Genomic DNA, 112,699 nt, shown 5'->3' on the forward strand with positions numbered 1-112,699 from the left:
AACGATCCGGAACCGATGATGGAGATGAACATGACGCCGCTGATCGACGTCATGCTGGTGCTGATCATCATGCTGATCATCACGATTCCGATCCAGAATCACGCGATCAAGCTGAACATGCCGACCGGTAATCCGCCGCCGCCATTGGCCTTGCCGGTGGTCGACACGGTGGACATCGATCCGACAGGAACCGTGATGTGGAACGGTACGCCGATGGCGAACCGCGCGGAACTGGAAGACCGCTTGAAGACGGTGGTCGCGGGCGGCAATATCGATGAAGTGCACCTGCGGCCGAACAAGCTGGTGGAGTACAAGTCGGTGGCAGCCGTGATGGCGTCGGCGCAGCGGCTGGGCGTCACCAAGATCGGCATCGTCGGTAACGAGCAGTTCATGGAGTAATCAATAGCATTTGTTTTTGCACCAGAAAATAGGCAGGGTCATACCCCTGCCTATTTTCGTTTTTTCGATTGAAAGAATAGCTATGTCCAAATTGCGTTTCGCACCAATTTTCGTGTTGTTGGCAGCCGTGGGCCTGACCACGGCACTTCCCATGGCCGGCTTTGCTCCGCTGGCGCATGCCGCGGACGCCAGCGCCAAAGCCGAGACGGTGCGCCCGGAAATCGGCACGCCGCTGCAGGCAGCGCAGGCGCTTCTTAAAGAAGAAAAATTCAAGGAAGCGCTGGCCAAGATCGCTGAAACCGATGCTGTCGCTGACAAGACACCGTATGAAATATATGCCATCGACCGCCTGCGCGGGGCTGCTGCCGCGCGCGCCGGCGATACCGACCTGGCAGGCAAATCGTTCGAAGCAGTGATTGCGTCCGGACGCCTGGAGCCGGCGGAAAAAGCCAAGATCGTGCAGGCGTTGGGCAGTTTGTACTACGACGCGGAAAAATATCCCAAAGCCATCGAATGGCTATCGCGCTCGCTGAAGGAAAACGGCAACGATCCGCAAACCCGCACCTTGCTGATCCAGTCCTACTACCTGAGCAACGACATTCCGCGCGCCACCAGCGAGCTGCAGAAAGACATCGCGGCCGATGAAAGCGCAGGCCGTACGCCGACCGAGATCACCTTGAAACTGCTGGTCAGCTGTGCGCTCAAGAGCAACGACAAACAGGCATACCTGAGCTCGCTGGAAAAGCTCAACAGCTACTATCCGAAGAAAGAATACTGGCTCGACTTACTCAGCCGTATCCAGGCCAAGCCGGGCTTCTCTGACCATCTGACGCTGGACTTGTACCGCTTGAAAGCCGCGACAGCGCAGTTGCAGACCAGCGCCGAATTCACCGACGTGGCGCAACTGGCGCTGCTGGCGGGATTCCCGGCAGAAGCGAAGAAAACGCTGGACCAGGGTTTTCAGTCGGGTGTTCTGGGCAGCGGTCCTGACGCCGCCAAGCAAAAGCGCCTGCGCGACCAGGCCAGCAAAGGAATGGCCGACGACCAGAGAACATTAGCGCAAACCGAAGCCTCGGTAAACGCCAGCAAGGAAGGCACCGGCCAGCTCAACCTCGGGTATGCGCTGGTCACCGCCGGCCAGTTTGACAAAGGCTTGGCGCTGATGGAGAACGGCCTGAAGAAGGGCGGCCTCAAGCGTCCAGAGGACGCCAAGCTGCACCTGGGCATTGCTTACCAGCTGGCCGGACAGAAAGACAAGGCGATCCAGGCCTTCAAGTCGGTTCAAGGTACAGATGGCGTTGCCGATTTGGCGCGCTTGTGGGTGATGCAGGCAAACCATCCGATCAATTAATCTGACGCAATGCGGCGCTGAATAGAAAACGTCTCACCTTTCGGTGAGACGTTTTCAGTTAACCGCTGTCAATCATGCCGTAAAAAAGGCGTACTTAATTCCTGGGTGCGTGTGTCGTACCTGTACCAAACAGCCCGCTAGCTTGCTCAGGCGAGAGCGTTTCCACATTCGACTTCTTGTTTTGCCTGGACGGCAGGTTGCTGCCGGTGGTGTAAACGTTTTCCTGGTTGTCGGCGACGTTCTGGTTGCCGGCGTCGACTGCGCATGCAGACAGGACGGGCAGGATAAATGCACAGGCAAATAGTGTTTTCATGGCTGGTTTCTTTGTCTCTGGATGTTGGAGTTGGTAGCCCGCTCGACGTGATGGCTGCGCGCTACATGATGTTACATTTTAGAAATGCACGATAGCATATTTACTTTCGAAAAAGCAACAAGCAACGTGGCAAACAGACATCGCATGCAATCGATGATATTGTGTTTCCCTTACGCCGCAGCCACCAGCCGCCGGCGTATTTTTTCAGCTTTGCTCATCTGATTTCACCCAAATCACAACGGACAAAACATGTACCTAAAACACGCATTGGCCCTATCCGCCATCCTCACCAGCGGCGGCATCGCCCAGCAATGCCCGGCGGGCAACCATGCCCTGGCTTATCCGGTCAGCAAGAAAATCGACCAGGTAGACGACTATCACGGCGTCAAGGTAGCCGACCCTTACCGCTGGCTGGAAAACGGCAACAGCGACGACACCAAGGCGTGGATAGAGGCGCAAAACACACTGACGCAAGGCTTCCTTGAAAAAATTCCTGCACGCGCGGCGATCCGCGAACGGCTGACCAAGCTGTGGAATTTCGAACGCTTCAGCGTGCCCTTCAAGGAAGGCGGCCGTTATTTTTACAGCCGTAACGACGGCCTGCAAAACCAGGCGGTGCTATACACCGTCAAGCAACTCGATGAAGAGCCGCGCCTGCTGCTCGATCCCAACAAGCTGGCGGCGGACGGCACGGTGGCGCTGGCCGGCATTGCGGTCAGCCCGAACGGCAAATACCTGGCCTACGGCACCGCTGCCTCCGGCTCCGACTGGAACGAATGGAAGGTGCGCGACATCGAAAGCGGCAAAGACACCGCCGATCATTTGCAGTGGGTAAAATTCTCGGGCGCATCCTGGGCCCACGACAGCTCGGGCTTTTTCTACAGCCGCTACGATGCGCCGAAAGAAGCGACCAAGCTGGCCGACGTGAATTATTTCCAGAAGCTGTATTTCCATAAAATCGGCACTTCCCAGGACAACGATGTCCTGGTCTACGACCGGCCGGATCAAAAGGAATGGGGTTTCGCCGGCCACGTCACCGATGACGGCAAATACCTGATCGTCAGCATTTCGCAAGGCACGGAACAAAAGAATCGCGTGTACTACAAGGAGCTGGGCAAAAAAGACGCAAAGATGCTACCGCTGCTTGACGGTTTCGATGCTTCTTACGATTTCATCGACAACGATGGCCCGGTGTTCCTGTTCAACTCCAACAAGGACGCGCCAAAAGGCCGCATTATCGCGATCGACACGCGCCACCCCGAAGTTGAAAAATGGCAGGTGATCGTGCCGGAGGCCGAGCAAACCTTGCAAGGCGCGAACGTGGTCGACCAGCGCCTGGTGCTGGACTACCTGAAAGATGCGCGCAGCCAGGTCAAGGTATTCACGCTGGACGGCAAGCTGGTGCGGGAAGTGGCTTTGCCGGGAATAGGTTCTGCCAGCGGTTTCGGCGGCAAGCGCCATGACAAGGAAACCTTCTATTCGTTTACCGGCTTTACCACGCCAGCGTCGATTTACCGGTATGACCTGGCGAGCGGCAAGAGCAGCCTGTACCGGCAGCCGAAGGTCGATTTCGATCCGAGCGCGTTCGAGACGCGCCAGGTTTTCTACAGCAGCAAGGATGGCACCCGGGTGCCGATGTTCATCGTATCGAAAAAGGGCCTGAAGCTCGATGGCAGCAACCCGACTTATCTGTACGGTTACGGCGGCTTCAACATTTCACTGACGCCGGCGTTCTCGGTGCCCAACCTGGCCTGGATGGAAATGGGCGGCGTGTACGCCGTGCCGAACCTGCGCGGCGGCGGCGAGTACGGCAAGGCATGGCATGAAGCCGGCACCAAGCTGCAAAAGCAAAACGTGTTCGACGATTTCATCGGCGCGGCGCAGTGGCTGATCGCCAATAAATATACCTCGCCGCAGAAACTGGCGATCGGCGGCGGCAGCAACGGCGGGCTGCTGGTCGGCGCCACCATGGTGCAACGGCCGGAGCTGTTTGCCGCGGCGATCCCGGCCGTCGGCGTGATGGACATGCTGCGCTTCCATAAATTCACCATCGGCTGGGGCTGGACTTCGGATTACGGCTCTTCCGACAACGCCGATGAATTCAAAGCCTTGTATGCCTATTCGCCGCTGCACAACCTGAAGCCAGGCACCTGCTATCCGGCCACGCTGGTGACCACCGCCGACCATGACGACCGCGTGGTGCCGGCGCACAGCTTCAAGTTTGCGGCCACCGAACAGGCTGACCAGGCAGGCGCGGCGCCGGTGCTGATACGCATCGACACCAAGGCCGGGCATGGCGCCGGCAAGCCGACTTCGAAGCAGATTGAAGAGGTGGCCGATCGCTGGGGCTTTTTGACCAAGGTGCTGGACATGCGCCCGGCGCCGGACGCCGGTGCGGTGGCGGGCAATCCACCAGAGCCGTCGGCCGACTGACGGCATCCCGACAGCAGCGGCTGGCCGTCCACCGCAGCCGCTGCGGACTGAATGCAGGGCGATATCCTATGAGGCTTTTTTCTCGCTGAGCGTATCGCGGTGATCGTGCTTCAGGTCCGCGTAGCATTCGCAAGCCCTTGCTTCCAGGCCATCCCGGTCCAGCACTGTCAGGTGCCCGCGCGCATATTGGATCAGGCCTTCTTCCTGCAGCTTGCCGGCTGCCTCGGCGATCGATTCGCGCCGCACGCCCAGCATCGCGGCAATCGCGCTTTGCGTGACGCTGATTTCGTTGCCAGGCAAGCGGTCTAGCGTCAGCAGCAGGCAACGGCACAATTGCTGCGGCACGCTGTGATGACGGTTGCACACGGCGGTTTGCGACATTTGCGCAAGCAGCGTCTGCGTATAGTGCAGCAACAGTTGCTGCAAGGCGCCGCCGCGGGCGAACTCTTCCGCCAGGATGCTGGCCTTCAGGCGAAAGCCATAACCCGCGTTTTTCACGGTGGCCCGGTTCAGGCTCTTGCCGCCGCCCATGAACAGGGTGACTCCCAGCACTCCCTCATTGCCGATCACCGCAGTCTCGGCCGAGCTGCCGTCTTTCATGTCGTGGACCAGAGAAACGATGCTGCTGGTGAGAAAATAAATATGCCGTATCTGGCTATCCGCTTCGCATACCGTCATGCCGAACGGCATCGCGACAAATTCCAGGTGCGGCAGCAGGCGCCGGAAATCTTCTGGCGGCAGGGCGTCGAGTATGTGGTTCTGCAAAGGATTGTGGCCGTACAGGCCGGCAATGCGGAGCGAGGTGAGGTGTTGCGTGCCGGGCTGGATCAGCTCGGCCATGCTTTCTCTCCGAAGGACCGACAGCACCGCGGCGCTATTTTTCGCACTCGTTTTCAGAGTGCCGCAATTGTTCAATACGTAAGCCATCGCCATCTCCTTTGAGGATGTGGTTTGTACTGCTGTGTATTGATGATTGCATTGGAGCGGAGTTTGCGAAATCAGCGCTTGTCTTCTTCTGCTGTAGGAATGCGCTGACACAGGAATCGACGCTGGAGAGGCGTCCTGTCACAAAAAAATGCGGTTGACGCCCTGTGGCGCCAACCGCGGTCTGCTAGCTGCCGCTGGAAGAACTGGCGCCCGATGCAGCCGGTGCGGCCGGTGCAGCGTCGGGGGCCGACGGGGCGGGGGCTGCCGGAGCGGCTGGCGGCATTGCCTGCTGCGTTGCCGGTGGAGTGGCTGCTGCAGGAGCATTAGGGTCATCCGTTTTTTTACATCCGCTGACCGCGATCATGGCAATTGCTGTAACGATAAGTGTGTGCTTAAGTAACATATTCTCTCCATCGGACGGGAGCAGCATGTCAAAACCGCCACCGTCAAAAAATGAAAAATGAACTGCTGACGTTTATATCTTTGTGCAAAATTCCGCGAATGTAAAGTTTGAATCGGTGTTTCAGTAAGGGCCGGTATCCGCCAGACAACAGTCAATCGACCGGAAAGCCGCATGCAGCAAGGGATGCCGGCTATTTTCAGGGGTGACGCGCTAAGTTGCCTAGCGCACAAAACTGATCTGGATTTGCAATTAACCTTGATTCACCATCTTTATAAAGGACTCGACATGAAAAACATTCATATCCTCGTGCTGCCTATTGCGGCGCTGCTGTGCGTCAACCTGGCCCAGGCACAAACCACGGCGCCCGCCGAAGGTGCCGCACCCGCAGCGACCACCAGCGTCGATACCCGCGCCACCTTGACCGACCCGCTGGTGCAAAAACGGCAAGCCGATAGTGACGCGAAGGCAGAATACAAGGCCAAGAAAAAAACCGCAAAGGCAAACATGAAAGTAGAAAAAGCGGAGGCGAAATCGGATCTGAAAGAAGAGAAACAGGAATCGACCAAGGCTCGCGACAAGGCCATGGCAGCCGATCCCATGCCTAAATAAACAATGCTCTCCGCCATCGCGCCGCGGCCGATGGCGCTGCAGGCATCATGTTGCGGCGAGCGCCCAGTCCGCGGCCTTGCGTGCATGGATGCTGGTGGTGTCGAACAAGGGTACTGCCGAATCCTGGGCGCCGACCAGCAGCGAGATCTCGGTGCAACCCAGGATGACCGCCTGCGCTCCTTGCGCGACCAGGCTCGCAATCACCCTGCGGTATTCCGCGCGCGACGCTTCCTTCACCTGGCCCACGCAAAGCTCGTCGTAGATGATGCGATGGACCGTATCGCGGTCTTCCTGCCCGGGCGTCAATATCTGCAAGCCGTGGCGTTCGCGCAGGCGGTCTTTGTAGAACGCCTGCTCCATGGTGAAACGGGTGCCGATCAAACCTATCGTCGACAAGCCTGCCTGCTTGATTTCGTCGGCAGTGGGATCGGCGATATGGAACAAGGGGATGCCGGCCGCGGCTTCGATCGCGGCCGCGACCTTGTGCATGGTGTTAGTGCACAGGACCAGGAAATCGGCGCCAGCTCGTTCCAGCGCCTGCGCCGCTTCAGCCATCCTGGCGCCGGCGGCGTCCCAGTCGCCGGCATGCTGCAGGCGTTCTATCTCGTGGAAATCGACGCTGTAGAGAATGATTTTTGCCGAGTGCAGCCCGCCCAGCTGCTGCTTGACGGTTTCATTGATTTGACGGTAATAGGGCACGGTCGATTCCCAGCTCATGCCGCCGATAAGGCCGATGGTCTTCAAAGAACACTCCTACGGTAGAGATTGACGCGCGCATGCGCAGGGCGCCAATATGACAGTCCACTAGCGCAAAGCGGCGCTTGACATTACTATTCCGGCATCGCAAAGGAATAGATTATGCCGCATCCCACCTCCCTGTCCAGTTTTGCCGCCGGCGCCCGCGACACCATACCGATGATGGTTGGCGCGGCGCCGTTCGGCGTGATTTTCGGCGCGCTGGTCGCCGCCGGGCCGCTGGCGCCCTGGCAAGGCCAGCTGATGTCGCTCGGCGTGTTCGCCGGCTCCAGCCAGTTCATCGCGGTCGGCCTGGCGGCAGGGCAGGTCGGCCTGCTGGTGATCTGGATGGCCACCTTCATCGTCAACCTGCGCCACATGCTGTACGCGGCGACCTTGCTGCCGCACGTCAGCCACTTGCCGGCGCGCTGGCGTTTCCTGCTGGGCTTCCTGCTGACCGATGAAACCTTCGCCGTGATGAATGCCTACTACCTGAAGCACGCCCATACGCCCCGCGGGCACTGGTATTTCCTGGGATCGGGCTTGTCGATGTACGGCAACTGGCAGTTGTGGACACTGCTCGGTTTGCTGTTCGGCACGGCATTCCCGCAATTGCAGACCCTGGGGCTGGATTTTGCGATGGTGGCGACTTTCATCGCGATCGTGGTGCCGCAGCTGTTTCGCTTGCCGCAACTGGCTGCCGCGGTGGCCGCAGGCGCATTCGCCTGGTTCCTGCGTGATCTGCCTTACAAGCTGGGATTGCTGGCGGCGATCCTGGCCGGAGTCGGCGTCGGCCTGGCGCTGTCGCACTGGCAGGCGCTGCGCCGCGCGGCAAGGAGCAAGGCATGATGTACTACACTTGGATGATCATCGGCATGGCGCTGATCACGGTATTCATCAAGGCGGCGATCTTCATGCTGGGCGAGCGCGCCGCCTTTCCGATCTGGCTCAAGGAAGCGCTGGCCTTTGTGCCGGTCACCGTGCTGACGGCGATCATCGTGCCGATGGTGCTGGCGCCGCACGGCCAGGGGCTTGAGCTGAGCTGGCGCAATCCGCAGCTGATCGCCGCCATTGCAGCGGTCCTGGTGTGCGCCGGCACACGGCGCCAGCTGCTGACCATCATGGTTGGGCTGCTGGTGTTTTTTGCCTGGCAGTTCGGGGTGCTGGGACGCTAGGGTATTTTTCACTCGGCTTTTTTTTCGGCCGTTGCATCTGACCGACCATCGGCGGGATCTCCGCCACCAGGGCGTCGATCGCCACGCGGGTCTTGGTCGGCAGATAGCGCGACTGCGGCCATACCACATAGATCTCGGTAGGCAGCACGCTTTCGCTGTCGATCACCAGCTCCAGTTCGCCGGCGGCGGCATGTTTCGACATCAGCCAGCAAGGCAGCCAGGCCAGTCCGGCGCCGGCCACCGCGGCATCGGTGATGGCTTGTAGGTCGTCGAACACCAGGCGGATGTTCACTTGCGGCTTGTGCACCTGGCCGGCGCTGTCGCGCACGCGCCAGGGCTCCAGGCGGCCGGCGCGGCCGTAGGCAATTCCGACATGCCGGCTCATCTCCGCCACGCTGCCCGGCTTGCCGTGAGCAGCCAGGTATGACGGCGCGGCGCAGATCGACATGTCTTGCGTAGCCAGCTGGCGCGCTACCAGGGTGGCGCTGTCGGGCAGGCTGCCGATGCGGATCGCCAGGTCGTATTTTTCTTCCACCAGGTCTTCCACCCGGTCGCTGAACGAGATTTCGATCGCCAGCCGCGGATGGCGCCGCGCCAGGGCCAGCAGCACCGGGGCCACGCAGTGGCGGCCGAACAGCACCGGCACGCTGACGCGCAAGCGCCCGATGGCTTCGCTCTTGCCGCTGTCCAGCGCCGATGCGCCGGCGTCCAGTTCCGCCAGCGCGCGCACGCAGCGTTCGTAATAAGCCTGGCCGTCTTCGGTCAGGCTCTGGCTGCGCGTGGTCCGTTGAAACAGGCGCACTCCCAGGCGCTGCTCTAGCCGCGCAATGCTCTTGCCTACCGCCGAGCGGGTCAGGCGCATGCGTTCCGCCGCCAGCGCAAAACTGCCGGCTTCCACCGCCTCGACGAAAGCACTGATGCCATGCAAACGGTCGCTCATTTTATTGTATCCATATACGCTACATACATAGTAAAAAATGCCGCCACTGAGGAAAAATAAGAACCTATATCATAACAGCCAATCCCGCCGCTGACATTGCGGCGGCCAGGCACAGATGATGTGTGAAACGAACAGGAGATTTCCATGCAGGCTTATCAGATTCAGGCAGGGCAAAAGATTGCGGGACTGGAACGGGTGCAGCGCGACAGCGCGCCGCTGGCAGCGCATGAGGTGCGGGTGCGCATGCATGCGGTATCGCTCAATTATCGCGACCTGATGATCGCCGACGGCACATATCTCAGCACTGGCGACAAGCCCGTGATCCCGGGCTCCGACGGCGCCGGCGAAGTGATCGAAGTGGGGGCGGCAGTGAACCGCTTCAGCGTCGGCGACCGTGTTACCGGGTCTTTTTTCCCGGACTGGATCAGCGGCGCGCCGACTCCGCGCAACACCGCCCGCGCGCTCGGCGCGGTGACGGATGGCGTGCTGGCCGACGAGGTGGTGCTGCATGAAGAGTCCTGGGTAGCGATTCCGCCGCACCTGGACTACATCCAGGCCGCGACCTTGCCCTGCGCCGGCGTCACCGCCTGGAACGCCTTGTTCGTCGAGGGCCGGCTCAGGGCCGGCGACAGCGTGCTGCTGCTGGGCACCGGCGGCGTCTCGGTCTGGGCGCTGCAGCTGGCCAAGGCGGCCGGGTTGCGCACCATCATTACCTCGTCCAGCGACGCCAAGCTGGAACGCGCCCGCGCCCTGGGCGCCAGCGCCATCATCAATTACCGCAACACGCCCGAATGGCAAGATGAAGTGCTGCGGCTTACCGGCGGCGCCGGGGTCGACCTGGTGCTGGAAGTCGGTGGCCAGGGCACGCTGGCGCGCTCCATCCGCAGCACCAGGATGGGCGGTACGATTGCCATCATTGGCGGCGTCAGCGGTTTCGGCGGCGAGCTCGATCCGTTCGCTTTGATCGGCGGCGCCAAGCGCTTGTCCGGCATCTTCGTCGGCAGCCGCGCGATGCTGGAGGACCTCAACCGGTTCGTTGAAGTGGCGGCGATACAGCCGGTGGTAGACAAGGTGTTCCCGTTCCAGCAGGCGCGCGAAGCTTATGCATACCTGGAACAGGCTGGCCACTTCGGCAAAGTCGTGATCGAAGTCGCCAGGTAAGACAGGTTCAAACGGAAAATGTCAGGCCGGGATCGAAGCTGGCGTTTTCCGCGTTGCCGCCGCGTGCGTAACCGCGCGGATTGCACAGCACCCGGGTCGCCCCGATCCGGTAATCCGAGCTGTCATGCATGTGCCCATGCAGCCAGAACGCCGGCTGCCACGCCAGGATGCGTTGTTCCAGCTCGGACGTGAAACAGGCATTCAGCGCCGATCCCGCAAAGCGTTGATGCACGCTTTGCGGGCCAGGGGCGTGATGGCTGACGACGATGGTCGGGCCGTCATGCGGCTGCGCGAACTGCTGCTCCAGCCAGGCAACCGTGTCGTCGAACAGCATTTGCGACAGGGCCGGCGTAAACGTGTCGGGAAAATCCGGCGCCACGCGTATCCGTGAAAAATCCCTGACCAGTTCGGTTGCCTGCTGCAGGCCCAGCTGGCGCTGTTCGGCGCTGCTGAAGAAACGGAAGTCCGTCCACAGGGTGCAGCCAAGGAAGCGCACGCCATCCAGCAGCAGTGCCTGTTTCTGCAATATGTGCACCTGGCTGCCTTGCGCTGCGCTCCTGAGGTCGCGCATGGCGCTGACCAGGTCGCTCCCGTAAAACTCATGATTGCCAGGCACGAAGATCGTCGGCACGGAAAATTGCCTGGCCCACTGCATGGCTTCCACAGGCCGCCAGATGTCGCCGGCCAGCACCACGACGTCGGCATCGGTTGCCGGCGCCGGCATCGGGTGCACGGACAGGTGCAGGTCAGAGATCAATGAAATTTTCATGGCACGGCAAAATGCTCCGGTTATCCACGGGGCGACTCTGCAAGCCGCTGCCCCGCCGTATTGCCAAGCAGCTTACCGAAAGTGCAGGAAGTAAGCAACGCAGGCCATCCATACAGGCCATCAATAGCCAGGATTACTGGCGTCTCCAATCGTTACAGAACGGTCATCGAACCTTCATACGCCTGAAATATTTCGCCGCAATACTTCGATACATTCAAAAGATGCGTGGCGGTAACTACATGGCCGGAATCAACCAACTGTCGATGGCGTCACCAGCCCCGTGTTCCGGCAATCCGCTCTCGCACCGTCTTCCTGCTGCACATTCCCTTCCCAAGCGACGCCTATCCCAATAAGGAAAGAACAGGACCATCATGACCAAGAAGAACCGCCGCCATTTCCTGCGCACCGCCGGCACCGCGCTCGCCGCCACGGCCTATTCCGTCAGCGCCAATGCCGCTTTCCCGGAAGCCATCCGCAGGGCGCTGGCGATCCCCGCCAACAACAAGACCGGCACCATCCGCGACGTCGAACATGTGGTGATCCTGATGCAGGAAAACCGCTCCTTCGACCACTACTTCGGCACGCTCAACGGCGTGCGCGGTTTCGGCGACCGTTTCCCGATCCCGCTGGCCGGCAAGCGCAATGTGATGCAGCAGACGTACACCGACAAGACCACCAAACAATCGCGCGTGATCCTGCCTTATCACCTCGACAGCAAGATCGGCAACGCCCAGCGCGTCAACGGCACCAGCCACTTCTACGATAACGCACAGGATGCCTGGGACCTCGGCCGCATGGCGAACTGGCCGACCTACAAGCAGACCCAGTCGATGGGTTATTACACCTCGGCCGAGCTGGATTTCCAGTTCGCGCTGGCGAACGCGTTTACGGTGTGCGACGCCTACCATTGCTCGTTCCACGGCGGCACCAACCCTAACCGGGTATTCCACTGGACCGGCAACATCGATCCCAAAGGCAAGAACGGCGGCCCGGTCATCGATAACAGCCAGGATCACCTGGAAGCCTCTACCAGCGCTGCCAGCTACAGCTGGAAGACCTACCCGGAACGCCTGCAGAAAGAAGGCGTGTCGTGGAAGGTCTACGAGAACATGCCGGACAATTTCACCGACAATCCGCTGGCAGGTTTCGTTGCCTATCGCCAGGCCAACGAAAAGCGCGGCAACGCCGTCGACGGCGCTCCTTATCCAGCCTACCTGCCTAGCGACGACAGCATCGACCCGCTGCTCAAGGGAGTGGCCAACACCATGCCGGACGGCGGCTTCCTGGCTGCCTTGCGCGAAGATATCGGTGCCGGCACGCTGCCGCAGGTATCCTGGATCGTCGCCCCGGCAGACTACAGCGAACATCCTGGACCATCCAGCCCGGTGCAGGGCGCCTGGTATATCCAGGAAGTGCTGAATGCCTTGACCGCCAATCCGGCGGTATGGAGCAAGACCGTGTTGCTGGTCAATTTCGACGAGAACGACGGCTTCTTCGACCACGTGCCGCCGCCATGCGCGCCTGGCTACGAAGGCGGCGAGCTGGCCGGCCATTCGTCGGTTTCCACCGACGGCGAATATTTTTCCGCGGCGGCATCGGCTACCTACCAAAACCGTCCCTACGGTCCCGGCCCGCGCGTGCCGATGTATGTGATCTCGCCATGGAGCCGCGGCGGCTGGGTCAATTCGCAGGTGTTCGACCACACCTCGGTGCTGCGTTTCCTGGAAGCCCGCTTCCACGTCAAGGAAGAGAACATCACGCCATTCCGGCGCGCGGTCTGCGGCGATTTGCTGTCGGCTTTCAACTTCGTCAATCCGAACCATGAAGTCTTGCCGACGCTGCCGAAACGCACCCGGGCGGAAGCTGACGCGGTGCGCGCCCAGCAGGAAAAACTGCAGCAGGTCGCCTTGCCGGCCGAAGGCAGCCAGGTGTTTCCGATGCAGGCGGCAGGCGTCCGGCCTTCGCGCGCATTGCCGTACGAGCTGCACGCGAGCGCGCGCACGCACGTCAGGCGCAACAACATCGTCCTGACTTTCCGCAATACCGGCCGGGCTGCCGCCGTGTTCCACGTCTACGATCGCTTGCACCTGGATCGCGTGCCGCGCCGCTATGCGCTGGAGGCCGGCAAGGAATGGCAGGATACCTGGGAGCTGGACGCCGACCGCGGCGCCTACGATTTGTGGGTGCTGGGACCGAACGGCTTCCATCGTGCTTTCCAAGGCAATCTTGCGATGCTGTCGGAAGAGGATTCGGCCGTGCCTGAGGTACGTCTCGGTTATGACATCTTCACCAGGCGGATCTTCCTGACGATGGCCAATCGCGGAGAGAAATCCTGCATCGTTACGGTCAAGGCCAATGCTTACCGCAAGGCAGGTCCGTGGACTTTCAATGTCCCGGCCGGCATGCAGCTGGACCAGCACTGGCCGATCGGCGGCCAGGGCAACTGGTATGACCTGACGGCGACGGCGCCGGCCGGCGGTTTCAGCCGGCGCTTCGCAGGCCGCATGGAAACCGGCGCGCATGGCGTGAGCGATCCGGCAATGGCTGCCACCTGATTGGACGGCTTGCCGCTTTCATTGAACAGGAACAGGCTGCGGAAGAGGACGAATGAGAGTGCGGTGAAGGTGACGGCAGGAGAGGGATAGCGGGACATAAAGAAAAAGCGGGCTACAAAAGAAAAGGGCCTACATTGTTGTAGGCCCTTCTTTATTCCGGCTCTCCAGTCCGGTCCGAACTTGCATTTGCGGTGCGAGGAATGTGTGTCCTGCTTCAAATGCGTCGATCAGCCGGATCATGTGTTCCATTCGCTGCTGTTCTTGCGCGGTGGTATTGCGGTTCCATAACATGTCGAACTCGACAATCATCATGTAATACTCGATCTCGCTGATGAGCGGTTCCGCTCCGTTTTGTTTTGTCATGTGTCTCTCTTTCCAATATGTGCATCGCGCCTGATCGCCCGCGGACCGGCTGGTGAGCCGGTGCGGGCGGGCTTTATTCTACGCTTTTCCGCCGCCGCTTGTCAGCGCACCGAGATTTGGTAAATCGTGGTCTGGCGATACACCTGGCCGGGCCGCAGGATCACGGCTTCGGCATCTGGGCCGTTGATCTGGTTGGGATAGGCTTGCGTCTCCAGGCAGAAGCCGTCGTGTATCGCATAAGGCTGGGCGTTGCGGCCTTGTATGCCTGCCAGGAAATTCCCGCTGTAGAACTGCAAACCGTTCTCGGTGGTCGAGACCGACAGCTGGCGGCCGGAGCCGGGATCGTAGACGGTCGCCACTTCCCGCAGCGGCTGCGCGTTGCGGCCCTGGCCCGGCGCAGGAGCGGCGCCGTCCTGCGGCCTCAGGCAGTAGCAATGGTCGAAGCCGCCGGCCAGCTTGAGCTGGGTGTCGGGCCAGGCCAGGCGCGGCCCGATCGGCGCCGGCTGGCGGAAATCGAAGGCGCTGCCGGCGACATCGGCAGCATCGGTGGGGATCAGCTGGGCGTCGATCTGCAGGTACCGGTCAGCCGCGATCGACAAGATGTGGTCGTAGATATCGCTGCCGCCGCCGTTGAGGTTGAAGTAGCCGTGCGAGGTCAGGTTGAGCGGCGTCGGCGCGTCGCTGGCGGCGCTGTAGTCGATGCTCAGGCGGCCGCTGTCGTCCAGGCTGTACAGCACCGAAACCTGCACGTTGCCGGGATAGCCGCCGTCGCCATCCGGCGATTCCAGCGTCAGCCGCAAGCCGTCCGGGCCCGGTTCGGCGCGCCACTGCGCCAGGTGGAAGCCGGTGTCGCCGCCATGCAGGTGGTTGTCGCCGTTGTTGCGGTCGACCAGGTACTCGGCGCCGTCCACGGTGAAGCGGCCCTTGGCGATGCGGTTGCCCCAGCGGCCGACCAGGCTGCCGAAGTAAGATGGATTTGCCTGGTAGCCGCTTTCATCGGGATAGCCGAGCAGGATGTCGGCTACCCGGCCGTAGCGGTCCGGCGCCCACCAGGAGACCAGGGTCGCGCCGTGGTCGCTGATCAGGATCCGCATGTCGTGCGCGTTGCGCAGCGTGTACAGGGTGACGCCATGGTCGGCGGCTGTGCTGGTGATGGAGGTCGGTGTCATCGGTGTCGGCTTCGGTCAGTTGATGGTGTTTGCGGTTGGCGGCGATTGCCCGGCCTGTGCCAGCCGGTCCTGGTATTCGCGCGGAGTGCAGCCCAGTTCGCGCTTGAATACCGCGTGCATGTATTGCACCGAGGTGAAGCCGCAGCTGACGGCAATCTCGGCGATGCTGTGGGCTTCGTGCCGCAGCATGTCCTTCGCCACGCCCAGCTTGAAGCGCAGGATCTCGTCGTGCACGCTGCGTCCCAGTTCGCGGCGGAAATACCATTCCAGCGAGGAGCGCGAGACGCCGACATAATCGGCCACTTGTTCGGTCTTGATGCCTTGGCAGGCGTACTGGCGGATGAAGTGCATGGCTTGCATCACGTGCGGATGGCTGGGCGCTTCGTGACGGCTCGAGGCCAGCACGTTGATGCCGGCCGGCGGCACCAGGATGCGGGTGCCGGCCAGGCGTCCGCCATGCAGCATCTGGTGCAGCAGGTGGGCGGCGGTGCGGCCCATTTCACGCGTGCCCTGGATCACCGAACTGAGCGGCACCCGGGTCAGGATGCGCGCCAGCGGATCGTTGTCGATGCCGATCAGCGCGACCTGTTCCGGCACCGCGATGCCGGCGCACAGGCAAGCCTGCAGCAGCTGGCGCGCGCGGGCGTCGGTGACGGCGATGATGCCGATCGGCTTGGGCAGCGTCTGCAGCCAGGCGATCTGCTGCTCCACCGCAGTGTCCCAGGAAGGCGCGCTGGTGCCGACGCCGCGGTATATTGCGCCCTGCATGCCGTCGCGCTGCATCAGGCTTTCAAACGCCTTCTCGCGTTCCTGGGCCCAGCGGTTGACGTCGGCTTGCGGCAGGCTGAAGCAGGCAAAGCGCTGCAGGCCGGCTTCGATCAGGTGATCGTAGGCCAGCTTGACCAGCTTGAAATTGTCGGTGGCGACATACGGCGTGTCGCCGGGATAGTCGGCTTGATCGGCATACGAACCGCCCACTGCGACTACCGGCAGGCTGACCCGCGACAAGGCTTCGCAGGCAGCCGGATCGTCGAAGTCGGCGATGATGCCGTGGCCCTGCCAACGCTCTATACCTTGCAGGCGGCAGCGGAAATCCTCCTCCAGGAACAGATCCCACGAGGCGCGCGTGCTGCTCAGGTATTCGCCGATGCCGGCGATGATGTCGCGGTCGAAGATCTTGTTGCCGTTGAACAGCAGGGCGATGCGGTGCACGGTTCTTGTCATATTGCAGTCTCCTGGGAGCGCCATGCAGCCCGGTTTGTCAATTTGTCATTGCCGCGGACAGGTTCCAGTCCGTTGGCCTCGATTGTAGCGAAGCGCGCCGCCAGCGTCAGGCCAAATGCCGTTATGTGCACCTGCAATAGAAAGAATCGCTAGGGCATCTGGTGGATTTCGTAATTGTGGCGCGCCGGGAGCGGTTCTAGTATGGGCCCACATCAACACCGCACCACCACCCTACAGGAGCAAGCATGAGCTATTTCCCTTCCGTGACACCGATCCGCTTCGAGGGCAAGCAGGCGCAGACGCCGCTGGCTTTCCGCCACTACGACGCCGACAAGCTGGTACTGGGCAAGCCGATGCGCGCCCACCTGCGCATGGCAGCCTGCTACTGGCACACTTTCGTCTGGCCCGGTTCCGACGTGTTCGGCGCCGGCACCTTCCGCCGTCCCTGGCAAGAAGGCGGCGACGCCATGGAAATGGCGCACAAGAAGGCCGATGCCGCTTTTGAATTCTTCAGCAAGCTGGGCGTCGACTACTACACTTTCCACGACACCGACGTCGCGCCGGAAGGGACCAGCCTGGCCGAATACCGCAACAACTTCGCGCAGATGCTGGACGTGCTGGAGCGCAAGCAGGAACAGACCGGGGTGCGCCTGCTGTGGGGCACCGCCAACTGCTTCAGCCATCCGCGCTTTGCCTCCGGCGCCGCCAGCAATCCCAATCCCGAACTGTTTGCCTACGCCGCCGCGCAGGTCTGCACCGCCATGAACGCCACCCAGCGCCTGGGCGGCGCCAACTATGTGCTGTGGGGCGGCCGCGAAGGTTATGAAACCTTGCTCAATACCGACCTCAAGCGCGAACGCGAACAGCTGGGCCGTTTCATGCGCCTGGTGGTAGAGCATAAGCACAAGATCGGTTTCAAGGGCACGCTGCTGATCGAACCGAAACCGCAGGAACCGACCAAGCACCAGTACGACTACGACAGCGCCACTGTGCACGGCTTCCTCAAGCAGTACGGCCTGGAGCAAGAGATCAAGGTGAATATCGAAGCCAACCATGCGACCCTGGCCGGGCACAGCTTCCATCATGAAATCGCCACCGCCGCCGCGCTCGGCATCCTCGGCAGCGTCGACGCCAATCGCGGCGATCCGCAAAACGGCTGGGATACCGACCAGTTTCCCAACAGCGTCGAAGAGATGACGCTGGCCACTTACGAAATCCTGAAAGCCGGCGGCTTCTCCACCGGTGGTTTCAACTTCGATTCCAAGGTGCGACGCCAGAGCCTGGACGAAGTCGATTTGTTCCACGGCCACGTCGGCGCCATGGATGTGCTGGCGCTGGCGCTGGAGCGCGCCGCCGGCATGGTCGAGAACGACCTGCTGGCGAATTTCAAGGCCGAGCGTTATGCCGGATGGGATGGTGCTTTCGGGCAGGACGTGCTGGCCGGAAAGCTCAGCTTGAGCGACATCGCCGAGCATGCGTTTGCCAGGCAGATCAATCCGCAGGCGGTCAGCGGTCGCCAGGAAATGCTGGAGAACCTGGTCAACCGCGCCATATATGGGTGATTAGGGGTGATTCCGGGTGATATCGAGTGTTGCAGAAGTCGAAGTTGGCAGGGCGAGGTTAATGCGTGATCAGCAGTTAAATCAAAACCAATGACAGGAGACACAGCAATGAACAAGATCAAGAGAAAGAGTCTGTTGGCAGTGATGTCGATAGCGGTATTGGCACTGGGCAGCACGGCCGCCATGGCCGATTCCAAGAATCCCAAGATCGGTTTTTCGATCGACGACTTGCGGGTAGAGCGCTGGGCCAGGGACCGCGATTTTTTTGTCGCGGCGGCTGACAAGCTGGGCGCCAAGGTGTTTGTGCAATCGGCCGACGCCAGCGAACAGCGGCAGATCGCCCAGATCGAGAACCTGATCTCGCGCGGCGTGGATGTCATCGTCATCGTGCCGTTCAACGCGACCGTACTGACCAATACCGTCAAGGAAGCCAAGAAGGCCGGCATCAAGGTGGTGTCGTATGACCGCCTGATCCTGAACGCCGATATCGATGCCTATATTTCTTTCGACAATGAAAAGGTCGGCGAGATGCAGGCCGAAGGCGTGCTCAAGGCGCAGCCCAAGGGGAATTACTACCTGCTGGGAGGATCACCCACCGACAACAACGCCAAGATGCTGCGCGAAGGCCAGCTGAAAGTGCTGAAGCCGTCCATCGACAAGGGAGACATCAAGATCGTCGGCCAGCAATGGGTCAAGGACTGGAGCGCCACCGAAGCCCTGTCGATCGTGGAGAACGCCCTGACTGCCAACAATAACAAGATCGACGCCATCGTCGCTTCCAACGACGGCACCGCCGGCGGCGCGATCCAGGCGCTGGCTTCGCAAAAGATGGCGGGCAAGGTGCCGGTCTCGGGACAGGACGCCGACCTGGCCGCAGTCAAGCGCGTGATCGCCGGCACCCAGGCCATGACGGTCTACAAGCCGCTCAAGCTGATCGCCTCCGAAGCGGCCAAGCTGTCGGTGCAGCTGGCGCGCAACGAAAAACCTTCCTACAACGCCCAGTATGAAAACGGCGTCAAGAAAGTCGATACGATCCTGCTGAAACCGACGCCGCTGACCAGCGCCAACGTCAAGCTGCTGGTGGACGACGGTTTCTATACCGAAGCCCAGATCAGCAGCAAGTAAGCTGCCGCATGAACTGAAACGGCCGCGGCGGCTTTGGTCCGCCGCGTCGCCGTTTTCCCTTCAATCATTGCGGGAGCAAGCATGTCCGACTATTTGCTGGAAATGCGCGGCATCGTCAAGGAATTCGGCGCGGTGCGTGCGCTGGATGGCATAGACATCAAGGTCAAGGCTGGCGAATGCCTTGGCCTGTGCGGCGAAAACGGCGCCGGCAAATCGACCCTGATGAAAGTGCTGTCCGGCGTTTATCCGCATGGCAGCTGGCAGGGCGAAATCCTGTGGGAGGGCCGGCCGCTGCTATCGCAGTCGATGCGCGATACTGAAGCTGCAGGCATCATCATCATCCATCAGGAGTTGATGCTGGTGCAGGAACTGTCGGTTGCGGAAAACATCTTCATGGGACACGAACTGACCTTGCCGGGCGGGCGCATGAACTATCCAGCCATGTACCGCCGCGCGGCGGAACTCATGCGCGAGCTGAAAATGCCGGATATCAATGTAGCGCTGCCGGTGATGAACTACGGCGGCGGCCACCAGCAGCTGGTGGAAATCGCCAAGGCGCTCAACAAGAAAGCCAGGCTGCTGATCCTGGACGAACCGTCATCATCGCTGACGGCGTCCGAGATCGCGGTGCTGCTGGATATCATCCGCGACCTGAAAGCCAAGGGCGTGGCCTGCGTGTATATCTCGCACAAGCTGGACGAAGTGGCCGCCGTGTGCGACACCATCGCCGTGATCCGCGACGGCAAGCATATCGCCACCACCCCGATGCAGGACATGAACGTCGATCAGATCATCACGCAGATGGTGGGCCGCGAAATCAGCGCCATGTATCCGGACCAGGAACATGAAATCGGCGAAGTGATATTCGAGGCGCGCAATGTGACCTGCCATGACGCCGACAATCCGCAGCGCAAGCGGGTCGACGACATTTCCTTCTCATTGCGGCGCGGCGAGATCCTCGGCATCGCCGGGCTGGTCGGCGCCGGCCGCACCGAGCTGGTGTCGGCCTTGTTCGGCGCCTATCCCGGGCGCAGCCAGGCCGAGGTCTGGCTGGAAGGCGTGAAGGTCGATACAGGCACGCCGCTGAAAGCGATCCGGCTTGGGCTGTGCATGGTACCCGAAGACCGCAAACAGCACGGCATCGTGCCCGATCTCGGCGTCGGCCAGAACATCACCTTGGCGGTGCTCAAGGATTTTTCGCGCCACACCCGCATCGACGCCGAAGCCGAACTGAAAACCGTGCAGGCTGAAATCAGCCGCCTCCAGCTCAAGACATCCAGCCCGTTCCTGCCGATCACCAGCCTGTCCGGCGGCAACCAGCAAAAGGCGGTGCTGGCGAAAATGCTGCTGGCGCGGCCCAAGGTCCTGATCCTGGACGAACCGACGCGCGGCGTCGACGTCGGCGCCAAGGCCGAGATCTACCGGCTGATGGCGGACCTGGCGCGGCAGGGCGTGGCGATCATCATGGTGTCGTCCGAACTGGCGGAAGTGCTGGGCGTATCGGACCGCGTGCTGGTCATCGGCGAGGGCAAGCTGCGCGGCAACTTCGTCAATCGCGGCCTGAGCCAGGAAACCGTGCTGGCGGCGGCGATCGACCAGTCGTCGCAGTACCTGGCGTCGCAGCAGCTGGTCGCCGCCGCATCTGAAACAGGGAATAACGGGAAACTGATATGAGCACCATCAACATCAAGCAGCTGTTCCGGCAATACAAGATCATGGCCTTGCTGATTGCGATTGCCCTCATCTGGGCATTCTTCAGCTGGAAGACCGAAGGCGGTTTCGTGACGCCGCGCAACCTGTCCAACCTGCTGCGCCAGATGTCGATCACCGGCATCCTGGCCTGCGGCATGGTGCTGGTGATCATTGCCGGCGAAATCGACCTATCGGTCGGCTCCATGCTCGGCTTGCTGGGCGGCGTCGCTGCCGTGCTCAACGTTACCCACCATTTGCCGCTGCCGCTCAACCTGTGCCTGGTCTTGCTGCTGGGCCTGGCGCTGGGCTTGTTCAACGGCTACCTGACGGCTTACATGCGGATTCCTTCGTTCATCGTCGGCCTTGGCGGCATGCTGGCGTTCCGCGGGATTTTGCTGGGCGTCACCGGCGGCTTGACCATCGCGCCGGTTTCCAGCGACCTGGTCTACCTGGGCCAGGGCTACCTGGCGCCGCAGCTCGGCATCGTGCTCGGCATCGGCCTGTTTGCACTGGCGCTGGCGCTCACCTGGCGGCAGCGCCGCAACCGCATGCAGCATGCGCTGCCGGTGCCGCCGCTGTGGCGCGACGCGCTGCGCGTGTTGCTGATCGGCCTGGTGCTGCTGGGATTTGTCTCGACCTTGAATACCTACGACGGGATTCCGGTGCCGGTGCTGCTGTTGCTGGCGCTGCTCGGACTGTTCAGCTACATCACCACCCAGACTGTGTTCGGCCGCCGCATCTATTCGGTCGGCAGCAACATGGAGGCGACCCGGCTGTCCGGCGTCAATGTGCAGGCGGTGAAGCTGTGGATATTCGGCATCATGGGCGTGATGTGCGCGCTGGCGGGCCTGGTCAATACCGCACGCCTGGCGGCGGGTTCGCCTTCGGCCGGCAACATGGGCGAGCTCGATGCGATCGCGGCCTGCTTCATCGGCGGCACTTCCATGCGCGGCGGTTCCGGCACGGTATACGGCGCGCTGATCGGGGCGCTGGTGATGGCCAGCCTGGACAACGGCATGTCGATGCTGGATGTCGACACCTACTGGCAAATGATCGTCAAGGGCAGCATCCTGATGCTGGCGGTGTGGGTCGATGTCAGCACCCGGTCTAGCCGTTAGAGGCATATCCCGGCATTCATGCTGACGCCGGATGGCGTGTCGCGGCCCGCGCAGTCGAGGCTGGGCCAGCCAGTAAAAATCCTTCCTTTGCAGCGGCGCATTTGGCTCGCTTGAAATGGCCGCGGCCAAAGATGGCGGCCGCGCAATCGGGTAGTGCGCCATCTGCCCGGCGTTTTCACGAGCCGCTTCTCTCTGGACCCCCCGCGAAAGACAGGCGTGGCTGCTTCTCCAGTCCTTCCCTCCAGGCAATTTTTTTGCGGCAGCCTGAGAGCCAGGCAGCAGCATCCATGACAAAAAAATGTCTGCTTTCGACAAGCAAAATGGCGGGCTTTGACAAGGTCCGTTTCTTTTTGTCCGTTATCGACAACAAGTTAGATTTTCCCCCCGCTCCTTCCTAGTTGTTTTGTCCTGCCCACCCCCGATTCAGAGAGACAGTCGGTCCTACTCAAATAGGGACCCATCGGTCATATACGTTTTTTTCTGCCTGCCTATACTCATTGCAAGGACGCGAGCATTGCAGTCCGATCGAAACCGGCAGAGTCGAATCATGAGAAACCACTACGGAGAAGAGTATGCGATTAACCGACGATCCATCGCATGCCCTCATGAGTTTCTTCAAGGAAGAGGACGGTGCGTCGCTCATAGAGTGCGCGCTCATCGGAGCGCTTGTTATCGTGGTCTGCACGCTTGCGTTGCTCGCTCTGGTGAAGAGCACATGAGAAATCGCGTTGGACGCATGCCGCAGCTCATTACCGATCACGTTTCATTTGAATGGCAGAGATAGATCATGCAAGCATTTTATTCATTACTCGAACTTCTCGGCATGCTAGTCACCGATCCCCGTACGGGAGTCTTGATTGCATTGCTGATAGTGGCTGCTGCGAGCGATTGGCGAACCTACCGGATTCCTAACTGGCTCACTGCAAGCGGCACGGCGTTCGGCCTGATTTACAACACGGCAGTTCCGATGTCGACGCACGCCGGTTTTCTATGGACGTTCGACGGCCTGCTGCTTGGCTTGCTCATGATGCTGCCGCTGTACGCGCTCAAGGCCATGGGGGCAGGCGACGTAAAACTGATAGCGATGGTCGGGGCATTCCTCGGCGTTCCCGGGATATTTTTTGCGGTCATATCCACTTTCATTGTCGGCGGCATCGCTGCCCTGGGGTTTGCCCTGTTTAACAGAGCGCTGGGGCGGATGCTAGGCAATGTAAAGAATATGGTGCAAATCATGATGCTGTCGGCAATTGGAGGTTTCAGGCCGGACGCCCACATAGACGCAAGCAAGTCGGTGGGGAAATTGCCGTACGGCGTCAGCATCGGCATAGGCACCACCGGCTATCTGGTGGCACGGCAACTAGGTTATTTGTAGCTTGCAAAACAAACTTGACTGGAATCGAAAATGAAAAACGTCAAAGCAATCGGATTGCTCGTGCTGGCCTCGGCGATCGGTCTGGGAGCCGCTGTATATGCGGCTGGGTGGGTGTCGAAGCAAGGCGGCGTCGCCTCCAACAAAGTCGTGGTGGCCGCGTCAGATATCGAACTGGGAAGCAGGATCAATGTGCAAATGCTGTCGACCGTCGACTGGCCCAGCGGCTCGGTGCCGGCCGGCGCCTTCAAAGAAGTCAAGGACTTGCAGGACCGGGTGGTGAAAGTCGGCGTGCTGCGGGGCGAAGCAATCCTCGACGGCAAGCTGGCGCCGGCCGGCACGCAAGGGGGGCTTTCCGCCGTGATTGCGGAGGGCAAGCGGGCCATGACGGTCAGGGTCAACGATGTGGTCGGCGTGGCTGGTTTCGCGCTTCCCGGCAACTATGTAGACGTCATGGTGAATGCGCAGCAGGACAAGAACAAGGGCGAAGAAGGCAAGCAGATCAGCAAAACCGTGCTCGAGCATGTACTGGTGCTGGCGGTGGCGCAGGAAGCTGGCCGCGACGATACCAAACCTCGGGTAGTCAGTGCGGTGACGCTGGAGTTGACGCTGGAGGATTCAGAGAAGCTGGACCTGGCGCGCAGCGTCGGCACGCTATCGCTAGTGCTGCGCAACCAGGTGGACAAGAACACGGTAACAACCGTAGGCATTACCAAGAACCAGCTGTTTGGAGAGCGTGTAGAACCGGAAGCAGCGCCAGCCAAGGTTGCAGCTGTAAAGCCCAGGGTGATGCGCAGCAAACCGATGGTGGCGTCAGCCTCGCAATCGCAGTGTGTCGAGGTAATTCAAAACGGCAGCCGGACGCTCAACTGTTTTTAATTAAAACAATCTAGGGAGCAGTTCAAGTGAACAACAACTACAGAAATGTGATCTTCTTCGCGGCGCTGGCCTTGTCCGATGGAGCACTCGCGGCCAGCGCACCTTTCGCCAATCAAACTCTAGGCTCTTCCGGCCTGAGGCCTTGCGGATCCGTGACGGTTGACCCTGTTACTTACGTCACGCTTGGCAAGTCAAGCGTCATCCGGCTGAATGTTCCCGCCGCCCGCATGCTGGTCGGCGGCCAATCGTCGAACCGCGCCGGCCGGCCGCCTGCAACCAACGACAAGACCGTGCCGCCGGGGCCTGCGAATGCACCTCCAGCCCCGGCGCAAGCGGCTTCGGACGGCGTGGCAGATGTGGATATCACGCTGCTCAGTCCTACCGAACTGTTTTTCCTGGGACGGAAGTCAGGATCGATGAATGTGGTTTTGCAGAGTTCGGATGGACGCTGCGTCATCAAGGACATCATCGTTACCGTCGATCCGGGCACCTTGCAAGCCAAGCTAGGCGAATTGATGCCTGAAGAAACCGGGATCAAGGTGCGCGGCGCGGAAAACTCACTGGTGCTGACCGGCCAGGTCAGCGACGCCATCAAGCTCGACGAAGCGATAAACCTGGCCAATGCTTACGGCGACGGCAAGAAGGTGGTTAACATGCTGCGCGTCACGGCCCCGCAGCAGGTCATGCTGGAAGTGAAGATCGCCGAAGTCAGCAAGACGCTGCTCGACAGGCTCGGGTCGAACGTCAGCCTGACCCGTCCCAGCAATGGCGGAGGCAATACCTATTCCCTGCTATCCAATTTCCTGAGCGGAGGCAATGCCTTGCTGCAGGCGCTGAGGATCGGCCGGACCTCGGTAAACATCGACGGGCAAAAGAATGACGGCCTGGTGCGGGTGCTGGCTGAACCGAACATCATGGCGATCAGCGGTCAGCAGGCCAGCTTTCTGTCGGGCGGCAAGATCTTCATTCCTGTGTCCCAGACCAACAACGCTGGCCAGGCCACCATCACGCTGGAAGAAAAGGAATTCGGCATCGGCGTGAAGTTCATGCCCACTGTGCTGAACGGCGGCCGGGTCAACCTGAAGATGGTCTCGGAAGTATCGGACTTGTCGCAGCTTGGCTCGCCGTTCACCACCGTCGGCGGCGTCACGGCGGTGCTGCCGTCGCTGACGGTGCGCCGGGCGGATACCACCGTCCAGCTTAACGATGGGCAAAGCTTCGCGATTGCCGGCCTGATCAAGAACAACGTCACTGAAACCATGAAGCGTTTCCCTGGCTTGGGCGAGGTGCCGGTGCTTGGAGCGCTGTTCAGGAGTTCCGAGTTCCAGACTGACCAGACCGAGCTGCTGTTCGTGATTACGCCGCATCTGGTGAAGCCGCTGGCGGAAGCGCCGACGCTGCCGACGGACAATCATGTCGTACCAAGCCGTGGCGAGGTTTATTTCAACGGCAGCCTGGAAGGCTCGGCTCCGGCTCCGGCTCCGGCTCCGGCTCCGGCCCCGGCTCCGGCCCCGACTCAAGCTCGAGCTCCAGCTCCAGCTCCAGTCGAAGCTCAAGCTCCAGTTCCAGCTCAGGCTCCAGTTCCAGCTCAGGCTCCAGTCGAAGCTCAAGCTCCAGCTCCAGTCGAAGCTCAAACTCCAGCTCCAGCTCCAGCTCCAGCCATGGCGCCGACAGCCAGTTCTGAAGATGTCGCTGCTAATCCTGTAATCAAATAAAAGGAAAGTCCATGAACAAGCTCGCAATCGTACTGTTGCTCGTCCTGACGGCGGGCTGCTCGACAGTCACTCCCAACTACGACACCAAATTCGGCGACGCCGTGCGCCAGGCCAAGCTCAAGATGATCATCAATCCTGACGCCGGCAAGAATCCCGACCAGGTGGCGGGCATGGACGGCAAGGCGGCCAAGGAGACCATCAATCTCTATCAGGGCAGCTTTAAGGCGCCGCCGCCAGCGGTCAACGTCATCAATATCGGCGGCAGTCTTGGCGCCACGCAGTAACGCAGGAATGATGCATCAAGGATTTTATTGATCAAGGCAGCAGGATAAGCTGCCGGCGGAAAAGGGAGTCTTCTTTTCGCAACGTTGTAGGAGAAGCAGGTAGTAACCGTGCGGTACCAGGGCAGTAAATTTCAATTGAACATTAACCTCAAGAGGTAAAGAAATGAACGCTAATCTTAAATTGGTCAAACAATCCATCGGTTCTTTCGTGCAAGACGAAGACGGCGCCCAAGTTGTCGAATATGCGCTGATCATCGCTGTCGTCTCGATCGCGCTGGTGGTGGCATTGAATGCGCTGACTGCAGCCGGAGGCGGCTTCTCGCAATTCATTACCCGCGTAACAAACTGCCTGAAGACCGGCGGGACATGCGCTTGATCTCAGTTGGTGCCGGCGAGCCGGCCGTTTAGCCGGCTCGCCCATTCAGTTAAAAGGAGATTGTCATGCTTCATCGATTCTTGCAAGAGGAAGACGGCGCCCAAGTCGTCGAGTACGCATTGATCATTGCTGTCGTATCGATAGCGTTGGTCGTGGCGCTTCAAGCTTTGACCACGGGAACCAGCTTCTCTGACTTTATTACCCGTGTATCAAATTGCCTGAAGACAGGCGGCACCTGCGCCTGATTTTGCTGCAAAAAACGGAATCTCGAAAAGTCTGTTTGTCATAACTCTAAAAAAGGCGTCATCGTGGACCGTGTTGCTATCCAGCGTCAGTGTCATCGCCAGGACGGGGCAGTGATAGTCACCGTATCGCTCGTCCTGCTATTCCTGATGGGATTCATGGCGATTGCCCTCGACTTTGGCCATCTGTTCGTCGTCAAGACAGAATTGCAGACAGCGATGGACAGTTGTGCGCTGGCGGCCGCGCAAGAGCTTGACGGCGAGAGCAGCGCGCTGACGCGCGCCACCAACGCCGGCATTACCGCTGGCAACTTGAATAACGTCAATTTCCAATCTTCCTCATGGAGCAGCCAGGGCAAGATAGTCGCTGCGGATATCACTTTCAAGGATGCCGCCTACGGCGCCACCGCCGCGGCCGCCAACGCCAGATATGCGCAGTGCCAGCACACGCAGTCCGGCTTGAACATGTGGCTGCTGCAATCCATGGGCGCTTTTGCCAACGACACGACGACCTATACGAATACGCAAAATGTCCTGGCAGTCGCAGTGGCGACCCGCGCCAGCGCCCAGACCACCTGTCCGATCCCGGTCGGGCTGAAGCCCAAGACGGGTGGGACAGCGCCGAATTACGGCTTCCAGATCGGCGAGTGGGTCAACATGATCGGCAACGGGACGCAGTCTACCGGTGAAATGGGATGGTACAACCTGGACGGCAGCACGAGCGCCAGCGAGACCAGGCGTGAACTGGGCGAACCTGGATATTGCGGCACCAGGCTGGGCGACACCTTGGGCACGCCAGGCGCCCAGACTACTGTGGATACGCCTTGGAATTACCGCTTCGGCATTTATAAGAACGGCGATCCCGGCCCTAGCGTCGATCATCCCGATTTTTCAGGTTATGCGTATACCACGACCAATTGGAAGAACGCGGTTCCGCAAAACGCGTGGTCGGGAACGCCGGCGGCGGGTTCCGCTTCGAGTGCAGCAAATTTCATGGCCAAACGCGCGGCTTTCGCCTCCTATGACGACACAGGAACCAGCCTGAACGGCGGCGATGGCATTACGGGTTTGAACACGAACGGTTTCAAGACACTGGCTACGCCGGGCGTCGGAGGGCAGCACAATTTGTACGGCTTCAGCAGAAGGCTGGTAACTGCGCCAATTGTCGATGCGTCGAACAAGGTGATCGATTACGCCTGCATGTTCATGCTGCAACCGTTAAGCGGGCCCACGGTAACCGTGCAATTGGAATTTCGCGGCAATGGCGGCAGCACCAGCAGCCCATGTACGACCAACGGATTGGCAGGCGGCGCCGCCGGTCCGCTGGTGCCGGTTTTAGTGAGATAAGGGGACAACCATGAAAACCAGACAGAAAGGCACGGCGCTCGTTGAGTTTGCCTTGATCCTGCCGATGCTGCTGCTGCTCACTTTCATCACGACGGAATTCGGCCGGGCGATATTCCAGTACAACACGATCACCAAGTCGGTGCGGGATGCGGTCCGTTATCTATCGCTGCAGACGCCGGGAACCCATACCGCCGAAGCACAGAACCTGGTGGTGTACGGGAACGTTGCAGGTACCGGGACGCCCTTGGCGCCGGGGCTTAGCGTGGCCAACGTGTTGACGCCGACCTGGCAGACCGCCGGCTCCAACCCGCTGATCAACACTGTGCAGGTTACCGTGAGCGGCTATAAATTCGTCCCCCTGTATGGCAGCGTGTTTGGCGTTGCGTTCGCTGATTCGACAGGGAAAATTACATACAGCAATATCAGCGCCACCATGCGGAGTTCGATATGAACATGAACAAGCAATCGCAATCCGGCGCCACCGTGGTGGAGTTCGCCCTGGTGCTGATCGTTTTCCTGACTTTTCTGCTGGGAATCACCGACTTCAGCCGCATGCTCTATAGCTGGAGTGCGGCGACCGAGGCCACGCGCGCCGGCGCACGCTATGCAGTGGTGTGCGACGACACCACCCAGAAGGCGAAAGTCCTGGCGAAGATGCAGGCGCTGCTGCCCCAGATCGTCGACATCAACCTGGCGTGGAGTCCTGCCGCATGCACCGCGGCGACTTGCGAAGGGGTGACGGTAACGATCACCAGCCTCAACTATCAGTGGATCTCGCCCATCGCAGGCAGCGCGGCACTGGCTGCAATCCCGATGCCTGTGTTTTCTACTTATCTGCCGCGGGAAGCCATGCGGCTAGACCCGAACAGCGCCGCAATCTGTTCCTAACACTCAGGGAAAACAAAATGAAGATCGCCGTGATTTCTCCCAATGTCAATAACCTGCAAGAGATGGGGCGGGTCCTGGGTACGTATTCGCACTCGGCCACGCTGATTGAAGGCGGCAAAAGCCGGATGCGTATCGTCGCCGAACAGGAGCAGCCGGACCTGATGCTGGTGGAGGGCATGTGCTGCGATCCGGCCGAACTGGCCCAGGTGGAATACGTCACTACCCATCATCCGAGCATCGCGGTGATTCTGTTGTGTGCTACCCACACGCCGGAATTCCTGATCAATTCGATGCGCGCCGGCGTGCGCGAGGTGCTGCCGTCGCCGGTGACGCCCGCTGCGCTGGAAGCCGCTGTAAACCGCATCGCGGCCAAACGCATCGGCGGCCCTGTCAGGACGCTGGGCAGGATACTGGCGTTCATGCCGTGCAAGGGCGGCAGCGGCGCCACGTTCCTGGCGACCAATCTCGGCTGCCAGCTGGCGCAAACCAAGTCTGTGCTGCTGATCGACCTGAACCTGCAATTCGGTGAAGCGCTGTCGTTCGTGCATGACGGCGAGCCGGCCTCGACCCTGGCCGATGTGGCGCGCGACATCGGCCGGCTGGATGCGTCGTTCCTGACGGCCAGCACGGTCAAGGTGGCGCCGAACTACAGCATACTGGCGGCGCCGGAAGAGCCCTCGCAAGCGATGGAGCTGAAGCCGGAACATATCGACGCCATCCTCAACCTGGCGGTAGCGCAGTACGACTTCATATTGCTCGATGTCGGCCGCACCTTGGACGGACTTGCGATCAAGGCGCTGGATCGGGCCGACCGGATTTTCCCGGTATTGCAGGCCGGGCTGCCCTACCTGCGGAACGCCAGCAAGCTGCTGACGATATTCAAATCCTTGGGCTATCCGATGAACAAGGTCGAACTGATCATCAACCGCTTCGAGAAGAGCAATGAAATCGGCATCGATCGCATGCAGCGTTCTTTAGGGCCGGTGACGCTGCACACCGTTCCCAACTCATATAAAGAGGTCAATGCATCGATCAACCACGGCGACCCGATGATCGACATGGCGAGTTCCAATGCGGTGACCAAGAATCTGGCGGCGTTCGCGCTGTCGCTGAGCCCCAGGGAAGATGAAAATCGGGGATTTTTAGGACGCTTGTTCAGGCGGGCATAAATGGTGCAAGGGCAGAGCAATAACAGAGCCACCCATTTCCAGCCGGACCCAAGTGCAGGCCAGCAACTCTAACCGGAGCATACGAAAATGTCTTTTCGAGAAAAACTCAACGCCGTCAGGATAGAGCCTGTCGAGCACCCGCAGGGGCAAGTCGCGAGCGACGCATACAAGATATTGAAGGGGCGGATGCATCTCAAGCTGCTGGACAAGTTCGATCTGGCTGCGCTGGAGACCCTGGCTCCCGAAATGCTGCGCCAGGAAATCACCACGATGATCGAACGCCTGCTGAAGGAAGAGCAAGCGGTGGTCAATGACATCGAACGGCGCTCGCTGATCCGTGATATCCAGCACGAAATGCTGGGCTTCGGCCCGCTTGAATTGCTGATGGCCGATCCGACCGTGTCCGATATCCTGGTCAACTCCTACGACCAGATATACGTGGAGCGCAGGGGCAAGCTGGAAATAACCAATGTCACTTTTACCGATGAGAAGCACCTGTTGCGCATCATCGACAAAATCGTGTCGCTGGTAGGCCGGCGGATAGATGAATCCAGCCCCATGGTGGACGCCAGGCTGCCGGACGGATCCCGGGTCAACGCAGTGATTCCGCCGGTAGCGCTGGATGGGCCGATGATGTCGATTCGCCGCTTCGCGCATATCCCCCTCAAGATGAGCAATCTGGTCGAGGAGTACAAGAGCTTGACTGCGGACATGGCGTTCATGCTGGAAGGCTTGAGCAAGGCCAAGGTCAACATGATCATCTCCGGCGGCACCGGTTCCGGCAAGACGACATTGCTGAACATCCTGTCCGGCTACATTCCGGTATCAGAGCGCATCGTCACAATCGAGGACGCGGCCGAGTTACAGATGCAGCAGCCGCATGTCGTGCGCATGGAAACGCGGCCGATGAATATCGAGGGCAAGGGCGAGATTACCCAGCGCGCATTGGTGCGCAACGCACTGCGCATGCGGCCCGACCGGATCGTGATTGGCGAAGTGCGCGGCCCCGAGGCAGCCGACATGCTGCAGGCGATGAACACCGGCCATGAAGGATCGCTCACGACCATCCATGCCAATACGCCGCGGGATGCGCTGTCCCGGCTCGAAAACATGGTGGGCATGGCAAATCTCAACTTGCCGCACAAGGCTTCCCGGCAGCAAATTGCTTCAGCCATTACGGTCATGATCCAAGCTATCAGGTTGACCGACGGCAAACGGAAAATCACCAGCATCCAGGAACTGACCGGAATGGAGGGCGACATTATCACCATGCAAGAGATATTCGCCTTCAAGCAAACCGGGATTGGCATCGATGGCGATGTCCAGGGCTATTTCCATGCAACAGGCGTGAGGCCGAAGTTTACTGAACGCCTGCGTTCGTTTGGCGTGGTGTTGCCGGACACAATGTTCGATCCCGCTAAACATTACCACTGAAGGAGTGAAAATCATGCTGCAATCAATCGGTGGCAACACTTTCCTGGTTTTTTCAGTGCTTGTTTTCGTTGCGGTGGTCCTGCTTCTGGAAGGCTTCTTTATGATGTGGAAATCATACAGAGGCCCGGAAGCCAAGAAGATTTCGAAGCGGCTGCAGGCACTGTCTGCTTCCCTTGATAAAACCAAGCAGTCGCAGCTGTTGAAACAACGGATGCTGAGCGAAATACCGTTATTCGAGCGCATCTTGCTGAGCCTTCCCAGGGCCCGCAGACTGGACCGGTTCATCCTCCAGGCGGGGCTCGACTGGACCGTATCCAAACTGCTGCTGTCGTGCGTGGCATTGGCAGTGGCGGGTTGCCTGGCGATGACTTTTCTGGTTCATCAATCGCTCCTGCTGGGCGCTGCGCTTGGCATTGCGCTGGCAGCTTTACCGCTGCTGTATGTGCGTCATAAACGGAGCCGGCGCCTGGCCAGGATTGAGCAACAGCTGCCAGATGTGCTTGATCTGATCACCAGGGCATTGCGTTCCGGGCATGCGTTTTCGTCCGGCCTGCAAATGGTCGGAGACGAAATGGCTGAGCCGATTGCCGGCGAATTCCGCATCGTCCACGATGAAGTCAATTTCGGCGTATCGCTGCAACAGGCATTGACTAACCTGAGCGAGCGCATACCGATTACCGACCTGCGTTACTTCGTGGTGGCGGTGCTGATCCAGCGCGATTCAGGCGGCAACCTGACCGATGTGCTCGGCAATCTGAGCCGCCTGATTCGTGAACGCCTGAAACTGCTTTCGAAGGTGAGGGTGCTGTCGTCCGAGGGGCGGCTGTCGGCCTGGATCCTGGGGCTCATGCCCTTCGCACTGGGGGCCGCCATGAGTTTCCTGAACCCGGATTTCATGAAGCCGTTGTGGCACGATCCTATCGGCATTGCAATCATTAAATACATGCTGGTCTTGATGGTTCTCGGCATTCTGGTCTTAAGAAAAATAATCAGAATCCGGGTATAAGGGAGAACGAAATGCTCATACTTTCCGTACTCGTCTTCTTCGCTGTAACGCTGGGGCTGGCAGGATTGTTCCTGTGGCTGGCGCCAACCAGAGCGGAGCAGCGGCTGCAGGCAATGTCCGATCCGGCCGAGAAGCAGCAATGGACGGAAACCATGGTGAATCTGGTCGGCCCCTTTGCCAATCTGTCTTCACCCACTGGTAACTGGGAGGAATCGCCGCTGCGGCTCAAGTTTTTCAATGCCGGAATCCGGCATAACGATGCGCGGCTGGTTTATTTTGGCATCAAGACCTTGCTGCCGCTGCTCTTTGCCGGGTTGGCATACCTGGCGCTGAGCACAATGACTCACTTTCAGGGCTTGACGTTCCTGCTGTACCTGATGCTGGCAGCCATGATCGGTTGTTACCTGCCTAACGCCCTGTTGCATTGGAAAATAAAAATGCGCAGGCGCGAAATTTTCGAAAGTTTTCCCGACGCCACGGACCTGATGCTGGTTTGCATCGAAGCAGGTTTAGGACTGGATGCCGGCCTTACCAAGGTGGCTGACGAAATCAGGATAAAAAGCGTCGCCCTGGCGGAAGAACTGCACTTGACCAATCTGGAAATGAGAGCGGGCGGAACACGCGAGAAATCCTTGCGCAACCTGGCGCTGCGCACGGGTGTTGAGGAAATAAGCATATTCGCTACCATGCTGACGCAAGCAGACAAGTTCGGCACAAGCATCGGCGAATCCCTGCGGGTATTTTCCGATGACCTGCGGCACAAGAGGCAGGTGCGCGCCGAGGAAATGGCTGCCAAGGTTCCGACAAAAATGCTGTTCCCTTTGGTGGTCTTCATATTCCCATCGATTATCATGGTCATCATGGGACCGGCCGTGATTCAGATCATCAGGACCATCATGCCAATGCTAAGCGGGGGAATCCATTGAGCTGCAATCAGGAATGCGGGCTCCCCAGCTGGTGCTTGATTGCATAAACGTACAACTCAAGGCGATTGCTCACGCCCAGCTTGTGGTAGATCGATGTCAGGTGGTTGCACAAGGTGTGCTCGGATATGTATAGCCGTTGCGAAAGCGCTTTGTTCGAAGCGCCGCTTCCCTCGACTATCGTGTGAATGATTTTTTGCTCCTTGGCTGTCAGGGTCGCTTTCTTTTTCGTGTCGATGTCTGGCTTTGACGTCCCGGCCGGCACCATGAGTTCGCCGAATACCCTGCCCAGCGTTTCACGGTCCAGCCACAATTCGCCTTGATGGGTTTTTTCGATCGCCTTCAGCACTTGTTCCGCCGATGCGTCTTTGCGCAATATCCCGCGGGCGCCGCGCAAAACCGCTATATCCAGTGTCGCCTGTTTGCGTTCGCCGGTTAAGATCAGGACGCGCGACACCAGGTTCGACAGCAGGGCGGGGAGGATATCCAGGCCGTTTTTCCCATCCAGGTCAAGGTCCAGCAAAACGACATCCGGAATCAGCTGGTCGATTTTCGCAAGCGCTTCTTCGCAGGTTCTTGCGGTTCCGACCACTTCCATCTTCGGTTTTTCACCGTCGATCAATTTACCCAATCCCCACAGCATCGTCTGGTGATCGTCGATGAGCATTACGCGAATGGTTTCGTCCGCCGGCTTCATGGTGCCACCTTTTTAAACGGGTATTTCGATCAATACGGCGGTGCCGCCGCCAACGCCTTGCTTCACCTGGGCCGTCCCGCCCAGTGCGCTAGCCCGCTCGGTAATCGAACGCGGCATGAAATCGATAGACTGGGTGCCGATGCCTTCATTTTCGATCTGGATCTTGAGCCAGCCGTCTGCGCACTGGAGTTTGACCAGTCCGCGCTGGGCATCGGTGTGTTTGCAGATGTTGCTCAATCCCTCGCGCACCACCTGCAATACCTCTGCAGTCAGGCGGTCGCTGACGTTAAGTTCGCCTTCCATGCTGACTGCGATATCGATTCCGTAGAATTCCCTGACTTGCGCCGCCTGCTGGCGCAGAATGGCCAGGAATATCGGCTCAGTCTTTCCCGATGCGGTTTTAAAGGTGCCGGCATAGCGCCGCAGGTCGCCTATCACCTGTGCCGCCATGCTGATCAATTTATCGAGATCGTCGATCAGAGGATTGTCTGGGGCAGCTTTGTGCCGTAACGCGCTCAATCCCATTTTCAGGCCGATGTATGGCTGGATGGCGGTATCGTGGATATCCAGTGCAATTTTTTTCCGTTCTTGCGAAACCGCCTCCGAGGCCATCCGATCGAGAAGTTCGATGTTATCGAGAACAGGAAACGCCTGTTCAGCGACATGGCTCAAAAACAGGGCGTCCGCTTTGTTGAATCTATTTTTCCGCGAGATGACATAAATGCGGCCGTTGCCTTTTCTCAATGACAAAGGAACACTGATAAAGGAATCTGTCTCCAGCAGCTCGGCCATGTTCTGGCTGGCCTGTTCTTCGCGATTGGTCCATTTGCCGCTCGCACTTTCATATACCTGGGATCCCCCGAGGACGAACATGGCAGGCCCAATGGGGCGGGAGTAGGCAACGATCTGGTCTTGCGAAAAAACCATGAGCCGGGATGCCGCTTCTGCGCGGACTTCCACGGCGTTGATTGATTGCTCTGCATCGCCTTCTTTGATCGTCCGCAATGAATAGGTCGCGGAATCCTTGTCCAGGGTCACCAGAATACAGCTGTTGCCTCTGAAAAAAACCAATGTCTTTTTCAGGACAGAGGTAATGGTGTGATCGACCCCAAAACGCGGATTCGACAGCCGGCTGACATCGCGCAGCAGTGCAATCCGGCGCTTCAGTTCCAGTTTCGATTCCCCCCAGCGTGCGCTCATGTAGCCGAATGTCAGCAAGAAGGTGGTGCGCAACAATAAGCGGGGAAGATCTTGCTGTGCCTCCAGCGTCAAGCCGCATGCGGCAAGCAATACCGCTGAGGCGATGGTGATTCGCGCACCTTCCTCGAAACCCCAGCGGAAAGACGCAGTGAGAATGGCGAAAAAGAAGAACAGGGAAAAAAAGCTGCTGATGCCGCCTGTGAACAAGACGATCAGCGCATACCAGCAGACATCCATCCAGTGAATCAGTTTGCTCTGTGAAAATGACTTGTTAAGCAGGGCAAAAATGTAAAGGACAATGCAGTGGAAGACATACCCGGAAAAGATGAGCCAGGTAGAACGGTCAACGCCGCTTAAGCCTGACGGGTCGATAAAAATCGCCAGCAGGCCGGACACAGCCAGGACCAGCCGCATCCGGCTAACCATTTGGGCGTCAGCAGCGTCCGTGGCCAGGCTCAACGCAATTTCGTTTTTTTTGTCTAGCCTGTAGACACCCATAGTGTTCTCGCGCCAAAACATAGAGCGTGATCCTCCCTTTGTTTCCTAGCGCGTTAGTTTTATGGGGATACCCCTTATGGGACGCGCTGATGCCTGGAAACCGCCAAACCAAATTGCTGCTTTTTTGATAATTCCTCTAATTTTTTTTGAGAAAATGTTTTTAATTGTTAATTTTATTTGGTTACTGATTGTTAATTTATATATTGCCCCTCGGGTATAGCTATGTCAATGCTGGATGTCGACACTGCCGGCAAATGATCGTTACGGATACAACATCTTGATGCTGGCGATGTGGGCCGATGTCAGCATATGGCCAGGGCGGCAAGGAGCGGCAATGGTGGCCGCTTGGTCTATGGAAACATCCTGGTTGCGATTCCGCGTATTATACTTGTGCGGCTAGACAGATCCCGGCTGGCAGGGCGGGGCCATACGACAAATCGCTTGAAAGGCGCCGGCGCGCGATGCATACGCAGACTATCCTCACCTATACCGCCTTCGCGGCGCTGTCCATCCTCAGTCCTGGGCCGTCGATCCTGCTGTCCCTGCGCAACGGCGCCACCTATGGTCCGCGTTCGGTGATGTGGTCCGGCCTCGGCAATATTTCCGGCGTGTTCTGCCTGTCCACCGCGGCGATCCTTGGCCTTGGCGTGTTGCTCAAGTCGTCGGCCATGCTGTTTTTGGCAGTCAAGGTTTGCGGCGCGCTCTACCTGTTTTATATCGGCATCCGGCACCTGTTCGCCGGCTCGGGCGGACTCGCTTATGAATCGGAAGCAGGGCAGGCCGGGATTGCTCCGCCTCCTCGCAAGCTGTATGGCGAAGCCTTCCTGACGGCGGCGACCAATCCCAAGGCAGTATTGTTTTTCACAGCGCTGTTCCCGCAGTTCATCGACGCCCAAGCGGCTCTGCTGCCGCAGTTCCTGGTCCTCATGGCCATCTTCATGAGCTTGTCGTACAGCACCCACCTGAGCTACGCCGTAGTGGCATCCCGCGCCAGGCACCTGCTGGTGAGGCCGCAGTTCGCCAAATGGGTGAACCGGGTGGTGGGGACCGCCTTCATTTCGTTCGGCTCGCTGCTGCTGGCATTGCGTCGCCAGGCCTCCTGAATCCGTATGTCGAATTGTAATCGTTTGTAAGGGTAGTCAACAGCACCTGCATCGCCCTCGTTATCTGCTCAAGCCCTCGGGATTTTCCTGAGGTAACCAAGATAATGTAAAGGTGCACACATGAACAAATTACTCGCAACCCTGGTCGCTGGCTTGTTTGCTACTTCTGTTTTCGCCCAGGCAGCTGCCCCGGCAACTCCTGCAGCGCCTGCTGCATCGGCAGCAGCAAGCGTAACCGCACCGGCTGCAAAAGCAGACGTGAAGGCGGATGTGAAGGCCCCTAAGGTTGAAACCAAGGCCGTTGCCAAGACCGAATCCAAGGCAGCCGCCACCGAAAAGACCGCTAAGGCAAAAACCCATCACACGCCTTTCAAAGCCACAGGCAAGGTGAAGGCAGATCCGGCTGCAGCCAAGGCCGATACCACGGTAGCCGCACCTAAGTAATCCAAGTAGCGCACAATGCAAGAGACAGGATCATCCTGTCTCTTGCATTTTCATGCGTCGTTTTTTTTGAACATGTCTTAAGGAATAAATCATGGGTATCCTGGAAGAAGTCATTGGCGCGGTGGTCGCAGTCGAGGGTGTGAAGAAGCTGGATCCGAATGCATCCATACTGACCGAAGGCATAGCCGCCATTGCCGGTTACAAGGGTGTCGAAGCGGTGACTGAACATCTCGAGAACAAGGAAGAGGAAAGCAAGGCGGGCGATGACCCTCAGCAGCCTGCTTAAAGTCCTTGAACAATTCAGAAGAGGAATCTTCCCATCCCGGGAGATTCCTCTTTTCCATTTCAGCGCCCGAGACAAACCGCGAAAAATATGTCACTGTAAGACGCAATCAATCCGAATCGAGGCAGGGAGAAAAGATGAAGCTGACTTACTGGGTAGCTGCAAGCCTGAACGGCGACAAGACCGATGCCGTCATTGCCCGGACCAAGCATGACTGCGAACAGAAAATCCTGACTTACGACAATCCTTCGGAGTACGGCCAGCCGGTAAAAAAATCCTTCCTTTACGGCGACGTATTCGACCTGTTTGAAATGGCGACAGCCAAGGACGGCGGGCGCGGCATGGGATAAAACGGCGGCAGCAGCCAGCTGCGCCATATCGCAGGAATAGCAGATGCGCGGCGATACTCGCCAGCATGCCGAGCGTGCCTGCGGTTTCAAGCAAGGCGGCGAGCATGATTTTCCTCCTTTTGAGCAACGGCCTACAAGATCGGACGCAGCGCCAGCTGCAGCCCGAGCACGGCAAGGCACATGAAAAACCAGCGCCGGAAAGTCGCAGGACTGACACGCCGGCGGATATGCTGGCCCAGCCACATCCCCAGCAATGCAGGCAGCACCGCAAGGCCGGAGATTCCGATATCGTCCAGCTGGAAGGCGCCTTGCCGCTGCAAGCCGATGGCCAGCGCGATGGTCGACACGGTGAACGACAGGCCCAGCGCCTGCACCAGCTCCTCCTTGTCCAGCCCCAGCGCCTGGATATAGGGCACGGCCGGAATCACGAACACGCCGGTGCCGCCGGTAATCAATCCAGTGACGACACCGACCAGCGGCGATAGAGGACGTTCCATTCGTGCAGGAAACGACAGCTGGCGCGCAGCCAGCCCGAACAGTGCATAGACCACCAGTACGACGCCGAGCGCTATTGCAGTCCAGCCGGCGCTGTCGTTGGTCATCAGCCAGGCGCCGGCAACGGTGCCGGCGGTGATGCCGGCCACCATGGTCCACAGCCGCCGGGCCAGCGCCAGGAATCCGGGGCCGGCCAGCAGCTGCCAGATGTTGGTGACGAAAGACGGCAGGATCAGGAGCGAGGCTGCCGCTGCCGGCGGCATGGCGATTCCCAGCAGTCCCATGGCGACGGTCGGCAATCCCATGCCGGTCACGCCCTTGACTGTCCCGGCGACAAGGAAGATGAGGCAAACGGCAGACAATCGTGGCAGGTCAAAATGGAGCATGGCGGAGATCTCGAAACGCGACAGTCGCATTTTTCTCGATCCGGCGCTGCCGCACAATGCGTAAGAATCGTATCCAGCCTTAGGCTATGCCTAAGGCTGGAAGGCTGCTAGCATCGTGCTTATGCGTTTCGACCTGACCGATCTCCGCCTGTTTCTCCTGGTTCTGGAAACCGGCAGCATTACCCATGGCGCGGCGCTGGCCAACATGTCGCTGCCCTCGGCCAGCGCGCGCCTGCGCGGCATGGAGGAGCTGATCGGCTTGCCGCTGCTGGAGCGGCGCCAGCGCGGCGTCGAGCCGACCCCGGCCGGCGATACGCTGGCCCACCATGCGCGGCTGGTGCTGGCGCAAATGGAGCAGCTGAGGGGTGAGCTGGGGGAATATTCAAAGGGACTCAAAGCCCATGTCCGGCTGTGGGTCAACACGGTCGCCATGACCGAGTTCTTGCCCAGGGCGCTGGCGCCGTTCCTGGCCGCGCGCCCCAATATCGATGTCGACCTGAAAGAACGGCCCAGCACTGACATCGTCAAGGCAGTGTCGCTAGGCACCGCCGACATCGGCATCATTTCGACCACCGCCGACCACGGCAGCCTGCAGCTGTTTCCCTTCGCCACCGACCGCCTGGTGCTGGTCGCGCCGCGCGGCGATCCGCTGGTGAAACTCAAGCGCATCGCCTTCCAGCATGCGGCCGGCCGCCAGTTTGTCGGACTGAGCGCCGGCAACCCCTTGCAAAACTATCTCGACGAGCATGCCATGCGGGCCGGCAGTCCGCTTTCATTCCGGGTGCGCGTACGCACCCTGGAGGCGATCTGCCACATGGTAGCGTCCGGCGTCGGCCTGGCCATCGTGCCGGAGACAGCGGCCCGGCGTTGCCGGCGTTCGATGGCGATCCAGCCGGTGCGATTGACGGACGCCTGGGCAACCCGGCAGCTGGCCGTCTGTACGCGCGATGCCGATGCCTTGCCGCAGTATGCGCGGGAACTGCTCGAACACCTTTCTGCCGCCAGCGGCTGATCCTCAGTCCTTACATCCCGTCGCACATCCCCATTCTTGACATCGTCCAAGTGCAAGACTATTATCTATATATGAAGGTAACCTTTGTAGTTTTCCTTCTTATCCATAAAGGCATGAGCATGAGTGAACGAGCAGACGATCCCGAAGCTGCGCGCGCATTGGCCGTAGCTGGAGAGATCCGTGTATTGATCGGCCAGCTGCGCCAGCGCCTGCGTGAACAGTCGCACCTGGGAGATTTCAGCCTGACCCAGCTGCAAGTCTTGGTTTGGCTGGAAAGCGAAGGCCCGGCGACCGTGACCAGCATCGCGCGCGCCCAAGGCATGCGTCCGCAATCGATGGGCGAGACGCTGGCCGTGCTGAAGACGGCCGGGCTGGTGAGCGGTATGCCGGATCCGAACGACGGCCGGCAAACCATCCTGTCGCTCACCGCCGACTGCCGGAAAAAGATCAAGGCCGCACGCGCGGCGAAGGACGACTGGCTGTTCCGGGCGATCCGCAGCAAGCTCACGCAAGCGGAGCAAAAACAGCTCGCAACCGGTGTCGAACTGCTCAAGCGCCTCATCGATTCGTAACCAGAAGGAGAACACCATGGCAGTCACCACGCTTGATCCGAAGATCGCGCTCATCCTTATCGATTTGCAGAACGGCATCGTCGCTTATCCTACCGTCCATCCAGCCGGCGAAGTTGTGCAGCGGGCCGCCGCGCTGGCAGGTGCATTCCGCAGCCACGATTTGCCGGTGGTGCTGGTCAACGTCACCGGCGGCGCGCCGGGCCGCACCGATCAGGGCCGCAGCCTGGGCGACCTTCCCGCCGGCTGGGCCGATATCGTCCCTGAGCTGAACCAGCAGCCGCAAGACCATACAGTGACCAAGCGCACCTGGGGCGCCTTCACCGGCAGCGGCCTCGATGCGCACCTGAAGCAGCTGGGCGTGACGCAAGTAGTGATCGCCGGCGTCTCCACCAGCATCGGGGTCGAGTCGACCGCGCGCCAGGCGTATGAACACGGGTTCCACGTCACCCTCGCGGTCGACGCCATGACCGACACCAACCTCGACGCCCACATCAACAGCACCACGCGGATTTTCCCGCGGCTGGGAGAAAGCGGCAGCACCCGGGAGATCATCGATCTCCTTGATAAACGGAGCGCCTGACCATGGAATGGCTGCACGGCGTCTCTTATTTCTTCGGCGGCATTTTCCTCACAAATTGTGTTCCGCACCTGGTGTGCGGCGTGATGGGGCGCCCGTTCCAAAGCCCGTTTGCCAAACCGCCCGGCGAGGGATTGTCTTCTTCTACGGTAAATGTACTGTGGGGCTTGCTCAACCTGGCGATTGCCTACCTGCTTGTCTGCCGTGTCGGCGATTTTGATTTGCGCTCCACCGCCCATGCAATTGCCATGGGATTGGGCATGCTGCTCGCCGGCGTGATCATGGCGCGCAGGTTCGGACGCTTCAACGGCGGCAATTCGCCCGGAGAAGCATGAGCGCCCTGACGCAAGGCACCTTTCGTTCGCTGAACAACTTCAACTACCGGATCTGGGCCGGCGGCGCACTGGTATCCAATGTCGGGACCTGGATGCAGCGCACCGCCCAGGACTGGCTGGTGCTGACCCAGCTGACCCACAAGAATGCGACCGCGGTCGGCATCGTCATGGCGCTGCAGTTCGGTCCCCATCTCCTGTTGCTGCCGGTGACCGGTTTTGCCGCCGACCACCTGGACCGGCGCAAACTCCTGATCGCTACCCAGGCGGCGATGGGTGCGCTGGCGCTGGGGCTGGGCATCCTTACCGTCAGCGGCCTGGTCCAGCTGTGGCAGGTCTACCTGTTTGCATTCCTGCTCGGCTGCGTCACCGCGTTCGACTCGCCTGCGCGCCAGACGTTTGTCTCGGAACTGGTGGCTGAAACCGAACTGTCGAATGCGGTGGCGCTGAATTCGGCCTCGTTCAACGCCGCACGCATGATAGGGCCGGCGGTCGCCGGCCTGCTCATCGCCGGCGTCGGTTCCGGCTGGGTATTCCTGATCAACGCCGCTTCGTTCGCCGCCGTCATCGGCGCGCTGGGCATGCTGCGCGCCGATCAGCTGCATCTGCGGAGCAGGGCGCCGCACACGCGCGGCAGCCTGTTGCAAGGATTCCGCTACGTCTGGCGCCGGCCGGACATCAAAGCCGTGCTTCTCATGCTGTTCCTGGTCGGCACCTTCGGGCTCAACTTCCCGATCTTCATTTCCACCATGTCGGTCACCGTGTTCCATGCAGGGGCGGACCGCTACGGGCTGCTGACGGCAATCATGGCGGTCGGCTCGGTCGCCGGCGCGCTGCTCTCGGCCAGGCGAGCGCAACCGCGCATCGCGATCCTGCTGGCCGGCGCCGCCGTCTTCGGCTTTGGCTGCGCGCTGGCAGCCTTCATGCCCAGCTACTGGCTGTTTGGCCTGGTGCTGATTCTGATCGGCATATCCGCGCAAACTTTCAACACCACGGCGAACAGCATGGTGCAACTGTCGACCGAACCCGCCATGCGTGGACGTGTGATGGCGATCCTGCTCGCTTTGGCATTGGGCGGAACGGCCGTCGGCGCGCCCGTGGTGGGCTGGGTAGCCGATACCTTCGGCCCGCGCTGGGCGCTCGGCGTCGGCGCCGCTGCGGGGCTTGCCGCAGCAATCGTAGGAATCCATTATCTCGCCAGGTATCGGCACCTGCGAGTACGCATCGACGCCGGCCGCCTGCGCTTCAGCATCGACGATAGCGACCCCATGAATGTGTTGCACCGGCCCGGCCATACAGTCAGTGAACAGAAGATCCAGTAAGCGAGAAGGTGAGTGGGCATATGTCGAGTTGTAATGGTATGTAACACTGGTCAACAGCATCCTTGCGGCCCGCGTTTGTAGCTTAAGACCTCAGGAAATATGAGGAAGTCAACGTAACCTAAAGGTGCCCAAATGAATAAATTAATCGCTACTCTGATCGCTGGTTTGTTTGCTACTTCCGTTTTCGCCCAGACCGCCGCGCCGGCAGCCCCGGCCGCAGCCGCCACCCAGGCAGCCAAAGCCGATGTCAAGGAAAAGAAAGCTGACGTCAAGGCCAATGCAATGGAAGCAAAAACCGCTGCCAAGGCGGATGCCAAAGTGGCGGACGCTAAAGCCGATGCGAAGGAAACCAAGGTAAAGGCACACCACAAGGCTGTAAAAGCGAAAACCAAGGCCAAGGCAAGCGCTACTGAAGCCAAGGTGGATGCGAAAGAAGCCGCACCTGCCGCACCTAAGTAATCGATGCACGTTTAGCAAAAAGACAGGCTGGTCCTGTCTTTTTGCTTTTCCCGGCATCGATGCGCGGGCATGACGACTGCCTGCCTGCGTTTACATCCGGTTACGGAAAAAACATTTCGTATTGTAGGCGGCGTGCTGCGAGCCGGCGTTAATCAAACGCAGCCGCAGTTAATCTGACATCCATACGCCAACTTAGGGGGATACATCATGTTCAAGCTCAATCGCTCAGGAAAAGTAGTTGTTCTCACCGCATTGGTCGCTGTATTTTCCAGCGCCGCCGGCAGCGCAATGGCTGACACCACCTGGCAAAAGAACCACCCGCGCCGCGAGCAGGTCAACAATCGCCTGCATAACCAGAACCAGCGCATCAAGAACGAAGTCAAGGAAGGCGAAATCAGCAAGGCACAAGCCAAGAACCTGCACAAGGAAGACCATGCCATCCGCCAGGAAGAACGCGACATGGCCGAGCAAAACGGCGGCCACATCACCAAGCCGGAACAAGCGGTCTTGAACCAGCAGGAAAACGGTGTCAGCAAGCAGATCGGCAAATAATGACGTAAGCGGGCAGGGCATTGCTGCCGCCCTGTCCGTCGATCAACTTCAATGCGGGAAGGTTGGCGCAATACCTGGCCGGAACTGACGGGTTTTTACAACAAGAGACGGATGGCGGCGCCTACTTCGGATTTGTCATCCTTTTGTCACATGGCTTGTGGAAAATCGTTATTGCAGGGTTTGCCGTGATGAATAAGCGATCGAATCGCAACTTTTTACAAGAGTGCCGACATGAGAACGTTTTTAAAGCTGTATCGCTACTACCGGAAAGGCGGCTACCGCGTGTTTCCAGCCGTGAAACGCGCTAACCGCGCCTGGAACCACGGGTTCTGAAGTTCCGTTTTCTTACTTTTCCTCGTCTTGGCTGAGGTGCTGGCGCTGGCGTTTTCCTCGGGTGGCGCGATAACACGGCGCCGGAATCAATCGCCAAACCTGACCGGCTCCGCGCCGCCATGTTTCCGTCGTACCACAACGGTCCCGGCAAGCTTGTCATGCCATCCCTGCTTGCGCTTGTCGATCCCGACCCAGATCAGCCCGAGGCAAAGAGGGAAGGTCGAGACGAAGTAGCCCAGGTAGCGGATCGCTTCCTGCTTGAAGCTCGGCTTGCCCCCTGTCTTGGCGTCGACGATGCGGGCGCCTATCGCCATCTTCCCCGGCGTTGCCTGCCGCGCCTGCCAGAACGCGATGACCACGGCCGCCGGCAGTATGTAGGAAACCAGGATGTTCGCCGGCCCGCTCAGCGTCACGCCGGACGCCAGTTGTTCGCGTCCGTATATGGCGAACAGTATCGGGAAGATCACGACCAGCATCAGGACCGTGTCAATCAGGCTGGCCCAGACCCTCAGCCAGAATCCGACATATTCGTATTCGATCGGTTCATTCATTTTTTATCCTGTCAGCGATGTCTTGTGGTGGTGCTTCAACCCGAGTCCAGTGTATCCCAAGCCGTATTCCCATATTCGCAATCGGTGGTGCTATATTATTGCTTTGAAAGTTCTCTGCAGTTGCAAGTGCCGGCGTCCAGGCAACATCGGGCCATCGGCGTCAATTGAAAGGATCGGCAGCCATGTCCAAACTCTGTGTCCGCGCTTTCTCCCTATCCCTTGACGGCTACGGCGCTGGCCCCGGCCAGAATCTCGACAATCCCCTCGGCGTTGGCGGCATGGGGTTGCACCAATGGGCTTTCTCCACGCGGACGTTTCAAAAAATGTTCGGAAACGAAGGCGGCGCGACCGGCGTGGATGACGACTTTGCCGTGCGCAGTTTCGACAACATCGGCGCCTGGATCATGGGGCGCAACATGTTCGGCCCCGTCAGGGGCGCCTGGCCAGACGATGCCTGGAAAGGATGGTGGGGCGACAATCCGCCTTACCATACCCAGGTCTTCGTGCTGACCCACCATGCCCGGCCGTCGATCACGATGGAGGGCGGCACCGTGTTCCACTTCGTTACCGACGATATCCATGCCGCGCTCCAGCGCGCCACCGAAGCTGCCGGCGGCCGCGATGTCCGGATCGGCGGCGGCGTCGCCACGGTCCGGCAATATCTGCGCGCAGGACTCGTCGACGAACTGCACCTTGCCATTTCGCCGGTCCTGCTCGGTTCCGGAGAAAATCTTCTGGCCGGCATCGACATGCCGAAACTCGGCTTTCAGTGCACAGAGTACGTTCCCACGCCGCATGCGGTCCACGTCGTCCTGACGAAAACCTGAGAACGCACGAGATAAAAAAGAGGCCGGCCCTGACGCCTGGCGCGCTTCTCGTTGATATCGGAGATAATGGAGACCCCCAGTTCGCGCGCGAAGGAAACAGAAAATGGCAGGTCGTGGCTCGTCGTTACCCGAAGGCCGATACAGTGCCTTCCTTTTCGATATGGATGGCACCATCATCAACTCGATAGCCGCGGCGGAACGCATCTGGGGTGCATGGGCGGTGCGACATGGCCTCGAGCTGGCATCCTTCCTGCCGACCATGCACGGCTCGCGCGCGGTTGACACCATCACCCGATTGGGACTTCCGGGAATAGATCCTGAAGCGGAGGCCTTGAAGATCACCGATGCGGAAATTACCGATGTCGAGGGCATTGTCGAGATACCTGGCGCGGCGGATTTTTTGAGATCGCTGCCGGTGAATGTGTGGGGCGTTGCGACCTCAGCTCCCAGGGACCTGGCGCTCCGGCGCATGAAAGCGGCGGGCATTCCTGTTCCGGCTGTGCTTGTGACGGCTGAAGATGTCGCTGTCGGGAAACCGAGCCCGGACTGTTATCTGCTGGCGGCCCAGAAGCTGGGTGTGGATGCCGGCAGCTGTCTGATATTTGAAGATGCGCCGGTCGGCATTGCTGCTGGTGAAGCGGCTGGTGCGACGGTGCTGGTTGTTACCGAAACCCATGATCGGCCGATGAATACTCCGCACGCAACGATCAAGGACTACGAAAAAATATTTGCCAAGGCTGACGAGGATGGTTTCGTCTCGCTTGAAGAGCGGGTGGTTTAGTCAAGATTGGAAGTTCGGTTTTATAGAAAGCTTAAGAAGCTGCTAACTGATAATTCTGATTAGCGATAGGGAGCTCAACTGTCTTGTAAAAGCCGACTCGCTCGAAGTGAGATCGATAATCCAATTTGTATAAAAAAATCCTCATAACATGCCGCTGACAACCGTCCGATTCGATCGAGTATTTGACATAGTAGTTAGTACGAAAGATCGTAAGCCAGTTACTTTCTTCAGCTTCGAGTCTAATGGAGCTAGGCAATTTGCCGTTCCTGCCCCTGGAAAACCGGATCTCCGAACGGGAGCTGTAGTAACCGCATATCTTGGCGATGAAGGCAATTGGCAAACGCTTCTTGGATGGAAAGACCATGCAACCGGCGAATTGATCATCGAAAGTGCCGTCCCCGAAATTTTCGTTGTGATCGTTTCTATTTTTTTGGCTTTATTGTTTGTGTGGCATGGCGTACAGCTGACGATCTACTTGGGTGCAGAAATACTTATTTTGGGAACTGTCATGATTTTTTCGCTGAAATCTATTCTGCATATACTTAAGGCGCATTCCGCCTTACGCCGTATTCCATTAAAAAATATCAAGCAATAAAATGTCCTGTCGTCATTAAGAATAGTTTCCATGAATGATTTTGAAAAAAAGAACAGGGATCGCCTGACTCAGCTTCTTGCCAGAGTTCCGCACAAGAACTGCCCCGAGGGCTGGAGGAAGAGCGGAACATTTGCTGTAGGAGGACTTACTGGCATCGGTTTTTCAAAACAATCTGAAATGCTGCTTGTTATCTCCAGCGCTGGCAGAGGAATAATTGACTGTACTCTAGGAGAAAAAGTGGCGAGAGATTATGAGTCGGGTGGAGTATGGTATTCGCCGCTCGAATTGCTTTGCGATGGAATTGGACCGATTGTGGGTGAAAAAATTCAGATCGCAGGATTATATGGGGGAGGATTGCCGATAATGAATGGAGATGGCGAGTCATTGGAGATCGCTGCGCCTGAGTGGCCGAAATCTGATCTGATTTTCTGTGCGCCCCACACGTCCTCGATTATTGACGGGCACCAAACTGGCTGTGTTCTGATTGCATCAGATTATTTTCAGGTTTTTGGTTTCTCATGGAGCGGGAACTCATTTGCCTTCGCCACAAGTAGCGATGTGACCGTATTTACGAAGATATCGGGGCAGAACTGAAGTTAGGCTAGCAGTTGCGCTCGGTGAGATTGACTTCAAGTTTGCCGTGACGAATTGTGGAATTGAGGGGAAAAAGAAAAGCTACGTTTGCACATAGCTCCTCTAAAATCGTGGCTCCCCGAGAATGCTATATTGCGAACCATTTTCTTAAAAGTAAAATTGCCGGAACGACTGAGGGTAACCTCACCGATTCATCGCCGTTTGAGCTCGTTAAATGAAGCAATGTGTCATTGCAAGACCCCGATTTTCTGTGGCCCCGATCTTCTGATCAGAGAAGCAAGCGGACGTACCTGGAAGTATTTGATGTCCTGTTCAGGGGCGCCACGCCATCATGCGAGAGCTCAGCATGATGGGAATTACGGCAGGTTCGTTGCTGCCAGGCCTAGACGGTAGTTGCGCAGAGCTGAGGGAGCGATTCTTTGAGTAGGCAAGTCTGAGCCGTTACCCCACCTTATTCCTATCCAACTGCAGGGCATTCATTTAATTAGAACTAAACAACTCAGGCGTTGCTCGATGTGGATTTTCCCAATTGAGAGCCATTTTTATCTGGAATTAATCATTGTAAATATGGAGAAAATTTTCGGTTCAGCCTATTGCCTCGATATATTTTCACTTCATTAATATTCCCTCGAGGAATGTGGTAACTTAATAATATATTCAATGATGTATCTACGGGTCCCCATTTATTACTCCGCTGGGGGAAACGATCTAAGGAAAATTAAATGAGTGATGACAGGTCATACTTTGGCGGCATGGAAATATCTCCGCAAAAAAATGAAAATGGCAAACCCGAATACCAAGTTGTATTACCTTGTGATGTAAAGAATTTCCGCAGTTTTGTTTCTGGGCTTCTAGGCAAGCCACAAGAGTTACGATATGAACTCCCAGGGGTTTACAAAGTGCATCCGCAACAGGTCGCGAACATCTATCATCTTATTAATCAGCGAGTCGAAAAGCAAAACGCCGGTTCGCTTATTCATTTTGAAATAGCCGTCAATTATGACGACGGAAATTCAGTAACGCACCACAACATCCCCGACTTCGAGTCCTTCCATCCGACAACAAAATGTTATCCAATTGAGATCACTCTGACTTTCATCTACCTAATTCAGTTTGTGGGTAAGGAAGCTCCTGAGAAACAAGAGATCCAAGTATCAATATCCACTGATGTGGAGCGCTCTCGCTTTCAAGCAGTTAATTGGTATTCAGGCGGATTATTCGCAGTAAGAATTCAGCATACAGAGCGCACTTGGGCTTCCGACATTGGCGGATTACTGAAAAATCATGCTGAAAATATGGTCGACAAAGCGACGCGGGTTAAACAGTTTTTAAGCCGTCGCGGGGACGAGCTTATAGCGTCATTTCTCTTGGTTGTATTTATAGCAACGCTTTGTGCGTGGACGTACCAAACTCTGGGACGGCTTGATAAGCATCCTTTTAATGAGATTACAACCCAAAAATATTTTGTTCTATCCCTGACTATTTTCGTGGTATTAGGATCAATTCTGAATGTAATAAAACGCTACTTTGAGAGTTTTGTATACCTCGGTGCCCAATCGTACATTGCGTTAACCGACAACGACAATACACGAATGAAAAAAGAGGAAACGAAACTAGGACGGAAGTACCTGCTGTATGTGACTGGATGGCTCCTTGGCTTAGCATCTGGGATTTTGTCCAACTACATTTATAGCCATCTCTAGCCTACCAGCGACTTTCGCCTTGGCAGTAAAGGTATAAATTTCAGCATAGCTCAGGTGAACTGAGTAGCAAGCTATCAGGATTTTGGAACTGGTTGATGACTTGCCATATATTGCAGCGATTGTTCGTTCACCATCGTCACCATATTCGGCTCGACGGTTCTGTGCCACCGGCATTTGACATAGATTTCTGTGGTCGTCACTGAGTCGTGCCCGGAAAGCACCTGTATCTGTTCAAGTGGAATTCCGGATAGATACGTGCAGATTGTGATCGATACAATTGTGGTGCGGCCGTTCCGTAGCCTTACAGGATCGAAGAGGTAAACCGTGAGCGTAATGATCACAAATGCTGTGCTAGAAGAATTTCTAACGAATGAACGAAACGACGTCCTAGCCATGACCGGTGCCTGGGGAGTGGGGAAAACGCACGCCTGGAGGGAAGCAGTGCGTGCAAACAAGGAGCGTATCGCATACAAACAATATTGCTACGTCTCGCTGTTCGGAATTAAATCGATGGCAGACTTACGTATGGCAATTTTTGCGAAGTCAGAGTCGGTGACAACGCTGGGCAGGAAACGTGATTTGGCGATGGTCAATGAAAACTTCTCGACCCTTGTCTTGGCGGGAAGTAAAGCCTTGACTGTAAGCTTCCGCAAGTTGCTGAATACGATCCCGCATGGCAATAGCGTGTCAGTCGGTCTCGAAACGTTGGCCCCACACTTTGTACGCGATACATTAATCTGCATTGACGATTTCGAGCGGCAGACGAGTTTAACAGTTGAGGACATCCTTGGATTTATCAGTGAATTGAAGGAAGAGAAGGGCTGTAAAGTTGCGCTTATTTTCAATGCGGACAAATTGGCACTAAAGGACGATTACCGAGCTTATAAAGAAAAGGTGGTTGATTACGAAGTCCTATATGCTCCCACTGCCCGTGAAGCTTTTGATTTGGTATTTGAAGTCGACTTTTTGAACCGCGACGAAGTCTTTCGACGAGTGGTCGATCTTAATATCACTAATGTTCGTATATTGCGCAAAGTACGCCGAGTCGTCGATCTCATAACGGCGGCACCGCCGAACGTACATCCGTTGGTGCTTCAACAGGCGATATCCACTGCAATATTGCTGTGCTGGGTAGGGTATGCGCCGGAGGACAAAAAACCGAAGATCGAGGATATTGATACTTGGAACAATGATCTTCTCGCGACGCAGGCCGAGGCAAAAAAAAATGAAGCGGCGCAAGTGTGGGTGAAGCGCTTGAAAGCATACGGATTTACTGATGTTGATGCCCTTGACCTGGCCATCGCGCGTATTGTCGAGCGTGGATACGTTGATGGGACGAATTACATCGAACTTGCAACTGAGCGCAGTGCAGACCTATGCAAGAAAGCGGTATCGGAGCCGTTCCATGCTATTTGGGAGCGGTTTCACGAGTCCTTTGCAGGCGACCAGGATGAGTTCATCGTCGAACTATACCGTGCAACACTCGAGGCAATGGATAGAATTGGCACTACCGATCTTGACAGCACAGTTGGTCTGCTACGTGAGTTGCAGCGGGATGACCTTGCCGACGATGCAATTCAGAAATACGTTGGTTCGCATATCGAGAATCCGCAGGTATTCGACCTGGAAGATCACCCTTTTGGCAGTAAAATTCACGATTCGCAACTGCGAGCAATATTCAAAGCCACCCACGATAGTTTAGTGAAACTTCCTAGCTTGGTTGACTCTTTGTCCTTTATGGCACGCACAAGTAGCTACAACCCGGAACACCTTGAGGCTCTAAAGCAGGCTACCGTAGACGATTACCATGCGTTGTTCCTGGCACCACCTAGTGGTGTCAAACTTTCGCAGTTGATCAAGTGGAGTATGCGGTGGGCCGAGAGCGGGCCGACTGAGATATCCGACAAGGCTAGGCAGGCGCTTCAGCGGATCCAAGACACCAGCCTACTAAATTCGATTCGAGTTGCTCGTCGCGGGATTTAGGGCACGGTGCCAACTTGCAATGGCCATTCTGCTTTGTACCTAGGTAGGGCCTTACTCAGTGTCCGGTGGCGTTGTGGCGTCGAAAAATGCATTGTGAAAAATTTGACTTGCCATACAAAAAGCCACCTGTTTGGTGGTTTTTTCGCTTCTGGAATAAACACAGCGCCGCCTGAAAGCAGTCGCTAAATTTAGGGGGAATTTTGAGTTTGTTAGACACTGTCTAACAACGCATCTAAAACGACAAAAGAAAAGGGGCTGCATTTGCATGCAACCCCTTATATGTCTTGGCTCCCCGACCTGGACTCGAACCAGGGACCTGCGGATTAACAGTCCGTCGCTCTACCAACTGAGCTATCAGGGAATTGAAGAAGCAGAATTATAGTCTCGAATTCGCTGAATTGTCAAAGCTTTTTCTGAACTTTTCTACATCCCGGAGCCGTCGCTACAACTTCTCCGGGAGCCGAATATTACAGGACTTTTGCGATTGCGGCGACAACATTATCAATATTTTTTGTGTTGAGCGCGGCAACGCAGATGCGGCCGGTGTCGACGGCGTAGATCGAGAATTCGTCGCGCAGGCGTTCGACCTGGGCCTTGGTCAGGCCGGAGTAGGAGAACATGCCGCGTTGCTTGGTGACGAAATCGAAGTCGTGGCCTGGGGCTTGTTCCTTCAGTTTTTTTACCAGCAGGTGGCGCATTTCGCGGATGCGCAGGCGCATGCCGGCCAGTTCTTCTTCCCACAGCTTGCGCAGCTCCGGCGAGGCCAGGGCGGTGGCGACTACCTGGCCGCCGTGGATCGGCGGGTTGGAGTAGTTGGTGCGCACCACGCGCTTGAGTTGCGACAGCACGCGGCCGGCTTCTTCCTTGCTGGCGGCGACGATGCTCAGTGCGCCCACGCGTTCGCCATACAGCGAGAACGATTTCGAGAACGAGTTGGAAACGAACAGCGGGCCGCCGGCTTCGGTGAAGCGGCGCACTACCTGGCCGTCGGCTTCGATGCCGTCGCCAAAGCCCTGGTAGGCCATGTCGAGGAAAGGAATCAGGCCGCGCTGGGTGACGACGTCGATGACTTGGGTCCATTCGTCGTCGCTGAGGTCGGCGCCGGTCGGGTTGTGGCAGCAGGCGTGCAGCAGGACTATCGAGCCGCTAGGCATGGCTTGCAGCGCGTTCAGCATGCCGCTGAAGTTGACGCCGCGGGTGGCCGGGTCGTAGTAAGGATAGTTGTTGACGGTGAAGCCGGCCGATTCGAACAGCGCGCGGTGGTTTTCCCAGCTCGGATCGCTGATCCAGACTTGCGCGCTGTCGGCGCTGAAGCGCTTGAGGAAATCGGCGCCCAGTTTCAGCGCGCCGGTGCCGCCGATGGCTTGCACGGTGATCGCGCGCTTCTCTTGAACTACGGCGCTGTCGGCGCCAAATACCAGTTCTTGCACAGCCTTGTCGTAAGCCGCCAGGCCTTCGATCGGCAGGTAGGTGCGCGGCGCCAGTTTTTCAATCAGCAGCGCTTCAGCCTTTTGCACGCATGCCAGCAACGGCACCTTGCCGTTGTCATCGTAATAGACGCCGACGCCGAGGTTGGTCTTGCCTGGGTTCTGGTCCGCATTGAAACCTTCGGTGATGCCGAGGATAGGATCGCGTGGCGCCATTTCGATGGCGGTAAAGAGGGAGGCTGAAAGAGGTGCGTTCATCGTGATAACATAAAAAGTTGGCTGCAAAAGAGATTTTGTAGCCGGGTTGAATGCTGTGCCGGGTCACGAGACAGATCGCTGATCGGCGCGGATTTACTACCGTCTATTTTACCAAAGGTCGAGGCCCATGGCTGACATATCACAGGTTGCAAGCACCGTCGACGAGTCCAAAATCGTCACTTTTCCCAATTCGCCGTACAAGCTGTTCCAGCCGTTCCAGCCGGCCGGCGACCAGCCTGCGGCCATCGACAAGCTCTCCGAGGGCGTGGAAGACGGCCTGTTTTACCAGACCCTGCTGGGGGTGACCGGCTCCGGCAAGACCTATACGATGGCCAACGTGATCGCCCGCATGGGGCGGCCGGCTATCGTCTTCGCTCCCAACAAAACGCTGGCGGCCCAGCTGTACAGCGAGTTCCGCGAGTTTTTTCCGCACAACGCCGTGGAATATTTCGTCAGCTACTACGATTATTACCAGCCGGAAGCCTACGTGCCGCAGCGCGACTTGTTCATCGAGAAAGACTCCTCGATCAATGAGCATATAGAACAGATGCGCCTGTCCTGCACCAAATCGCTGATGGAACGGCGCGATGTGGTCATTGTGGCAACGGTATCGGCAATCTACGGTATCGGTAATCCCAACGAATACCACCAGATGATCCTGACCTTGCGCGCCAAGGACAAGGTCAGCCAGCGCGACGTCATCGCGCGCCTGATCCAGATGCAGTACACCCGCAACGAAATCGATTTCGGCCGCGGCACCTTCCGCGTGCGCGGCGATACCATCGATGTGTTTCCCGCCGAACATGCCGAGCTGGCCTTGCGCATCGAGATGTTCGACGATGAAATCGACAGCCTGCAGCTGTTCGATCCGCTCACCGGCCGCGTGCGGCAAAAGATCCCGCGTTTCACCGTCTATCCCGGTTCGCACTACGTGACGCCGCGCGCCACCGTGCTGCGCGCCATCGAAACCATCAAGGATGAACTGCGCGACCGGCTCGAATTTTTCCGTAAGGAAAATAAACTGATCGAAGAGCAGCGCATAGAACAGCGCACCCGTTTCGACCTGGAAATGATGCAGGAAATCGGCTTCACCAAGGGCATCGAAAACTATTCGCGCCACCTGAGCGGCGCCTTGCCGGGCGAACCGCCGCCGACCCTGGTCGATTACCTGCCGCAGGATGCGCTGATGTTCCTGGACGAATCGCACGTGCTGATCGGCCAGTTGAACGCCATGTACAACGGCGACCGCTCGCGCAAGACCAACCTGGTGGATTACGGCTTCCGGCTGCCGTCGGCGCTGGATAACCGGCCGCTGCGCTTCGACGAGTTCGAAGGCAAGATGCGGCAGACGATTTTTGTCTCGGCGACGCCGGCCGATTATGAAAACCAGCATGCCGACCAGGTGGTGGAGCAGGTGGTGCGGCCGACCGGCCTGATCGATCCCGCGATCGAAGTGCGGCCGGCCCTGAGCCAGGTCGACGACCTGATGAACGAGGCCAATGCCCGCATCAAGAAGAATGAACGGGTGCTGGTCACGACGCTGACCAAGCGCATGGCCGAGCAGCTGACGGAATTCCTGAGCGATAACGGCATCAAGGTGCGCTACCTGCATAGCGATATCGAAACCGTCGAGCGCGTGGAAATCATCCGCGACCTGCGCCTGGGCACGTTCGACGTGCTGGTCGGCATCAACTTGCTGCGCGAGGGCCTGGATATCCCGGAAGTGTCGCTGGTGGCGATCCTCGATGCGGACAAGGAAGGCTTCCTGCGTTCCGAGCGCAGCCTGATCCAGACCATAGGCCGCGCCGCGCGTAACCTGAACGGCACCGCGATCCTGTATGCGGACCGCATGACCGATTCGATGCGCCGCGCGATCGACGAAACCGAACGCCGCCGCAACAAGCAGATCGCCTTCAATACCGCCAACGGCATCACGCCGATCGGCATCAGCAAGCAGATCAAGGAATTGATCGACGGCGTCTACAGCCCGCAGGAAGCGCGCGAAGAGCTGCATGCGGCGCAGGACCAGGCCAAATACGAGGCGATGAGCGAGAAGCAGGTGAGCAAGGAAATCAAGCGCCTGGAGAAGCAGATGGTCGACCACGCCAAGAACCTGGAGTTCGAGAAAGCCGCGCAGGTGCGCGACCAGCTGCATGTGCTGAAGCAGCAGCTGTTCGGCGCGCCGGGGGCGGACAATATCGTTTTGTAGCCGCAGGATTTTTTACGGCCTGTGTTTGATCCATCCTGTTTTTGATGCTGTTTTTTTTGATGATATATGACTGATTTTCTTCCTGCCTCAATCCGTTCCGCCTTGAGCGGCGTGCATGCTTCCTGGCTCGTCATCCTGGAACACGGCTTGCGTGCCGTGATCCAGGCCAATCCGGCCTATCTGAAGGACCTGGCCGAAGCCGACTACCTTCCTACCGAGGGCCGCATGTTCGCGGCCTTCACCCAGCCGCTGGAAGCGGTGCGTTATGTGCTGGTGGGCGAGGGGCCTTATCCGCGCGCGGCGAGCGCCACCGGCGTGTGTTTCATGGACGGCGCGGTTGGTTCCTTGTGGTCGGAGAAGGGTTTGTCGAAGCAGGTCAATCGCGCGACTTCCTTGCGCAATTTCATGAAGATGCTGCTGGTGGCCGATGGCCAGCTGGCGCTGGAAAACACGACCGGCGATGCGATGTCTGGCGTGGCGTTGCTGGCCCAGCAGGACGGTTCGCAGGCGATCCAGCTGCTGGCAGATCTGCAGGCGAACATGGTGAAGCATGGCTTCTTGTTGCTGAACGCTTCGCTGGTGTTCCGTCCGGATGTGCCGCCGGTCAAGGATGCCAAGGCCTGGCAACCGTTCATGCAGGCGGTGTTGCAGGGGCTGGCGGATGCCGCGGAGAAGCGCGGCGCGGGCTTGCCGACGCTGGTGTTGTGGGGAAAAATCGCGGAGCAGCTGAATGCCTATCCGGTGACTGTGCGGTTTCCGAAAGCAGTCGCCGAGCATCCTTACAACCTGAGTTTTATCGGCAACGCCGGCATGCAGGCATTGTTTGGGCCGATGCAGCTGTTGCGTCGCGCTTAGATCAGGCTCATTTGCCGCAGGTCGATTTCGGCCTGGGTCAGCGGTTTTTCGGCGACAGGGGCCGGGCTCAGATCCAGCTGCGGTTCGGCGACAGGCGCCGCGGCTTTCGGCGCCGGCGCCGGTTTGGTCCGTTTGCCGCCGGCCGGCGCGGCGCTGACGCTGGCGCTTGCCAGCCAGCGCTTGAGCATGTCGTCAAACAGCGCCAGCATTGCTTCCGGCAATTCCGGCGTGTAAGCCTGGCGAATCACGATGCCGTCCCACATGGCGGTCAGCAGCAGCGCCGCTGCATGGGCATCCAGTGCCTGGTCGATCTGGCCGCGTTCCTGGGCGGTGCGCAGCATGTCGGCCAGGCCGTCCACCCATTCCGTTTCCGCGGTCTTGATCACCGCGCCCACGCGCTTGTTGCGCAAGCCTTCGGCATAGATTTCAGTCATCAGGCCGGCGTCGCTGATCGCGGCGTAGCGACGGGCGAAGGCGCGGGTGATGGCGGACAGCGCTTGCGGCAGGTCTTCGGTATCGTGAAATTCCGACAACAAAGTGCGCGCCTGGCGCCTTTCATCCTCGGCCATGGCCGCAATGATCGCATCCTTGCTGGTGAAATAGCGGTACACCGCGCCCGGCCCGAGGCCGACTTCGGTGCAGATTTCCTGCATCGAGGTCTGGTGGAAACCGGTCTTGCGGAAGCACTTTCCTGCGGACTTCAGGATGTCGACGCGTTTCTGGTCAGCTCTCTGCGTCGGGGATTGCGGTGTCTTGGATTTGCGGATGGCCATACTGAGTGCTGCTCAAAAAGAGGACTGTGCGGGAGGGTCGGTATTATAGGTTTAAGCGCCGCTTCCTTGAATATATTTTTGCATTTGACACTATTCTCTTCGCGACAACTTGTATCTATATGGCAATTTCCTGGGTCGAATCGAGTGCTCTCAAGATGTCCTTAAATGTTGTAATTGTATATATGACAATCGGCTTCAAAGCCATGTCCGGCGCGGGATTCCAGGAATCGGGCAATACCTGACGGATTCACTCAAGTTTGGTATACTGTCACAACACTGCGTAATCCAGCATTCGGGATACACGGATAGATAGGTTCAAGAGCGGAGATTACATGCGTCTGACTACAAAAGGCCGGTTTGCGGTAACTGCGATGATCGATTTGGCATTGCGCCAAGGCAAAGGTCCGGTAACTTTGTCCGCAATTAGCGAGCGTCAAGAGATTTCCCTGTCATATCTGGAACAATTGTTCGGTAAATTGCGTCGTCACCAGATCGTTGAATCCGTGCGCGGGCCAGGCGGCGGATACAACCTGGCGCGCAAGGCCGAAGACGTCACGGTGGCGGACATCATCATCGCGGTCGACGAACCGCTGGATGCGACCCAGTGCGGCGGCAAGGAAAACTGCCACAGCCCGGACCATGAGGGCGGCAGCCGTTGCATGACACACGACCTGTGGTCGACCTTGAACGCCAAGATGGTCGAATACCTGGATTCGGTGTCGCTGAAGGATTTGGTGGATCAGCAACATGCGCAGCAGCAGGCGCAGCAGAGGAAGACCCTGGAACAAAATGTGGTGGTGATGCATAGGTCCCACCTGGTCGCTTGATTGGAGCTAGAAAAAGTATGAACGCACCCTTGGAAAAAAGCCTGATAGACACATTGAAGGCGCCTCACTTCCCGATTTACATGGACTATTCGGCAACCACGCCTATCGATCCGCGCGTGGCCGACAAGATGATCCCTTATTTGCGCGAGCAGTTCGGCAATCCGGCTTCGCGCAGCCACATGTACGGCTGGTCCGCTGAAAAAGCCGTGGAAGATGCGCGCGAGCAGGTCGCCAAGCTGGTCAACGCCGATTCGCGCGAGATCATCTGGACTTCCGGCGCCACCGAAGGCAACAACCTGGCGATCAAGGGCGCAGCCAATTTCTACAAGACCAAGGGCAAGCACATCATCACCGTCAAGACCGAGCACAAAGCCGTGCTGGACGTGGTGCGCGAACTGGAGCGCCAAGGTTTCGAAGCGACTTACCTGCAGCCGCAAGACAATGGCCTGATCACGCTGGAACAGCTGGAAGCCGCGATCCGTCCCGACACCATCCTGGTTTCGGTGATGCTGGTCAACAATGAAATCGGCGTGATCCAGCCCATCGAGGAAATCGGCGAACTGTGCCGCCAGAAGGGCATCATTTTCCATTGCGACGCGGCGCAAGCCACCGGCAAGGTCGCCATCGACCTGGAAAAATGGAAGGTCGACCTGATGACTTTCACTGCCCACAAGACTTACGGTCCGAAGGGCATCGGCGCCCTGTACGTGCGGCGCAAACCGCGCGTGCGGCTGGAAGCGCAGATGCACGGCGGCGGCCATGAGCGCGGCCTGCGTTCGGGCACCTTGCCTACCCACCAGATCGTCGGCATGGGCGCGGCTTTTGAAATCGCCCGTGAAGAAATGGATGAAGAAATCGTCCGCATCAAGGCACTGCGCGACCGCCTGGCGAACGGCCTGCAAACGATCGAAGAAGTGTATGTCAACGGCGACATGGCGCACCGCGTGCCGCATAACCTCAACGTCAGCTTCAACTACGTTGAAGGCGAATCGCTGATCATGGCGATCAAGGACATCGCCGTGTCGTCCGGCTCGGCCTGTACTTCGGCCAGCCTGGAGCCTTCGTATGTGCTGCGCGCGCTGGGCCGCAGCGACGAGCTGGCGCATAGCTCGATCCGTTTCACCATCGGCCGTTTCACGACCGAAGAAGACATCGATTTCACGATTGAACTGATCAAGGCCAAAGTTGCGAAACTGCGCGAGCTGTCGCCGCTGTGGGATATGTATAAGGACGGGATCGATATCAGTACGATCCAATGGGCGGCACATTAGTAACTAATTGGGGACAGAGTTTAAGAGCCACCGCAGCGTGGCGAATTACTCTGTCCTCAACTGATTCCTCTGCGGCCGGTGAGAGGTTACCGCCGCGGCTCAAACAAGGAGTAGCAAAATGTCTTATTCAGCAAAAGTTTTGGACCATTACGAAAACCCACGCAACGTCGGCGCTTTTGAAAAAGGCGACGAAACCGTAGGCACCGGCATGGTCGGCGCGCCTGCATGCGGCGACGTCATGAAGTTGCAGATCAAGGTCGGCGCCGACGGCATCATCCAGGACGCCAAGTTCAAGACCTACGGTTGCGGTTCAGCGATCGCTTCGTCGTCGCTGGTGACCGAATGGGTCAAGGGCAAGACGCTGGACCAGGCGATGTCGATCAAGAATACCCAGATCGCCGAAGAACTGGCGCTGCCGCCGGTCAAGATCCACTGCTCGATCCTGGCTGAAGATGCGATCAAGGCTGCGGTTGAGGATTACAAAGCCAAGCACGGCGAGCAAAAGCAGGCAGCGTAAAAGCCAATCTAGCGAAAAGAGATCGACGGCATATGGCAATCACACTTACGGAAAAAGCGGCCAAGCACATCAACCGCTATATCGAACGGCGCGGCAAAGGCATCGGCCTGCGCTTTGGCGTGCGCACTACCGGTTGCTCGGGGCTGGCTTACAAGCTGGAATACGTGGATGAGAAGACTGACGAAGATGCAGTGTTCGAATCGCACGGGATCCAGGTGTTTGTCGATCCCAAGAGCTTGCCGTACATCGACGGCACCGAGCTCGATTTTGCGCGCGAGGGTTTGAACGAAGGCTTCAAGTTCTACAACCCGAACGTCAAGGATGAGTGCGGTTGCGGCGAAAGTTTCCGGATCTGACGCTGGACCTGCCTGCTTGATCCGCATCACATTGGACCAGATGGATGACCAAGCCTGTTGCACTCCAACAGGCTTTTGTTTTAAGAGCCATGCAAAATCACTTTGAACTATTCCATTTGCCGCAACGCTTCACGCTGGATAGCGCGGCGCTGGACCGCGCCTATCACGAGGTGCAGAACCAGACGCACCCCGACCGTTTTGCCAGCGCCAGCGGCGCCGAGAAGCGGGTGGCGATGCAATGGACCACGCGCGCCAACGAGGCTTACCAGACCCTGAAAAGCCCGTTCAAGCGCGCCGCCTACCTGTGCGAGCTGAACGGCGTCGAGCTGCAGGCGGAGTCGAATACGGCGATGCCGGCGGCGTTCCTGATGCAGCAGATGGAATGGCGCGAAACGCTGGACGACGCGCGCGCCGGCAAGGACCTGGCGGCGCTGGAGCAGCTGGACCTTGAACTGCGCGCGGCGCGCAAGGCCGACCTGCAGCGCATAGGCGCTTTACTGGATGCGCAGGATTTCCAGCAGGCTGCGCAATACGTGCGGCAGCTGATGTTCCTGGAAAAATTTGGGGAAGAGATCGGCAATGCGTTCGCCGTTCTCGAATCGTAAGATCAACGCTGTAAGTTCAATATCATTAGTCGAGTACGAGCATGCCTGAAATCTGGTTATTCCTGATCGCCGCAATGACGCTGACCCTGGCGCCGGGGCCGGACAATATCTACGTGCTGACGCGCGGCATCACCCAGGGCCGCAAGGCCGGCCTGGTCGCCGCGGCGGGTTTCAGTTCCGGCCTGATTTTCCATACCATGCTGGCGGTGCTGGGTTTCGCTGCGCTGATCAAGGCGTCGCCGCTGGCGTATTCCTTGTTGCGTTATGCCGGTGCGGCCTATCTGGTTTACATCGGCGTGCGCACCTTGCGTTCGCATTCGGCGATCCAGCTGCAGGGGGCTGCCGAGCCGATGAAGCTGTCGCGCATCTACTGGCAAAGCGTGATCGCCAATATTTTGAATCCGAAGGTGACGCTGTTTTTCATCGCCTTCCTGCCGCAGTTCGTCAACGCCGGCGCGGGCCATATCCCGGCGCAGATGCTGCTGCTGGCGGCTATCTTCATCTTGCAGGCGCTGGCCATCTTTAGCGTGGTCGCCCTGTTTTCCGGCATGGTCGGCGCGTTTTTCCAGCGCAAGAAATCGGCCGCCACTACCATGAACCGGCTGGCGGGTTCTGCGTTTATCGCGCTCGGTATCCGCATCGCTTTGCCACAATAAAGTAATAGAAGAAAACACCCTATGGCACTTTTACAAATTTCCGAACCGGGCATGTCGACCGCACCGCACCAGCATCGGCTGGCGGTGGGGATAGACCTGGGCACCACCAATTCACTGGTCGCCACGGTGCGCAACAGCATTCCCGAGGTGCTCAACGATGAAGCGGGGCGGCCTTTGCTGCCGTCCATCGTGCGCTACCTGCCGAACGGCAATGCGCATATCGGCTACAAGGCGCAGGCTGCGCAGACCACCGATCCGAAGAACACCATCCTGTCGGTCAAGCGTTTCATGGGGCGCGGCCTGAAAGATATCGCCTACGCCGAAAACCTGCCTTACGATTTCCTCGATGTGCCGGGCATGGTGCAGTTGAAGACGGCGGCCGGGGTCAAGAGCCCGGTCGAAATCTCCGCCGAAATCCTGGCGACTCTGCGCCAGCAGGCGGAAGACGCCTTGGGCGACGACCTGGTCGGCGCCGTGATTACCGTGCCTGCCTATTTCGACGACGCGCAGCGCCAGGCGACCAAGGATGCGGCCAAGCTGGCCGGCCTGAATGTACTGCGCCTGCTCAACGAACCTACCGCGGCAGCGATCGCCTACGGCCTGGATAACGCTTCGGAAGGCGTGTACGTGGTCTACGACCTGGGCGGCGGCACCTTCGACATCTCGATCCTGAAGCTGACCAAGGGCGTGTTCGAAGTGCTGGCCACCGGCGGCGATTCGGCGCTGGGCGGCGACGATTTCGACCACAGGATATTTTGCTGGATCAGCCAGCAGGCAGGACTGGCGCCGCTGTCCGACGAGGATACGCGAGTGCTGATGGTCAAGGCGCGTGAAGCCAAGGAACTGCTTTCCACCAAAACCGAAGTCAGCATCGATGCTGCTCTGAATTCGGGCGAACAAGTGCATCTGCAACTGACGTCGGCGATCTTTGACGAGATCACCCAGCACCTGGTGGCGAAGACCCTGACGCCGACGCGCAAGGCGCTGCGCGATGCCGAACTGACCGTGGATGATGTCGACGGCGTGGTGCTGGTCGGCGGCGCCACCCGCATGCCGAGCATCCGCAAGGCGGTCGGCGCTTACTTCGAAACAACGCCGCTGGCGAATATCGATCCCGACAAGGTAGTGGCGCTGGGCGCCGCGATCCAGGCCAACCTGCTGGCCGGCAACCGCGCCCCGGGCGACGACTGGCTGCTGCTGGACGTGATCCCGCTGTCGCTGGGCATAGAAACCATGGGCGGCCTGGTGGAGAAGGTGATTCCGCGTAACTCGACCATCCCTTGCGCGCGTGCGCAGGAATTCACCACCTTCAAGGATGGCCAGACCGCGATGGCGATCCAGGTCCTGCAAGGCGAGCGTGAACTGGTCAGCGATTGCCGTTCGCTGGCGAAGTTCGAGCTGCGCGGCATTCCGCCGATGGCGGCCGGCGCGGCACGGATACGGGTGACCTACCAGGTCGATGCCGACGGTTTGCTGTCGGTTTCGGCGCGCGAACTGCGCTCCGGCGTGGAAGCGTCGATCAGCGTCAAGCCTTCTTACGGCCTGGCGGATGACGACATCGCCAGGATGCTGCAGGAATCGTTCGCTTCGGCCGACGTCGACATGCAGGCGCGCGCACTGAAAGAAGAGCAGGTGGAAGCCGAGCGTATCGTGCTGGCTACCGAATCGGCCTTGGCAGCCGACGCTGCCTTGCTGTCGGAGCAGGAACGGGCCGACATAGCCGCCTTGATCGATGCCGTGCGCGGGCAGGCGCAGGGCACGGATCACCTGGCGATCAAGGCCGCGGTCGATGCACTGGCGCACGGCACCGAAGAATTCGCCGCACGCCGCATGGACCGCAGCGTACATGATGCGCTGACCGGCAAGACGCTGGACCAGGTGTCATAGAAAACCGTACAAATTCATAAAGACTCAACCTATTCCCGAGGTAAACCAAGTGCCCCAAATCGTCGTATTGCCCCATCCTACTTACTGTCCCGAAGGCGTCGTGATCGAAGCCCCGCGGGGCCAATCCGTGTGCGACGCCTTGCTCGCGAACGATATCGAGATCGAACACGCTTGCGAGAAATCCTGCGCCTGCACCACCTGCCACGTAGTGGTGCGCGAAGGTTTTGCGTCGCTGGGCGAGCTGGATGACAAGGAAGAGGATTTGCTGGACATGGCCTGGGGCCTGGAAGCAACCTCGCGCCTGTCGTGCCAGGCCATCCTCGGCGAGGAAGACCTGGTGGTCGAGATTCCGAAGTACACGATCAACCACGCCAGCGAAAACCACTAAGCCAGAGGACCAGCACCATGACCGACACCATGAAATGGACTGATACATTGCGCGTTGCCGAAGCCCTGTACGACAAATTCCCGGATACCGATCCAGAAAAGATCCGCTTTACCGACCTGCACAAGTGGGTGCTGGAGCTGGACGGCTTCGACGACGAGCCAAACCGCTCCGGCGAAAAAATCCTGGAAGCGATACAGGCAGCCTGGATAGAAGAAGCCCGCTAAGAGACTTAAGAAGCGCCGGCGCAATAAAAAACCCGCTGTGGCTACAATCGTAGCGACAGCGGGTTTTTTATTGACCGAACCGGTATCAGCCGCGGCCTTCCAGGTGGCCGTTGACGACCTGCACCGGATCGCCGACACGCCATCCCTGGCTGGATTGCGGGAAGGTGCGCACCTTGCCGTCATCCATGCGCACCACGACCTGGTAGGTGGTGTTGGTGCGGGTACGTTTTTCCACTTCATTGCCGGCAAAACCGCCGCCGACAGCGCCTGCTACAGTCGCCAGGGTATTACCGTTGCCATGGCCGACCTGATGGCCGAGCACGCCGCCCAGCACTGCGCCGGCGGCAATCCCCAGGCCGCTAGGCGGGACTGCATGCTGGATCGCTTGTATCGATTCAACCCGGCCGCAGCTGTGGCAGACGGATGGCTGCGGCGCTGGTTCCGACTGGCGCGGAGCCTGTGCATATTCCGGGCGCGGCGCCGAGCGCGGCTGTTGTTGCTGCTGAGCCTGGACCGGTTGCTGCTGTTGCTGGTAATAACCGTTCTGGCCCGCCGGCGCACCGTTTGCCTGCGGCAGGGCGCCAGGCTGCTGGCTGTTATAGTCCCCAGGCGCCGCCGACATGGCCGCTACCGGCGCCGGCGTCGAGTTCGAGCTAGGAAACAGGCCGGTCATGGCGGCTACGCCTACCAGGCTGGCCAAGGTAACTGCTACCGCAGCAGCAGCAACCAAAGGGTGAATGCGGTTGTTTGGTTTCGGGCTGTCCATTATTACCTCCAGGAATTTTTGTTTGTTGACTAATGTAATTATCAAAGGTTCAGATAACGAACGCTATGTTGATAATGTGTCAGATGTATCCTTATGTAACGAGTTTAAGCGCTACCCGGAAAAACTGCAAAACAGGCCAATAATTAGAATAATTAGGGTCAGAGTCGAATTAATTCTCGCGACTGCGAATAATTAGGGTCAGAGTCGAATTAATCCTGGCGACTGCATAGATTTGTATTCCGTGGTACGTCAAATGGGGTCAGAGTTTTTTTACGACGATGAGACTGTCGTAAAAAAACTCTGACCCCATTTGACTGAGCATGTTGATGATTTAGTCTTCGCGGCGCAGGTGCGGGAACAGGAGGACGTCGCGGATGTTGGGCGAGTCGGTGATCAGCATCATCAGGCGGTCGATGCCGATGCCGCAGCCGCCGGTCGGAGGCATGCCGTATTCCAGCGCGCGGATGTAGTCGGCGTCGAAGTACATGGCTTCTTCGTCGCCGGCGTCCTTGGCTGCAACCTGCGCCTGGAAGCGCGCGGCCTGGTCTTCCGAATCGTTCAGCTCGGAGAAGCCGTTGGCGATTTCGCGGCCGGTGACGAACAGTTCGAAACGTTCGGTGATGCCGGGCACGGTATCGGAGGCGCGCGCCAGCGGCGACACTTCGACCGGATAGTCGACGATGTAGGTCGGATCCCACAGCTGCCCTTCGGCGGTTTCTTCAAACAGCGCCAGCTGCAGCGCGCCGAGGCCGGCGTGGGCGTGCGGCTTGACGCCGAATTTTTTCAGCTCGGCCTTGATGAATTCGGCATCCTGCAGCTGCGCGTCCTGGTATTGCGGCGCGTATTTGTTGATGGCGCCGACGATGGTCAGGCGCTGGAACGGCTTGCTCAGGTCCAGCTCGCGGCCCTGGTAGGTCAGGGTGGCGGTGCCGTGGGCGTCGATCGCGGCCTGGCGGATCACCTGCTCGGTGAAGTTCATCAGCCATTGGTAATCGACATAAGCCGCATAGAATTCCATCATCGTGAATTCTGGATTGTGGCGCGGCGATACGCCTTCATTGCGGAAGTTGCGGTTGACTTCGAACACGCGTTCGAAACCGCCGACCACCAGGCGCTTCAGGTACAGCTCAGGCGCGATGCGCAGGAACATCTGCATGTCCAGCGCATTGTGGTGGGTGATGAAAGGCTTGGCCGCGGCGCCGCCGGGGATGGCGTGCAGCATCGGCGTTTCGACTTCCATGAAGTCGTTCTTTTCCATGAAGCGGCGGATCGACGACATCGCCGCGGTGCGCACCTTGAAAGTGCGGCGCGTATCTTCGTTGATGATCAGGTCGACGTAGCGCTGGCGGTACTTGGTTTCCTGGTCGGCCAGGCCGTGGAACTTGTCCGGCAGCGGGCGCAGCGATTTGGTCAGCAGGCGCAGGGTGGTGACCTTGATCGACAGCTCGCCGGTCTTGGTCTTGAACAGCGTGCCTTCGGCGCCGAGGATGTCGCCCAGGTCGTAGTGCTTGAAGCTGTCGTATTCCGCTTCGCCGATGTTTTCCTTGGTGATGAACAGCTGGATGCGGCCGTCGGCCTTGCTGCCGGACGCGTCCTGCAGGGTGGCGAAGGAAGCCTTGCCCATCACGCGTTTCAGCATCATGCGGCCGGCGACCACGACCTTGACTGCAGCAGCGTCCAGCGTTTCGTTTTCCTGCGCCGCGTATTCGGCCTGGATCGCGGCTGCCTTATGCGTTGGCCGGAAGTCGTTAGGAAAGGCCACGCCTTGCGCGCGCAGGGCGCCGAGCTTGCTGCGGCGTTCCGCAATGATCTTGTTTTCGTCTTGCGGGACAGGTTGCTGCTGAGTGTCTGTCGTCATGTCAGTGTCTTTTCAAATGATGCGGTGAAACGTCTGTCTGTGTAGCGGCGGGGAAGGCAATGCCGCGGACGCTGCCCGCGGCATGGTTTGCAACCGGATTTGCAGTTTATACGCCTTGCTTGAGCGAAGCGGCGATGAAATCGTCAAGGTCGCCGTCGAGGATGGCCTTGGTGTTGCCGCTCTCGAAGTTGGTGCGCAGGTCCTTGATGCGCGACTGGTCCAGCACATAAGAGCGGATCTGGTGGCCCCAGCCGACGTCGGTCTTGGAGTCTTCCAGTTTCTGCTGTTCGCTCATGCGCTTGCGCAGTTCCAGTTCGTACAGCTTGGCTTTCAGCATGTCCCACGCTTCGGCGCGGTTACGGTGCTGGCTGCGGTCGTTCTGGCATTGCACCACAATGCCGGACGGCATATGCGTCAGGCGCACCGCGGAGTCGGTCTTGTTGATGTGCTGGCCGCCGGCGCCGGAGGCGCGGTAGGTGTCGACGCGGACGTCGGCCGGGTTGACGTCGATATCGATCGAATCATCCACTTCCGGGTACACGAACAAGCTGGAGAACGAGGTGTGGCGGCCGTTGGCAGAGTCGAAAGGCGACTTGCGCACCAGGCGGTGCACGCCGGTTTCAGTGCGCAGGAAACCGTAGGCGTATTCGCCTTCGACTTTCAGCGTAGCGGTCTTGATGCCGGCGATTTCACCGTCGGACTGTTCCAGGATCTCGACCTTGAAACCCTTGCGTTCGCAATAACGCAGGTACTGACGCAGCAGCATCGATGCCCAGTCCTGCGCCTCGGTGCCGCCGGCGCCGGCCTGGATGTCGATGAAGCAGTTGTTGGGATCCATCGGATTGCTGAACATGCGGCGGAATTCCATGCCTTCGACCAGCTTGCGCAGGCCTTCCGTATCGGCTTCGACCGCCTCTATGGTTTCTTCATCCTGCTCTTCGCGCGCCATCTGGAACAGATCGGTGGTGTCGCGCAGGTCGGCTTCGATCTTGGTCAGCGTCAGCACGATGGCTTCCAGCGATTTCTTTTCCTTGCCCAGGTCCTGGGCGCGCTTCTGGTCGTTCCAGACTTCCGGATCTTCCAGTTCGCCGTTGACCTGGTCGAGTTTCTCTAACTTCGTATCGAAGTCAAAGATACCTCCGTAGTTCGGCTTCGCGGCTGGTCAGGTCCGCAAGCAGGTTTTGTAGGGAATTTAAGCGTTCGGCTTCCATTTTCGGCTCTTTTGCAATCAAACCCTAAATTATACGCCAGCAGCATGGCAGATGGCGCTGCAGTTTGCGTTTTGTCCCTGATTGACGGCTGTTTTGCAGCAAATATGCACAAATGTGAACCATTGCAAGAAGCCGGATATCGAAGCTGCAACCGCTTAGAATGGATTGCACGCTTGATAGTTTACCAGCCCGACCCAGCCGCCCATGTCGATTAAGGCAAGAATCCATCGCTGCGATGTTGTTTTGCCATCGTATCTGCCGATGGCCTTGCTGTGCCTGGCGCTCAGCGCTTGCGGCCTGCTGGCGCCGACCCCGGCTCCGCACGGCGAAGTGCAGGGCTCCTCCACCAGCGGCAGCGAACTGGCGCAGTCCGATGTCAACCGTTTCGCTACTCTCGGCATGCGCGACAATCTCGACAGCCTGTACCGCCTGCTGGATAAATTGTACCGGCGCAATCCCGCCGAATGGAAAAAGACCGCCGCCAGCCGCGAGCTGGCGATCAAGCGCGTGCGCGACGCCATCGAAACGCGCCAGCCGTGGCCCGAGCTGCAAGGCAAGCATGACGTCCAGGCGTTGTCGCTGGCGCTGGCGCCTGACTTCAGCGGCGACCGGGCCGCTGCCTTTATCTACGGCGCGGCCGACATGATCATCGTGGCCCACGGCGGCAAAACCAGGTTCTACCTGATCGACGGCTTCGACGCCCAATACCTGTACAACGCCGCCCGCAACATGGAAATCGCATCGTGGATACTCAACAGCCGGAAAAATGCCGCCGGCCAGCCTTTGCTGCTGTCCAACGACATCAGCGACAGCGAGCGCAACATCAGTTTTGAACGGGAGTTCGGCAAGATCATCGGCCGCATCGATTTGCTGGCCGAGATGACGACCGAGAAATACAAGCGCGCCGGCATCAGCTACATGCAGAACCTGGTGGGCGGCAGTTTCCTGCAGTTCTTGCCGGTGCGCTGAGATATTCCCGGCATGTCCTTTTTTGTCCGCTATATGTCTACCCGCAGCATTTCGCAATGCCTGGCCGACGCTTAACATGGTCCTCAACGATGGCGCTCCGATCCCGGACTGCCAGGATGTCAGATGAGGCTGCAGCATGCTGAGCGTAGGGATACTGGTGTTTGACGATGTGGAAATCCTGGATTTTTCCGGCCCCTATGAAGTATTTTCTACCGCCGCGCGGGTCCACGGGCGAACCGCCCGCAATGGCGCGGCGGCAAACCTGTTTCAATGTTTCCTGGTAGCGCCGGCGATGCGGCCGGTGCGGGCGAGAGGCGGCATAAAGGTGTTGCCGGATTGCGTGCTGACGCCGTCCGCCGACCTCGACGTGCTTATCGTGCCGGGCGGCGACGTGTCGGCGATCCTCAATGACGACGCGGTAATCCGCTGGATTGCAGCTCAGCATCCCGGCACGGTGATTACGGCATCGGTCTGCACCGGCGCATTCCTGCTGGCCAAGGCCGGTTTGCTGGACGGCCTGGATGTGACCACGCACTGGGAAGACCAGGATGACTTGCAGGCAAGTTTTCCGGCGCTCACGGTCAAGCGCAACGTAGCCTGGGTCGATTGCGGTAAAGTGGTGACTTCCGGCGGCATTTCGGCAGGCATCGACATGAGCCTGCACCTGGTCGAGCGATTGGCAGGACCCGAACTGGCCGCCGCCACTGCCAAACAGATGGAGTATCGATGGCTGCAATAGCCGACCACGCGCGCGCTGGAGAAACCACCGTCCCGGTCTATTTCCTGCTGCGCGACGCTACCATGACGCTTGACCTGATGGGTCCGGCGGAGGTGCTGCGTTATGCCAACCGGATTGCGGAACGGGAAGGCCGCGCGGATTTTTTCGACCTGCGCTACGTCAGTGCGGCCAGCACCATCAACATTTCGCTTGGCCTTGGCCTGACCGGTTTCAGCGACTTGCCGGACAGCCTGCCGGCCAACGCTATGCTGATGCTGCACGGCTGCGTAGGCAGCGACGACGATTTCACCAGCGCCAACGACCAGCGCGCCGTAGCCTGGCTGCGCACGCACTGGCAGGATTCCCATCGCCTGCTGTGCAGCTGCACCGGCGCTTTGCTGGCGGGCTATGCCGGCCTGCTCGATGGCCGCCAGTGCACCACGCACCACAGCCATTGCGACGACTTGCGGCGTATTGCGCCGCGAGCGCATGTATTGGAAAACCGCATCTTTGTCGAAGACCGCAATGTCTACACCAGCGCCGGCGTCACCACCGGCATCGACCTGGCCTTGCACGTAGTCGCGCAAATCGCCGGCCATGCCCGCAGCGCGTCGATTGCCCGCTCGCTGGTGATCTACATGCGGCGCGCCGGCAGCGATCCGCAGCTGTCGCCATGGCAGGCTTGCCGCAACCACCTGCATCCGGCGATACACCGGGTGCAAGACGCCGTGATCGGCAATCCGGCCCATGACTGGGACCTGGAACAGCTGGCGGCAATCGCCTGCACCAGCGAACGCCATCTGACGCGCCTGTTCAGGGAACACACCGGCAGCAGCCTGGTCGACTACATCCAGCGCATCCGGGTAGCCCTGGTGCGCGAGCTGCTCACGCAATCCAAGCTCGACATGGAACAGGTAGCCCAGCAAGCAGGTTTCAACTCAACCCGCCAGCTGCGCCGAGTATGGAGCAAATTCGAAAACTTCCCCCCAAGCCAGCAACGCCAGTTCAGCAATTAGGGTCAGAGTCGAATTATTGTTTGCCCAATTAATTCGACTCTGACCCTAATTAGCGAAACAATTCGACTCTGACCCTAATTGATGGGCCGCGGGGTATTGCATTCGGCGTTCGGGAATTACGTCGGTTCTGCGTGCTCCACCATTAGCTGTACCTTGGTCACGCCGTTGTATTCATTGGCGTCCAGCCGGAACGCTACCTTGGCCTTGCTGCCCAGTTCATCGGTATGTCCGAACCAGATCGCGTCGTAGCGGGTGCCGTTGCGCTCCAGCAGCAGCTTCAGGTGTTTCTCTTTCAGGATGCGCTGGCTGACCACCCTGAATTCGTCGCAAAACAGCGGCGGTGCAAAACCTTGCCCCCACACCTGGCCGTCCATCAGTTCAATGAATTGGGTGGTGTAGTAGGCATCTTCCAGCGGTCCGTCGGTTTCAATCACGCGCTCCAGCTGGCTTTGTCCCAGCCATTCGCGTCCGACTTTTTCAAAGGCTGCGGCGAAAGCGTCGAAGGCGTCGGCGCGGATGGTCAAGCCGGCTGCCATCGCGTGGCCGCCGAATTTCTGGATTAGGCTGGGGGCGTGCTTGGAAACCAGGTCCAGCGCGTCGCGCAAATGGAAACCGGGAATCGAGCGGCCCGATCCTTTGATCAAGCCTTCGCCGCCCGGCGCGAAAGTAATGGTCGGGCGATAAAACTTGTCCTTCAGGCGCGAGGCGACAATGCCGATCACGCCCTGGTGCCATGAAGCGTCGAACACGCTGATGGTAGTGCTGTCCTGCGGCTTGAAATCGTCCAGCAGCGCCAGCGCGGTGTCCTGCATGCCGGCTTCGATATCGCGCCGTTCGCGGTTGATGGCGTCGAGCTGCTGGGCGATGGCCCAGGCGCGGCCTTCGTCGTCGGTGGTCAGGCATTCGATGCCGAGCGCCATATCGGCCAGGCGGCCGGCGGCGTTCAGGCGCGGGCCCAGCGCAAAACCGAGATCGAACGGCGTGGCGCGCCGCGCTTCGCGGCCGGCGGCGCGGAACAGGGCGGCGATGCCGGCATGCATGCGGCCGGCGCGCATGCGCTTGAGGCCTTGCGCCACCAGGATGCGGTTGTTGGCGTCGAGTTTGACCACGTCGGCCACGGTGCCTAGCGCCACCAGGTCGAGCAGCACATCCAGCTTCGGCTGGCTCTGGGCGTCGAACACGCCGCGCCGGCGCAGTTCCGCGCGCAAGGCCAGCAAGACATAGAACATGACGCCGACCCCGGCCAGGTTCTTGCTGGGAAAACCGCATTCGGGCTGGTTCGGATTGACGATGACACGCGCCGCCGGTAGCGTATCCGCAGGCAAGTGATGGTCGGTCACCACGACTTCGATGCCGCGCCGGTTGGCTTCGGCCACGCCGTCGATGCTGGCGATGCCGTTGTCGACCGTGACGATGATGTCGGGCGATTTTTCGCGCGCGGTCAGTTCGACGATTTCCGGCGTCAGGCCGTAGCCGTACTCAAACCGGTTCGGCACGATGAAGTCGATGTTGGCGCCCAGCAGGCGCAAGCCGCGCAAGCCGACGGCGCAGGCGGTGGCGCCGTCGCAATCGTAATCGGCGACGATCACCATTTTTTTCCTGGCGGCGATGGCGTCGGCCAGGAAGCTGGCGGCGGCGTCGATGTGCAGCAAGCCCGATGGCGGAATAAGGGCATTCAGTTCGCTTTCAAGCTCCTTGGCATCGAGCAGGCCGCGCGCTGTATACACGCGGGCCAGGACCGGATGGACACCGCTTTGGCGCAGGCGTTCGGAGTCGCGGAAAGAATAGGGGCGGGTAGTGATGCGTGTCATGGTGAATGCGATGGCAATAAGCCGGTAAGGGTTGGCTTCAGCCAGAATTTCTTGAGAGAGAGCCGGGTGGTGCTCAATTCAAGCGTGTGTCCGCTGTCCGTGACGACCAGGGACAGGCTGTCGAGCCGGCGTTGTTGCATGGCTTGCAGCAAAGGCGCGAAGCATGCGCTTTCCAGGGCTTGCAGCTGCTGCAGCCAGTCCGACCATTCGCCGGTCAAGGCCGGCTGGATCAGCTGGCTCAAAGTCAGCAGGCCGTGTTCGGGCCTGGTCGCGATTACCTCGCTCACGCCGACGCCGGCATGCGCCGTCTTGGCGTATTGGCCGAGGCCAGCGAAGCCGTCCGGCAGGTTGAATACTTCGCGCTGGCTGGGTGCCGACGGCTGCGCGACCGCGCCGCCCCATAGCCACAGGGAATTGACGGTTTGCCGTCCCTGCATTTCGCGGCCTTCGTTCAAGGGATGGGCAAACCACAACATCTGCACTTCATTCTGCAATTTGCGCCAAGCCTGGTCGCCGCTGCCTTTCGGCATCCAGATATCGATGTTGTGGCCGCAAGTGGCGTCCGGCGTGGACGACAGCAAGCCTTGCCAGTCGTCGGCGCGCAGGAACCAGGTGCCGGCATCGCCGTAGACCAGCTCGCGGCCGGCTTCGCCGAACAGCGGCAGCGCAGCGTCGAACAGTTCGCGCGATTCCGCATCGCTCAAGCCGACCTGGCGGATGTCGGTTAGCACCAGGTGGTCGCGGGCGATATGGATATGGGCCGGATGCAGCATGAACCAGGCGCCTTCTGCAACGCTTAGCCCCATGGCGCGCATGGCGGCGCAGGCGAGCGCAGGGCTGTTCTGGTGGTCGGCGGCGGTTGCCGCCGGGCCGAAGCCGGGCAAGGGGAATTGCGACGCCAGCCACATCTCATGCGGCAGGGCTCTTGCAAAATCGTCAAACAGCTGGCGCCGCGGAGCGGTCTTGGCGCGCGTCATCAGGGTGGCGAGGGCAGGCAATTTCAAATCGCGCAATAAATCGCGCGCCAGTTCCGGCGGCGGCAGGCCGAAGGGCAATAGGATATCTAAATGACTCATGGCGCGATTGTAGGGCATCCCGGGGTCTTGAGTCGATTTGCCTTCACCTGTGCGGATTCCGCGCTTGGCATAGAATGGCTGGATTGCAGCAAATCCCGACCAGCCTGCCGATGCAAAACCAGACGCCATGAATACACAAAAACTGCTGACCACCCTGTTTGAATACAAAGCCTGGGCCAACGACACCCTGTTTTCGGCGCTGGCCGCGTTGCCGCCGGAATCCCACGAGCGGGAAAAACACGACGCCGCGCGCATCTTGAACCATGTCTACGTCGTGGACCGGATTTTCGAAGCAAACCTGGAGCGCAAGCCGCACGATTACAAGGCGCTCAATACCACCGCGACGCCGGAACTCGCCGACCTGCGCGCAGCGGTCCGCGAAACCGACCGCTGGCTGCTGTCGTATGCCGATACGGTATCGGAAGCCGAGCTTGCAGAGGTGGTCGAGTTCACCTTCGTCGATGGTTCGGCCGGCCGCATGTCCCGCGGCGAGATGCTGGCCCATGTGGTCACGCACGGCAACTACCATCGCGGCGCCGTCGGCCGTATCCTGTCGCAGATCGGCGTGCCGCCGCAACGGGATACGCTCACCGTCTTCCTGCACCGGCCGGAACACCTTCGGGCAGATCCGATCTAAAGGAGCCGGCATCTGCGTTGCCGATAGCGCTTCCCTGTCCGTAGCTTTGTCCTAGTCGAGTTTTTTCTTTTCCTTGGTCAAATCGCCGGCAGACAGCGGCAGGTAACCGCCTGCCGCGCCGGCCAGCAGGCTTTGCCCTGCCGGCGACAATATCATCTTCAGGTAATCCGCCAGCTGTCCGTCGAGGGCCTTGCCGGGCGGCCGGTTCAAATACAGCTGCAGGTACACGGAGAGCGGATATTTTCCCGCCGCCACGTTTTCAGGAGAAGGCATGACCGCGACGGCGCCATCGGCCGGCGACAGCGGCAAGATGCGCAGCGACGCGGGGATCGGAGCGTCGCTGGTCGGCGCGAGCAAGGCAATCCCGTAAGGATCGTCGGCGACTGCCGCCAAGACGGCTTGCGCGGTGTCCAGCGCTTCGTAGTGCGCAGCGAAGGGATATTTTCCCAGGTGTGCGGTACGCAAGACGGTAGCGCTGCCGCCATCGTCGCGCAGCCCGTACAAGTGGATGCGGCGTTGCTGCCAGCCGTCCTTCAGTCCCAGCTGCGACCAGAAATTCAGATTGCCCGCTGCCGAACCCGCGGTAAACACCTGGGCCAGCTGCTGCATGCTCAGGCTGGGCAGGGAATTGCGCCGGTTGACGTAGACGGCGGGTGCTGCTTGCCCGGAACCGGCGTAGCCGATACGGACCAGGAACGGCGCATAACCCCACGCTTGCCGGAACGCAGCGAGTTCGGCGGCGCTTGCTTCATGCGTGACGATGACCATGGAAGCGGCGCCGGCTGTCAGTGCCGGCAAGCCGGTCGACGAGCCCTTGAGCGCCATGCCGATGCTAGCTTGCGACTGGGTGCGGGCAAACATGGCGTTGAAGCGCTTGAACAGATCGGTTGCGTCATCCGCGCCGGCCAGCAGCAGCCCAGGTGCAGCCGGGCCCGACACGCTGATGCCGTCGCTTCCCGCCAGTTCGATTTTTTGCAATTCAGCGCGGACTTCCGCCGCCGACAGCGGAATATAGCCGCCGGCCTGGCTGGCGATGATTTCCTGGCCCTGGCGCGACAGCACCAGGCGCAGGTACTCCTTGGCGACCGGGTCAAGCGCTTGTCCCGGTTCGCGCCGCAAATAGAAATACACGTAACGGCCGTAAGGGTAGGCACCGGCAGCCACCTCCTGGCGGCTGCCGCGTGTCTCGCTGCGGCCATCGCCGGATACGATGGCGAGTTGCCTGAGCGCCGCGTTTTCGTGGCCGATGGCGGCAAACGCGATGCCGGCCGGATCCTGTTCCAGCCGTTTCAGGATGGTTTCGGTGCTGCCCCATTGTTCGTACGCCGGCGTGAAGGTCCGTCCTTGCAGCGGCCCGGACTGCATGTAGGTGCCCATGCCGGTATATTCAGGCGTGCCGAAAGGATGGATGGCGCGTTCTTTCCAGGCGCCGCCGGCGCCCAGCTGGCCCCAGTGGGAGAGGTCGCCGTCCGGGTTGCCGTTGGTGAAGATGCGCGCCACCTGGCTTGCGCTCAGGCGTTCGATCGGATTGGCGCGGTTGACGTAGATGCCGATCGAATACGACATTTCCTGCTGCGCATCGTCGGAAGTATGGGCGATGCGGATTTCCAGCGGCGCCGCGCCGACCGCTTTTTCATAGGCTTCCAGCTCCGCCGCATTGGCGCTGCGTCCCATCGGGCCGTACAGCATCCGTCCGTAAGTCAGCAGCGGCATGGTGGCGGTAGTGCCCTTGACATGGCCGGAAAAGCGCACGCCAGGATGGCTGCCGGCGAACAGGGCATTGAAACGGTCGATCACGAATTGCGCGTGCTCGGCGCCGCCGATGCGGATCGCGCCTTGCTCATCGAGATAGCTGGCGTGGGGCGGCAAGCTCACGCTCTGCGCTTGATACTCTGGCATTTCCTGGTCCGGCGCCGGCGCTGCATGCGCAGCCCCGGCGAGGAGCGGCAGCGCGCAAGCCAGCAATGCTTTCCTCATCCCGGCCATCCTCAGAAATTCAGCTTGGCGTTGAGCGTAAACTCGCGGCCGGCGCCGATATTGACGAACGGCGTGCCGGTGCAGCAGCTGGCAGTGTAATAAGTCGAATCGAAGATGTTCTTGATGTTGAACTGCCAGTCCACCGACTGGCCGCCGACCACCGTATTCCAGGATACGAACGCATCCATCACGCGGCCGTAGGGCAGGTGGTAGACCTTGCCGGTGCCGTCGCCCACCGGCAGGCTGCTGAACACGCGGGCGCCGGCGCCGGCCCTGACGCGGCCTTCGACCGGGCCGAGGCGCGAGACGCCGAAATCGCGCGTCAGGTACAGCGACGCCGAATGCTTTGGCGTATTCGGCAGGGGATTGCCGGCCAGCTTGGGATCGTCAGCGTAGCGCGCTTCGGTGTAGGCGTAGCTGCCGACCAGGCTCAGGTCCTGGCTGATGCGGCCGCTGGCGTCGAACTCCAGGCCGCGCGACCTGGCTTTGCCGGCGTTGCGGGTGTAGTTGACGCCGCCGATGGTTTCCGTGGTCTGGATGTTGCGCTTCTGGATATCGAACACGGCTACCGTGGCAGTCAGGTTGTCGGTTTCCAGTTTCGAGCCGATCTCGTAGCCCTTGGCCAGTTCCGGCGGCAACTCGCCGATCGGCGTTGCAATCGAAGTATTCGGCTTGAATGATTCGCTGTAGCTGGCGTACATCGACCAGTCCGGCGCCAGCTTGTAGACCACGCCGGCGCGCGGCGTGGCGCGTCCGGCGGCGACCTTGCTGCCGACGATGAAAGGACGGCCCTTGCCGGTCAGTTCATTGAAATATTCGTAGCGTGCGCCGGCCAGCAGGATCCAGCGTTCATCCAGGTGCATCGAATCCTGCACGAACACGCCGCGCGAGATCAGCTTGTCGGTCTGGTCGCTGTCGGCCGGGCTGATCTTGCTGCCGGCAGGCGTCAGCTGGCCGTAGACCGGATTGTAGATGTTGAACTGGGTATTGCTCGGGCCGCGGTAGAGGTCGCCCAGCACCCGGTAGTTGCGCATGTAGTCGACGCCGCCGACGATGTCGTGGCGCACCTCGCCCCAGTTGAATTTCCCTTCCAGGTTCAAGGTCAGCGTATGCGCCGACTGCACGCCGTTCTGGGTGGAGTCGACGCGCCGCGTGGCGATGCCGGTGGCGTAGTTGACCGACAGCACGCGCGCCTGCCAGTCGTTGTAGTAGCTGCGGCTGAAGCCGTAGCCGCCATGCAGGGTCCAGTCGGCGTTGAGCTTGTGGTCGAAGCGCAGGTTGACGGCGTCGGAACGGCCGGCCGACACGTTGTAGGCTTCGTCGAAGCGGCGCTCCTTGGGCACGGCCACCGGGTTGCCGGTGCGCGTATCGATGACGGTGCCGCGGTCGATAGGCACCGAATAGTTCATGTGTTCGTAGGCGAACGACAGCGTCGTATCGCGGCCATACCAGGCCAGCGACGGCGCCACCACCGATTGCGTGGTTTCGCCGAAGTTGCGCCAGTAGTTGCTGCGCTCATGGTCGGCGATCAGCCGGTACGCCAGCCCCGAATCGCCGATCGGCCCGGTCAGGTCGACCTGTTCGCTGACGCCGCCGTAGCTGGTGGCGCCGAGCGTGACCGAGCGCTGGCTTTCCAGCAGCGGTTTCTTGCTGACGACGTTGATGACGCCGCCCGGGTCCATGCTGCCGTAGAGCATCGACGAAGGACCTTTCAGCACTTCGATACGTTCCGTGGTCGGCGTGAAATTGCGCGGCTGGACCGACAGCATGCCGTCGCGCAGCATGGAGTTGTCGCGGTTGTCGCCGAAGCCGCGCTTGATGATTGCATCCAGCGTGCCGCCCAGCGTATTGCCCATGTGGACGCCGGACACCGTATCCAGCGATTCCGCCAGGCTGCTCGGCTGGCGGTCTTGCAGGAACTGGGAAGTGACGACGCTGACTGCCTGCGGCACGTCGATCAGGGCAGCATCGCTGCGGCTGCCGACCGAGGCGCGTTTTGCCTGGTAGCCTTTTTCCGCCGTGTCTTCCCGGCTGGCTTTGACGGACACGGTGGGCAGCGTGTTTTCACTGGCTGCCGCACTGGTGTTTGCTTGTGCTTGCGCATCGGCTGCAATGGCGCCGTGCGCCAGCATGGCGGTGCATATTCCTGCTAATTGCTTTCTCAAAACTTTATCCTCGCCTGGCTATTTATTTTTAGTAATAGGCGTCATTATATACAAATGAGAATCATTCGTAATTAAGTGAGGCAGGATTTTTTCAAAATACAACGCAATTTGCCAAAATATCAAATCGGCCGCTCTCAGCGAGACGCAAGAGAGCTCTGTAGAATTGCTGGATGCAAGTCCCGCCGGTAAAACAGAATTCTCAAAGACACCACCAGACCATCGTCAAAAGGAATATTCCAGTCATGAGTTATCACGCATCAAGCAAGCGCTACGACGAAATGCAGTACCGTTTCTGCGGCCGCAGCGGCCTCAAGCTGCCATTGTTGTCCATGGGGCTTTGGCACAATTTCGGCGACACTACCTCGCTGGCGCGCCAGCGGGAAATGGTGCACACCGCGTTCGACCTCGGCATCACCCATTTCGACCTGGCCAATAACTACGGGCCGCCGTACGGCAGCGCCGAAACCAATTTCGGCCGCATCCTGAAGGAGGACCTGCGGCCTTACCGCGACGAGCTGATCATCTCGACCAAGGCCGGCTGGGACATGTGGCCGGGGCCGTACGGCCAGGGCGGCGGTTCGCGCAAGTACGTGCTGGCCAGCCTCGATCAGAGCCTGCAGCGCATGGGCCTGGACTACGTCGATATCTTTTATTCGCACCGCTTCGATCCGGAAACGCCGCTGGAAGAAACCATGAGCGCGCTGGCGACGGCGGTGCAGCAGGGCAAGGCGCTGTATGTCGGCGTCTCGTCCTATTCGCCGGCCAAGACCGCGGAAGCCGCCAAGCTGCTGCGCGACTGGAAAGTGCCTTGCCTGATCCACCAGCCGTCCTACAACATGTTCAACCGCTGGATTGAAGACGGCTTGCTCGATACCCTGGAACAGGAAGGCATGGGCTGCATTACCTTTACCGCCTTGGCGCAGGGACTGCTGAGCGACAAATACCTGAACGGCGTGCCGCAGGATTCGCGCATCAATCGCGAGGGCGGCGGTTCGCTGCAGCAGGCTCACCTGAGCCCGGAAAACCTGGCGCGGGTGCGGGCGCTCAACGAGATCGCCAAGGCCCGTGGCCAGAGCCTGGCGCAGATGGCGCTGGCCTGGGTATTGCGCGATCCGCGCGTGACCACCACCTTGATCGGCGCCAGCAGCCCGGGCCAGATCCGGGAAAATGTGGCTGCCTTGCAGCGCCTGGATTTTACGAAAGAAGAACTGGCGGCCATCGACGAGCAGGCCAAGGAGGGCGGCATCAACCTGTGGGAGCGTTCGATAAAAGAGCTGGCGCCATAAGCCATAAGGTTACACGATGGAGAACTGCTGTTTTGCAGATATAAAAACGGGCGCCAGAGGCGCCCGTTTTTTCTTCTCTCCCTGATGCTTCGCCGCTAAATGAAAACTGCCGCCTGCTGCGTTGGCGCTGCCAGCAAGGCCGCCGGAACCTGGCTGGGCTGCCGGCGCTCGGTGCTGGGCGCAACGCTGAATACTTCGCGATAGGTCTTGCTGAAATGGCAGGCCGACTGGAAACCGCAAGCCACCGTGATGCTGAGTATCGACATGTCGGTCTGGCGCAGCAGTTCGCGCGCCTTGCGCAGGCGCAGCGTCAGGTAATAATGAGTAGGCGACATGCCCATGTGTTCCTTGAACATGCGCTGTAGCTGGCGCGGCGACGAGTTCGACAACTGCGCCAGCTCGTCCAGCGACAAGGGTTCCTCTATATTTGCTTCCATCAGCGACACCACTTCCACCATGGCCGGGCGGGCAGATGTCATGCGCACCGTCAGCGGCACCCGCTGCTGGTCCTTGTGGTCGCGCACGTGCTCCAGGATGAATTGATCGGCAATCGCCGCAATCGTGGTCTTGCCGACCTGGGTCGAAATCAGGTTCAGCATCATGTCCAGCGGCGCTATGCCGCCGGTGCAGGTGATGCGGTCGCGATCGACGACAAACAGGTCCGGCGCGAAAGAAATCGCGGGATAGGTTTGTTTCAGGCTCGACAGGTTTTCCCAATGGGTGGCGCAAGTGTAGCCGTCCAGCAGGCCGGCCTTGGCCAAGGCGAAGGCGCCGGTGCACAGGCTGCCCAGGGTCAGGTCCTGGGTCGCCAGGTATTGCAGCAATTCCAGCGTGGCAGGGTTGACCGCGGCGTCGATGTCGGTGCCGCCGCAGACGAACACGACATCGGCGGCAGGGCATTGGTCGGCGCGGATGGTGGTCACGGAAAGGCCGTTGCTGGCTGTCACGGGGCCGCCTTCAGGGCTGACCACCGACCAGCGGTACAGGATCGTTCCTTCCAGGTAGTTGGCCATCCTCAGTACTTCGATGGCATTTGAAAATGCCAGCATCGTAAAGTTGTTGAGCGGCATGAAAGCAAAATGGGTGAAGGAAGAACTGCTTTTAGACATGACCTGCTCCGTTGGCAAACATCAGCGATGGACAATGTAACGTTGAAACGACTGAACAACAAATGCTTTCGGTTGTGCGTCGCAATAAGCATGCCAAGCCGACCAGATGATTTATTTTCAACGCTTGCGGCCGCCGGAAAAGAGGAAAAAGGCGCTGGCCGCAGACGCAGGATTTGATTTCCAGTGCATTGCCCCGACCCGTCTTCCCAGGCTGTGCAGGCGCAAAAAAATATTGCCGGCGATCCCGCTTTTTGTGCACGTGAACCATTTCGGCGCAAGCGGCGCGCCGGCCGTCGCCATGGCCGGCGGACCGGCCTGCAAACGGCGCTTGGCTAAAAGTGACGGCAATGTCGCAAATTGAAAGGTTCCCGTCAGATCAAGTCAATAGCGGGGAAGGGGCTGGGACAAAATGGTGTCAACCAACGGACCACTCACGACACCCTCTTTTTCCCAGGCATATACAAATGACACTTCCTGCATTTTCCCAGTCGCTGGCCGAACGCGACGCCGCGGTCAAGCAAGCCATCAACCTTGAACTGGAACGCCAGCAAAACCAGATCGAGATGATTGCTTCCGAAAACATCGTTTCGCGCGCGGTGCTGGAAGCGCAGGGCTCGGTGCTGACCAACAAGTATGCGGAAGGTTATCCCGGCAAGCGCTATTACGGCGGCTGCGAATTCGTCGACCAGGTGGAAACCCTGGCGCTGGAACGGGTCAAGCAGCTGTTCGGCGCCAGGTACGCCAATGTGCAGCCGCACTCCGGCGCCCAGGCTAACGGCGCCGTCATGCTGGCGCTGGTGAAACCGGGAGATACCGTGCTCGGCATGTCGCTCGACGCCGGCGGCCATTTGACGCACGGCGCGCGGCCGGCGATGTCGGGGAAATGGTTCAACGCCGTGCAATACGGCGTCAACCGCGATACTTACCTGATCGACTACGACGAAGTGGAAGCGCTGGCGAAACAGCACAAGCCGCGCCTGATCATCGCTGGTTATTCCGCCTACCCGCGCCAGCTCGATTTCGCCCGTTTCCGCGCCATCGCCGACAGCGTCGATGCGCTGCTGATGGTCGACATGGCGCATATCGCCGGACTGGTCGCGACCGGCCATCATCCAAGTCCGGTGCCGCATGCGCATGTGGTTACGTCGACCACGCACAAGACTTTGCGCGGTCCGCGCGGCGGCTTCGTGCTGACCAATGACGAGGACATCGCCAAGAAAATCAATTCCGCGGTGTTCCCCGGCTTGCAGGGCGGCCCCTTGATGCATGTCATCGCCGGCAAGGCGGTCGCCTTCGGCGAGGCGCTGGAGCCAGAGTTCAAGCAATACATCGCCAGCGTGGTGGCCAACGCCAAAGCCTTGGGCGAAGTGCTGCTGGCCGGCGGCGTCGACCTGGTGACCGGCGGCACGGAAAACCACCTGCTGCTGGTCGACCTGCGGCCGAAGGGTTTGAAGGGCACGCAAGTGGAGCATGCGCTGGAACGCGCCGGCATTACCTGCAACAAGAACGGCATCCCGTTCGACACCGAAAAGCCGACAGTCACCTCCGGCATCCGGCTCGGCACGCCGGCCGGCACCGCGCGCGGTTTCGGCGTCGACGAGTTCCGCACCATCGGCCGCCTGACCGTCGAGATCTTCGATGCACTGGCGCGCAAGCCCGAGGGCGACGCCGAAGTCGAGCAGCGCGTGCTGGCTGAAGTACGCGCGCTGTGCAAGCGTTTCCCAATCTATTGAGGAGTCCGGCATGAGCAACCTGCACCAGCAAAGCCTGGTCATCGACGGCCTGAACATTTCCAAATGGGAGCGGCCGGTATTCGAAGACATGAAGAAGGGCGGCCTGAGCGCCGTCAACTGCACCATCTCGGTCTGGGAAAGTTTCCAGGGCACGGTCGGCAATGTGGTCGACATGAAGAACCTGATCCGCGACAACGCCGACCTGCTGACCCTGGTGCGCGGCGTCGACGATGTCAGGCGCGCAAAAAAGGAAGGGCGCACCGGCGTCATCCTGGGTTTCCAGAACGCCCATGCGTTTGAAGACAACCTTGGTTATATCGAAGTGTTCGCCGAGCTGGGCGTGCGGGTGGTGCAGCTTTGCTACAACACCCAGAACCTGATCGGCACCGGCTGCTACGAGCGCGACGGCGGCTTGTCCGGTTTTGGCCGCGAGGTGATCGAAGAGATGAACCGGGTCGGCATCATGGTCGATTTGTCGCATGTTGGCGGCAATACCTCGACCGAAGCGATCCTGGCCTCGAAGAAACCGGTCTGTTATTCGCACTGCCTGCCGTCCGGCCTGAAACAGCATCCGCGCAACAAGAGCGACGAGCAGCTGAAATTCATCGCCGGCCATGGCGGCTTCATCGGCGTCACCATGTTCCCGCCTTTCCTCAAGCGCGGCAGCAGCGCCAATGTCGACGACTACGTGGAAGCCTTCGATTACATCATCAACCTGGTCGGCGACGATTGCGTCGGCATCGGCACCGATTTCACGCAAGGCTACGGCAAGCCGTTCTTTGAATGGCTGACGCACGACAAGGGCCGCCATCGCCGCCTGACCGATTTCGGCACGGTGATCAATCCTGAAGGTTTTCGCACCATAGGCGATTTCCCCAACCTGACCAGTGCGATGGAACGCGCCGGCTGGAAGGAAAGCCGCATACGCAAGGTGCTGGGCGAAAACTGGCTGCGGGTTTTCGGCGAAGTCTGGAACGATTGAACGTCAAGCAAGATACCGAGGAGTAGCGATGCAACCCCAATTGCCGATTGAAGTCGACGCCAGCACCGGCGTCTGGACCACCGACAAACTGCCGATGCTGTATGTCCCGCGCCATTTTTTCACCAACAACCATACCGCGGTGGAAGCCGCGCTCGGACGCGAAGAATATGCCGAGATCCTGTACCAGGCCGGCCACAAGTCCGCCTATTTCTGGTGCGAAAAGGAAGCCAGGCAGCACGGCATGTCCGGCCTCGACGTCTACAAACATTACCTGAAGCGCCTGTCGCAGCGCGGCTGGGGCCTGTTCTCTTTCACCGAGGTAGATGCGGCCAAGGCCAGCGCCAGCATCAAGCTGCTCAATTCATCGTTCGTGCTGCAGCAGCCGGAAGCGCACGGCAAGCTTTGCTACATGTTCGCCGGCTGGTTTGCCGGCGCCATGGACTGGGTCTCCGACACCACCGGCAATCCGTTGCGCTCGAGCTGCAGCGAAACCCAGTGCGGCGGCGAAGGCCACGATCATTGCGTGTTTACAGTCACGGCAGTCGCCGCTCAGGGATAGATACAGACCATGCGTTATCCGACTTTGTTTTCGCCGTTGACCCTGAACCAGGTGACCCTGCGCAACCGGGTAGTCAGCACCGCCCACGCAGAGGTGTACGCGGAAGCCGGCGGCTTGCCGGGCGAACGCTATATACGGTATTACGAAGAAAAGGCCAAGGGCGGCCTGGGGCTGGCGATTTGCGGCGGCTCCAGCACGGTTTCCATCGACAGCCCGCAAGGCTGGTGGAAATCGGTCAACCTGACCACCGACAAGGTGATCGAGCCTTTGTCGCGGCTGGCGGAGGCCATGCACCGGCACGGCGCCAAGATCATGATCCAGGCTACCCACATGGGGCGCCGCACGGCATGGCATGGCGAGAACTGGCCGCACCTGGTCAGCCCGTCGGGGATCCGTGAACCGGTCCATCGCGGCAACGCCAAGATCATCGAGATTGAAGAAATCCGCCGCATCGTCGCCGACTTTGCCGCTGCCGCCAAACGCGTCAAGCAGGCCGGCATGGACGGCATCGAGATTTCCGCCGCCCACCAGCAGCTGATCGACCAGTTCTGGAGTCCGCGCGTGAACCAGCGCAGCGACGAATACGGCGGCAGCCTGGAAAACCGCATGCGCTTCGGCATTGAAGTGCTGACCGCGGTGCGGGAAGCGGTCGGCAGCGATTTCTGCGTTGGCCTGCGCATGTGCGGCGACGAGTTCCATGAAGACGGCGTCGATCACGAAACCGCCAAGGAAATCGCGCAAGCGATGTCGGCCAGCGGCCTGGTCGATTTCCTGAGCGTGGTCGGCTCCGGCGCCGATACCCACAATACCCTGGCCAACTGTATGCCGCCGATGGCGCTGCCGCCGGAACCGTTTGTCCACCTGGCGGCCGGCATCAAGGCGGTGTCCAAGGTGCCGGTGATGCACGCGCAAAGCATACGCGACGCCGGCCAGGCGGAACGCATACTGTCTTCCGGCATGGTCGACCTGGTAGGCATGACGCGCGCGCAGATCGCCGATCCGCACATGGTGATCAAGATCCGCGACGGCCGTGAAGACGAAATCAAGCAATGCGTGGGCGCCAACTACTGCATCGACCGCCAGTACAACGGGCTCGACGTGCTGTGCGTACAGAACGCCGCGACCTCGCGCGAACAAAGCATGCCGCACCAGATCGCCAAAAGCCGCGGCCCGAAACGCAAGGTAGTAGTGGTGGGAGCCGGCCCCGCTGGACTGGAAGCAGCGCGGGTGGCGCGTGAACGCGGCCACGATGTGGTGCTGTTCGAGCGCAGCGATGTCGTCGGCGGCCAGATCAACCTGGCGGCCAAGGCGCCGCAGCGCGAGCAGATGGCCGGCATCGTGCGCTGGTTCGACATGGAAACCAGGCGCCTCGGCGTCGACCGCCGGCTGGGCGTGGATGCCGATGAAGCGATGATCATGGCCGAACAGCCGGATATCGTGGTACTGGCGACCGGCGGCAGCAATTACACCGGCCAGGTTGCGGCCTGGGGCATTGCCGAGGGCCTGTCGGTCAGCTCCTGGGATATCCTGCAAGGCCGCGTCGCGCCCGGCAAGAACGTGCTGGTGTACGACGGCATCAGCACCCACGCCGGTTTCGGCGTCGCCGATTTCCTGGCCAGCCGCGGCAGCCTGGTGGAAATCGTCACGCCCGATGTCAAGATCGCCGACGATACCGGCGGCACCACTTTCCCGATTTTCTATCGCCGCCTGTATGCACAAGGCGTGATCCCGACACCGAACTACTGGCTGGACCGGGTCTACGCCGAGGGCGACAAGAAGGTCGCGGTGCTGCGCAACGAATACACCGAGATACAGGAAGAGCGGGTAGTCGACCAGGTGGTGATTGAAAACGGCATCCTGCCCAACGATCATCTGTACTGGTCGCTCAAGCCGCAATCGCTCAACCGCGGCCAGATCGACCTCAACAAGCTGTTCGCCGCCGAGCCGCAGCTGGCCTTGGCGGAAACCCTGGGCGACGGCCGCTTCCTGCTGTTCCGGGTCGGCGACTGCATCTCCATGCATAATATCCACGCAGCGATCTACGATGCGCTGCGCCTGTGCAAGGATTTCTGACCATGGGCGCCCTGGCTTCTTCCCTCAACCATGCCATCACCGTGCTGTTCTGGCTGTCGGTGGCGGGATTGTCTGCCGGCCTGGCGCGGCGGGCTGCCTTGTGGCGCGCCGGCCGCGACGCCTCGGTATCCTGGCTGGGCCTGCTGGCGATTCCAAAGCGCTATTTTGTCGACCTGCATCATGTGGTGGCGCGCGATCCCTATATTGCCCGCACCCACGTGGCGGCCGCCGGCGGCGCGATAGCGGCGATGGCGCTGGTGGCGGTCAATTACGGCCTGATGCTGTATGCCTCGGCGCTGGACAAGGCGATCGGCCTGTTTGCGCTGGTCATGCTGGCCGGCGTGCTGTTCGTCTGGCACCGGCGCCGCACGCCGCCGGCGCGCTTGTCGCGCGGCGCCTGGATGCGTTTGCCCTGGATGCTGGCGGCGTTTGCGCTGGGTTTGCTGGCGCTGGGCCTGCTTCCCTTGCAATTGATGTCAGGCTTGAGCGCGCTGGTGACCGTGCTGCTGCTGGGATTGGGCGCTTGGACCTTGACCGTGGGCGCGGCCCGCGGCGGGCCGATGAAACACGCGCTGGCCGGCCTGCTGCACCTGGCGTTCCATCCGCGCCAGGAACGGTTCAAGCAAGATTTCACACATGACGGCAAACGCACGCCGGTTACCGCGCTCAAGCCGCTCAAGCTGGAGCAGGGCGAGCTGGGCGTCGGCAAGCCGGTCGAGTTTCGCTGGAACCAGCTGCTGGGTTTCGACGCCTGCGTCCAGTGCGGCAAGTGCGAAGCGGCGTGTCCGGCCTTCGCCGCCGGCCAGCCTTTGAACCCGAAGAAGCTGATACAAGACATGGTGACCGGCATGGCCGGCGGCAGCGACGCTGATTTTGCCGGCAGCCCGTACCCCGGCATTCCGCTTGGCAAGCATCAAGGCCGGCCGCTGGATGCGATCGTGCCGGGCCTGGTCTCTCCCGAGACCCTGTGGTCCTGCACCACCTGCCGCGCCTGCGTGCAGGAATGCCCGATGCTGATCGAGCATGTCGACGCCATTGTCGACATGCGGCGCCACCAGGCCTTGCAGTTCGGCGAGGTGCCTGGCAAGGGTCCGGAAGTGCTGGCGAACCTGCGCGAGACCGGCAGCGCAGGCGGCTTTGACCTGGGCGTGCGCTACAACTGGGCGATCGACCTCGGTGTGCGGCAGATCGTTCCCGGCCAGGCGGTCGACGTGTTGCTGATGGTGGGCGAGGGCGGTTTCGACATGCGCTACCAGCGCAGCTTGCGCGCGCTGGTCAAGGTGCTGCAGGCCGCGGACGTGGATTTCGCCGTGCTGGGCTCGCTGGAAACCGACACCGGCGACGTAGCCCGCCGCCTGGGCGACGAAGCGACGTTCCAGGGCATGGCGCAGCACATGATTGCCCAGTTGTCTGCTTTCACCTTCAAGCGGATTGTCACTGCCGATCCGCATGTCATGCACTGCCTGCGCAACGAATATCCGGCGTTCGGCGGCCGCTACGAGGTTTTTCATCACACCACCTTCATGGCGGCGCTGGTGAGTTCCGGAAAAATCAAGCCGAGGGTTGAACCGGCCGCCGGCAGCGACCAGCGTTTCACCTATCACGATCCGTGCTACCTGGGACGCTACAACGGCGAGATCGAAGCGCCGCGCGAACTGCTCAAGATGCTGGGCCTGCCGCTGCACGAGATGGAGCGCAACGGCATGCGCGGGCGCTGCTGCGGCGGCGGCGGTGGCGCGCCCCTGACCGATATCCCCGGCAAGCAGCGCATTCCCGACATCCGCATCCATGACGCCCGCGCCGTGCGCGCCGATACGGTGGTGGTGGCTTGTCCGAATTGCACTGCGATGCTGGAAGGCGTGGTAGGGCCGCGCCCGGAAGTGCGCGACATCGCCGAACTGCTGGCCGCGGCACTGGAGAATTGACGATGGACATGGCGATACAAAACAGCGTCAGGCGCATCAACCCGCGCCGTCCATTCAGCATCAACGCCGATGGCGTCAAGCGTATCGTGCTGGGCCAGCTTGGCGACAGCGGCGGCGACGGCGGCCAGGCCGCGCTGCAAAGCCAGCCGCACCAGGCTGCAAAACCTGTGCGCCTGGCCGCCGATGCCGTGACCACAGGCTGCCTGCTGGCGGTGGCGCACAGCGATCGCGGCGCGCTGGATGAACACGCGCGCCAGGCGGTGGCTGCCGCGGCGCTGCTGGCCGATGGCGCGACCGAAGTGGCGCTGCTGGTGTTCGGCGGCCTGGACGACGACGCCGCCGCGCTGGGTGCGGACCGCTGCGTCGTGCTGCCGCAATACGGCAACCATGCGTTTGCGCCGGAAGCGGAACTCGCAGCGCTGCAGGCTTTGATGGAAACACTGCTGCCGGCCCACGTGTTCATTCCCGATGACGGCGTCACTGGCAGCGACCTCGGCCGGCGCCTGGGCGCCGCCGGGACCGCGGCCAGCGTCGCCACCCATGTGGTCGAAATCAGCAAGTGCGGCCTGGCGGTTTACCGCCAGCAAGGCAGCATGCTGGCTCGGCGCAGCCTGGCGCAGGTGGTCCTGCTGGAAACCGATGTCGTGGATGCGCGTTTGCCTTTCCTCGGGCGCGGACAGGTCGCTGGCGAGCTGAGCGCGGCCATCGGCGTCAAGGCGGAGGCGGCGACATCATCCAGTCCATTCCTGGATCTCGGCAGCAAGACCATGGCGGCCTCGCAGATGGAACTGGATGAAGCCGATTTCATTGTGTCGGCGGGCAACGGCGTTGACGATGTCGCGCTGTTCAAATCGCTGGCAAATGCGCTGGATGCGGCGGTAGGCGCAAGCCGGGTCGCGGTCGACGACGGCAAATTCCAGCGCGACAAGCAGATCGGCGCTACCGGCAAGACTGTCAGCGCCAGCGCCTACCTGGCCTTCGGTATTTCCGGCGCGGTCCAGCACCTGCAGGGCATCAAGGATTGCCGCCATGTGATCGCGGTCAACCTGGACGCCAGCGCGCCGATGATCAAGCGCGCCGACCTCAGCATCATCGGCGACGCCCAGGAACTGATGACGGCGCTGCTGGACCAGGTGCGGCAAGCCCGCAGCATGGAGGGCGCATCATGAGCCAGGCTGTCATCAAACGGATTGCCGTGCTGGTGTCGATAGGCCGCCATCCGGTCAGCGGCGTGCCGCGCTATAGCCGTAACGACGCCGCCGCGCTGGACATGGCCGGCAAGCTGGCGCAGCGCTCGGCTGGAACCAGCATCGATGTGATCCATGCCGGCGACGCCGGCAATCCAGCCCTGCCTGAATACCTGGCGTTGGGTGCGGCTAGCATCACCCTGGTCGAAGCCGCGGCGTCGCGGGAGGTATTGCCGGCATTGCAATCACAGCTGCAGGCTCAGTTGCAACCATATGACCTGGTGCTGTGCGGCAGCCGTGCCGAAGGCGGGGCGGCTAGCGGCATGCTGCCTTACCTGCTGGCGGCGCGCCTGGGCCTGCCGTTGCTGGCCGGCGTGGTTGCCGTGACGCCGGACCGGGACCGAGACCGGGACAGCATCGTCGCCCAGCAATATCTGCCCAAGGGCCGGCGCCGTGAAGTAGCGCTCAAGCTGCCGGCCCTGATGACAGTCCATCCGCTGGCGCCAAACGGCTTGCGTTATGCCTACGCCAGGTTGCGTAGCGGCGAAATCAGGAAGCAGGCGTTTTCTGCTGCCGCGGCGGCGAGCGGCGATAGCGCCGGGGAATGGACGGTCGAACCTGCCAAAGCCGTGCCGCGCAAGCTGGTCGCGCCTGAAAAGCGCTCCGGCCATGCCCGCATGCAAGCCGCCACCGTGAGCGAAAGCCGCGGCGGCAAGGTGGTCCAGGACGGCAGCGCGGCCGACAAGGCGCAAGTGGTGCTGGCCTATCTGCGCGAGCATCGCCTGGTCGATTATTGATTTTATAAATGGGTTTGCAACCGGATTTGCAAAGCGGCGGTTCCATCAATGCAATGCATGGAGAAACAATTGAAAGTATCCAAAGAGATTCAATCACTGATCGCTGAGCGCCTGCCTGGCCATAGCCTGGATGCGCCGTTTTACCTGAGCCCGGAAATCTTCGACCTGGATATCCGGGAGATTTTCAGCAAGCACTGGATCCATGTGGCGGTCGAGCCGGATATTCCCGAGCCGGGCGATTACGTCACGGTCGAGATCGGTCTCAATTCCATCGTGGTGGTGCGCGACGACGACATGTCGGTGCGTGCTTATCACAATGTATGCCGCCATCGGGGCGCGCGTTTGTGTTCCGAACACAAGGGTTCGGTGGGCAACCTGGTCTGCCCTTATCACCAGTGGACTTACAACCTGGACGGACAGCTGATCCATGCCGATCACATGGGCGAGAAATTCGACCGCAGCAAGCACGGCTTGAAGCCGGTGCACGTCGAGAACCTGGCCGGCCTGATATTCATCTGCCTGGCGGAACAGCCGCCGCAGGACTTTGCGGTCATGCGCGACGCCATGGCGCCCTATCTGCTGCCGCACGGGCTGCAGGACTGCAAGATCGCCAAGCAGGTCGACCTGATCGAGGAGGGCAACTGGAAGCTGACGATGGAAAACAATCGCGAGTGCTATCACTGCGCGAGCAATCATCCTGAACTGACCGCCTCGCTGTTCGAGTTCGGTTTCGGCTACCAGTCGGCGCCTGGCAATGCAGAACAGATCGCCGAATTCGATCGCCTGGCCGCGCAGCGCTGCGCCGAATGGGAGCAGGGCGGCTTGCCGTCGGCGGAGATAGAGCGGCTGGACGAACTGGTGACCGGCTTCCGCACCCAGCGCCTGCCGCTGGACCGCGCCGGCGAATCGCAGACGCTGGATGGCAAGGTCGCTTCCGGCAAGCTGCTGGGACAGTTCGAACGCGCCGACCTGGGTGGCTTGTCATTCTGGACCCAGCCGAATTCCTGGCACCACTTCATGAGCGACCATATCGTCAGTTTTTCGGTCCTGCCCTTGTCGGCGGAACGCACCCTGGTGCGCACCAAATGGCTGGTGCATAAGGATGCGCGCGAAGGCATCGACTACCAGCTCGACAACCTGAGCGCGGTGTGGAACGCCACCAACGACCAGGACAAGCGGCTGGTCGAACTGTCGCAGCAAGGAGCACGCAGCGCAGCCTATCAGCCCGGTCCTTATTCGCCGTTTACCGAGGGCCTGGTTGAGAAATTCTGCAGCTGGTACATCGGCCGCTTGTCGGCCGGCCTGGCTGCCGGTTCGGGCCCGGGCTCGGCAACCGTCATAGCGATCGCCGTGGAGAATTGATTGAAAGCCGAAATATTGCCAGGGCCGGTCATGGATACTTATAAACTGAATCGCCGGAATTTCTGGGACAGCATGCCGCCGCTGTGGAACAGCGACAGCGAAGAGATGCTGGCCTGCTGCCAGGTGCGGGCAGAGACGCACGATGTAAAGAGTTTTTTCTTCGCCGCGCCCGGCGGCGGCGCCTTTGCGTTCCAGCCCGGCCAGTTCATCACGCTGGAGCTGGAAATCAACGGCGAAGCGATCAACCGCTGCTACACCATTTCATCCTCGCCGGCACGGCCGCACACGATTTCGATCACGGTCAAGCGGGTTCCCGGCGGGCCGGTCTCGAACTGGCTGCACGACAATCTCAAGGCCGGCGACAAGCTCAAGGTGCTGCGCGCAGCCGGCGAATTTACCTGCGCTGTCTATCCGGCGGAAAAATACCTCTTCCTCTCGGCCGGCTCGGGCATCACGCCGCTGATGTCGATGTCGCGCGCGCATCATGACCTGTGCGACGACCGGGACATCGTTTTCGTCCACAGCGCGCGCACGCCGGACGACATCATCTTCGAACGCGAGCTGAGCCTGATCGCTGCCAGCCAGCAGAATTTCCGCACGCGCTTCATCTGCGAGCGGCTGGGCCAGCGGCGCGACTGGTCGGGTCCGACCGGCATGCTGTCGCTGGCGGCGCTGAAGCTGATGGCGCCCGATTTCATGGAGCGGGAAATCTTCGTCTGCGGCCCCGCGCCTTACATGAAAGCGGTGCGCGGCATGCTCGACGAAGCCGGTTTCGACCGTGCCCGCTACCACGAAGAAAGTTTTTCCTTCGAGGCGTTGCAACAGGAGAGCCAACCGCAGGCAACGCCAGAAAACGCACCGGCAGCAACCGGCTTCGAAGTCAATTTCCAGAAAAGCATGCGCCAAATCACCTGCGGTCCGCAGCAGCATGTGCTGGACGCCGCCCGCAACGCAGGCGTCCGCCTGGCATCCTCATGCGCCCAAGGCATGTGCGGCACCTGCAAGGTCAAGCTGGTGTCCGGAACGGTAGACATGCAGCACAAAGGCGGCATCCGCCAACGCGAAATCGACCAAGGCATGGTGCTCCTCTGCTGCAGCAAACCGCTAAGCAACCTGGTCGTAGACAAATAATTAGGGTCAGAGTCGAATTGTTTTTAAAATTAATTCGACTCTGACCCTAATTAAAGCAGCAGCACCGATTGGAATATATTGAAGGGGTTGAGCATGAGTCTGATACGAAAATTATGTTGGCTGATCGTTGCGCTGGCGTGCGTGGCTGGTGCGGGAGGGGCGGCGGCGGATGGCAAGCCGGGGATCAAGATCGGCTATGTGGAAGGATGGTCGGACAGTGTGGCGACTACTTATGTCGCGGCGCAGATCATCCGGCAGCACTTGGGGTATGAGGTCAAGCTGGTGCCGGTTTCCGCCGGACTGATGTGGCAGGGCGTGGCGCGTGGCGACCTGGACGCCACCATGTCGGCCTGGCTGCCGGTGACGCAGGGTGCGTATTACGAGAAGCTGAAGGACAAGGTGGTGAACCTGGGGGTGAATTATCCGGGCGCCAGGATCGGGCTGATCGTGCCTGCTTACGTGAATGCCGGCAGCATTGCCGATCTGCCTGCGCAGAAGGCTGCGTTCGAGGGACGCATCGTCGGCATCGATGCCGGCGCCGGGGTCATGACCAAGACGGAACTGGCGATCAAGGACTACGGGCTGGATTACAAGCTGGTGCCTAGTTCGGGCAGCGGCATGGTGGCCGAGCTGGAGCGTTCGATCCGCAACAACAAGGCGATTGCGGTGACCGGCTGGGTGCCGCACTGGATGTTCGCCAAGTGGAAACTCAAGTTCCTGGACGATCCGAAAAAGGTCTACGGCGAAGCCGAGCATGTCGACAGCATCGCCAATCCTGGCCTGGAAGCGAAGGCCAGGCCGGTCAACGATCTGCTGAAGCGTTTCTCATGGCAGCCGGGCGAAATCGACAGCGTCATGCTGGCCATTGAAAACGGCGCCAAGCCGGAAGCGGCGGCCAAGCAATGGGTCGATGCGCATCCGCAGCGCGTCAGCCAGTGGCTGCAGAAGTAGAGCGCTCAGGTTTTAAAGCAGGGTGACGCGGCGCTAGCGTTGTCATCGGATTTCCTTTGGCGTTACTATGGTCCATCGCTGTGCCGGTATCATGCCCGGCAGTCGGCCATGTAGCGCAGTTAAAAGGATGCCTATGGACCTGCTTATTCGTAATGCCACGCTGCCGGACGGCAGGAGCGGTGTTGATATCGCCATGGCCGACGGCCGCATCCAGGCAGTCGGCTCGGCGCTCGCGGTCAGCGCCGCCCAGGAGATCGATGCCGGCGGCAACCTGGTGACGCCGCCGTTGGTCGATGCGCATTTTCATATGGATGCCACCCTCAGCTATGGGCTGCCGCGCGTTAACAGCTCCGGTACGCTGCTGGAAGGAATCGCGCTGTGGGGCGAGCTGAAACCGGTGCTGACGCAGGAAGCGCTGGTCGCCAGGGCAATGCAATATTGCGACTGGGCCGTGGCGCGCGGCTTGCTGGCGATCCGCTCGCATGTCGATATCTGCGACGACCGCTTGCTTGCGGTAGAAGCGCTGCTGCACGTCAAGCGCCAGGTGGCGCCTTACCTTGACTTGCAGTTGGTGGCGTTTCCGCAAGATGGACTGTTGCGCAGCCCAAGCGCGTTTGCCAACCTGAAGCGAGCGATTGCCATGGGAGTCGATGTGGTCGGCGGCATCCCGCATTTTGAACGCACCATGGCCGACGGCGCCGAGTCGGTCCGCCTGCTGTGCGAGTTTGCCGCGGAAAAGGGCTTGCGCGTCGACATGCATTGCGACGAATCGGACGACCCCATGTCGCGTCATATCGAAACCCTGGCATTTCATGCGCAGCGGCTGGGGTTGCAAGGCCGGGTGACAGGATCGCACCTGACCTCAATGCATTCGATGGACAACTACTATGTCAGCAAGCTGCTGCCGCTGATCCGCGAAGCGGGGGTGGCGGCGATCGCCAATCCTCTGATCAACATCACCTTGCAGGGCCGGCATGACAGCTATCCGAAACGCCGCGGCATGACCCGCGTGCCGGAAATGCTGGCGGCCGGCATCGATGTCGCTTTCGGCCACGATTGCGTGATGGATCCCTGGTACAGCCTGGGCTCAGGCGACATGCTGGAGGTGGCGCACATGGGCCTGCACGTGGCGCAGATGACCGGGCAGGAAGCGATGCACGCCTGTTTCCTGGCCGTGACGGAAACGCCGGCGCGGATACTCGGCCTGAGCGGCTACGGTTTGACGCCTGGCTGCAACGCCGACCTGGTGGTGCTCGATGCGCGCAGCACGGTCGAAGCGATCAGGCTGCGTGCCGGCAGAAGATATGTGATCCGGCGCGGCAAGGTCATCAGCCAGTCGCCGGCAATACAGGCTACGCTGGCGCTGCCGGGCCGGCCGGCAACGGTCGATTTCCGCTTGCATCCCGGTTGAGCGAGGACGCCTGGAGCAGGCTGTTGAAAAGAACCGAAGCCATGCGCATCCGATGACTTCGGCAATGCGCCTCGCGTTTGCCGGAGCAGCATTTTTCTCGCGAAGCGACCGGGGACCTGGACGATCAGAAGGTCTTGGTCAGCGACAGCACCAGCGTCGTGGCCAGCGGGTTGGATACCTCGGCTTGGCCCGCCGAATTCAGCACGCCGGTGGTGTAGTGGTCATAAACGCCATTCTTGCCCCAGCCTTTGGTGACCGCGCCGGCGACAGTCCAGCCGCCGTCAAACGCCTTGGACAGGGCGATTTTGCCGTCCTGGAAACTGTAGGCAGAGAAATTCCTCACCCGCTCGTTACCGTAGTGCAGCAGCAGGCTGTAGCCGCTGCCGAGGTCGAACGTGCCGTTCAGGTCCAGGTAGCCCGAGCCGCGGCTGTGCTGGCCGCTGCCTATGCCTAGCGTTGCGCTGTTGTAGCCGAAATAGTCAGGCGTGTAAGTCAGCCAGTATTTGACGTTGAACCACTTGTAGGTCAGCGAGGCGACCGCTTCGCCGTAGTTGTATTTGGTTTTTGCAAACGACGCTTCGGCGCCGGGGTAGAGGTAATAGTAGATCTGCCCGGTGTAGGTGAAATCGCCGGCGGTGCCGGTGTAACCGCCGTACAGGTCCCACTCGACCGAACCGCCTTCGATGAAATGATCGCTGACGGTCGACATCCAGGTGCCGGCAAACAGGCCGCTCGGATGTGCATAGTCAAAGCCGCCCTGGATGGCGGGTTTGCCCCAGGTCTGGCGGAAGCCGCGCGACACGTATTGCGAGGCGATGGTGACGTTGGCGGTGAACGGCGATGCAGGTGCGGCAGCCGATGCTGCGGCAGCCGGTGCCGCGGCGGACGGCGCCGTAGCGGCGCTGCTGTCGATGGCCTGGGCCGATGCCGGCAACTGGAAACTGAATGCGACGGCCGCGGCAAGCCACGGGTAACTGCGGGTCCTGCTGGATTTCTGAAGCATGCTGACAACTCCCCTTTTGGTGTATTTCCATTTTGATATCAATCGCCTGTCTTGCCGATTGCGCCTTCGCGATATCGTGATAGCAAGCGATTGCAGCAACAGGAAACAAGGCTGTGCGGCTCGCTCGGTTTTATTGCTCGCTTCGATACCTGCAGATAATTATTGTCCCGGCAGGAAAACCTAACTCCCTGCAATTGCGACTAAAAATGATGGAATTGCGACATAAAAAAATCGACTGGTGACGGACAGGCAATGGCTAGTCATGGCACGACAAGTGCTTCGTCGTTTTTGATTAAGTGCTTGTCGTAAATCGTCATCCGGCAAAAAACCTTTGTCGCGACTATGTGAATAACGTAAGACGAATTTTTCTCATGGATTTCCCGCCGTCGTAAGGGCGCCGGACAATGCGTTGCCGCTTGTCTTCCCAGCCGTGCTGCACATACACTCTGCAGCAGTGGATTTGAAACAAGCGGGCAAGGACGGCCAGACCCGCACGCTAGCGATTTGTTGCAGTGAGGAATGATCCCGGCTGCAATAGCGTCGAATGCACAATCAGGAGACAGGTAATGAAGTCTGCAAAAGTAGTAGTTGACCGTTTGTACAAGGTCTTCGGCAATAACCCGCAGTCAGCCCTGGACATGCTGGAGAGAGGGCAGTCGAAAGACCAGATATTTGCCGAGACCGGGCAGGTGGTCGGCGTGCAAAACGTGTCGTTCGAGGTGCAGGAGGGCGAGATATTCGTGCTGATGGGCTTGTCCGGTTCGGGCAAGTCGACCCTGATCCGGCTGATCAACCGCCTGGTCGATCCCAGCGCCGGCAATGTCCTGGTGGATGGCCAGAACGTGGCGCAGATGACGAATTCGCAATTGATCAAGCTGCGCCGGCGCGACATGAGCATGGTGTTCCAGTCGTTTGCGCTGATGCCGCACCGGACGGTGTTGTCGAATGCCTGCTTCGGCCTGGAAGTGGCCGGGGTCGGCAAGAAAGAGCGCGAGCGCCGCACCATGGCGGTGCTGGAGCAGGTCGGCCTGGCGTCGTTCGCCAACAAGCTGCCGTGCGAACTGTCGGGCGGCATGCAGCAGCGGGTCGGCCTGGCGCGGGCGCTGGCGGTCAACCCGTCGCTGATGATCATGGATGAGGCGTTCTCCGCGCTCGATCCGCTCAAGCGCAAGGAAATGCAGGACGTGCTGCTGGATTTGCAAAAGGAACAGCAGCGCACCATCATTTTTGTCTCGCACGACCTGGAAGAAGCGCTGCGCATCGGCAGCCGCATCGCCATCATGGAGGGCGGCCGGCTGGTGCAGGTCGGCACCGCCCAGGAAATCATCGACCATCCTGCCGAAGAATATGTGCGCGCCTTTTTCGACGGCGTCGACACCAACCGCTATCTCACCGCCGGCGACCTCATGCAAACCGATGCCGTGCCTCTGGTGGCTTCCGCCGGCGAGGTGCAGGCCAACGGCGACCTGTACCGCAGCAGCCGCTCCGATTATGCCTTCGTGGTGGACGCCGCGCGCAAGGTGCAAGGCATCGTTGCCACGCGCCGCCATGCCGACGCCAGCGGCAACCTGCAGCTGAACGGGCTGGACCGCATCGACGTGATCCACCACCGCAGCAACCTGGAAGATGTGATGGACCGGCTGATCAGCAGCCGCAGTCCATTGCCGGTGGTGGACGGCGACGGCTGCTATTGCGGTGCGATCAGCCAGTCCATGGTGCTCCAAGCTTTGTCAAAATCCCGAGGTTCGCATGTCTGAACATCTTCCGCTGGGACGCTGGGTCGACCAGTTCGTCCATTACATACTCGATAAGCACGGCAACAGTTTCGACAGCTTCGGCAATGCCATCAGCTGGTTTGCCGAAACCATCGAGCACGGCCTGCAGGTTTTGCCGCTCTGGCTGCTGATGGGCTTTTTCATCGTGCTGGGCATCTGGCGCGTCGGCTTCAAGTTCGCGCTGTTCACCGTGGTGTCTTTCTTCGTCATCTATAACACAGGGTTCTGGGACCAGACCATCGTCACCCTGGGGCTGACCATTTCGTCGACCCTGATCAGCCTGGCGCTGGGCATCCCGGTCGGGGTCTGGGCCGCCAAGAGCAAACGGGTGGCGATGGTGGTGCGTCCTATCCTGGACCTGATGCAGACCATGCCGGCCTTCGTCTACCTGATCCCGGCCGCCATGATGTTCGGCCTGGGCCGGGTGCCGGGCATATTGTCCACCGTGATTTTTGCGATGCCGCCGGCGGTGCGCCTGACCGCGCTCGGCATCCGCCAGGTCAACAACGAGATCGTCGAAGCCGGCCAGGCTTTCGGCTGCACCGGCTGGCAGCTGCTGTACAAGGTGCAGTTCCCGAACGCCTTGCCGTCGATCATGGCCGGCATCAACCAGACCATCATGATGGCGCTGTCGATGGTGATCATCGCTTCCATGGTGGGCGCCGGCGGCCTCGGCAACGATGTGCTGGCCAGCATCCAGCGGCTCGACATCGGCCTCGGCTTCGAGAGCGGCCTGAGCGTGGTGCTGCTGGCGATCATCCTCGACCGCATCACCGAAAGTTTCGGCCGCACGCCGGAAGCCGGCAAGGTGCAGCGCTTTTTCCGGCTGCGCAAATGGTTTCGCAAGAGCCCTGCGCTGGCCGCCGGCTAAGGGCAGGGGAAAAGGGCAGCAACAGATAGCAGCAACGTGATCCGCGCCGGAGGTCCGGCGCCGGTAGCCATAGATGGAGGCAGGATGTCTTCGTACCAAGCCGCTTCGAAGCCGGGAACGCCGGCAACGCCCACGCTGCCGCCGGGCGCCGCGCCGGCGCCGGTGCTGCACTTCGGTTTCCTGACCTTGCCGAATTTCTCGATGATTGCTTTCGCCAGTGCGATTGAAGTTTTGCGCATGGCCAATTACATCAGCCGCCAGACCCTGTACCGCTGGTCGGTGATCAGCATCGACGGCGCGCCGGCGCAGGCCAGCAACGGCTTGCCGATTACGCCGACGCTGACCCTGGAGCAGGCCGGCACGCCGGACATCCTGTTTGTCTGCGGCGGCGTCAAGATCCATGAGGCGGTCAACGACAAGCTGAACGCCATGCTGACCCAGCTGGCGCGGCGCAACGTCAAGCTGGGCGGCATCTGCACCGGCAGCTACGCGCTGGTCAAGGCCGGCCTGATGAACGGCTACCAATGCGCCATCCACTGGGAAAACATTTCCGCCCTGCGCGAAGAATTTCCGCGCGTGCTGTTTACCGAGGGATTGTTCGCGGTAGACCGCGACCGCCTCACCTGTTCCGGCGGCACCGCCCCCATCGACCTGATGCTGAACCTGACTGCCAACCGCTACGGCAAGACGCTGGCGGCAGAGATTTCCGAGCAGTTCATCCTGGAACGCATACGCGACGGCGCTTACCAGCAGCATATCCCGATTGCCGCCCGGCTCGGCTTCAGCCGCAAGGAGCTGATCGAAGTCGCCAGGCTGATGGAAACCCACATCGAAGAAACCCTGTCCTTTGAAGAAATCGCCAGGCTGGTGGGTTTGTCGCAACGCCAGCTGCAGCGCATGTTCAAGTATTACCTGGACGTCACGCCTACCCATTATTACCTGCAGCTGCGCTTGCGGCGCGCACGCGAGCTGCTGCTGCAGACCACCATGTCGATCATGAGCGTGACGGTGGCTTGCGGGTTCCAGTCGTCCTGCCATTTCAGCAAGGCGTATCGCAACCAGTTCGGCCGTTCTCCCAGCAGCGAACGGCACCTGCGCCATCCCTACCTGTCCGCGGTCGACGAACTGCCGCCGTTGCCGGCCTTGCCGCTGGCGGTGGACGAGCTGTTTGACGCCGGCAGGCAATAGCATGTCGCAATCGGTCTAAAGCCCAGCCCGGATGCGATGTAATTTCTTACCTGTACCGGTACGCATGATTTATTCCTGTTGCGTCTGCGTGCATGCCCTTTCCATTCATCTTGTGCCGATGCCTGCATCGGACTGTCATCTTTGTTTCAGGAGAAAAAAGCAATGAAATCATTCAGCTTGATGGTCGCCGGCGCCGGCGTGGCGTGCAGCCTGCTGGCGCCGGTGCAGGCGCAGGAACCGAGATCGTGCCAGACCGTGCGTTTCGCCGATGTCGGCTGGACCGACATCGCCGCCACCACCGGCCTGGCTTCCGCCGTGTACGAGGGCCTGGGCTACCACACCAGCAAGACCATCGCCTCGGTGCCGATCACCTTTGCCGGCGTAAAGAACAAGCAGATCGACCTGTTCCTCGGTTACTGGGCGCCGACCATGGATCCCATCATTGCCCCCTTCGTCAAGGAAAAATCGCTCAAGGTGCTGCCTACGCCGAACCTGACCGGCGCCAAATACACGCTGGCGGTGCCGACCTATGCCTACGATGCCGGCCTCAAGACCTTCGCCGATATCGCCAAGTACTCGAAAGAACTGGACGGCAAGATCTACGGCATCGAACCCGGCAACGACGGCAATGCGCTGATCCAGGGCATGATCAGCAAGAACCAGTTCAACCTGAAGAATTTCAAGATGGTGGAATCGAGCGAGGCCGGCATGCTGATCGAGCTGGGGCGGGCGGTCAAGCAAAAGAAATGGATCGTGATCCTGGGCTGGGAACCGCATCCGATGAATGTGCAGCAAAAGATCAGCTACCTGAGCGGCGGCGACGATGTATTCGGCCCCAATTTCGGCGAGGCCAAGGTGTACACCGTGGCGGCTACCGACTATGCGGCGCGCTGTCCGAACGCCGACAAGCTGGCCGGCAACCTGCAGTTTTCCACCGGCATCGAAAACCAGCTGATGGGACGCATCATGGACAAATCCGATCCCAAGGCCGCGGCCAAGGAGTGGCTGAAGAAGAATCCCGAGATCCTGGACAAGCTGCTGGCCGGGGTCAAGACCTTCGACGGCAAGGACGGCCTGCCGGCGGTCAAGACTTCGCTGGGGCTGTAACGGCGTAATGTTTTCCGGCTTCCATCTTCATAATTAATAACTGGAGGAGACACAATGTCTGAAAATCGTGGCGTGGTTTATATCGAGCAGGGCAAGGTCGAAATACAGTCGATCCCGTTTCCCAAGCTCGACAATCCGCAAGGCAGGAAAATCGAGCATGGCGTGATCCTGAAAGTGGTTTCCACCAACATCTGCGGTTCCGACCAGCACATGGTGCGCGGCCGCACTACCGCCCAGGCGGGGCTGGTGCTGGGCCATGAAATTACCGGCGAAGTGATCGAGGTCGGTTCCGATGTCGAAACCATCAGGAAGGGCGACCTGGTTTCAGTACCCTTCAACGTCGCCTGCGGCCGCTGCCGCACCTGCAAGGAACAGCACACCGGCGTCTGCGAAACCGTCAATCCGGCGCGCGCCGGCGGCGCTTATGGCTATGTCGACATGGGCGGCTGGATAGGCGGCCAGGCCGAGTACGTGATGGTGCCTTACGCCGACTTCAATTTGCTGCGTTTCCCCGACAAAGAGCAGGCGATGGGCAAGATCCGCGACCTGACCTGCCTGTCGGATATCCTGCCGACCGGCTACCACGGCGCGGTGACGGCTGGGGTCGGCCCCGGCGCCACGGTGTATGTCGCCGGCGCCGGTCCGGTCGGCCTGGCTGCGGCAGCCTCGGCGCGCTTGCTGGGAGCGGCGGTGGTGATCGTCGGCGACGTCAATCCGCTGCGGCTGGTGCATGCGCGCAGCGTCGGTTTTGAAACGGTCGACCTGTCCCTCGATGCGTCGCTGGGCGAGCAGATCACGCAGATCCTGGGCGTGCCGGAAGTCGATTGCGCGATCGACTGCGTCGGCTTCGAGGCGCGCGGCCACGGCCACGCCGGGGCGCAGTCGGAAGCGCCGGCGACCGTGCTCAATTCGCTGATGGAGGTGACCCGCGTGGCCGGCAAGATCGGCATCCCGGGTCTGTACGTGACCGACGATCCGGGCGCCGTCGACAGCGCCGCCAAGCGCGGCAGCCTGAGCATCCGCCTTGGACTGGGCTGGGCCAAGTCGCACAGCTTCCATACCGGGCAGACGCCGGTGATGAAATACAACCGGCAGCTGATGCAGGCGATCCTGTGGGACCGCATCAAGATCGCCGAGATCGTCGGCGTTGAAGTCATCACCCTGGACCAGGCGCCGGCCGGTTACCAGCAGTTCGATGCCGGCGCGCCGAAGAAGTTTGTCATCGATCCGCATCGCTTGCTGCAAAAAGCCGCCTGAGCAATCTCGGCTTGATGGCCTGCTGACGGTCTTTTTTTGCGCCGTCAGGGGCCGCTCACGCAGGCGCCAGCAGCGCCTGGAACTGGTCCAGGATCGCGACAATCCTGTCGCTGGATAAAGACAGCAGCGCCTCTCCCACATACCACTCGACATAACTCTGCTGCGGCAAGGCCGCATGCCTGGCTTCGCCGAACAGCCAGACACCGTGTTCCCTGGCCAGCTGGTTGCGGGCGGCGTTTGCTGCATCGCGGTCGACCGGCAGGTAGAGATGCAGCATGTTGCAATGCGGCTGCCGCGGATTGACCTGCCACAGCGGGTAGCGCGCCAGCAGCTGGTACAGCTCCCGGGTGCGCTGCAGGTAGGCCGGCATGCGCGCCAGTTTTTCATCGAAGCGCATTGCCGCCGCCACTACATAGGGTGAGCGCTGGTAGACGTTGCCGCCCAGCCGTTTCATCCATGCCGAGGTGCGGCCGATGAAATCGCGGCTGCCCAGCAGCATGGCGCCGCCCAGGCCGCCGATGCCCTTGTAGAACGAGACGTACGCGCTGTCGAAGCCGGCCGCCACGCTGTCCAGCGGTTTGCCGTAGCCGGCGGCAGCTTCCCACAGGCGGGCGCCGTCCAGGTGCAGATGAATGTGTTGTTCGCGGCAGTATCGCTTGACCGCTTCCAGTTCTTCCCATGCCGGCAGCTGGCCGCCGATTTCACGCATGGGCAATTCGTACAGCGCAGCTCCCAGGCGGTCAGGGATGGCTTTCAGGTCATCGACCGTCCATGGCCGGTGCGGGTTGCCGACATTGAGCGCGGTGAAATGGTCAAGCAGCTGGTAATTGCTGTTTTCATGCAGCAAGACATGCGCGGTGGGATGCAGCGCCGCCAGCGGATTGTTCCTGTCCTGGCAAGCGATGCGAAGCGCGACGGCCTGGGCAAGCGTTCCGGTAATCACGAAGCGGGCAGCTTCGAAACCCAGCAGCGCCGCGACCTTGTTTTCAAAATCCTGGAGCAGGGCGCCTTCGCCGTAGCTGTCGTGCTGGATGCCGTGCGCCTGGCACCAGGCGGCCATCTCGGCAAAATCCTGGGCGGCAGGACGCGGCGCGGCGCCGGAAAAGAAGGTATGGCATTGATTGCGCAGATCGGCGTTTGACATGGCTTGCGGTTCAGGCCCGTGGGCCAGGGTTAGGAAGGGGATTGCCATCTTACCCGGATTCAGCATCCCGGCTGAACATGTCTAATTGGTAATATTCCGGGATTCGGCTTATGCCCTACAAGAAAATGTCATCGCGTCCCACCGGTGACTTGGCCGTAGAATTAAATATTGTCGTGCTTGTCGGAAAAGGACAAACACTTGTCAGCTACGGAAAATAGGCCAGCCTGTGCAAGGACAAAATGATGCCAAGGAATAGCACTGCAACCGATTGCCGATTGTGGCTTAAATTGTGGCTTGAATTGTGGCTTGAAGCCAAGTCCGGATCGGGGCTGTTGCGCTGTACCCTGGCGTTGTCGTGTCTCGTGCGCTGCTTGCCGTTGGCCGGGAAAAATACTTCAACCCACCCAGGAGTTGTCATGAACGTTAGCACCATGTTTTGCCAGTGTATCCAATCGGGTTTCCTATGAACATCAGCACATTCGATTTATTCAAGGTCGGCATCGGCCCCTCCAGTTCGCATACGGTGGGACCGATGATTGCCGCCAATCGGTTTGCTGCGCATTTGCACGATAGCGGCCTGCTCGATGCGGTGCATGCGGTCAGGGTCGAGCTATACGGTTCGCTCGGCGCGACCGGCAAGGGCCACGGCAGCGACAAGGCAGTGCTGCTTGGACTGGAAGGCAACCTGCCGGACAACATCGACCCGGACCACGTCGAGCCGCGCCTGGCGGAAATCCGCAGCACCAGGAAACTGCTGTTGAACGGCAGCCATCCGATTGGCTGCGTGGAGAAAGAGCATGTACTGTTTTTCCGCCGCGAAGCCTTGCCGCAACATCCGAACGGCATGCGTTTTGTCGCCCTGGATGCTGCCGGCAGCGTGATCGCGGAAAAGGAATACTACTCGGTCGGCGGCGGTTTCGTGGTCAGCAAGGAAGGCCAGCGCGTCAACCTGGTGCAGGCGGGCAGCGTGCAAAGCGAAGGCGAGCTGCCGTATCCGTTCCATTCCGGCGACGAGCTGTTGCGCATGTGCGCTGAAAGCGGCCTGACGATTGCCGCGCTGATGATGGAAAACGAAAAGCATTGGCGTTCGGCGGAAGAAGTGCGGACCAAGCTGCTCGGCATCTGGGACGTGATGGCGGCGGCGGTCAAGCGCGGCTGTTCGATAGACGGTGAATTGCCGGGCCCGATGCGGGTCAAGCGCCGCGCTTCCGAACTGTACCGGCAGTTGAAGGAGCGTTCCGAGGAATCGTTCACGGATCCTTTGTCCATGCTGGACTGGGTCAACCTGTATGCGATGGCGGTGAATGAAGAAAACGCCGCGGGCGGGCGGATCGTCACCGCGCCCACCAACGGCGCGGCGGGCGTATTGCCGGCGGTGCTGCATTACTACACCAAGTTCATTCCCGGTTCGAATAAAGACGGGATCATGACCTTCATGCTGACGGCTGCAGCGATCGGCCTGATCTACAAGGAAAACGCTTCCATCTCCGGCGCTGAAGTCGGTTGCCAGGGCGAGGTCGGCGTCGCCTGTTCGATGGCAGCGGGAGCATTGGCGGCGGTCCAGGGCGGCACGCCAGAGCAGATCGAGAACGCTGCCGAAATCGGCATGGAACACAACCTCGGCATGACCTGCGACCCGGTCGGCGGCCTGGTGCAGATTCCCTGCATAGAACGCAATGCGATGGGCGCGGTGAAGGCAATCAACGCCGCCCGCATGGCCTTGCGCGGCAACGGCAAGCATTATGTGTCGCTGGACAATGTGATCAAGACCATGATGCAGACCGGCGCCGACATGAAGACCAAATACAAAGAAACATCACGTGGCGGTTTGGCGGTAAATGTCATCGAGTGCTGAGTAGTCGGCGGCAATAAACAGCGGTTCCGGAACTTTGAGGAGTGTATGAGCAATTATTCGATATTCAGCCTGATCCGCAACGGGCTCTCCTACCATGAGAACTGGCAGCGGGCCTGGAAAAGTCCGGAACCGAAAAAGGAATACGACATTGTCATCGTCGGCGGCGGCGGCCATGGCCTGGCTACTGCTTACTACCTGGCCAAGGTGCACGGCTTGCGCAATATCGCGGTGATCGAAAAAGGCTGGATAGGCGGCGGCAACACTGCCCGCAACACCACCATCGTGCGCTCGAACTACCTGTGGGACGAGTCGGCCATGCTGTATGAAAAAGCCATGCAGCTGTGGGAAGGTCTTTCGCAAGATCTGAACTACAACGTCATGTTCAGCCAGCGCGGCGTGATGAACCTGGCGCATACCCTGCAGGACGTGCGCGATACCGACCGCCGCATCAACGCCAACTGCCTCAACGGCGTCGACGCCGAATGGCTGACGCCGGCGCAGGTCAAGGAAATCGTGCCGATCATTAACCTGAACAGCCACTATCCGGTGCTGGGCGCTTCGTTCCAGCGGCGCGGCGGGGTGGCGCGGCACGATGCGGTGGCATGGGGCTTTGCCCGCGGCGCCGATGAGCGCGGCGTGGATATCTTGCAGAATTGCGGCGTCACCGGGATCCGGCGCGAGAATGGCGCGGTGACCGGGGTGGATACCGTCAAAGGTTTCATCAAGGCGAAGAAAGTAGCGGTAGTCGCCGCCGGCCATTCCAGTGTGCTGGCGGCGATGGCGGGCATCCGCCTGCCGCTGGAGAGCCATCCGTTGCAGGCGCTGGTGTCGGAACCGATCAAGCCGATCATCGATACGGTGGTAATGTCGAATGCGGTGCACGCCTACATCAGCCAGTCCGACAAGGGTGACCTGGTGATCGGCGCTGGCGTCGACCAGTACACCGGCTACGGCCAGCGCGGCAGCTACCACGTGATCGAAGGCACGCTGCAGGCGATCGTCGAAATGTTCCCGGTGCTGAGCCGGGTCCGCATGAACCGGCAGTGGGGCGGCATCGTCGATGTCTCGCCGGACGCTTGCCCGATCATTTCCAAGACTCCGGTCAAGGGTTTGTACTTCAACTGCGGCTGGGGCACCGGCGGCTTCAAGGCCACGCCGGGCTCGGGCTGGGTGTTCGCCCACACGATTGCCAACGATAATCCGCACCCCTTGAACGCTCCGTTTGCGCTGGACCGTTTCTACAGCGGCCACCTGATCGACGAACACGGCGCCGCCGCCGTCGCTCACTAATTTCCGCTATCTGCCTGGAGATCCATCATGTTATTGATTACCTGCCCTTGGTGCGGGCCGCGCGCCGAGAGTGAATTCCATTGCGGCGGCGAAGCCGACATCGCGCGTCCGCTGGACACCGAAAACATCAGCGACGAAGCCTGGGGCGACTATCTGTTCATGCGCAAGAATCCGCGCGGCGTGCACCGCGAGCAGTGGCTGCACAGCCATGGCTGCCGGCGCTGGTTCTTGGCCGAGCGCGACACCGTCACTTACGAATTCCTCGGCTACAGCAAGTTCGGCGAAAAGACTGAAACAGGGAGCGCAACATGAGCAACCGCCAAACGCATCGACTGCAGAGCGGCGGCCGCATAGACCGCGGCGCGGCGCTCAGCTTTACCTTCAACGGCAAGAGTTACCAGGGTTTCCAGGGCGATACGCTGGCCTCGGCGCTGCTGGCGAACGGCGTGCATTTTGTGGCGCGCAGCTGGAAATACCATCGTCCGCGCGGCATCGTCACCGCCGGCGTGGAAGAACCGAATGCGCTGGTGCAGCTGGAAACCGGCGCTTACACGGTGCCCAACGCCCGCGCCACCGAAATCGAGCTGTACCAGGGCTTGAGCGCGGCCAGCGTTAATGCCAGCCCCAGCATCGAGAACGACCGGATGGCGGTGAACCAGCTGTTTGCCCGTTTCATCCCGGCCGGTTTCTATTACAAGACATTCAAGTGGCCGCGCAGCTGGTGGGGCAAGTACGAAGAAGTGATACGGGAAGCGGCCGGCTTCGGCAAGGCGCCGACCGAGCTCGATCCTGACCGCTACGAAAAGACCTACGCGCATTGCGATGTGCTGGTTGCAGGCGCCGGTCCGGCCGGTCTGGCGGCGGCATGGGTGGCCGCCAGCTCCGGCGCGCGGGTGGTGCTGGTCGACGACCAGTCGGAACTGGGCGGCAGCCTGCTGTCCGGGCCGGCGGTGATCGACGGTTTGCCTGCCGCCGAGTGGGTGGCAAAGATCAGCGCCGACCTGAGGCGTTTGCCGGAAGTGACGATCTTGTCGCGCAGCACGGTATTCGGCTACCAGGACCACAACCTGCTGACCGTGACCCAGCGCCTGAGCGAGCATTTGCCGCTGGCGGCGCGCGGCCTGGTGCGCGAGCGCCTGTGGAAAGTGCGCGCCAAGCACGTGATACTGGCTACCGGCGCCCATGAGCGGCCGATCGTGTTTGGCAACAACGACCTGCCAGGCATCATGCTGGCGTCGGCGGTATCGACCTATATCCACCGCTACGGCGTGCTGCCGGGGCGCAAGGCAGTGATCTTCACCAATAACGACGATGCTTACCAGACCGCGCTGGACCTGAAGGCCAATGGCGCCGAAGTGACCGTGGTCGACCCGCGCCCGGCCGGCAGCAGCAGCTTGCCGGCTGCCGCCAGGCGGCAGGGCGTCAACATTATCAACGACGCCGTGGTGGTGACTGCCAGCGGCGGCCGCCATGTCAAGCTGGTGGAGGTGGTGCGTCACCAGGATGGCGTGCCGGGACAGTTCATCACCTCGGTTTCCTGCGACCTGCTGGGCGTGTCGGGCGGCTGGAATCCGGTGATCCACCTGTTTGCCCAGTCCGGCGGCAAGGCCCACTGGAGTAACGAGAAGGCTTGTTTTGTGCCGGGCTCGGCGATGCAAAAGGAAACCAGCGCGGGCGCCGCCAACGGCGATTTCAGCCTCGGCGGCGCCTTGCGCGACGGTGCTCTGGCGGCCCGGCAAGCGATCCTTGCAGCCGGCCTGAAGCCGGTGGCGCTGCCCAACTGGAAAGTGGCTGAGCTGTCCGAAGCCGCCATCTTGCCCTTGTGGCTGGTGGGCGACCGCAAGCAGGTGGGGCGCGGCCCCAAGCAGTTCGTCGATTACCAGAACGACGTTTCGGCGGCGGACATCTACCTGGCGGCGCGCGAGGGCTACCACTCGGTGGAACACGTCAAGCGGTACACCGCGCTCGGCTTCGGCACCGACCAGGGCAAGCTCGGTAATATCAACGGCATGGCGATCCTGGCTGAAGTGCTGGGCAAGACCATCCCGGAAACCGGCACCACCACCTTCCGCCCGAACTACACGCCGGTAACCTTCGGCACCGTGGCCGGGCGCGAACTGGGCGAGTTCCTGACGCCGATCCGCAAGACCTGCATCCATCCCTGGCACCAGGAGCAGGGCGCCTTGTTTGAAGATGTCGGCAACTGGAAACGGCCATGGTATTACCCGCGCGGCAAGGAAGACCTGCACGCCGCGGTGGCGCGCGAATGCCTGGCGGCGCGCAACAGCGTCGGCATCCTGGATGCTTCGACCCTGGGCAAGATCGATGTGCAGGGGCCGGATGCGGTGACCTTGCTGAACTGGATCTACACCAATCCGTGGAACAAGCTGGAAGTCGGCAAATGCCGCTACGGCCTGATGCTGGATGAAAACGGCATGGTGTTCGACGACGGCGTCACGGTGCGCCTGGGCGAACAGCATTTCCTGATGAGCACCACCACCGGCGGCGCGGCGCGCGTGCTGGACTGGATGGAGCGCTGGCTGCAGACCGAATGGCCGCACCTGAAGGTCAACCTGACTTCCGTGACCGACCACTTCGCGACGTTTGCGGTGGTGGGGCCGAATGCCCGGCGCGTGCTGCAGAAAGTGTGCAAGGACATTGATTTCTCGAACGAGAAATTCCCGTTCATGTCGTTCCGCGAAGGCAGCATCAACAGCGTGTTCACCCGCATCATGCGCATCAGCTTTTCCGGCGAACTGTCGTATGAGGTCAACGTGCCGGCCAACATGGGGCGCGCGATCTGGGATGCGATCATCGAAGCCGGCCAGGAATTCGATATCACGCCTTACGGCACCGAGACCATGCACGTGCTGCGGGCAGAGAAGGGCTACATCATCGTCGGCCAGGATACCGATGGCTCGGTGACGCCATTCGACCTCGGCATGGGCGGCCTGGTCGCCAAATCCAAGGATTTCCTCGGCAAGCGTTCGCTGATCCGTTCCGATACCGCGCGCGGCGACCGCAAGCAGCTGGTCGGACTGCTGAGCGATGACAAGGATGTTGTCTTGCCCGAAGGCAGCCAGATCCTGGCGGAGCCGAGCAATGAACCGGTGGCCGACATGATAGGGCACGTGACGTCCAGCTATTTCAGCCCGATCCTGCAGCGCTCGATTGCATTCGCGCTGATCAAGGGTGGCCTCGGCAAGATGGGGCAGGAAGTCAGCATTCCGCTGGCGAACGGACGCAATCTCGCGGCCAAGATCAGCAGCTTGGTGTTTTACGATGCAGAAGGAGTCCGTCAACATGTTGAATGAAACCCAGCTTTTCCAGGTGCAGCAGGAATCGCCGTTCACCGAACTGACGCAAATGCTGGCGCCGCTTGCGGCGGGCGCCAACGCAGCCGTCAGCATGGAGGAGAAACCCTTCCTTGAATTGATCAACCTCAAGGGCGGGGCGGAATCCACGGTATTGCAGAAAGCTGTCAAAAGCCTCACAGGCGCGGTTTTGCCGCTGCAGCCGAACACGGTAAGCGACAGCGAACAGTTCGCCATCTACTGGCTGGCGCCCAACGAATGGCTGATCCAGTCGAAGCAGCCGCGCCTGCCGGCGCTGTGCACCGACCTGGCCGGCGCGCTGGCGGGAGAGTTTGCTTCCGTGGTGGATGTCAGCAGCGGCAACACCAGCCTGGTGCTCAGCGGAACGAAGGCGCGCGAGGTGCTGCAGAAGGGGTGTCCGCTGGATTTCCATCCGGCTGTGTTCACGCTTGGCCAATGCGCCCAGAGTCATTTCTTCAAGGCCGGCGTCTTGCTGCGGCCGCTGGCCGATGATGCGTATGAACTGGTCATCCGGCGCAGCTTCGCTGACTATTTCGGCCGTATCCTGCTCGACGCTTGCCAGGAGTATCTATGATCCCAGATTCCCCAGTTGACCGCTTACTTTTGTCTGAAGCTCCGAGGCGCGCATATTTGTTTTCATTCGATAAGTGTAGTCAATTGGATGGCGAGCGCTACAGGCGCGATTGCACATTTTTCCGGCCCTCTGGCGTCGTTGCTTCTCCTAGCGGACTGCAGTCCGCGTCGTCGTCGCGCCTAGCCAGAGAACCGGAAAAATGCACACTCGCACCAGTCCAACTGAGGATTCTGGGATTATGAAAAATGAAAACATCGCTAGCGGCGTCCGCTGGCAGATCTTCGTCGAAGCCTTGTCGACGATCACGCGCATCGGCCTGCATCCGCATGAGCATGAAAAGCCGCAGCCGGTGGAGCTGGATATCGAGCTGTCCTACCGCACCGGCGGCGGCCAGCACGATGACGACGCCGCTTCGGTGATCGACTACGATCATTACTGCGGCGTGGTGACTGCTTTCCTGCAGGCCAAGCCGCACACCCGCCTGCTGGAGACGCTGGCGTCGGAAGTCGCCAGCCTGTCGTTCCGCGAATTCCCCATGCTGGATGAAATCCGGGTTGCGATCCACAAACCGAAGATCCGTCCCAATACCGCGCGGCTGGGCGTGGCTTCGAGCTGGACGCGCTGGAGTTATGAGACGCTGCTGATACAGCAGCCGCTGGAAAGCAGCGTCGCAGCCTGACATTGGCATGATGGCAGTAATCTTCCGATGGCAAGCCCGCATGCGCGGGCTTTTTTTATGCGGCACTGCGGAATAAGTTAGGCTGGTATTTTTCGCGGTAACGCTGCAAGTTGCCCGGGATTCGTCTACCATTTGTCATGAGCCGCACAATTCAAACCACGATCCCACGGGATAATTTCCCTTTCCAAAAAGCATCTTCCCCAGCAGAGATATCGGTCGCCGGGAAACCGCATCGATAGACATTGTGATAATGTCGCTGCCACCGAATTTTCATTAGCGTACCCAGGAGACCATCAATGAGCACCCCTACCACTCTTTCTGCGGCCGAGCAGGCCCTGCGCGACGCTGCGCTCGAGTACCATCGCAGCCCGACGCGCGGCAAGATCGCCGTGGTGCCGACCAAGCCCCTGTCGAACCAGCGCGACCTGTCGCTGGCGTATTCGCCCGGCGTCGCCTATGCCTGCCTGGCGATCCACGAAGATCCAGAGATGGCGGTGGAATACACCTCGCGCGCCAACCTGGTGGGCGTGGTCACCAACGGCACCGCGGTGCTAGGCCTGGGCGACATCGGGCCGCTGGCCGGCAAGCCGGTCATGGAAGGCAAGGGCTGCCTGTTCCACAATTTTGCCGGCATCGACGTGTTCGACATCGAACTGGCCGAGCGCGACCCGGACAAGCTGGTCGAGATCATCGCCGCGCTGGAGCCGACGCTGGGCGGCATCAACCTGGAAGACATCAAGGCGCCGGAATGTTTCTATATCGAGAAGAAGCTGCGCGAACGCATGAAGATCCCGGTCTTCCACGACGACCAGCACGGCACCGCGATCATTTCCTCGGCAGCCTTGCTGAACGGCCTGGAGCTGGTCAACAAAAAGATCGGCGAAGTCAAGCTGGTGGCTTCCGGCGCCGGCGCGGCGGCGATTGCCTGCCTCGACCTGATGGTCGAGCTGGGCGTCAAGCGTGAAAACATTTTTGTCTGCGACTCGCGCGGCGTGATCCATGACAAGCGCGAAGACAAGCTGGATGTGTCCAAGCAGCGCTATCAGCAAACCACCAATGCCCGCACCCTGGCCGACGCGATTGTCGGCGCCGATGTGTTCCTCGGCTGCTCGGCGCCCGGCGTGCTGACCCAGGACATGGTCAGGGCCATGGGTTCGCAGCCCATCATCCTGGCATTGGCCAACCCGGAACCGGAAATCCGCCCGGAGCTGGCGCTGGAAGCGCGGCCGGACTGCATCATCGCCACCGGCCGTTCGGACTATCCGAACCAGGTCAACAACGTTTTGTGCTTCCCTTATATTTTCCGCGGCGCGCTCGATTGCGGCGCCACCAGCATCACGGAAGCGATGAAGGTCGCCTGCGTGCGCGAGATCGCCGACCTGACCAAGGCCGAGATCAGCGAAGAAGTGGCTTCCGCCTATGCCGGCCAGGAACTGCATTTCGGTCCTGAATACCTCATCCCGAAGCCGTTCGATTCACGCCTGATCCTGCGTATCGCGCCTGCGGTCGCCCGCGCCGCCGAAGAGTCGGGCGTGGCGACGCGTCCGATCAAGGACATGGAGGCTTATCGCCAGTCGCTGATGCGTTTCGTCAGCCATACCGGCATGTTCATGCGTCCGGTGTTCGTCGCGGCGCGCGGCGAGCCGCAGCGTATCGTCTACGCTGAGGGCGAGGATGAGCGCGTATTGCGCGCGGTGCAGATCGCGCTCGAAGAAAAGCTGGTGCGGCCGATCCTGATCGGCCGTCCGGCGGTGATCGAGGCACGCATCAAGCGCGCCGGCTTGCGTTTGCAGGCAGGGCGCGATTTCGAGCTGATCAATCCGGAAGACGATGTGCGTTTCCGCCAGTACTGGGAAACCTACCACGAGATCAAGGCGCGCGACGGCGTTACGCCGGAGATGGCGAAATCGACGCTGCGCCGTTCGAACACCACCATCGCCTCGCTGCTGGTCAAGCTGGGCGACGCCGACGGCATGCTGTGCGGCCTGGTCGGGCGTTTCGACAACCACCTGGAACATGTGAGCGACATCATCGGCCTGCGTGACGGCGCCAAGTGCTTCGCTACCATGAACGGCCTGGTGCTGGACAAGCACACCTTGTTCATCGCCGACACTTTCGTCAACGACGATCCGGACGCCGAGCAGCTGGCCGATATCGCGGCGATGGCGGTGGAAGAGGTGCGGCGTTTCGGCGTGCCGCCCAAGGTGGCGTTCCTGTCGCATTCGATGTTCGGTTCCAGCACGCGGCCGTCGGCCAAGAAAATGCGCGCCGCGCGCGATCTGTTCGTCAAGCGCATGCCGGACGTCGAAGCCGATGGCGAGATGCACGGCGATGCAGCCTTGAGCGCGGAGGTG

At 60.1% G+C, this 112,699-nt stretch carries 106 protein-coding genes and 1 tRNA gene (1 of these 107 cut by a window edge); 82 read left to right on the plus strand and 25 right to left on the minus strand.

Annotated elements, in window-relative coordinates:
• The coding region (locus BM062_RS14495; RefSeq protein ID WP_217647597.1) for an ExbD/TolR family protein at nucleotides 1–399 on the plus strand (399 nt) is incomplete at its 5' end.
• A gap of 82 nt (nucleotides 400–481) precedes the next feature.
• Complete coding sequence (locus tag BM062_RS14500; RefSeq protein WP_254785080.1) at nucleotides 482–1,750, plus strand: tetratricopeptide repeat protein; 1,269 nt, start codon at nucleotides 482–484, stop codon at nucleotides 1,748–1,750.
• A 94-nt stretch (nucleotides 1,751–1,844) separates the two neighbouring features.
• Here the strand turns inward: BM062_RS14500 and BM062_RS14505 are convergent, their stop codons facing one another.
• A complete protein-coding gene (locus BM062_RS14505; protein ID WP_092398022.1) occupies nucleotides 1,845–2,063 on the minus strand; it encodes a hypothetical protein in 219 nt (72 codons plus the stop codon).
• A gap of 249 nt (nucleotides 2,064–2,312) precedes the next feature.
• On the opposite strand from BM062_RS14505, the gene BM062_RS14510 reads away from it, so the two are divergent.
• Nucleotides 2,313–4,496 carry a prolyl oligopeptidase family serine peptidase gene (locus tag BM062_RS14510; RefSeq protein ID WP_175501012.1) on the plus strand — a complete coding sequence of 728 codons (2,184 nt, stop codon included), beginning with the start codon at nucleotides 2,313–2,315 and terminating at the stop codon, nucleotides 4,494–4,496.
• A gap of 66 nt (nucleotides 4,497–4,562) precedes the next feature.
• Here the strand turns inward: BM062_RS14510 and BM062_RS14515 are convergent, their stop codons facing one another.
• Nucleotides 4,563–5,429 (minus strand): Crp/Fnr family transcriptional regulator, encoded by an 867-nt coding sequence (locus BM062_RS14515; protein WP_175501013.1) that lies wholly within the window; start codon nucleotides 5,427–5,429, stop codon nucleotides 4,563–4,565.
• A 568-nt stretch (nucleotides 5,430–5,997) separates the two neighbouring features.
• Between BM062_RS14515 and BM062_RS14525 the strand changes: the two genes are divergently transcribed.
• Nucleotides 5,998–6,435: a hypothetical protein gene (locus tag BM062_RS14525; RefSeq protein WP_254785081.1), complete on the plus strand. Its 438-nt coding sequence runs from the start codon at nucleotides 5,998–6,000 to the stop codon at nucleotides 6,433–6,435.
• A gap of 45 nt (nucleotides 6,436–6,480) precedes the next feature.
• Here BM062_RS14525 and BM062_RS14530 read toward each other — a convergent pair whose 3' ends face one another.
• Entirely contained in the window at nucleotides 6,481–7,179 is a 699-nt protein-coding gene (locus BM062_RS14530) for an aspartate/glutamate racemase family protein (protein ID WP_092398028.1), read from the minus strand.
• A 114-nt stretch (nucleotides 7,180–7,293) separates the two neighbouring features.
• On the opposite strand from BM062_RS14530, the gene BM062_RS14535 reads away from it, so the two are divergent.
• Together BM062_RS14535 and BM062_RS14540 are read left to right on the plus strand one after the other, a co-directional pair.
• Nucleotides 7,294–8,019, plus strand: coding sequence for an AzlC family ABC transporter permease (locus tag BM062_RS14535; RefSeq protein ID WP_092398030.1), 726 nt, complete (start codon nucleotides 7,294–7,296; stop codon nucleotides 8,017–8,019).
• Nucleotides 8,019–8,345 carry an AzlD domain-containing protein gene (locus BM062_RS14540; RefSeq protein WP_092398295.1) on the plus strand — a complete coding sequence of 109 codons (327 nt, stop codon included), beginning with the start codon at nucleotides 8,019–8,021 and terminating at the stop codon, nucleotides 8,343–8,345. The genes BM062_RS14535 and BM062_RS14540 overlap by 1 nt, the downstream gene beginning before the upstream one ends.
• On the opposite strand, the gene BM062_RS14545 is transcribed toward BM062_RS14540, so the two are convergent.
• Nucleotides 8,290–9,285, minus strand: a complete 996-nt coding sequence (locus BM062_RS14545; protein WP_092398032.1) for a LysR family transcriptional regulator — start codon at nucleotides 9,283–9,285, stop codon at nucleotides 8,290–8,292. The genes BM062_RS14540 and BM062_RS14545 overlap by 56 nt on opposite strands.
• Nucleotides 9,286–9,429: 144 nt before the next feature.
• On the opposite strand from BM062_RS14545, the gene BM062_RS14550 reads away from it, so the two are divergent.
• The gene (locus BM062_RS14550; protein WP_092398034.1) at nucleotides 9,430–10,446 is read left to right on the plus strand and encodes a zinc-dependent alcohol dehydrogenase family protein; all 1,017 of its coding nucleotides are present in this window, start codon (nucleotides 9,430–9,432) and stop codon (nucleotides 10,444–10,446) included.
• Between the two features lie 7 nt (nucleotides 10,447–10,453).
• Here the strand turns inward: BM062_RS14550 and BM062_RS14555 are convergent, their stop codons facing one another.
• Nucleotides 10,454–11,215, minus strand: a complete 762-nt coding sequence (locus BM062_RS14555; RefSeq protein WP_092398036.1) for a metallophosphoesterase — start codon at nucleotides 11,213–11,215, stop codon at nucleotides 10,454–10,456.
• A 371-nt stretch (nucleotides 11,216–11,586) separates the two neighbouring features.
• Here BM062_RS14555 and BM062_RS14560 point away from each other — a divergent pair, with 371 nt between their 5' ends.
• Nucleotides 11,587–13,770, plus strand: coding sequence for a phosphocholine-specific phospholipase C (locus BM062_RS14560; protein ID WP_092398038.1), 2,184 nt, complete (start codon nucleotides 11,587–11,589; stop codon nucleotides 13,768–13,770).
• 129 nt (nucleotides 13,771–13,899) lie between these two features.
• On the opposite strand, the gene BM062_RS14565 is transcribed toward BM062_RS14560, so the two are convergent.
• The 3 genes from BM062_RS14565 to BM062_RS14575 all read right to left on the minus strand — a co-directional run bounded on the left by BM062_RS14565 (nucleotide 13,900) and on the right by BM062_RS14575 (nucleotide 16,526).
• A complete protein-coding gene (locus BM062_RS14565) occupies nucleotides 13,900–14,133 on the minus strand; it encodes a hypothetical protein (RefSeq protein ID WP_092398040.1) in 234 nt (77 codons plus the stop codon).
• Nucleotides 14,134–14,234: 101 nt separating this feature from the next.
• On the minus strand, nucleotides 14,235–15,302 hold the full coding sequence (locus BM062_RS14570; protein ID WP_092398042.1) for an aldose epimerase family protein: 1,068 nt from the start codon (nucleotides 15,300–15,302) through the stop codon (nucleotides 14,235–14,237).
• 15 nt (nucleotides 15,303–15,317) lie between these two features.
• Complete coding sequence (locus BM062_RS14575) at nucleotides 15,318–16,526, minus strand: XylR family transcriptional regulator (protein WP_092398044.1); 1,209 nt, start codon at nucleotides 16,524–16,526, stop codon at nucleotides 15,318–15,320.
• A 245-nt stretch (nucleotides 16,527–16,771) separates the two neighbouring features.
• Here BM062_RS14575 and xylA point away from each other — a divergent pair, with 245 nt between their 5' ends.
• The 18 genes from xylA (at nucleotide 16,772) to BM062_RS14660 (ending at nucleotide 33,658) form a co-directional block, all read left to right on the plus strand.
• On the plus strand, nucleotides 16,772–18,088 hold the full coding sequence (gene xylA / locus BM062_RS14580) for a xylose isomerase (RefSeq protein ID WP_092398046.1): 1,317 nt from the start codon (nucleotides 16,772–16,774) through the stop codon (nucleotides 18,086–18,088).
• 144 nt (nucleotides 18,089–18,232) lie between these two features.
• The gene (gene xylF / locus BM062_RS14585; protein WP_371326592.1) at nucleotides 18,233–19,213 is read left to right on the plus strand and encodes a D-xylose ABC transporter substrate-binding protein; all 981 of its coding nucleotides are present in this window, start codon (nucleotides 18,233–18,235) and stop codon (nucleotides 19,211–19,213) included.
• 81 nt (nucleotides 19,214–19,294) lie between these two features.
• A complete protein-coding gene (gene xylG / locus BM062_RS14590; protein ID WP_092398050.1) occupies nucleotides 19,295–20,887 on the plus strand; it encodes a D-xylose ABC transporter ATP-binding protein in 1,593 nt (530 codons plus the stop codon).
• Nucleotides 20,884–22,023 (plus strand): sugar ABC transporter permease, encoded by a 1,140-nt coding sequence (locus BM062_RS14595; protein WP_092398052.1) that lies wholly within the window; start codon nucleotides 20,884–20,886, stop codon nucleotides 22,021–22,023. The genes xylG and BM062_RS14595 overlap by 4 nt, the downstream gene beginning before the upstream one ends.
• A gap of 572 nt (nucleotides 22,024–22,595) precedes the next feature.
• Nucleotides 22,596–22,742, plus strand: coding sequence for a Flp family type IVb pilin (locus tag BM062_RS25600; RefSeq protein ID WP_175501014.1), 147 nt, complete (start codon nucleotides 22,596–22,598; stop codon nucleotides 22,740–22,742).
• A gap of 68 nt (nucleotides 22,743–22,810) precedes the next feature.
• A complete protein-coding gene (locus tag BM062_RS14600; RefSeq protein WP_092398054.1) occupies nucleotides 22,811–23,395 on the plus strand; it encodes an A24 family peptidase in 585 nt (194 codons plus the stop codon).
• Between the two features lie 30 nt (nucleotides 23,396–23,425).
• A complete protein-coding gene (gene cpaB / locus BM062_RS14605) occupies nucleotides 23,426–24,271 on the plus strand; it encodes a Flp pilus assembly protein CpaB (RefSeq protein ID WP_092398056.1) in 846 nt (281 codons plus the stop codon).
• Nucleotides 24,272–24,297: 26 nt separating this feature from the next.
• Nucleotides 24,298–25,986, plus strand: a complete 1,689-nt coding sequence (locus tag BM062_RS14610) for a type II and III secretion system protein family protein (RefSeq protein ID WP_092398058.1) — start codon at nucleotides 24,298–24,300, stop codon at nucleotides 25,984–25,986.
• 11 nt (nucleotides 25,987–25,997) lie between these two features.
• Entirely contained in the window at nucleotides 25,998–26,270 is a 273-nt protein-coding gene (locus tag BM062_RS14615) for a hypothetical protein (RefSeq protein WP_092398060.1), read from the plus strand.
• A gap of 163 nt (nucleotides 26,271–26,433) precedes the next feature.
• On the plus strand, nucleotides 26,434–26,646 hold the full coding sequence (locus BM062_RS14620) for a Flp family type IVb pilin (RefSeq protein ID WP_092398062.1): 213 nt from the start codon (nucleotides 26,434–26,436) through the stop codon (nucleotides 26,644–26,646).
• A 65-nt stretch (nucleotides 26,647–26,711) separates the two neighbouring features.
• Nucleotides 26,712–26,891 (plus strand): Flp family type IVb pilin, encoded by a 180-nt coding sequence (locus BM062_RS14625; protein ID WP_092398064.1) that lies wholly within the window; start codon nucleotides 26,712–26,714, stop codon nucleotides 26,889–26,891.
• Nucleotides 26,892–27,002: 111 nt separating this feature from the next.
• On the plus strand, nucleotides 27,003–28,235 hold the full coding sequence (locus BM062_RS14630) for a Tad domain-containing protein (protein ID WP_254785082.1): 1,233 nt from the start codon (nucleotides 27,003–27,005) through the stop codon (nucleotides 28,233–28,235).
• 10 nt (nucleotides 28,236–28,245) lie between these two features.
• The gene (locus tag BM062_RS14635; protein ID WP_092398066.1) at nucleotides 28,246–28,686 is read left to right on the plus strand and encodes a TadE/TadG family type IV pilus assembly protein; all 441 of its coding nucleotides are present in this window, start codon (nucleotides 28,246–28,248) and stop codon (nucleotides 28,684–28,686) included.
• 2 nt (nucleotides 28,687–28,688) lie between these two features.
• The gene (locus BM062_RS14640) at nucleotides 28,689–29,123 is read left to right on the plus strand and encodes a TadE/TadG family type IV pilus assembly protein (RefSeq protein ID WP_092398299.1); all 435 of its coding nucleotides are present in this window, start codon (nucleotides 28,689–28,691) and stop codon (nucleotides 29,121–29,123) included.
• Nucleotides 29,124–29,140: 17 nt separating this feature from the next.
• The gene (locus tag BM062_RS14645) at nucleotides 29,141–30,292 is read left to right on the plus strand and encodes an AAA family ATPase (RefSeq protein WP_092398068.1); all 1,152 of its coding nucleotides are present in this window, start codon (nucleotides 29,141–29,143) and stop codon (nucleotides 30,290–30,292) included.
• An 87-nt stretch (nucleotides 30,293–30,379) separates the two neighbouring features.
• Complete coding sequence (locus tag BM062_RS14650) at nucleotides 30,380–31,726, plus strand: CpaF family protein (protein ID WP_092398070.1); 1,347 nt, start codon at nucleotides 30,380–30,382, stop codon at nucleotides 31,724–31,726.
• A gap of 13 nt (nucleotides 31,727–31,739) precedes the next feature.
• Nucleotides 31,740–32,732: a type II secretion system F family protein gene (locus BM062_RS14655; RefSeq protein ID WP_092398072.1), complete on the plus strand. Its 993-nt coding sequence runs from the start codon at nucleotides 31,740–31,742 to the stop codon at nucleotides 32,730–32,732.
• Between the two features lie 11 nt (nucleotides 32,733–32,743).
• A complete protein-coding gene (locus BM062_RS14660) occupies nucleotides 32,744–33,658 on the plus strand; it encodes a type II secretion system F family protein (protein ID WP_092398074.1) in 915 nt (304 codons plus the stop codon).
• A 7-nt stretch (nucleotides 33,659–33,665) separates the two neighbouring features.
• Here the strand turns inward: BM062_RS14660 and BM062_RS14665 are convergent, their stop codons facing one another.
• Both BM062_RS14665 and BM062_RS14670 read right to left on the minus strand, forming a co-directional pair.
• Nucleotides 33,666–34,352: a response regulator gene (locus BM062_RS14665; protein ID WP_092398076.1), complete on the minus strand. Its 687-nt coding sequence runs from the start codon at nucleotides 34,350–34,352 to the stop codon at nucleotides 33,666–33,668.
• Nucleotides 34,353–34,364: 12 nt separating this feature from the next.
• The gene (locus tag BM062_RS14670; protein WP_254785083.1) at nucleotides 34,365–36,071 is read right to left on the minus strand and encodes a sensor histidine kinase; all 1,707 of its coding nucleotides are present in this window, start codon (nucleotides 36,069–36,071) and stop codon (nucleotides 34,365–34,367) included.
• A gap of 440 nt (nucleotides 36,072–36,511) precedes the next feature.
• Between BM062_RS14670 and BM062_RS14675 the strand changes: the two genes are divergently transcribed.
• The 4 genes from BM062_RS14675 to BM062_RS14690 all read left to right on the plus strand — a co-directional run bounded on the left by BM062_RS14675 (nucleotide 36,512) and on the right by BM062_RS14690 (nucleotide 38,230).
• Nucleotides 36,512–37,153 (plus strand): LysE family translocator, encoded by a 642-nt coding sequence (locus BM062_RS14675; RefSeq protein ID WP_092398078.1) that lies wholly within the window; start codon nucleotides 36,512–36,514, stop codon nucleotides 37,151–37,153.
• A gap of 120 nt (nucleotides 37,154–37,273) precedes the next feature.
• A complete protein-coding gene (locus BM062_RS14680; RefSeq protein ID WP_092398080.1) occupies nucleotides 37,274–37,597 on the plus strand; it encodes a hypothetical protein in 324 nt (107 codons plus the stop codon).
• Between the two features lie 91 nt (nucleotides 37,598–37,688).
• Nucleotides 37,689–37,883 (plus strand): hypothetical protein, encoded by a 195-nt coding sequence (locus tag BM062_RS14685; RefSeq protein WP_092398082.1) that lies wholly within the window; start codon nucleotides 37,689–37,691, stop codon nucleotides 37,881–37,883.
• Nucleotides 37,884–38,017: 134 nt separating this feature from the next.
• Nucleotides 38,018–38,230 carry a hypothetical protein gene (locus BM062_RS14690; protein WP_092398084.1) on the plus strand — a complete coding sequence of 71 codons (213 nt, stop codon included), beginning with the start codon at nucleotides 38,018–38,020 and terminating at the stop codon, nucleotides 38,228–38,230.
• Between the two features lie 131 nt (nucleotides 38,231–38,361).
• On the opposite strand, the gene BM062_RS14695 is transcribed toward BM062_RS14690, so the two are convergent.
• Complete coding sequence (locus tag BM062_RS14695) at nucleotides 38,362–39,141, minus strand: sulfite exporter TauE/SafE family protein (protein ID WP_371326591.1); 780 nt, start codon at nucleotides 39,139–39,141, stop codon at nucleotides 38,362–38,364.
• Between the two features lie 91 nt (nucleotides 39,142–39,232).
• Here BM062_RS14695 and BM062_RS14700 point away from each other — a divergent pair, with 91 nt between their 5' ends.
• From BM062_RS14700 to BM062_RS14730, 7 genes are all read left to right on the plus strand, one after another.
• Complete coding sequence (locus BM062_RS14700) at nucleotides 39,233–40,123, plus strand: LysR family transcriptional regulator (RefSeq protein WP_092398086.1); 891 nt, start codon at nucleotides 39,233–39,235, stop codon at nucleotides 40,121–40,123.
• A gap of 113 nt (nucleotides 40,124–40,236) precedes the next feature.
• A complete protein-coding gene (locus BM062_RS14705; RefSeq protein WP_092398088.1) occupies nucleotides 40,237–40,695 on the plus strand; it encodes a MarR family winged helix-turn-helix transcriptional regulator in 459 nt (152 codons plus the stop codon).
• Nucleotides 40,696–40,711: 16 nt separating this feature from the next.
• Nucleotides 40,712–41,275, plus strand: a complete 564-nt coding sequence (locus tag BM062_RS14710; protein WP_092398090.1) for an isochorismatase family protein — start codon at nucleotides 40,712–40,714, stop codon at nucleotides 41,273–41,275.
• A 2-nt stretch (nucleotides 41,276–41,277) separates the two neighbouring features.
• On the plus strand, nucleotides 41,278–41,607 hold the full coding sequence (locus BM062_RS14715) for a hypothetical protein (RefSeq protein WP_092398092.1): 330 nt from the start codon (nucleotides 41,278–41,280) through the stop codon (nucleotides 41,605–41,607).
• A complete protein-coding gene (locus tag BM062_RS14720) occupies nucleotides 41,604–42,926 on the plus strand; it encodes an MFS transporter (RefSeq protein WP_092398094.1) in 1,323 nt (440 codons plus the stop codon). Before BM062_RS14715 ends, BM062_RS14720 begins: the two co-directional genes overlap by 4 nt.
• Before the next feature lie 132 nt (nucleotides 42,927–43,058).
• Nucleotides 43,059–43,385: a hypothetical protein gene (locus BM062_RS14725; RefSeq protein ID WP_092398095.1), complete on the plus strand. Its 327-nt coding sequence runs from the start codon at nucleotides 43,059–43,061 to the stop codon at nucleotides 43,383–43,385.
• Between the two features lie 207 nt (nucleotides 43,386–43,592).
• The gene (locus tag BM062_RS14730) at nucleotides 43,593–43,937 is read left to right on the plus strand and encodes a hypothetical protein (protein ID WP_092398097.1); all 345 of its coding nucleotides are present in this window, start codon (nucleotides 43,593–43,595) and stop codon (nucleotides 43,935–43,937) included.
• Nucleotides 43,938–44,356: 419 nt separating this feature from the next.
• Here the strand turns inward: BM062_RS14730 and BM062_RS14735 are convergent, their stop codons facing one another.
• Nucleotides 44,357–44,821: an RDD family protein gene (locus BM062_RS14735; RefSeq protein ID WP_092398099.1), complete on the minus strand. Its 465-nt coding sequence runs from the start codon at nucleotides 44,819–44,821 to the stop codon at nucleotides 44,357–44,359.
• 182 nt (nucleotides 44,822–45,003) lie between these two features.
• Here BM062_RS14735 and BM062_RS14740 point away from each other — a divergent pair, with 182 nt between their 5' ends.
• The 6 genes from BM062_RS14740 to BM062_RS14770 all read left to right on the plus strand — a co-directional run bounded on the left by BM062_RS14740 (nucleotide 45,004) and on the right by BM062_RS14770 (nucleotide 51,304).
• The gene (locus tag BM062_RS14740) at nucleotides 45,004–45,648 is read left to right on the plus strand and encodes a dihydrofolate reductase family protein (RefSeq protein ID WP_092398101.1); all 645 of its coding nucleotides are present in this window, start codon (nucleotides 45,004–45,006) and stop codon (nucleotides 45,646–45,648) included.
• A 103-nt stretch (nucleotides 45,649–45,751) separates the two neighbouring features.
• Entirely contained in the window at nucleotides 45,752–46,429 is a 678-nt protein-coding gene (locus BM062_RS14745; RefSeq protein ID WP_092398103.1) for an HAD-IA family hydrolase, read from the plus strand.
• A gap of 148 nt (nucleotides 46,430–46,577) precedes the next feature.
• Nucleotides 46,578–47,024 carry a hypothetical protein gene (locus BM062_RS25100; protein ID WP_139220061.1) on the plus strand — a complete coding sequence of 149 codons (447 nt, stop codon included), beginning with the start codon at nucleotides 46,578–46,580 and terminating at the stop codon, nucleotides 47,022–47,024.
• 30 nt (nucleotides 47,025–47,054) lie between these two features.
• Entirely contained in the window at nucleotides 47,055–47,618 is a 564-nt protein-coding gene (locus tag BM062_RS25105; RefSeq protein WP_139220062.1) for a hypothetical protein, read from the plus strand.
• 722 nt (nucleotides 47,619–48,340) lie between these two features.
• Entirely contained in the window at nucleotides 48,341–49,321 is a 981-nt protein-coding gene (locus BM062_RS14760) for a hypothetical protein (RefSeq protein ID WP_092398109.1), read from the plus strand.
• A gap of 324 nt (nucleotides 49,322–49,645) precedes the next feature.
• A complete protein-coding gene (locus tag BM062_RS14770) occupies nucleotides 49,646–51,304 on the plus strand; it encodes a hypothetical protein (RefSeq protein WP_139220063.1) in 1,659 nt (552 codons plus the stop codon).
• Between the two features lie 285 nt (nucleotides 51,305–51,589).
• Here the strand turns inward: BM062_RS14770 and BM062_RS14775 are convergent.
• Nucleotides 51,590–51,665: transfer RNA gene (locus tag BM062_RS14775), tRNA-Asn, on the minus strand.
• Between the two features lie 106 nt (nucleotides 51,666–51,771).
• The gene (locus BM062_RS14780; protein ID WP_092398115.1) at nucleotides 51,772–52,989 is read right to left on the minus strand and encodes an amino acid aminotransferase; all 1,218 of its coding nucleotides are present in this window, start codon (nucleotides 52,987–52,989) and stop codon (nucleotides 51,772–51,774) included.
• A gap of 127 nt (nucleotides 52,990–53,116) precedes the next feature.
• Between BM062_RS14780 and uvrB the strand changes: the two genes are divergently transcribed.
• Both uvrB and BM062_RS14790 read left to right on the plus strand, forming a co-directional pair.
• Nucleotides 53,117–55,198, plus strand: coding sequence for an excinuclease ABC subunit UvrB (gene uvrB / locus BM062_RS14785; RefSeq protein ID WP_092398117.1), 2,082 nt, complete (start codon nucleotides 53,117–53,119; stop codon nucleotides 55,196–55,198).
• Between the two features lie 66 nt (nucleotides 55,199–55,264).
• On the plus strand, nucleotides 55,265–56,053 hold the full coding sequence (locus BM062_RS14790) for a uracil-DNA glycosylase family protein (RefSeq protein WP_092398119.1): 789 nt from the start codon (nucleotides 55,265–55,267) through the stop codon (nucleotides 56,051–56,053).
• On the opposite strand, the gene BM062_RS14795 is transcribed toward BM062_RS14790, so the two are convergent.
• Nucleotides 56,050–56,826 (minus strand): TetR/AcrR family transcriptional regulator, encoded by a 777-nt coding sequence (locus BM062_RS14795; protein WP_092398121.1) that lies wholly within the window; start codon nucleotides 56,824–56,826, stop codon nucleotides 56,050–56,052. The two genes, BM062_RS14790 and BM062_RS14795, sit on opposite strands and share 4 nt — an antisense overlap.
• Before the next feature lie 332 nt (nucleotides 56,827–57,158).
• Between BM062_RS14795 and iscR the strand changes: the two genes are divergently transcribed.
• The 9 genes from iscR to iscX all read left to right on the plus strand — a co-directional run bounded on the left by iscR (nucleotide 57,159) and on the right by iscX (nucleotide 63,557).
• Nucleotides 57,159–57,653, plus strand: coding sequence for a Fe-S cluster assembly transcriptional regulator IscR (iscR, locus tag BM062_RS14805; protein WP_092398125.1), 495 nt, complete (start codon nucleotides 57,159–57,161; stop codon nucleotides 57,651–57,653).
• A 17-nt stretch (nucleotides 57,654–57,670) separates the two neighbouring features.
• The gene (locus BM062_RS14810; protein WP_092398127.1) at nucleotides 57,671–58,924 is read left to right on the plus strand and encodes an IscS subfamily cysteine desulfurase; all 1,254 of its coding nucleotides are present in this window, start codon (nucleotides 57,671–57,673) and stop codon (nucleotides 58,922–58,924) included.
• A gap of 118 nt (nucleotides 58,925–59,042) precedes the next feature.
• Complete coding sequence (gene iscU / locus BM062_RS14815; protein WP_092357272.1) at nucleotides 59,043–59,441, plus strand: Fe-S cluster assembly scaffold IscU; 399 nt, start codon at nucleotides 59,043–59,045, stop codon at nucleotides 59,439–59,441.
• A gap of 32 nt (nucleotides 59,442–59,473) precedes the next feature.
• On the plus strand, nucleotides 59,474–59,797 hold the full coding sequence (iscA, locus tag BM062_RS14820) for an iron-sulfur cluster assembly protein IscA (RefSeq protein ID WP_014007106.1): 324 nt from the start codon (nucleotides 59,474–59,476) through the stop codon (nucleotides 59,795–59,797).
• Between the two features lie 89 nt (nucleotides 59,798–59,886).
• Complete coding sequence (gene hscB / locus BM062_RS14825) at nucleotides 59,887–60,402, plus strand: Fe-S protein assembly co-chaperone HscB (RefSeq protein WP_092398129.1); 516 nt, start codon at nucleotides 59,887–59,889, stop codon at nucleotides 60,400–60,402.
• Between the two features lie 41 nt (nucleotides 60,403–60,443).
• Nucleotides 60,444–61,058, plus strand: coding sequence for a LysE family translocator (locus BM062_RS14830; protein ID WP_092398131.1), 615 nt, complete (start codon nucleotides 60,444–60,446; stop codon nucleotides 61,056–61,058).
• A gap of 21 nt (nucleotides 61,059–61,079) precedes the next feature.
• Nucleotides 61,080–62,945, plus strand: coding sequence for a Fe-S protein assembly chaperone HscA (hscA, locus tag BM062_RS14835; protein ID WP_092398133.1), 1,866 nt, complete (start codon nucleotides 61,080–61,082; stop codon nucleotides 62,943–62,945).
• A gap of 49 nt (nucleotides 62,946–62,994) precedes the next feature.
• Nucleotides 62,995–63,333, plus strand: coding sequence for an ISC system 2Fe-2S type ferredoxin (gene fdx, locus BM062_RS14840; RefSeq protein WP_092398135.1), 339 nt, complete (start codon nucleotides 62,995–62,997; stop codon nucleotides 63,331–63,333).
• 29 nt (nucleotides 63,334–63,362) lie between these two features.
• Nucleotides 63,363–63,557, plus strand: coding sequence for a Fe-S cluster assembly protein IscX (gene iscX / locus BM062_RS14845; RefSeq protein ID WP_041743587.1), 195 nt, complete (start codon nucleotides 63,363–63,365; stop codon nucleotides 63,555–63,557).
• A gap of 85 nt (nucleotides 63,558–63,642) precedes the next feature.
• On the opposite strand, the gene BM062_RS14850 is transcribed toward iscX, so the two are convergent.
• The 3 genes from BM062_RS14850 to prfB all read right to left on the minus strand — a co-directional run bounded on the left by BM062_RS14850 (nucleotide 63,643) and on the right by prfB (nucleotide 67,392).
• On the minus strand, nucleotides 63,643–64,323 hold the full coding sequence (locus BM062_RS14850) for an outer membrane lipoprotein (RefSeq protein WP_175501015.1): 681 nt from the start codon (nucleotides 64,321–64,323) through the stop codon (nucleotides 63,643–63,645).
• 331 nt (nucleotides 64,324–64,654) lie between these two features.
• Nucleotides 64,655–66,181 carry a lysine--tRNA ligase gene (lysS, locus tag BM062_RS14855; RefSeq protein ID WP_092398139.1) on the minus strand — a complete coding sequence of 509 codons (1,527 nt, stop codon included), beginning with the start codon at nucleotides 66,179–66,181 and terminating at the stop codon, nucleotides 64,655–64,657.
• A 106-nt stretch (nucleotides 66,182–66,287) separates the two neighbouring features.
• Nucleotides 66,288–67,392, minus strand: a protein-coding gene (gene prfB, locus BM062_RS14860) for a peptide chain release factor 2 (RefSeq protein WP_139220064.1) whose coding sequence is annotated in 2 segments (ribosomal slippage) — nucleotides 66,288–67,310 and nucleotides 67,312–67,392 — 1,104 coding nt in all. Because the reading frame shifts where the segments join, the coding sequence is not laid out codon by codon here.
• Nucleotides 67,393–67,596: 204 nt separating this feature from the next.
• On the opposite strand from prfB, the gene BM062_RS14865 reads away from it, so the two are divergent.
• From BM062_RS14865 to BM062_RS14875, 3 genes are all read left to right on the plus strand, one after another.
• A complete protein-coding gene (locus BM062_RS14865) occupies nucleotides 67,597–68,361 on the plus strand; it encodes a hypothetical protein (RefSeq protein ID WP_092398141.1) in 765 nt (254 codons plus the stop codon).
• A gap of 136 nt (nucleotides 68,362–68,497) precedes the next feature.
• Nucleotides 68,498–69,100 (plus strand): DJ-1/PfpI family protein, encoded by a 603-nt coding sequence (locus tag BM062_RS14870; RefSeq protein ID WP_092398143.1) that lies wholly within the window; start codon nucleotides 68,498–68,500, stop codon nucleotides 69,098–69,100.
• Nucleotides 69,088–70,095, plus strand: coding sequence for a GlxA family transcriptional regulator (locus tag BM062_RS14875; protein WP_092398145.1), 1,008 nt, complete (start codon nucleotides 69,088–69,090; stop codon nucleotides 70,093–70,095). The genes BM062_RS14870 and BM062_RS14875 overlap by 13 nt, the downstream gene beginning before the upstream one ends.
• 116 nt (nucleotides 70,096–70,211) lie before the next feature.
• Here the strand turns inward: BM062_RS14875 and recJ are convergent, their stop codons facing one another.
• A complete protein-coding gene (gene recJ, locus BM062_RS14880; RefSeq protein ID WP_092398147.1) occupies nucleotides 70,212–71,906 on the minus strand; it encodes a single-stranded-DNA-specific exonuclease RecJ in 1,695 nt (564 codons plus the stop codon).
• Nucleotides 71,903–72,982 (minus strand): hypothetical protein, encoded by a 1,080-nt coding sequence (locus tag BM062_RS14885; RefSeq protein WP_092398305.1) that lies wholly within the window; start codon nucleotides 72,980–72,982, stop codon nucleotides 71,903–71,905. Before BM062_RS14885 ends, recJ begins: the two co-directional genes overlap by 4 nt.
• 127 nt (nucleotides 72,983–73,109) lie before the next feature.
• Here BM062_RS14885 and BM062_RS14890 point away from each other — a divergent pair, with 127 nt between their 5' ends.
• Nucleotides 73,110–73,619, plus strand: coding sequence for a DinB family protein (locus tag BM062_RS14890; protein WP_092398149.1), 510 nt, complete (start codon nucleotides 73,110–73,112; stop codon nucleotides 73,617–73,619).
• Nucleotides 73,620–73,670: 51 nt separating this feature from the next.
• Here the strand turns inward: BM062_RS14890 and BM062_RS14895 are convergent, their stop codons facing one another.
• The gene (locus tag BM062_RS14895) at nucleotides 73,671–75,596 is read right to left on the minus strand and encodes a PstS family phosphate ABC transporter substrate-binding protein (protein WP_175501016.1); all 1,926 of its coding nucleotides are present in this window, start codon (nucleotides 75,594–75,596) and stop codon (nucleotides 73,671–73,673) included.
• An 11-nt stretch (nucleotides 75,597–75,607) separates the two neighbouring features.
• Nucleotides 75,608–77,761, minus strand: a complete 2,154-nt coding sequence (locus BM062_RS14900) for a TonB-dependent siderophore receptor (protein ID WP_092398153.1) — start codon at nucleotides 77,759–77,761, stop codon at nucleotides 75,608–75,610.
• A gap of 242 nt (nucleotides 77,762–78,003) precedes the next feature.
• On the opposite strand from BM062_RS14900, the gene mgrA reads away from it, so the two are divergent.
• Nucleotides 78,004–79,047 (plus strand): L-glyceraldehyde 3-phosphate reductase, encoded by a 1,044-nt coding sequence (gene mgrA / locus BM062_RS14905; RefSeq protein ID WP_092398155.1) that lies wholly within the window; start codon nucleotides 78,004–78,006, stop codon nucleotides 79,045–79,047.
• A 95-nt stretch (nucleotides 79,048–79,142) separates the two neighbouring features.
• Here the strand turns inward: mgrA and BM062_RS14910 are convergent, their stop codons facing one another.
• Entirely contained in the window at nucleotides 79,143–80,156 is a 1,014-nt protein-coding gene (locus tag BM062_RS14910) for a GlxA family transcriptional regulator (protein WP_254785084.1), read from the minus strand.
• A 464-nt stretch (nucleotides 80,157–80,620) separates the two neighbouring features.
• Between BM062_RS14910 and BM062_RS14920 the strand changes: the two genes are divergently transcribed.
• From BM062_RS14920 to BM062_RS14970, 11 genes are all read left to right on the plus strand, one after another.
• The gene (locus BM062_RS14920; protein ID WP_092398161.1) at nucleotides 80,621–81,889 is read left to right on the plus strand and encodes a serine hydroxymethyltransferase; all 1,269 of its coding nucleotides are present in this window, start codon (nucleotides 80,621–80,623) and stop codon (nucleotides 81,887–81,889) included.
• A gap of 10 nt (nucleotides 81,890–81,899) precedes the next feature.
• A complete protein-coding gene (locus BM062_RS14925; protein WP_092398163.1) occupies nucleotides 81,900–82,871 on the plus strand; it encodes a dipeptidase in 972 nt (323 codons plus the stop codon).
• Between the two features lie 28 nt (nucleotides 82,872–82,899).
• On the plus strand, nucleotides 82,900–83,430 hold the full coding sequence (locus tag BM062_RS14930; RefSeq protein ID WP_092398166.1) for a DUF5943 domain-containing protein: 531 nt from the start codon (nucleotides 82,900–82,902) through the stop codon (nucleotides 83,428–83,430).
• Between the two features lie 9 nt (nucleotides 83,431–83,439).
• Complete coding sequence (locus BM062_RS14935; RefSeq protein WP_092398168.1) at nucleotides 83,440–85,503, plus strand: NADH:flavin oxidoreductase; 2,064 nt, start codon at nucleotides 83,440–83,442, stop codon at nucleotides 85,501–85,503.
• 2 nt (nucleotides 85,504–85,505) lie between these two features.
• On the plus strand, nucleotides 85,506–87,428 hold the full coding sequence (locus BM062_RS14940; protein WP_092398170.1) for a (Fe-S)-binding protein: 1,923 nt from the start codon (nucleotides 85,506–85,508) through the stop codon (nucleotides 87,426–87,428).
• 2 nt (nucleotides 87,429–87,430) lie between these two features.
• Nucleotides 87,431–88,597, plus strand: coding sequence for an electron transfer flavoprotein subunit alpha/FixB family protein (locus BM062_RS14945; protein WP_092398172.1), 1,167 nt, complete (start codon nucleotides 87,431–87,433; stop codon nucleotides 88,595–88,597).
• Entirely contained in the window at nucleotides 88,594–89,412 is an 819-nt protein-coding gene (locus BM062_RS14950) for a drug:proton antiporter (RefSeq protein ID WP_092398174.1), read from the plus strand. The genes BM062_RS14945 and BM062_RS14950 overlap by 4 nt, the downstream gene beginning before the upstream one ends.
• 48 nt (nucleotides 89,413–89,460) lie before the next feature.
• A complete protein-coding gene (locus BM062_RS14955; protein ID WP_092398176.1) occupies nucleotides 89,461–90,774 on the plus strand; it encodes an aromatic ring-hydroxylating oxygenase subunit alpha in 1,314 nt (437 codons plus the stop codon).
• A gap of 30 nt (nucleotides 90,775–90,804) precedes the next feature.
• Nucleotides 90,805–91,905, plus strand: coding sequence for an FAD-binding oxidoreductase (locus BM062_RS14960; RefSeq protein ID WP_092398307.1), 1,101 nt, complete (start codon nucleotides 90,805–90,807; stop codon nucleotides 91,903–91,905).
• A gap of 93 nt (nucleotides 91,906–91,998) precedes the next feature.
• Nucleotides 91,999–92,856 carry a glycine betaine ABC transporter substrate-binding protein gene (locus BM062_RS14965; RefSeq protein ID WP_092398178.1) on the plus strand — a complete coding sequence of 286 codons (858 nt, stop codon included), beginning with the start codon at nucleotides 91,999–92,001 and terminating at the stop codon, nucleotides 92,854–92,856.
• Between the two features lie 133 nt (nucleotides 92,857–92,989).
• Entirely contained in the window at nucleotides 92,990–94,267 is a 1,278-nt protein-coding gene (locus BM062_RS14970; protein ID WP_092398180.1) for an amidohydrolase family protein, read from the plus strand.
• A 124-nt stretch (nucleotides 94,268–94,391) separates the two neighbouring features.
• Here BM062_RS14970 and BM062_RS14975 read toward each other — a convergent pair whose 3' ends face one another.
• Nucleotides 94,392–95,270: a TorF family putative porin gene (locus BM062_RS14975; protein WP_092398182.1), complete on the minus strand. Its 879-nt coding sequence runs from the start codon at nucleotides 95,268–95,270 to the stop codon at nucleotides 94,392–94,394.
• A 566-nt stretch (nucleotides 95,271–95,836) separates the two neighbouring features.
• On the opposite strand from BM062_RS14975, the gene BM062_RS14980 reads away from it, so the two are divergent.
• The 5 genes from BM062_RS14980 to fdhA all read left to right on the plus strand — a co-directional run bounded on the left by BM062_RS14980 (nucleotide 95,837) and on the right by fdhA (nucleotide 101,468).
• The gene (locus tag BM062_RS14980; RefSeq protein WP_092398184.1) at nucleotides 95,837–97,027 is read left to right on the plus strand and encodes a quaternary amine ABC transporter ATP-binding protein; all 1,191 of its coding nucleotides are present in this window, start codon (nucleotides 95,837–95,839) and stop codon (nucleotides 97,025–97,027) included.
• Nucleotides 97,020–97,916, plus strand: a complete 897-nt coding sequence (gene choW / locus BM062_RS14985) for a choline ABC transporter permease subunit (protein ID WP_092398186.1) — start codon at nucleotides 97,020–97,022, stop codon at nucleotides 97,914–97,916. Before BM062_RS14980 ends, choW begins: the two co-directional genes overlap by 8 nt.
• 84 nt (nucleotides 97,917–98,000) lie before the next feature.
• Entirely contained in the window at nucleotides 98,001–99,104 is a 1,104-nt protein-coding gene (locus tag BM062_RS14990) for a GlxA family transcriptional regulator (RefSeq protein ID WP_092398188.1), read from the plus strand.
• 162 nt (nucleotides 99,105–99,266) lie between these two features.
• A complete protein-coding gene (locus BM062_RS14995) occupies nucleotides 99,267–100,211 on the plus strand; it encodes a choline ABC transporter substrate-binding protein (RefSeq protein ID WP_092398190.1) in 945 nt (314 codons plus the stop codon).
• 54 nt (nucleotides 100,212–100,265) lie between these two features.
• Entirely contained in the window at nucleotides 100,266–101,468 is a 1,203-nt protein-coding gene (fdhA, locus tag BM062_RS15000) for a formaldehyde dehydrogenase, glutathione-independent (RefSeq protein WP_092398192.1), read from the plus strand.
• 55 nt (nucleotides 101,469–101,523) lie between these two features.
• Here the strand turns inward: fdhA and BM062_RS15005 are convergent, their stop codons facing one another.
• Entirely contained in the window at nucleotides 101,524–102,612 is a 1,089-nt protein-coding gene (locus tag BM062_RS15005; protein WP_092398309.1) for a threonine aldolase family protein, read from the minus strand.
• Nucleotides 102,613–103,075: 463 nt separating this feature from the next.
• On the opposite strand from BM062_RS15005, the gene BM062_RS15010 reads away from it, so the two are divergent.
• The 7 genes from BM062_RS15010 to BM062_RS15040 all read left to right on the plus strand — a co-directional run.
• A complete protein-coding gene (locus BM062_RS15010) occupies nucleotides 103,076–104,467 on the plus strand; it encodes an L-serine ammonia-lyase (RefSeq protein ID WP_092398194.1) in 1,392 nt (463 codons plus the stop codon).
• Nucleotides 104,468–104,512: 45 nt separating this feature from the next.
• On the plus strand, nucleotides 104,513–105,757 hold the full coding sequence (locus BM062_RS15015) for a sarcosine oxidase subunit beta family protein (RefSeq protein WP_092398196.1): 1,245 nt from the start codon (nucleotides 104,513–104,515) through the stop codon (nucleotides 105,755–105,757).
• Between the two features lie 27 nt (nucleotides 105,758–105,784).
• Nucleotides 105,785–106,069, plus strand: coding sequence for a sarcosine oxidase subunit delta (locus tag BM062_RS15020; protein WP_092398198.1), 285 nt, complete (start codon nucleotides 105,785–105,787; stop codon nucleotides 106,067–106,069).
• Nucleotides 106,066–109,071 (plus strand): sarcosine oxidase subunit alpha family protein, encoded by a 3,006-nt coding sequence (locus BM062_RS15025; RefSeq protein WP_092398200.1) that lies wholly within the window; start codon nucleotides 106,066–106,068, stop codon nucleotides 109,069–109,071. The genes BM062_RS15020 and BM062_RS15025 overlap by 4 nt, the downstream gene beginning before the upstream one ends.
• Entirely contained in the window at nucleotides 109,061–109,666 is a 606-nt protein-coding gene (locus BM062_RS15030; RefSeq protein WP_254785085.1) for a sarcosine oxidase subunit gamma, read from the plus strand. The genes BM062_RS15025 and BM062_RS15030 overlap by 11 nt, the downstream gene beginning before the upstream one ends.
• 238 nt (nucleotides 109,667–109,904) lie before the next feature.
• On the plus strand, nucleotides 109,905–110,345 hold the full coding sequence (locus BM062_RS15035) for a dihydroneopterin aldolase (protein WP_092398204.1): 441 nt from the start codon (nucleotides 109,905–109,907) through the stop codon (nucleotides 110,343–110,345).
• A gap of 296 nt (nucleotides 110,346–110,641) precedes the next feature.
• A protein-coding gene (locus BM062_RS15040) for an NADP-dependent malic enzyme (protein ID WP_092398206.1) crosses the window boundary here: on the plus strand, nucleotides 110,642–112,699 show its 5' portion. 252 nt of this gene lie beyond the right edge of the window; 2,058 of the gene's 2,310 nt are visible here — the first part of the coding sequence; the start codon lies at nucleotides 110,642–110,644; its stop codon lies off the right edge, out of view.

The organism is Collimonas sp. OK412, from assembly GCF_900112135.1.
GTDB classification, from domain to species: Bacteria; Pseudomonadota; Gammaproteobacteria; order Burkholderiales; family Burkholderiaceae_D; genus Collimonas; species Collimonas rhizosphaerae.

Excerpts from the sequence above, each read along its gene's own strand:
- BM062_RS14540 (WP_092398295.1), top strand. The coding sequence starts at position 8,019 with ATGTACTACACTTGGATGATCATCGGCATGGCGCTGATCACGGTATTC.
- choW (WP_092398186.1), top strand. The coding sequence starts at position 97,020 with ATGTCTGAACATCTTCCGCTGGGACGCTGGGTCGACCAGTTCGTCCAT.
- BM062_RS14935 (WP_092398168.1), top strand. The coding sequence starts at position 83,440 with ATGCGTTATCCGACTTTGTTTTCGCCGTTGACCCTGAACCAGGTGACC.
- BM062_RS14960 (WP_092398307.1), top strand. The coding sequence starts at position 90,805 with ATGGATACTTATAAACTGAATCGCCGGAATTTCTGGGACAGCATGCCG.
- BM062_RS14505 (WP_092398022.1), bottom strand. The coding sequence starts at position 2,063 with ATGAAAACACTATTTGCCTGTGCATTTATCCTGCCCGTCCTGTCTGCA.
- BM062_RS14795 (WP_092398121.1), bottom strand. The coding sequence starts at position 56,826 with ATGGCCATCCGCAAATCCAAGACACCGCAATCCCCGACGCAGAGAGCT.
- BM062_RS14500 (WP_254785080.1), top strand. The coding sequence starts at position 482 with ATGTCCAAATTGCGTTTCGCACCAATTTTCGTGTTGTTGGCAGCCGTG.
- BM062_RS14665 (WP_092398076.1), bottom strand. The coding sequence starts at position 34,352 with ATGAAGCCGGCGGACGAAACCATTCGCGTAATGCTCATCGACGATCAC.
- iscU (WP_092357272.1), top strand. The coding sequence starts at position 59,043 with ATGTCTTATTCAGCAAAAGTTTTGGACCATTACGAAAACCCACGCAAC.
- uvrB (WP_092398117.1), top strand. The coding sequence starts at position 53,117 with ATGGCTGACATATCACAGGTTGCAAGCACCGTCGACGAGTCCAAAATC.
- BM062_RS14730 (WP_092398097.1), top strand. The coding sequence starts at position 43,593 with ATGTTCAAGCTCAATCGCTCAGGAAAAGTAGTTGTTCTCACCGCATTG.
- BM062_RS14620 (WP_092398062.1), top strand. The coding sequence starts at position 26,434 with ATGAACGCTAATCTTAAATTGGTCAAACAATCCATCGGTTCTTTCGTG.
- BM062_RS14725 (WP_092398095.1), top strand. The coding sequence starts at position 43,059 with ATGAATAAATTAATCGCTACTCTGATCGCTGGTTTGTTTGCTACTTCC.
- mgrA (WP_092398155.1), top strand. The coding sequence starts at position 78,004 with ATGAGTTATCACGCATCAAGCAAGCGCTACGACGAAATGCAGTACCGT.
- BM062_RS15005 (WP_092398309.1), bottom strand. The coding sequence starts at position 102,612 with ATGTCAAACGCCGATCTGCGCAATCAATGCCATACCTTCTTTTCCGGC.
- BM062_RS14670 (WP_254785083.1), bottom strand. The coding sequence starts at position 36,071 with ATGTTTTGGCGCGAGAACACTATGGGTGTCTACAGGCTAGACAAAAAA.
- recJ (WP_092398147.1), bottom strand. The coding sequence starts at position 71,906 with ATGACACGCATCACTACCCGCCCCTATTCTTTCCGCGACTCCGAACGC.
- BM062_RS14680 (WP_092398080.1), top strand. The coding sequence starts at position 37,274 with ATGAACAAATTACTCGCAACCCTGGTCGCTGGCTTGTTTGCTACTTCT.
- BM062_RS14615 (WP_092398060.1), top strand. The coding sequence starts at position 25,998 with ATGAACAAGCTCGCAATCGTACTGTTGCTCGTCCTGACGGCGGGCTGC.
- BM062_RS14950 (WP_092398174.1), top strand. The coding sequence starts at position 88,594 with ATGAGCCAGGCTGTCATCAAACGGATTGCCGTGCTGGTGTCGATAGGC.
- BM062_RS14545 (WP_092398032.1), bottom strand. The coding sequence starts at position 9,285 with ATGAGCGACCGTTTGCATGGCATCAGTGCTTTCGTCGAGGCGGTGGAA.
- BM062_RS14635 (WP_092398066.1), top strand. The coding sequence starts at position 28,246 with ATGAAAACCAGACAGAAAGGCACGGCGCTCGTTGAGTTTGCCTTGATC.
- BM062_RS14560 (WP_092398038.1), top strand. The coding sequence starts at position 11,587 with ATGACCAAGAAGAACCGCCGCCATTTCCTGCGCACCGCCGGCACCGCG.
- BM062_RS15015 (WP_092398196.1), top strand. The coding sequence starts at position 104,513 with ATGAGCAATTATTCGATATTCAGCCTGATCCGCAACGGGCTCTCCTAC.
- BM062_RS14940 (WP_092398170.1), top strand. The coding sequence starts at position 85,506 with ATGGGCGCCCTGGCTTCTTCCCTCAACCATGCCATCACCGTGCTGTTC.
- BM062_RS14760 (WP_092398109.1), top strand. The coding sequence starts at position 48,341 with ATGAGTGATGACAGGTCATACTTTGGCGGCATGGAAATATCTCCGCAA.
- BM062_RS14710 (WP_092398090.1), top strand. The coding sequence starts at position 40,712 with ATGGCAGTCACCACGCTTGATCCGAAGATCGCGCTCATCCTTATCGAT.
- BM062_RS14970 (WP_092398180.1), top strand. The coding sequence starts at position 92,990 with ATGGACCTGCTTATTCGTAATGCCACGCTGCCGGACGGCAGGAGCGGT.
- BM062_RS14525 (WP_254785081.1), top strand. The coding sequence starts at position 5,998 with ATGCAGCAAGGGATGCCGGCTATTTTCAGGGGTGACGCGCTAAGTTGC.
- BM062_RS15010 (WP_092398194.1), top strand. The coding sequence starts at position 103,076 with ATGAACATCAGCACATTCGATTTATTCAAGGTCGGCATCGGCCCCTCC.
- BM062_RS14655 (WP_092398072.1), top strand. The coding sequence starts at position 31,740 with ATGCTGCAATCAATCGGTGGCAACACTTTCCTGGTTTTTTCAGTGCTT.
- BM062_RS14565 (WP_092398040.1), bottom strand. The coding sequence starts at position 14,133 with ATGACAAAACAAAACGGAGCGGAACCGCTCATCAGCGAGATCGAGTAT.
- BM062_RS14850 (WP_175501015.1), bottom strand. The coding sequence starts at position 64,323 with ATGGACAGCCCGAAACCAAACAACCGCATTCACCCTTTGGTTGCTGCT.
- BM062_RS14570 (WP_092398042.1), bottom strand. The coding sequence starts at position 15,302 with ATGACACCGACCTCCATCACCAGCACAGCCGCCGACCATGGCGTCACC.
- BM062_RS14925 (WP_092398163.1), top strand. The coding sequence starts at position 81,900 with ATGAGCAACCTGCACCAGCAAAGCCTGGTCATCGACGGCCTGAACATT.
- BM062_RS14980 (WP_092398184.1), top strand. The coding sequence starts at position 95,837 with ATGAAGTCTGCAAAAGTAGTAGTTGACCGTTTGTACAAGGTCTTCGGC.
- hscB (WP_092398129.1), top strand. The coding sequence starts at position 59,887 with ATGCAAAATCACTTTGAACTATTCCATTTGCCGCAACGCTTCACGCTG.
- iscR (WP_092398125.1), top strand. The coding sequence starts at position 57,159 with ATGCGTCTGACTACAAAAGGCCGGTTTGCGGTAACTGCGATGATCGAT.
- BM062_RS14965 (WP_092398178.1), top strand. The coding sequence starts at position 91,999 with ATGAGTCTGATACGAAAATTATGTTGGCTGATCGTTGCGCTGGCGTGC.
- BM062_RS14745 (WP_092398103.1), top strand. The coding sequence starts at position 45,752 with ATGGCAGGTCGTGGCTCGTCGTTACCCGAAGGCCGATACAGTGCCTTC.
- BM062_RS15030 (WP_254785085.1), top strand. The coding sequence starts at position 109,061 with ATGTTGAATGAAACCCAGCTTTTCCAGGTGCAGCAGGAATCGCCGTTC.
- BM062_RS25100 (WP_139220061.1), top strand. The coding sequence starts at position 46,578 with ATGCCGCTGACAACCGTCCGATTCGATCGAGTATTTGACATAGTAGTT.
- BM062_RS14695 (WP_371326591.1), bottom strand. The coding sequence starts at position 39,141 with ATGCGACTGTCGCGTTTCGAGATCTCCGCCATGCTCCATTTTGACCTG.
- BM062_RS14865 (WP_092398141.1), top strand. The coding sequence starts at position 67,597 with ATGTCGATTAAGGCAAGAATCCATCGCTGCGATGTTGTTTTGCCATCG.
- BM062_RS15025 (WP_092398200.1), top strand. The coding sequence starts at position 106,066 with ATGAGCAACCGCCAAACGCATCGACTGCAGAGCGGCGGCCGCATAGAC.
- BM062_RS14600 (WP_092398054.1), top strand. The coding sequence starts at position 22,811 with ATGCAAGCATTTTATTCATTACTCGAACTTCTCGGCATGCTAGTCACC.
- BM062_RS14675 (WP_092398078.1), top strand. The coding sequence starts at position 36,512 with ATGCATACGCAGACTATCCTCACCTATACCGCCTTCGCGGCGCTGTCC.
- BM062_RS14510 (WP_175501012.1), top strand. The coding sequence starts at position 2,313 with ATGTACCTAAAACACGCATTGGCCCTATCCGCCATCCTCACCAGCGGC.
- BM062_RS14890 (WP_092398149.1), top strand. The coding sequence starts at position 73,110 with ATGAATACACAAAAACTGCTGACCACCCTGTTTGAATACAAAGCCTGG.
- BM062_RS14995 (WP_092398190.1), top strand. The coding sequence starts at position 99,267 with ATGAAATCATTCAGCTTGATGGTCGCCGGCGCCGGCGTGGCGTGCAGC.
- BM062_RS14735 (WP_092398099.1), bottom strand. The coding sequence starts at position 44,821 with ATGAATGAACCGATCGAATACGAATATGTCGGATTCTGGCTGAGGGTC.
- BM062_RS14645 (WP_092398068.1), top strand. The coding sequence starts at position 29,141 with ATGAAGATCGCCGTGATTTCTCCCAATGTCAATAACCTGCAAGAGATG.
- xylG (WP_092398050.1), top strand. The coding sequence starts at position 19,295 with ATGTCCGACTATTTGCTGGAAATGCGCGGCATCGTCAAGGAATTCGGC.
- BM062_RS14910 (WP_254785084.1), bottom strand. The coding sequence starts at position 80,156 with ATGTCTAAAAGCAGTTCTTCCTTCACCCATTTTGCTTTCATGCCGCTC.
- BM062_RS14920 (WP_092398161.1), top strand. The coding sequence starts at position 80,621 with ATGACACTTCCTGCATTTTCCCAGTCGCTGGCCGAACGCGACGCCGCG.
- BM062_RS15035 (WP_092398204.1), top strand. The coding sequence starts at position 109,905 with ATGAAAAATGAAAACATCGCTAGCGGCGTCCGCTGGCAGATCTTCGTC.
- BM062_RS25600 (WP_175501014.1), top strand. The coding sequence starts at position 22,596 with ATGCGATTAACCGACGATCCATCGCATGCCCTCATGAGTTTCTTCAAG.
- BM062_RS14895 (WP_175501016.1), bottom strand. The coding sequence starts at position 75,596 with ATGAGGAAAGCATTGCTGGCTTGCGCGCTGCCGCTCCTCGCCGGGGCT.
- BM062_RS14875 (WP_092398145.1), top strand. The coding sequence starts at position 69,088 with ATGGCTGCAATAGCCGACCACGCGCGCGCTGGAGAAACCACCGTCCCG.
- BM062_RS14720 (WP_092398094.1), top strand. The coding sequence starts at position 41,604 with ATGAGCGCCCTGACGCAAGGCACCTTTCGTTCGCTGAACAACTTCAAC.
- BM062_RS14780 (WP_092398115.1), bottom strand. The coding sequence starts at position 52,989 with ATGAACGCACCTCTTTCAGCCTCCCTCTTTACCGCCATCGAAATGGCG.
- iscA (WP_014007106.1), top strand. The coding sequence starts at position 59,474 with ATGGCAATCACACTTACGGAAAAAGCGGCCAAGCACATCAACCGCTAT.
- BM062_RS15020 (WP_092398198.1), top strand. The coding sequence starts at position 105,785 with ATGTTATTGATTACCTGCCCTTGGTGCGGGCCGCGCGCCGAGAGTGAA.
- BM062_RS14705 (WP_092398088.1), top strand. The coding sequence starts at position 40,237 with ATGAGCATGAGTGAACGAGCAGACGATCCCGAAGCTGCGCGCGCATTG.
- cpaB (WP_092398056.1), top strand. The coding sequence starts at position 23,426 with ATGAAAAACGTCAAAGCAATCGGATTGCTCGTGCTGGCCTCGGCGATC.
- BM062_RS14575 (WP_092398044.1), bottom strand. The coding sequence starts at position 16,526 with ATGACAAGAACCGTGCACCGCATCGCCCTGCTGTTCAACGGCAACAAG.
- BM062_RS14555 (WP_092398036.1), bottom strand. The coding sequence starts at position 11,215 with ATGAAAATTTCATTGATCTCTGACCTGCACCTGTCCGTGCACCCGATG.
- fdhA (WP_092398192.1), top strand. The coding sequence starts at position 100,266 with ATGTCTGAAAATCGTGGCGTGGTTTATATCGAGCAGGGCAAGGTCGAA.
- BM062_RS25105 (WP_139220062.1), top strand. The coding sequence starts at position 47,055 with ATGAATGATTTTGAAAAAAAGAACAGGGATCGCCTGACTCAGCTTCTT.
- BM062_RS14810 (WP_092398127.1), top strand. The coding sequence starts at position 57,671 with ATGAACGCACCCTTGGAAAAAAGCCTGATAGACACATTGAAGGCGCCT.
- BM062_RS14625 (WP_092398064.1), top strand. The coding sequence starts at position 26,712 with ATGCTTCATCGATTCTTGCAAGAGGAAGACGGCGCCCAAGTCGTCGAG.
- BM062_RS14870 (WP_092398143.1), top strand. The coding sequence starts at position 68,498 with ATGCTGAGCGTAGGGATACTGGTGTTTGACGATGTGGAAATCCTGGAT.
- BM062_RS14930 (WP_092398166.1), top strand. The coding sequence starts at position 82,900 with ATGCAACCCCAATTGCCGATTGAAGTCGACGCCAGCACCGGCGTCTGG.
- hscA (WP_092398133.1), top strand. The coding sequence starts at position 61,080 with ATGGCACTTTTACAAATTTCCGAACCGGGCATGTCGACCGCACCGCAC.
- BM062_RS14515 (WP_175501013.1), bottom strand. The coding sequence starts at position 5,429 with ATGGCGATGGCTTACGTATTGAACAATTGCGGCACTCTGAAAACGAGT.
- BM062_RS14955 (WP_092398176.1), top strand. The coding sequence starts at position 89,461 with ATGCAATGCATGGAGAAACAATTGAAAGTATCCAAAGAGATTCAATCA.
- BM062_RS14990 (WP_092398188.1), top strand. The coding sequence starts at position 98,001 with ATGTCTTCGTACCAAGCCGCTTCGAAGCCGGGAACGCCGGCAACGCCC.
- BM062_RS14595 (WP_092398052.1), top strand. The coding sequence starts at position 20,884 with ATGAGCACCATCAACATCAAGCAGCTGTTCCGGCAATACAAGATCATG.
- BM062_RS14790 (WP_092398119.1), top strand. The coding sequence starts at position 55,265 with ATGACTGATTTTCTTCCTGCCTCAATCCGTTCCGCCTTGAGCGGCGTG.
- BM062_RS14660 (WP_092398074.1), top strand. The coding sequence starts at position 32,744 with ATGCTCATACTTTCCGTACTCGTCTTCTTCGCTGTAACGCTGGGGCTG.
- BM062_RS14975 (WP_092398182.1), bottom strand. The coding sequence starts at position 95,270 with ATGCTTCAGAAATCCAGCAGGACCCGCAGTTACCCGTGGCTTGCCGCG.
- BM062_RS14690 (WP_092398084.1), top strand. The coding sequence starts at position 38,018 with ATGAAGCTGACTTACTGGGTAGCTGCAAGCCTGAACGGCGACAAGACC.
- BM062_RS14550 (WP_092398034.1), top strand. The coding sequence starts at position 9,430 with ATGCAGGCTTATCAGATTCAGGCAGGGCAAAAGATTGCGGGACTGGAA.
- xylF (WP_371326592.1), top strand. The coding sequence starts at position 18,233 with ATGTCGATAGCGGTATTGGCACTGGGCAGCACGGCCGCCATGGCCGAT.
- BM062_RS14700 (WP_092398086.1), top strand. The coding sequence starts at position 39,233 with ATGCGTTTCGACCTGACCGATCTCCGCCTGTTTCTCCTGGTTCTGGAA.
- BM062_RS14740 (WP_092398101.1), top strand. The coding sequence starts at position 45,004 with ATGTCCAAACTCTGTGTCCGCGCTTTCTCCCTATCCCTTGACGGCTAC.
- lysS (WP_092398139.1), bottom strand. The coding sequence starts at position 66,181 with ATGACGACAGACACTCAGCAGCAACCTGTCCCGCAAGACGAAAACAAG.
- BM062_RS14685 (WP_092398082.1), top strand. The coding sequence starts at position 37,689 with ATGGGTATCCTGGAAGAAGTCATTGGCGCGGTGGTCGCAGTCGAGGGT.
- iscX (WP_041743587.1), top strand. The coding sequence starts at position 63,363 with ATGAAATGGACTGATACATTGCGCGTTGCCGAAGCCCTGTACGACAAA.
- BM062_RS14650 (WP_092398070.1), top strand. The coding sequence starts at position 30,380 with ATGTCTTTTCGAGAAAAACTCAACGCCGTCAGGATAGAGCCTGTCGAG.
- BM062_RS14535 (WP_092398030.1), top strand. The coding sequence starts at position 7,294 with ATGCCGCATCCCACCTCCCTGTCCAGTTTTGCCGCCGGCGCCCGCGAC.
- BM062_RS14640 (WP_092398299.1), top strand. The coding sequence starts at position 28,689 with ATGAACAAGCAATCGCAATCCGGCGCCACCGTGGTGGAGTTCGCCCTG.
- BM062_RS14830 (WP_092398131.1), top strand. The coding sequence starts at position 60,444 with ATGCCTGAAATCTGGTTATTCCTGATCGCCGCAATGACGCTGACCCTG.
- xylA (WP_092398046.1), top strand. The coding sequence starts at position 16,772 with ATGAGCTATTTCCCTTCCGTGACACCGATCCGCTTCGAGGGCAAGCAG.
- BM062_RS14945 (WP_092398172.1), top strand. The coding sequence starts at position 87,431 with ATGGACATGGCGATACAAAACAGCGTCAGGCGCATCAACCCGCGCCGT.
- BM062_RS14715 (WP_092398092.1), top strand. The coding sequence starts at position 41,278 with ATGGAATGGCTGCACGGCGTCTCTTATTTCTTCGGCGGCATTTTCCTC.
- BM062_RS14885 (WP_092398305.1), bottom strand. The coding sequence starts at position 72,982 with ATGAGTCATTTAGATATCCTATTGCCCTTCGGCCTGCCGCCGCCGGAA.